The sequence below is a fragment of the Alkalimarinus alittae genome (genome assembly GCF_026016465.1).
Taxonomy (GTDB): Bacteria; Pseudomonadota; Gammaproteobacteria; order Pseudomonadales; family Oleiphilaceae; genus Alkalimarinus; species Alkalimarinus alittae.
In genome coordinates this window covers 3915001-4030343 of sequence record NZ_CP100390.1, presented here as the reverse complement: position 1 = coordinate 4030343, position 115343 = coordinate 3915001, and the positions used below count along the sequence as shown (strand labels likewise).

103 protein-coding genes, 1 tRNA gene and 1 pseudogene (1 of these 105 running past the window's edge) are annotated in these 115343 nt (G+C 43.9%); 49 read left to right on the top strand and 56 right to left on the bottom strand.

Going from position 1 to position 115343, the window contains the following annotated elements; all coding sequences use genetic code 11:
• Positions 1-109: 109 nt before the first annotated feature.
• Positions 110-1618: a YifB family Mg chelatase-like AAA ATPase gene (locus tag NKI27_RS18215; RefSeq protein WP_265047434.1), complete on the top strand. Its 1509-nt coding sequence runs from the start codon at positions 110-112 to the stop codon at positions 1616-1618.
• A gap of 169 nt (positions 1619-1787) precedes the next feature.
• Here NKI27_RS18215 and NKI27_RS18210 read toward each other — a convergent pair whose 3' ends face one another.
• Entirely contained in the window at positions 1788-2264 is a 477-nt protein-coding gene (locus tag NKI27_RS18210; RefSeq protein WP_265047433.1) for a nucleoside deaminase, read from the bottom strand.
• Positions 2265-2597: 333 nt separating this feature from the next.
• Between NKI27_RS18210 and trmB the strand changes: the two genes are divergently transcribed.
• Positions 2598-3296 carry a tRNA (guanosine(46)-N7)-methyltransferase TrmB gene (gene trmB / locus NKI27_RS18205; protein ID WP_265047432.1) on the top strand — a complete coding sequence of 233 codons (699 nt, stop codon included), beginning with the start codon at positions 2598-2600 and terminating at the stop codon, positions 3294-3296.
• Here trmB and NKI27_RS18200 read toward each other — a convergent pair.
• The 10 genes from NKI27_RS18200 to NKI27_RS18155 form a co-directional block, all read right to left on the bottom strand.
• A complete protein-coding gene (locus NKI27_RS18200; protein ID WP_265047431.1) occupies positions 3289-4920 on the bottom strand; it encodes a tetratricopeptide repeat-containing response regulator in 1632 nt (543 codons plus the stop codon). The genes trmB and NKI27_RS18200 overlap by 8 nt on opposite strands.
• A 116-nt stretch (positions 4921-5036) precedes the next feature.
• Positions 5037-6182 carry a radical SAM family heme chaperone HemW gene (gene hemW / locus NKI27_RS18195; RefSeq protein ID WP_265047430.1) on the bottom strand — a complete coding sequence of 382 codons (1146 nt, stop codon included), beginning with the start codon at positions 6180-6182 and terminating at the stop codon, positions 5037-5039.
• 13 nt (positions 6183-6195) lie between these two features.
• Entirely contained in the window at positions 6196-6801 is a 606-nt protein-coding gene (locus NKI27_RS18190; RefSeq protein ID WP_265047429.1) for an XTP/dITP diphosphatase, read from the bottom strand.
• A 28-nt stretch (positions 6802-6829) separates the two neighbouring features.
• A complete protein-coding gene (locus NKI27_RS18185) occupies positions 6830-7351 on the bottom strand; it encodes a DUF4426 domain-containing protein (protein WP_265047428.1) in 522 nt (173 codons plus the stop codon).
• Between the two features lie 29 nt (positions 7352-7380).
• Entirely contained in the window at positions 7381-7974 is a 594-nt protein-coding gene (gene metW / locus NKI27_RS18180; protein ID WP_265047427.1) for a methionine biosynthesis protein MetW, read from the bottom strand.
• Positions 7975-7976: 2 nt separating this feature from the next.
• Positions 7977-9119, bottom strand: coding sequence for a homoserine O-succinyltransferase MetX (metX, locus tag NKI27_RS18175; protein WP_265047426.1), 1143 nt, complete (start codon positions 9117-9119; stop codon positions 7977-7979).
• Positions 9120-9310: 191 nt separating this feature from the next.
• Entirely contained in the window at positions 9311-11275 is a 1965-nt protein-coding gene (locus tag NKI27_RS18170; RefSeq protein WP_265047425.1) for a dynamin family protein, read from the bottom strand.
• A 315-nt stretch (positions 11276-11590) separates the two neighbouring features.
• Positions 11591-12178: a YggT family protein gene (locus NKI27_RS18165; protein WP_265047424.1), complete on the bottom strand. Its 588-nt coding sequence runs from the start codon at positions 12176-12178 to the stop codon at positions 11591-11593.
• Between the two features lie 88 nt (positions 12179-12266).
• Positions 12267-13097, bottom strand: a complete 831-nt coding sequence (proC, locus tag NKI27_RS18160) for a pyrroline-5-carboxylate reductase (RefSeq protein ID WP_265047423.1) — start codon at positions 13095-13097, stop codon at positions 12267-12269.
• A gap of 68 nt (positions 13098-13165) precedes the next feature.
• Positions 13166-13954: a YggS family pyridoxal phosphate-dependent enzyme gene (locus NKI27_RS18155; RefSeq protein WP_320109436.1), complete on the bottom strand. Its 789-nt coding sequence runs from the start codon at positions 13952-13954 to the stop codon at positions 13166-13168.
• Positions 13955-14082: 128 nt separating this feature from the next.
• Between NKI27_RS18155 and NKI27_RS18150 the strand changes: the two genes are divergently transcribed.
• Together NKI27_RS18150 and NKI27_RS18145 are read left to right on the top strand one after the other, a co-directional pair.
• On the top strand, positions 14083-15117 hold the full coding sequence (locus NKI27_RS18150; protein WP_265047422.1) for a type IV pilus twitching motility protein PilT: 1035 nt from the start codon (positions 14083-14085) through the stop codon (positions 15115-15117).
• An 83-nt stretch (positions 15118-15200) separates the two neighbouring features.
• Entirely contained in the window at positions 15201-16322 is a 1122-nt protein-coding gene (locus NKI27_RS18145) for a PilT/PilU family type 4a pilus ATPase (RefSeq protein WP_265047421.1), read from the top strand.
• 129 nt (positions 16323-16451) lie between these two features.
• Here NKI27_RS18145 and polA read toward each other — a convergent pair whose 3' ends face one another.
• A complete protein-coding gene (polA, locus tag NKI27_RS18140; protein WP_265047420.1) occupies positions 16452-19196 on the bottom strand; it encodes a DNA polymerase I in 2745 nt (914 codons plus the stop codon).
• Between the two features lie 60 nt (positions 19197-19256).
• Here polA and NKI27_RS18135 point away from each other — a divergent pair, with 60 nt between their 5' ends.
• Complete coding sequence (locus NKI27_RS18135; protein ID WP_265047419.1) at positions 19257-19556, top strand: DUF2782 domain-containing protein; 300 nt, start codon at positions 19257-19259, stop codon at positions 19554-19556.
• A 73-nt stretch (positions 19557-19629) separates the two neighbouring features.
• Positions 19630-20598 carry a homoserine kinase gene (locus NKI27_RS18130; protein ID WP_265047418.1) on the top strand — a complete coding sequence of 323 codons (969 nt, stop codon included), beginning with the start codon at positions 19630-19632 and terminating at the stop codon, positions 20596-20598.
• Positions 20599-20694: 96 nt separating this feature from the next.
• On the opposite strand, the gene trhP is transcribed toward NKI27_RS18130, so the two are convergent.
• On the bottom strand, positions 20695-22059 hold the full coding sequence (trhP, locus tag NKI27_RS18125) for a prephenate-dependent tRNA uridine(34) hydroxylase TrhP (protein WP_265047417.1): 1365 nt from the start codon (positions 22057-22059) through the stop codon (positions 20695-20697).
• 234 nt (positions 22060-22293) lie between these two features.
• On the opposite strand from trhP, the gene NKI27_RS18120 reads away from it, so the two are divergent.
• Complete coding sequence (locus NKI27_RS18120) at positions 22294-22677, top strand: hypothetical protein (RefSeq protein WP_265047416.1); 384 nt, start codon at positions 22294-22296, stop codon at positions 22675-22677.
• A gap of 132 nt (positions 22678-22809) precedes the next feature.
• On the opposite strand, the gene NKI27_RS18115 is transcribed toward NKI27_RS18120, so the two are convergent.
• Positions 22810-23493, bottom strand: coding sequence for a hypothetical protein (locus NKI27_RS18115; RefSeq protein ID WP_265047415.1), 684 nt, complete (start codon positions 23491-23493; stop codon positions 22810-22812).
• A gap of 281 nt (positions 23494-23774) precedes the next feature.
• On the opposite strand from NKI27_RS18115, the gene NKI27_RS18110 reads away from it, so the two are divergent.
• Positions 23775-24542, top strand: a complete 768-nt coding sequence (locus tag NKI27_RS18110; RefSeq protein ID WP_265047414.1) for a sulfite exporter TauE/SafE family protein — start codon at positions 23775-23777, stop codon at positions 24540-24542.
• 38 nt (positions 24543-24580) lie between these two features.
• On the opposite strand, the gene pyrE is transcribed toward NKI27_RS18110, so the two are convergent.
• On the bottom strand, positions 24581-25225 hold the full coding sequence (pyrE, locus tag NKI27_RS18105) for an orotate phosphoribosyltransferase (protein WP_265047413.1): 645 nt from the start codon (positions 25223-25225) through the stop codon (positions 24581-24583).
• A 142-nt stretch (positions 25226-25367) separates the two neighbouring features.
• Here pyrE and NKI27_RS18100 point away from each other — a divergent pair, with 142 nt between their 5' ends.
• The 3 genes from NKI27_RS18100 to NKI27_RS18090 all read left to right on the top strand — a co-directional run bounded on the left by NKI27_RS18100 (position 25368) and on the right by NKI27_RS18090 (position 30148).
• Positions 25368-26141 carry an exodeoxyribonuclease III gene (locus NKI27_RS18100; protein WP_265047412.1) on the top strand — a complete coding sequence of 258 codons (774 nt, stop codon included), beginning with the start codon at positions 25368-25370 and terminating at the stop codon, positions 26139-26141.
• 136 nt (positions 26142-26277) lie between these two features.
• On the top strand, positions 26278-29223 hold the full coding sequence (locus tag NKI27_RS18095) for an insulinase family protein (RefSeq protein ID WP_265047411.1): 2946 nt from the start codon (positions 26278-26280) through the stop codon (positions 29221-29223).
• A 136-nt stretch (positions 29224-29359) separates the two neighbouring features.
• Positions 29360-30148 carry a helix-turn-helix domain-containing protein gene (locus NKI27_RS18090; RefSeq protein ID WP_265047410.1) on the top strand — a complete coding sequence of 263 codons (789 nt, stop codon included), beginning with the start codon at positions 29360-29362 and terminating at the stop codon, positions 30146-30148.
• A gap of 71 nt (positions 30149-30219) precedes the next feature.
• On the opposite strand, the gene NKI27_RS18085 is transcribed toward NKI27_RS18090, so the two are convergent.
• From NKI27_RS18085 to NKI27_RS18075, 3 genes are all read right to left on the bottom strand, one after another.
• Positions 30220-30360, bottom strand: a complete 141-nt coding sequence (locus NKI27_RS18085; protein WP_265047409.1) for a hypothetical protein — start codon at positions 30358-30360, stop codon at positions 30220-30222.
• An 821-nt stretch (positions 30361-31181) separates the two neighbouring features.
• Entirely contained in the window at positions 31182-31622 is a 441-nt protein-coding gene (locus tag NKI27_RS18080; protein ID WP_265047408.1) for a hypothetical protein, read from the bottom strand.
• A 100-nt stretch (positions 31623-31722) separates the two neighbouring features.
• Complete coding sequence (locus NKI27_RS18075; protein ID WP_265047407.1) at positions 31723-31905, bottom strand: hypothetical protein; 183 nt, start codon at positions 31903-31905, stop codon at positions 31723-31725.
• 575 nt (positions 31906-32480) lie between these two features.
• Between NKI27_RS18075 and NKI27_RS18070 the strand changes: the two genes are divergently transcribed.
• Positions 32481-33932 carry an insulinase family protein gene (locus NKI27_RS18070; RefSeq protein WP_265047406.1) on the top strand — a complete coding sequence of 484 codons (1452 nt, stop codon included), beginning with the start codon at positions 32481-32483 and terminating at the stop codon, positions 33930-33932.
• Between the two features lie 389 nt (positions 33933-34321).
• On the opposite strand, the gene NKI27_RS18065 is transcribed toward NKI27_RS18070, so the two are convergent.
• Both NKI27_RS18065 and NKI27_RS18060 read right to left on the bottom strand, forming a co-directional pair.
• Positions 34322-34600, bottom strand: coding sequence for a hypothetical protein (locus tag NKI27_RS18065; RefSeq protein ID WP_265047405.1), 279 nt, complete (start codon positions 34598-34600; stop codon positions 34322-34324).
• 78 nt (positions 34601-34678) lie between these two features.
• Positions 34679-34921 carry a hypothetical protein gene (locus tag NKI27_RS18060; protein ID WP_265047404.1) on the bottom strand — a complete coding sequence of 81 codons (243 nt, stop codon included), beginning with the start codon at positions 34919-34921 and terminating at the stop codon, positions 34679-34681.
• 209 nt (positions 34922-35130) lie between these two features.
• Here NKI27_RS18060 and NKI27_RS18055 point away from each other — a divergent pair, with 209 nt between their 5' ends.
• Genes NKI27_RS18055 through NKI27_RS18045 form a run of 3 tightly spaced genes read left to right on the top strand, consistent with a single transcriptional unit; the run spans position 35131 to position 39903 of the window.
• Positions 35131-36378: an HlyD family efflux transporter periplasmic adaptor subunit gene (locus tag NKI27_RS18055; protein WP_265047403.1), complete on the top strand. Its 1248-nt coding sequence runs from the start codon at positions 35131-35133 to the stop codon at positions 36376-36378.
• On the top strand, positions 36378-38555 hold the full coding sequence (locus NKI27_RS18050) for a peptidase domain-containing ABC transporter (protein WP_265047402.1): 2178 nt from the start codon (positions 36378-36380) through the stop codon (positions 38553-38555). The genes NKI27_RS18055 and NKI27_RS18050 overlap by 1 nt, the downstream gene beginning before the upstream one ends.
• Before the next feature lie 7 nt (positions 38556-38562).
• The gene (locus NKI27_RS18045) at positions 38563-39903 is read left to right on the top strand and encodes a TolC family outer membrane protein (protein WP_265047401.1); all 1341 of its coding nucleotides are present in this window, start codon (positions 38563-38565) and stop codon (positions 39901-39903) included.
• A 235-nt stretch (positions 39904-40138) separates the two neighbouring features.
• Here NKI27_RS18045 and NKI27_RS18040 read toward each other — a convergent pair whose 3' ends face one another.
• From NKI27_RS18040 to NKI27_RS18030, 3 genes are read right to left on the bottom strand one after another with little or no spacing between them, the layout of a single operon-like run.
• Positions 40139-40738 carry a C39 family peptidase gene (locus NKI27_RS18040; RefSeq protein ID WP_265047400.1) on the bottom strand — a complete coding sequence of 200 codons (600 nt, stop codon included), beginning with the start codon at positions 40736-40738 and terminating at the stop codon, positions 40139-40141.
• 25 nt (positions 40739-40763) lie between these two features.
• Positions 40764-41054: a hypothetical protein gene (locus NKI27_RS18035; RefSeq protein WP_265047399.1), complete on the bottom strand. Its 291-nt coding sequence runs from the start codon at positions 41052-41054 to the stop codon at positions 40764-40766.
• A 4-nt stretch (positions 41055-41058) separates the two neighbouring features.
• The gene (locus tag NKI27_RS18030) at positions 41059-41250 is read right to left on the bottom strand and encodes a DUF4177 domain-containing protein (RefSeq protein ID WP_265047398.1); all 192 of its coding nucleotides are present in this window, start codon (positions 41248-41250) and stop codon (positions 41059-41061) included.
• A gap of 169 nt (positions 41251-41419) precedes the next feature.
• On the opposite strand from NKI27_RS18030, the gene NKI27_RS18025 reads away from it, so the two are divergent.
• The gene (locus NKI27_RS18025; protein WP_265047397.1) at positions 41420-41776 is read left to right on the top strand and encodes a hypothetical protein; all 357 of its coding nucleotides are present in this window, start codon (positions 41420-41422) and stop codon (positions 41774-41776) included.
• 18 nt (positions 41777-41794) lie between these two features.
• On the opposite strand, the gene rph is transcribed toward NKI27_RS18025, so the two are convergent.
• Positions 41795-42511 (bottom strand): ribonuclease PH, encoded by a 717-nt coding sequence (gene rph, locus NKI27_RS18020; protein WP_265047396.1) that lies wholly within the window; start codon positions 42509-42511, stop codon positions 41795-41797.
• 254 nt (positions 42512-42765) lie between these two features.
• Between rph and NKI27_RS18015 the strand changes: the two genes are divergently transcribed.
• Positions 42766-43632 carry a YicC/YloC family endoribonuclease gene (locus NKI27_RS18015; RefSeq protein WP_265047395.1) on the top strand — a complete coding sequence of 289 codons (867 nt, stop codon included), beginning with the start codon at positions 42766-42768 and terminating at the stop codon, positions 43630-43632.
• 71 nt (positions 43633-43703) lie between these two features.
• Here the strand turns inward: NKI27_RS18015 and NKI27_RS18010 are convergent, their stop codons facing one another.
• A complete protein-coding gene (locus tag NKI27_RS18010; protein ID WP_265047394.1) occupies positions 43704-45077 on the bottom strand; it encodes an NAD(P)/FAD-dependent oxidoreductase in 1374 nt (457 codons plus the stop codon).
• A gap of 177 nt (positions 45078-45254) precedes the next feature.
• Between NKI27_RS18010 and gmk the strand changes: the two genes are divergently transcribed.
• From gmk to NKI27_RS17990, 4 genes and pseudogenes are all read left to right on the top strand, one after another.
• Positions 45255-45887, top strand: coding sequence for a guanylate kinase (gene gmk / locus NKI27_RS18005; RefSeq protein ID WP_265047393.1), 633 nt, complete (start codon positions 45255-45257; stop codon positions 45885-45887).
• Between the two features lie 67 nt (positions 45888-45954).
• Positions 45955-46149, top strand: a pseudogene (rpoZ, locus tag NKI27_RS18000) (DNA-directed RNA polymerase subunit omega); the annotation flags it as partial.
• 317 nt (positions 46150-46466) lie between these two features.
• A complete protein-coding gene (locus NKI27_RS17995; protein WP_265047392.1) occupies positions 46467-48614 on the top strand; it encodes a RelA/SpoT family protein in 2148 nt (715 codons plus the stop codon).
• A 37-nt stretch (positions 48615-48651) separates the two neighbouring features.
• Positions 48652-49038 carry a RidA family protein gene (locus tag NKI27_RS17990; protein WP_265047391.1) on the top strand — a complete coding sequence of 129 codons (387 nt, stop codon included), beginning with the start codon at positions 48652-48654 and terminating at the stop codon, positions 49036-49038.
• 30 nt (positions 49039-49068) lie between these two features.
• On the opposite strand, the gene NKI27_RS17985 is transcribed toward NKI27_RS17990, so the two are convergent.
• The gene (locus tag NKI27_RS17985) at positions 49069-49971 is read right to left on the bottom strand and encodes an NAD-dependent epimerase/dehydratase family protein (RefSeq protein ID WP_265047390.1); all 903 of its coding nucleotides are present in this window, start codon (positions 49969-49971) and stop codon (positions 49069-49071) included.
• Positions 49972-50048: 77 nt separating this feature from the next.
• Here NKI27_RS17985 and NKI27_RS17980 point away from each other — a divergent pair, with 77 nt between their 5' ends.
• From NKI27_RS17980 to NKI27_RS17970, 3 genes are all read left to right on the top strand, one after another.
• A complete protein-coding gene (locus tag NKI27_RS17980) occupies positions 50049-50981 on the top strand; it encodes a hydrogen peroxide-inducible genes activator (RefSeq protein WP_265047389.1) in 933 nt (310 codons plus the stop codon).
• Positions 50982-50985: 4 nt separating this feature from the next.
• Positions 50986-53061, top strand: coding sequence for an ATP-dependent DNA helicase RecG (gene recG, locus NKI27_RS17975; protein WP_265047388.1), 2076 nt, complete (start codon positions 50986-50988; stop codon positions 53059-53061).
• 66 nt (positions 53062-53127) lie between these two features.
• Positions 53128-54516, top strand: a complete 1389-nt coding sequence (locus NKI27_RS17970; RefSeq protein WP_265047387.1) for an aminoacyl-tRNA deacylase and HDOD domain-containing protein — start codon at positions 53128-53130, stop codon at positions 54514-54516.
• Positions 54517-54540: 24 nt separating this feature from the next.
• Here NKI27_RS17970 and NKI27_RS17965 read toward each other — a convergent pair whose 3' ends face one another.
• Positions 54541-54996 (bottom strand): DUF2489 domain-containing protein, encoded by a 456-nt coding sequence (locus tag NKI27_RS17965; protein ID WP_265047386.1) that lies wholly within the window; start codon positions 54994-54996, stop codon positions 54541-54543.
• Positions 54997-55202: 206 nt separating this feature from the next.
• On the opposite strand from NKI27_RS17965, the gene NKI27_RS17960 reads away from it, so the two are divergent.
• The 6 genes from NKI27_RS17960 (at position 55203) to NKI27_RS17935 (ending at position 64431) form a co-directional block, all read left to right on the top strand.
• Positions 55203-57245 carry a hypothetical protein gene (locus tag NKI27_RS17960; protein ID WP_265047385.1) on the top strand — a complete coding sequence of 681 codons (2043 nt, stop codon included), beginning with the start codon at positions 55203-55205 and terminating at the stop codon, positions 57243-57245.
• Between the two features lie 220 nt (positions 57246-57465).
• Positions 57466-57963, top strand: coding sequence for a hypothetical protein (locus tag NKI27_RS17955; RefSeq protein WP_265047384.1), 498 nt, complete (start codon positions 57466-57468; stop codon positions 57961-57963).
• Positions 57964-58039: 76 nt separating this feature from the next.
• The gene (locus NKI27_RS17950; protein ID WP_265047383.1) at positions 58040-60967 is read left to right on the top strand and encodes a YncE family protein; all 2928 of its coding nucleotides are present in this window, start codon (positions 58040-58042) and stop codon (positions 60965-60967) included.
• Between the two features lie 68 nt (positions 60968-61035).
• The gene (locus tag NKI27_RS17945; RefSeq protein WP_265047382.1) at positions 61036-62460 is read left to right on the top strand and encodes an FAD-dependent oxidoreductase; all 1425 of its coding nucleotides are present in this window, start codon (positions 61036-61038) and stop codon (positions 62458-62460) included.
• A 10-nt stretch (positions 62461-62470) separates the two neighbouring features.
• Positions 62471-63058: a hypothetical protein gene (locus tag NKI27_RS17940; protein ID WP_265047381.1), complete on the top strand. Its 588-nt coding sequence runs from the start codon at positions 62471-62473 to the stop codon at positions 63056-63058.
• 44 nt (positions 63059-63102) lie between these two features.
• Entirely contained in the window at positions 63103-64431 is a 1329-nt protein-coding gene (locus NKI27_RS17935) for a hypothetical protein (protein WP_265047380.1), read from the top strand.
• A gap of 2 nt (positions 64432-64433) precedes the next feature.
• Here the strand turns inward: NKI27_RS17935 and NKI27_RS17930 are convergent, their stop codons facing one another.
• Together NKI27_RS17930 and NKI27_RS17925 are read right to left on the bottom strand one after the other, a co-directional pair.
• Positions 64434-66059, bottom strand: coding sequence for a methyl-accepting chemotaxis protein (locus NKI27_RS17930; RefSeq protein ID WP_265047379.1), 1626 nt, complete (start codon positions 66057-66059; stop codon positions 64434-64436).
• A gap of 94 nt (positions 66060-66153) precedes the next feature.
• Complete coding sequence (locus NKI27_RS17925) at positions 66154-67863, bottom strand: AsmA-like C-terminal region-containing protein (protein WP_265047378.1); 1710 nt, start codon at positions 67861-67863, stop codon at positions 66154-66156.
• Between the two features lie 267 nt (positions 67864-68130).
• Between NKI27_RS17925 and NKI27_RS17920 the strand changes: the two genes are divergently transcribed.
• Complete coding sequence (locus tag NKI27_RS17920) at positions 68131-69237, top strand: sterol desaturase family protein (protein WP_265047377.1); 1107 nt, start codon at positions 68131-68133, stop codon at positions 69235-69237.
• Between the two features lie 21 nt (positions 69238-69258).
• Here the strand turns inward: NKI27_RS17920 and NKI27_RS17915 are convergent, their stop codons facing one another.
• A complete protein-coding gene (locus tag NKI27_RS17915) occupies positions 69259-70140 on the bottom strand; it encodes a substrate-binding periplasmic protein (RefSeq protein WP_265047376.1) in 882 nt (293 codons plus the stop codon).
• Positions 70141-70505: 365 nt separating this feature from the next.
• On the opposite strand from NKI27_RS17915, the gene NKI27_RS17910 reads away from it, so the two are divergent.
• The 6 genes from NKI27_RS17910 (at position 70506) to NKI27_RS17885 (ending at position 75075) form a co-directional block, all read left to right on the top strand.
• On the top strand, positions 70506-71855 hold the full coding sequence (locus NKI27_RS17910; RefSeq protein ID WP_265047375.1) for a tyrosine-type recombinase/integrase: 1350 nt from the start codon (positions 70506-70508) through the stop codon (positions 71853-71855).
• 710 nt (positions 71856-72565) lie between these two features.
• Positions 72566-72757 (top strand): helix-turn-helix transcriptional regulator, encoded by a 192-nt coding sequence (locus tag NKI27_RS17905; protein WP_265047374.1) that lies wholly within the window; start codon positions 72566-72568, stop codon positions 72755-72757.
• A 15-nt stretch (positions 72758-72772) separates the two neighbouring features.
• Positions 72773-72904 (top strand): hypothetical protein, encoded by a 132-nt coding sequence (locus NKI27_RS17900; protein ID WP_265047373.1) that lies wholly within the window; start codon positions 72773-72775, stop codon positions 72902-72904.
• The gene (locus tag NKI27_RS17895; protein WP_265047372.1) at positions 72901-73176 is read left to right on the top strand and encodes a hypothetical protein; all 276 of its coding nucleotides are present in this window, start codon (positions 72901-72903) and stop codon (positions 73174-73176) included. Before NKI27_RS17900 ends, NKI27_RS17895 begins: the two co-directional genes overlap by 4 nt.
• 216 nt (positions 73177-73392) lie before the next feature.
• A complete protein-coding gene (locus tag NKI27_RS17890) occupies positions 73393-73914 on the top strand; it encodes an inovirus Gp2 family protein (protein WP_265047371.1) in 522 nt (173 codons plus the stop codon).
• Between the two features lie 990 nt (positions 73915-74904).
• Complete coding sequence (locus tag NKI27_RS17885; protein ID WP_265047370.1) at positions 74905-75075, top strand: hypothetical protein; 171 nt, start codon at positions 74905-74907, stop codon at positions 75073-75075.
• A gap of 263 nt (positions 75076-75338) precedes the next feature.
• Here NKI27_RS17885 and NKI27_RS17880 read toward each other — a convergent pair.
• From NKI27_RS17880 to rpsU, 5 genes are all read right to left on the bottom strand, one after another.
• Positions 75339-75415 (bottom strand) — tRNA-Ile (locus tag NKI27_RS17880).
• 75 nt (positions 75416-75490) lie between these two features.
• Positions 75491-77326 (bottom strand): RNA polymerase sigma factor RpoD, encoded by a 1836-nt coding sequence (gene rpoD / locus NKI27_RS17875; RefSeq protein WP_265047369.1) that lies wholly within the window; start codon positions 77324-77326, stop codon positions 75491-75493.
• Positions 77327-77453: 127 nt separating this feature from the next.
• On the bottom strand, positions 77454-79241 hold the full coding sequence (gene dnaG, locus NKI27_RS17870) for a DNA primase (protein ID WP_265047368.1): 1788 nt from the start codon (positions 79239-79241) through the stop codon (positions 77454-77456).
• A 157-nt stretch (positions 79242-79398) separates the two neighbouring features.
• On the bottom strand, positions 79399-79851 hold the full coding sequence (locus NKI27_RS17865; RefSeq protein WP_265047367.1) for a GatB/YqeY domain-containing protein: 453 nt from the start codon (positions 79849-79851) through the stop codon (positions 79399-79401).
• 27 nt (positions 79852-79878) lie between these two features.
• Positions 79879-80094 carry a 30S ribosomal protein S21 gene (rpsU, locus tag NKI27_RS17860; protein ID WP_250656481.1) on the bottom strand — a complete coding sequence of 72 codons (216 nt, stop codon included), beginning with the start codon at positions 80092-80094 and terminating at the stop codon, positions 79879-79881.
• Between the two features lie 299 nt (positions 80095-80393).
• Between rpsU and tsaD the strand changes: the two genes are divergently transcribed.
• Positions 80394-81422, top strand: coding sequence for a tRNA (adenosine(37)-N6)-threonylcarbamoyltransferase complex transferase subunit TsaD (tsaD, locus tag NKI27_RS17855; RefSeq protein ID WP_265047366.1), 1029 nt, complete (start codon positions 80394-80396; stop codon positions 81420-81422).
• On the opposite strand, the gene plsY is transcribed toward tsaD, so the two are convergent.
• Positions 81419-82024, bottom strand: a complete 606-nt coding sequence (plsY, locus tag NKI27_RS17850; RefSeq protein ID WP_265047365.1) for a glycerol-3-phosphate 1-O-acyltransferase PlsY — start codon at positions 82022-82024, stop codon at positions 81419-81421. The genes tsaD and plsY overlap by 4 nt on opposite strands.
• Before the next feature lie 172 nt (positions 82025-82196).
• Between plsY and folB the strand changes: the two genes are divergently transcribed.
• Both folB and folK (NKI27_RS17840) read left to right on the top strand, forming a co-directional pair.
• Positions 82197-82577: a dihydroneopterin aldolase gene (folB, locus tag NKI27_RS17845; protein WP_265047364.1), complete on the top strand. Its 381-nt coding sequence runs from the start codon at positions 82197-82199 to the stop codon at positions 82575-82577.
• Positions 82570-83091 (top strand): 2-amino-4-hydroxy-6-hydroxymethyldihydropteridine diphosphokinase, encoded by a 522-nt coding sequence (folK, locus tag NKI27_RS17840; RefSeq protein ID WP_265047363.1) that lies wholly within the window; start codon positions 82570-82572, stop codon positions 83089-83091. The genes folB and folK (NKI27_RS17840) overlap by 8 nt, the downstream gene beginning before the upstream one ends.
• A gap of 23 nt (positions 83092-83114) precedes the next feature.
• Here folK (NKI27_RS17840) and pgi read toward each other — a convergent pair whose 3' ends face one another.
• The 9 genes from pgi to dksA all read right to left on the bottom strand — a co-directional run bounded on the left by pgi (position 83115) and on the right by dksA (position 95513).
• Positions 83115-84767, bottom strand: a complete 1653-nt coding sequence (pgi, locus tag NKI27_RS17835; protein ID WP_265047362.1) for a glucose-6-phosphate isomerase — start codon at positions 84765-84767, stop codon at positions 83115-83117.
• A 46-nt stretch (positions 84768-84813) separates the two neighbouring features.
• Positions 84814-85656, bottom strand: coding sequence for a pantoate--beta-alanine ligase (panC, locus tag NKI27_RS17830; protein WP_265047361.1), 843 nt, complete (start codon positions 85654-85656; stop codon positions 84814-84816).
• 80 nt (positions 85657-85736) lie between these two features.
• Positions 85737-86528 carry a 3-methyl-2-oxobutanoate hydroxymethyltransferase gene (panB, locus tag NKI27_RS17825; protein ID WP_265047360.1) on the bottom strand — a complete coding sequence of 264 codons (792 nt, stop codon included), beginning with the start codon at positions 86526-86528 and terminating at the stop codon, positions 85737-85739.
• 139 nt (positions 86529-86667) lie between these two features.
• Positions 86668-87165: a 2-amino-4-hydroxy-6-hydroxymethyldihydropteridine diphosphokinase gene (gene folK / locus NKI27_RS17820; RefSeq protein ID WP_265047359.1), complete on the bottom strand. Its 498-nt coding sequence runs from the start codon at positions 87163-87165 to the stop codon at positions 86668-86670.
• Between the two features lie 67 nt (positions 87166-87232).
• Positions 87233-88621 carry a polynucleotide adenylyltransferase PcnB gene (gene pcnB, locus NKI27_RS17815; protein WP_265047358.1) on the bottom strand — a complete coding sequence of 463 codons (1389 nt, stop codon included), beginning with the start codon at positions 88619-88621 and terminating at the stop codon, positions 87233-87235.
• 871 nt (positions 88622-89492) lie between these two features.
• Positions 89493-90890 carry a sigma-54-dependent transcriptional regulator gene (locus NKI27_RS17810; protein WP_265047357.1) on the bottom strand — a complete coding sequence of 466 codons (1398 nt, stop codon included), beginning with the start codon at positions 90888-90890 and terminating at the stop codon, positions 89493-89495.
• A 3-nt stretch (positions 90891-90893) separates the two neighbouring features.
• On the bottom strand, positions 90894-93854 hold the full coding sequence (locus NKI27_RS17805) for a sensor histidine kinase (RefSeq protein ID WP_265047356.1): 2961 nt from the start codon (positions 93852-93854) through the stop codon (positions 90894-90896).
• 224 nt (positions 93855-94078) lie between these two features.
• A complete protein-coding gene (gene gluQRS, locus NKI27_RS17800; RefSeq protein ID WP_265047355.1) occupies positions 94079-94987 on the bottom strand; it encodes a tRNA glutamyl-Q(34) synthetase GluQRS in 909 nt (302 codons plus the stop codon).
• A gap of 88 nt (positions 94988-95075) precedes the next feature.
• Positions 95076-95513 (bottom strand): RNA polymerase-binding protein DksA, encoded by a 438-nt coding sequence (gene dksA / locus NKI27_RS17795; protein ID WP_265047354.1) that lies wholly within the window; start codon positions 95511-95513, stop codon positions 95076-95078.
• 238 nt (positions 95514-95751) lie between these two features.
• Between dksA and sfsA the strand changes: the two genes are divergently transcribed.
• Positions 95752-96501: a DNA/RNA nuclease SfsA gene (gene sfsA, locus NKI27_RS17790; protein ID WP_265047353.1), complete on the top strand. Its 750-nt coding sequence runs from the start codon at positions 95752-95754 to the stop codon at positions 96499-96501.
• A 28-nt stretch (positions 96502-96529) separates the two neighbouring features.
• On the opposite strand, the gene NKI27_RS17785 is transcribed toward sfsA, so the two are convergent.
• From NKI27_RS17785 to NKI27_RS17775, 3 genes are read right to left on the bottom strand one after another with little or no spacing between them, the layout of a single operon-like run.
• Positions 96530-96865: a Rieske (2Fe-2S) protein gene (locus tag NKI27_RS17785; RefSeq protein WP_265047352.1), complete on the bottom strand. Its 336-nt coding sequence runs from the start codon at positions 96863-96865 to the stop codon at positions 96530-96532.
• Positions 96866-96920: 55 nt separating this feature from the next.
• A complete protein-coding gene (locus NKI27_RS17780; protein WP_265047351.1) occupies positions 96921-97715 on the bottom strand; it encodes a Crp/Fnr family transcriptional regulator in 795 nt (264 codons plus the stop codon).
• Between the two features lie 9 nt (positions 97716-97724).
• Complete coding sequence (locus NKI27_RS17775; protein ID WP_265047350.1) at positions 97725-98072, bottom strand: pentapeptide repeat-containing protein; 348 nt, start codon at positions 98070-98072, stop codon at positions 97725-97727.
• A 260-nt stretch (positions 98073-98332) separates the two neighbouring features.
• Between NKI27_RS17775 and NKI27_RS17770 the strand changes: the two genes are divergently transcribed.
• Positions 98333-98707, top strand: coding sequence for a response regulator (locus tag NKI27_RS17770; protein WP_265047349.1), 375 nt, complete (start codon positions 98333-98335; stop codon positions 98705-98707).
• A 12-nt stretch (positions 98708-98719) separates the two neighbouring features.
• Here the strand turns inward: NKI27_RS17770 and NKI27_RS17765 are convergent, their stop codons facing one another.
• Entirely contained in the window at positions 98720-100348 is a 1629-nt protein-coding gene (locus tag NKI27_RS17765) for a bifunctional aminoglycoside phosphotransferase/ATP-binding protein (protein ID WP_265047348.1), read from the bottom strand.
• A gap of 73 nt (positions 100349-100421) precedes the next feature.
• On the opposite strand from NKI27_RS17765, the gene mrcB reads away from it, so the two are divergent.
• Together mrcB and NKI27_RS17755 are read left to right on the top strand one after the other, a co-directional pair.
• On the top strand, positions 100422-102764 hold the full coding sequence (gene mrcB / locus NKI27_RS17760) for a penicillin-binding protein 1B (RefSeq protein WP_265047347.1): 2343 nt from the start codon (positions 100422-100424) through the stop codon (positions 102762-102764).
• Positions 102765-102787: 23 nt separating this feature from the next.
• A complete protein-coding gene (locus NKI27_RS17755; RefSeq protein WP_265047346.1) occupies positions 102788-103291 on the top strand; it encodes a tetratricopeptide repeat protein in 504 nt (167 codons plus the stop codon).
• A gap of 59 nt (positions 103292-103350) precedes the next feature.
• Here NKI27_RS17755 and hemL read toward each other — a convergent pair whose 3' ends face one another.
• The 5 genes from hemL to NKI27_RS17730 are packed head-to-tail and all read right to left on the bottom strand — an operon-like array spanning position 103351 to position 108432.
• Positions 103351-104631, bottom strand: coding sequence for a glutamate-1-semialdehyde 2,1-aminomutase (hemL, locus tag NKI27_RS17750; protein WP_265047345.1), 1281 nt, complete (start codon positions 104629-104631; stop codon positions 103351-103353).
• Positions 104632-104684: 53 nt separating this feature from the next.
• Positions 104685-105341, bottom strand: a complete 657-nt coding sequence (thiE, locus tag NKI27_RS17745) for a thiamine phosphate synthase (RefSeq protein WP_265047344.1) — start codon at positions 105339-105341, stop codon at positions 104685-104687.
• Between the two features lie 14 nt (positions 105342-105355).
• The gene (gene thiD, locus NKI27_RS17740) at positions 105356-106162 is read right to left on the bottom strand and encodes a bifunctional hydroxymethylpyrimidine kinase/phosphomethylpyrimidine kinase (protein ID WP_265047343.1); all 807 of its coding nucleotides are present in this window, start codon (positions 106160-106162) and stop codon (positions 105356-105358) included.
• A 15-nt stretch (positions 106163-106177) separates the two neighbouring features.
• Positions 106178-106600 (bottom strand): protoporphyrinogen oxidase HemJ, encoded by a 423-nt coding sequence (gene hemJ, locus NKI27_RS17735; protein ID WP_265047342.1) that lies wholly within the window; start codon positions 106598-106600, stop codon positions 106178-106180.
• Positions 106601-106653: 53 nt separating this feature from the next.
• Positions 106654-108432: a chloride channel protein gene (locus NKI27_RS17730; RefSeq protein ID WP_265047341.1), complete on the bottom strand. Its 1779-nt coding sequence runs from the start codon at positions 108430-108432 to the stop codon at positions 106654-106656.
• Between the two features lie 231 nt (positions 108433-108663).
• Between NKI27_RS17730 and argC the strand changes: the two genes are divergently transcribed.
• From argC to erpA, 4 genes are all read left to right on the top strand, one after another.
• Complete coding sequence (gene argC, locus NKI27_RS17725; RefSeq protein ID WP_265047340.1) at positions 108664-109722, top strand: N-acetyl-gamma-glutamyl-phosphate reductase; 1059 nt, start codon at positions 108664-108666, stop codon at positions 109720-109722.
• Between the two features lie 36 nt (positions 109723-109758).
• A complete protein-coding gene (locus tag NKI27_RS17720) occupies positions 109759-110505 on the top strand; it encodes a DUF6776 family protein (RefSeq protein ID WP_265047339.1) in 747 nt (248 codons plus the stop codon).
• A complete protein-coding gene (locus NKI27_RS17715; RefSeq protein ID WP_265047338.1) occupies positions 110492-110971 on the top strand; it encodes a bactofilin family protein in 480 nt (159 codons plus the stop codon). Before NKI27_RS17720 ends, NKI27_RS17715 begins: the two co-directional genes overlap by 14 nt.
• A gap of 105 nt (positions 110972-111076) precedes the next feature.
• Positions 111077-111409 carry an iron-sulfur cluster insertion protein ErpA gene (gene erpA / locus NKI27_RS17710; protein WP_265049551.1) on the top strand — a complete coding sequence of 111 codons (333 nt, stop codon included), beginning with the start codon at positions 111077-111079 and terminating at the stop codon, positions 111407-111409.
• Positions 111410-111457: 48 nt separating this feature from the next.
• On the opposite strand, the gene NKI27_RS17705 is transcribed toward erpA, so the two are convergent.
• Positions 111458-112597 (bottom strand): anhydro-N-acetylmuramic acid kinase, encoded by a 1140-nt coding sequence (locus NKI27_RS17705; protein WP_265047337.1) that lies wholly within the window; start codon positions 112595-112597, stop codon positions 111458-111460.
• Between the two features lie 2 nt (positions 112598-112599).
• Positions 112600-113949 (bottom strand): OapA family protein, encoded by a 1350-nt coding sequence (locus NKI27_RS17700; protein ID WP_265047336.1) that lies wholly within the window; start codon positions 113947-113949, stop codon positions 112600-112602.
• A gap of 265 nt (positions 113950-114214) precedes the next feature.
• Here NKI27_RS17700 and tyrS point away from each other — a divergent pair, with 265 nt between their 5' ends.
• Positions 114215-115343, top strand: the 5' portion of a protein-coding gene (tyrS, locus tag NKI27_RS17695; RefSeq protein WP_265047335.1) for a tyrosine--tRNA ligase. 71 nt of this gene lie beyond the right edge of the window; 1129 of the gene's 1200 nt are visible here — the first part of the coding sequence; it begins with the start codon at positions 114215-114217; its stop codon lies off the right edge, out of view.

The window sequence follows — 115343 nt, the reverse complement described above, 5'->3', positions numbered from 1 at the left end:
TGAAAAAATAAGGTGCGTTCACTAACGCACTAAACTGGAACATCCTCCTACGTCGGTCTAACAACAGGGTTGATAACCTCGATAGGATGGAATATTAGCAAGGAATGCTATGTCACTTTCAATTATCTATAGTCGCGCCCGCGTGGGTGTCAGTTCACCCTTGGTGACGGTCGAGACTCATATCTCAAATGGCCTACCGAGCCTCTCTATTGTTGGGTTACCTGAAACCGCCGTTAAAGAAAGTAAAGATCGAGTTAGAAGTGCGCTCATTAACTCTGGCTTTGAATTCCCCAATAGAAGAATCACTATCAATTTAGCCCCTGCAGACTTGCCGAAAGAAGGAGGTCGCTATGATTTAGCGATCGCGCTTGGTATTTTGGCGGCATCTCATCAGCTGCCAGCAGAACCGTTGGTGAGTAGAGAGTTTATCGGTGAATTGGCGTTAACGGGTGATGTTCGTTCGGTAAAGGGGTGTCTGCCTGCTGCAATGGCTTGTGGTAAAGAAGGGCGAACACTTTATGTGCCTTCACAAAATAGCGAAGAAGCGTCGCTGTGCCGTTCTACTCGAATGTTGGCCGCAGATCACTTATTACAAGTCTGCTCAGATATTAAGGGCGATAGTTTGCTGCCCGAACTGGCATTCGACCAAACTCGTCAGAATGATGGGGTGATACCTGATTTACTCGAGGTAAAAGGGCAATTTCTGGCAAGGCGCGCCTTAGAAATTGCTGCGGCTGCTAGCCTTAACCTGTTATTTTATGGCCCACCGGGTACCGGTAAAAGCATGCTGGCGTCTCGCTTACCCGGTATTTTGCCTGGTTTAACCGAAAGTGAAGCCTTAGAAGTTGCGGCCATTCACTCCATTGGTGGCCAGCCGGTTGATTTTGCGAGTTGGGGACGGCGTCCGTTTAGAACACCTCATCATACTGCTTCAGCTGTTGCCTTGGTGGGCGGAGGAAGTTCACCTAAACCGGGCGAAATTTCGCTGGCTCATAATGGCGTTCTCTTTCTCGATGAGTTGCCAGAATATAGCCGTAAGGTACTTGAAGTGCTGCGAGAGCCGCTAGAAAGTGGCCATATTGCTATTTCGAGGGCTGCTTCTCAGATAACGTTTCCGGCTAGGTTTCAGTTGGTTGCTGCAATGAATCCATGTCCTTGCGGCTATCATGGGCATCCGAGTATTGAGTGCACCGATACGCCACAGCAGGTGATCAAGTACCGGCAAAAACTCTCTGGGCCTTTGTTAGATCGTTTTGACATGCACGTAGAAGTACCTGCGCAAGCGGCCGATGTATTAATTGCGAAGTCTTTGAATACCGAAAGTAGTGAAACGGTTAGAAAGCGGGTGTTAATTGCCCGAGATATTCAATTCCACCGTTCAGGCAAGGCAAACCGTGAGCTATCTGGAACCGAGCTAGAAGAGGTATGCAAATTGAATGACCAATCTCGATCGCTGCTTGAGAATGCCATGAATCGCTTAGGGTTATCCGCCAGAGCATTTCATCGGGTGCTAAGGGTGGCGAGAACCATCGCAGACCTTCAGCAGGCCGAGGTGGTTTCGATGCAGCATATCACTGAGGCGTTGGGATATAGAAAACTTGATCGAAAGGCAACATAAAAACGGCTGAAAATAAAAAAAGCCGCTTGAAAATTCAAGTGGCTTTAAAGGGGTCTTAAAGGAAGACGAACCATGATGTTTATCAGTGATTCTATTAGGGATTATAAACCTATTCACTGCTTTAGTTGGTTAAATAATGCACATAAACTGTTAACTCTTGTGAAATGACTTAGTATTCAACTCTGTCAGGTTTTTTAAGCCACTGTTCTAGTAGTGCTCGGCCTTCATCCGGAATAAGTGCAGACATTTTCATTGTTCGTTGCTCAATAGGCTTTGAGAGCTCCCGGTACATATCGCTATCATCAAAACCCACTAGGCTGGCGTCCTCTCTATTTGCAGAAAACCATATTTTGCTAACACCTGCCCAATAAGCGGCACCTAGGCACATCGGGCATGGTTCGCAGCTGGTATATAACTCGTAGCCTTTAAGGTCCCAGGTGTTGAGCGTTTGGCAAGCGCTGCGAATAGCCATTATCTCGGCATGAGCGGTAGGGTCATTGCCAGTAGTAACGCTATTGCAGCCAGACGCTATTTCAACACCATCTTTGGCAATAATGGCACCAAACGGGCCGCCAAGAGCGTGTTTTATATTGTGTTGCGCTAGTTGTATGGCTTGTCTAATGAGCTCAATATGGTGTTGTTCCATGTCGACACCTATTTGTCTTTGGAGGTTTTAATGATTTAAGCATGAAGCAAAAGTAAAGTCGAAAATAACCGTTAACCATACACCAGTACTTGTAGCCTTGATGAAAGGAGGCACGACTGTAGTCAGGATTGGGTTATTTGAGGCTTCGGTGTAGTGGGTTTCCTTGACTCCCCTGCACGGCATCACGGCTACGGTTTTTGATCTTATTCGGTTTTGTTGGCATTTATACCCTAACAACTTGATTAATTTTCGTCCCACTTTTATTATGCGCGGGCGTTAATGACTAACCATGCTGAATGATCATTACCTATATAAGTAGCCGAAGAGAACCTTATGACTGATACAGAAACAAAGCGCCATCACCGCCCAATACGAAGCTTTGTTATTCGTGGTGCCCGTATGACCCTAAGGCAACAAAAAGGGTGGGATCAGTTATGGTCTAAAAGAGGTTGTGCCGTAGAGAATGGAATGCTGCATTATGATGATTTATTTGGCGAGCATTCTGAAACGATACTAGAAATTGGCTTTGGCATGGGTGATTCGTTAGCCGAGATGGCAGCTAAAAATCCAAACGCTGGGTTCATTGGTGTTGAGGTTCATCGGCCGGGTGTTGGGGCAATTTTGTGCTCGATGGATGAAATGTCATTAGATAACATTCGACTCTTTTGTGAAGATGCGAACGATGTACTGGCTCATTGCATTCCTGATGCGTCCCTAGACCGAGTGCAGCTATACTTCCCTGATCCGTGGCACAAGTCTCGCCATCATAAACGTCGATTAGTCCAACCGGACTTTGCTCAGAAGATTCGTCAAAAGTTAAAAGTGGGTGGCACTTTTCACATGGCGACGGACTGGGAAAACTATGCCGAGCATATGATGGAAGTCATGTCAGCGGCAGAAGGGTATGAGAATATTTCTGGTAAGGGACAGTATACACCACGCCCAGATTATCGTCCCACGACTAAGTTTGAGCGTCGTGGTGAGCGTTTGGGGCATGGTGTTTGGGATTTAGTGTTTAAGCGAGTTAACTAGTTTTAGCTACGAGTTTTGCAAGCTTAGCTTTAAGAAACTCGTAACGCTTAAACTGCTTGTGATCGCTTTTGATGTGACTGGCGTTAGCCAAGCATTGTTGACACAGCTTGATGCTGCCGTTGTTATTTTGCTCTGTCGGAATCAACTTTAACAATACTTGAGTCATGTTCAAGTTTAGCGCAGGGTGTTTAGGCGAGTAGGTTAACGCATCACGAAAGACCGCAATCGCTTCCCGATGATTACCCGCTTCAACATGTTGTATTCCCGCTTTATTAAGTTCGGCTGCTTTGGTTCGGTTTTGCCACGAGACAGGTTCATCTCTTAATGCATCAATTTTGTGCATGACCTCTGCATTATTGCTATGTAAGGCGGATAAATGATTCAGTACCATTTCGGCATCATTTTCTTTATCTAGGTTAAATAATGTTTGGGCGTACTCCATTGCCATTTCGGGCGGGAGTTCTGCTGCAATCATTAAGTAGACATCTTGTGCTTCTGTCAGGGCTTGTTCGGCTTGTTCGGTTCGCTCACAGGTTTTATGGATACGTGCTTTGATCATATTAGATTGAAAGTTGACGGCCTCTTCTTCGCCAAAGCGTTCTTGAGCGGTACCAATTGCGCCTAATGCTTCTTCTGAGCGGCTGTCTCGTAAAGGAGGGGTAAGGGCTACAGAGGTTTCGTTAAGGCAGCGAGCGAAGTTTAGGTAGTTATTTGCATTTTGATAGATCGATTGCTCACCGTGTTCTGTCGCATTTCTGAATGCTTCTGTCGCTATTTCATAATCTTGGTTTTCTATGCATAGCTCGCCCAACTTAATGTGTCGCTGGATCGCCCTTGGGGAGCGAGCAACAGCTTCAAACAGAGTCTCTTGCGCTGCTTTTTTGCGTTTTGTCTTTATTTGTATGTCTGCAAGCAGGTCGTAAGCGATAAGACAGAGTGGGTTATGCTCAATAATGCCTTCTAAAATAGGTTCTGCGGTAGTGTATTGCTTTTCTTCTATAGCGACTTTAGCCAACCCTATTTTTGCCCATAACAAAGGGCGGGTTTGAAGCACCTCGTTATATACGTCTTTTGCTTCCTTGAAGCGCTCAGTTTGTAAGAATAGGGAGGCTTTTGTTTTGTGGCACCAGCTAGCATATTTGCTGCGCTTTCGAATTTTCTGTTCGCAAAGGTATATGGCCTCATCAACTTCATCACAGTCCATTGAATATTTGATCTCATAGAGGGCTTCTGAGTCGATTAATAAGCTATCAAGGCGTTGCTTTAGTGAGTCTCGGGTGATGGGTTTACTAATATATGCGTCAGGCTGATACTCTATAGCGCCTAACACCATGTCTTTAGTGGTGTCCGCAGACATCATGACAAAAAGAGAGGCGTGCTTAAGGTATTTTTTATGCCTGAGTTCTTCTAGTACTTGCTGACCATTTTTAGGGCCGAGGTTATAGTCACAAAGCACGACATCGAAAACTCCATTTTTGCACTTTTCTACTGCGTCGACGCCATCTGCAGCAAAGTCAATAAACCAAGCACCATATGACTTTAAATACTCCTCCATAATCATGCGTAATTTGATATTGCTATCAATGATTAAGAATCGGGTTTGAGTATATTCCCTGAAATACATGGGGGAGGCTATTCCTTTACTGCGATATGCAAAATTATGAGAACCGACTTTTACTATAGCTTGTTTTTTTTATAACGAGAATAGTTAGCGAGTGATAGCCCAAATTGAACTGAGGGCTATAAGAATCGGTCTAGCAGCTGATTTAGGAAAAGGTGGCCTTTCTCTGTCGCTTTTAATCGACTTGGCTCAATTAATTTATCCAATCGGGCTTGAGAGAGTGCGGGCTCTAATGATTGAAGCGATAGCCCGGTAGATTCAGTATAGAGTGATTCAGAAACACCTTCGTTAAGGCGCATGACATTCATCAGAAATTCTAGCGGCAAGTCCTCAGCTGCGAGTATCTGATTTGATGCTTTATAGTTGTCGATTCTATTGAGATAAGCCTCGGGTTGACGGGTCTTTTGATAGCGCATAATGGTAGACCCTGATGGATCTAGGGTGGTTACTTTTCCGTGAGCGCCTGCACCAATCCCTAAGTAGTCACCAAAGCGCCAGTAGTTTAAGTTGTGCTTGGCTTGATGGCCTTTGGTTGCATAAGCCGACACTTCATACTGGATTAAGTGGTGGCGCTTAAGCAGTGCCTGGCCTGCTTCTTGAATTTGCCATAGGTCATCGTCTTCTGGCAGTGTGGGAGGCCTACTGTAGAACTCAGTATTAGGTTCGATCGTTAATTGATACCAAGATAAATGAGGCGGCTTAAACGATAACGCAGTCTCAAGGTCTAGCAATGCTTGTTGCTCTGACTGACCGGGTAGGCCGTGCATAAGGTCTAAATTAAAATTGTCGAAACCACTTTGACGGGCAATATTGATCGCTGTCTGCGCTTCGGTGCCCCCGTGTATTCTGCCCAGTGCCTCTAGCTTTTTATCATCAAAGCTTTGAACGCCTAGTGAAAGTCGGTTAATACCTGCTTCGCGGTATCCGGCAAAACTTTTTTGCTCGACTGTGCCTGGATTGGCTTCCATAGTGATTTCAATATCCTCAGCCCAGTCTATTTTAGCGTTAATGTACTCAAGCAATGAACGATAAAATGTAGGTGATAGCAGGCTAGGTGTTCCGCCACCTATAAATATAGAGCGTAGTGGCCGCCCTTGAATGTAAGGGAGCTCACTATCAAAGTCGTTAAGAAGGGCTTTGAGGTAGGCCGCTTCGGGTATCTGTTTACTCGTGTGAGAATTAAAATCACAGTAGGGGCACTTTCGAATACACCAAGGCGTATGGATATACAGGCTAAGTGGTGGCAGTTCAGTTAGCTGAAGCATGGCAATGTATCTTCTATTTAGATAAGCGGTGTGCGTCTGTCAGCTTATTGATTAGCTTACCCAAAGCCTTCCCTCTATGGCTAAGACGGTTTTTCTCTTCGCGATCAAGTTCGGCTGATGCACACTGCTTTGAAGGGACCCAAAATAAAGGATCATAACCAAAACCTTGATCGCCAGCAGGGGCTTCAAGAATGATGCCTTCCCAACTACCTTGGCACACAATAGGTGTAGGGTCTGCAGGGTGTTCGAGATAGACTAAAACGCATTGGAATCTAGCTGTGCGGTTTTCTGGTTTAATGCCTGTTAGTTCTCGTAGTAGTTTCTCGTTATTCGCTGCATCGTTGCAATCTTCACCGGCGTAACGAGCGGAATAAATGCCGGGTAAGCCGAGTAAGGCATCGACTTCTAGGCCTGAGTCATCCGCAATGGCGGGTAACCCAGACATTTTGCTTGCGTATCGGGCTTTAAGTATCGCATTCTCAATAAAGGTGAGCCCTGTTTCTTCAACTGACGTAACGTTAAACTCAGATTGCGGAATTACTTCGATATCTAAGGGGGCTAAAAGTTGATTAAACTCGTTTAGTTTGCCTTTGTTACCGCTTGCCAGAACCACTTTCATTGCTGTTGCTTCCCCGTTACTGAATCAATTATTTCTTTTCGTTATAGAAGGTCTGGCTAAACCGCATTTTTAATGGCTGTTGTTGGCCTTCGGGTGTTGCTGAGATATTAAATGACAGCACCTCACCTTCCATATACTGAACTTCAGAAATAAAGTAGATGGCTTTCCCTTCTTTTATTCTTCGAAACCCTAAGTGTTTTTGCTGTTGAATGTCATTGGCCATGACACCTTCAACATGTGCTGCAACGGGCTCAAATGAGCCTGAATCTGTTTTTTTCAGTACACTGATATTAATCACCCCAACGGCTCGACTACGAACGATGTCATATTGTTTGGCAACTTCTGGGGTCAAAAACGTACTGGCAAAGGCGCTATAGTGAACTTCGTAATTACCGAAGCTTTCTTTTTGTTCGGCATATACCGATTGGCTTGCGAGTAACAATAACGAAATTAGTATTGCAAAAACGTTAAAAGAACGACGTAGCGTAAACATAATCATTAGATTCAGGTCTTGTAGTTTAGATGGGTGAGTCGAGAGTGAAGTAAACATTGCGCCTCCTAGGTTGTAGATTGCGGGTGTTAACGGGTGACGCGGTATATTGCGATTTCCCCTAGCATATTAGGCCACATATGAATAAACCAACGGTCTTGATGCTCTTTATCTACCACTGTTCGGTCAAGAATATGAATGTTCTTTTGAACACATAGCGCCTCAAAGTCTTTAAAGGTACATAAATGAATATTGGGCGTGTTATACCAAGTATAGGGCAATGCTTTGGACATTGGCATTCTGCCTTTGCGTAATAGATAAAACCGTGTTCTCCAGTAGGCAAAGTTAGGGAACGTCACAATACACTCTTTACCTAAGCGAAGCATTTCATCGAGCATGATATCCGGTTGGCGAAGGGCTTGAAGAGCTTGTGTCATAATAACGGTATCGAAACGGTTATCCTCAAAGTTGGATAGCCCTTTAACGTCTACGTTTTGTTCTAGTACGTTAACGCCTTTGTCTATACAGCTAGTGATGTTGGTCCCGCTAATCTCGAGTCCGTAGCCTTTTACTTGTTTGTTTTCTTGAAGGTGCTGCAGCAGTGTACCGTCACCGCAGCCTACATCAAGTACATGTGATTCGGGTTTGACCCATTGTTCGATTATTTTTAAATCAGCACGCATTATTAAATTTCCTTGGCTACACGGTTCATGAAAGCGCTAAATACATCCATATATCGAGGTGTCGGTATCAGGAATGCATCATGCCCATGAGGGGCGTCAATTTCAGTGTAGCTAACGTGTTTATCGGCTTTAATGAGTTCATCAACCAAAATTTCTGAACGCTCAGGCGAAAAACGCCAGTCTGTACTGAATGAGATTACCATAAACTTACAGAGGGCTTTTTTAAGGGCGTTCTCTAGTAGTCCATCGTATTCTTTAGCCGGGTCAAAATAGTCCAATGCGCGGGTCATGAGCAGATACGTATTCGCATCAAAGTTTTCAGAAAAACGTTCACCTTGGTAATTCAGGTAACTTTCGACTTCAAACTCTACATCATAGCCAAACTTAAAGGCTTTATTGCGCATGTCTCGACCAAACTTCTCGCCCATAGCTGCATCGGAAAGGTAGGTAATATGGCCGACCATTCGCGCAAGCATGAGTCCTTTCTGAGGAATCGTGTCATGCTCAAAATAACGTCCATCATGAAAAGCCGGGTCAGACGTGATGGCTTTTCGAGCGACTTCATTAAAGGCGATATTTTGTGCCGTGAGCTTGGGTGTTGAAGCAATAATGACCGCATTTTTGATGCGCTCAGGGTAATCAATAGACCATTGTAATGCTTGCATACCGCCTAGGCTTCCGCCGATAACGGCTGCCCAAGTGGTGATGCCTAATTTGTCAGCTAGGCGAGCTTGGCTAATTATCCAATCTTTAACGGTAACAACCGGAAAATCAGGGCCATACTGGGTATTTGTGAGCGGGTTGATACTGGTCGGCCCAGTGCTGCCATGACAGCCGCCTAAGTTGTTAAGGCTAACGACAAAGAAGCGAGAAGTATCAATTGGCTTACCGGGGCCAATACAACTATCCCACCAGCCAGGCTTTTTTTCCGACGCTGAGTGGTAACCTGCTGCATGGTGGTGCCCACTCAACGCATGGCAAATAAGGATTGCGTTGCTGGCAGTGCTATTAAGCTCACCGTACGTCTCATAAACAAGATCATACTCGGGCAGCACCTTGCCACACTGAAGTGTTAGCGGCTGGTCAAAATGTAACGTCTGGGGAGTCACCAGACCGACTGAATCTATCGGGAGTGTTTCGGGCATTGGCTCTTACTGAATGTGTTAATAACAGTGGAAGGGCAGTGTAAAGCTAAGCCGTTGTAAGAGGCAAGGGGAAAGTGCCCAGTGATGGGTAGAATCTCTTCTGGACGTCGGTTTTTAACCCGACAAATGCCGAGGCTACCAACGTCCGTATCGAGCTAGTGACGCCAACACAGCGTGTCATTAATGCTTAGCTATCCCGCGTAACCTGCTAGTTTGACTACTTTTTGTTGCAACTGTAAGGGTGCAGGTTTTCGAATGTGTCGCTGAATACTCTCAGCAATCATTAATTGTTTTTGATTTTCATTAATCATTGTCTTGAGTTGTTCACGCTGAGAGCGAGCATCTTTATTGTTGCGTGATAGCGCTTTTATTCGTCGAATTTGATGCTCAAGAAGCTGTTTCTGTTCTAACGTATATTGCATGATCGGAAGCAATGCTTCATCTGGCCATGTGATGGTTTCGTTCAATATTCGGTTGTGAATCAGCCTTGCCTCGCCTACTAAGGTATCGAAGAAGCGTTTTATCAGTAGCGTCTGTTCCGTCATGATATTACGAGGGTCTCGACGGAAACTGGTGGCTTTTTTCTTTAACTCTCGTAATGCCCGAACATGTTTGGCAGTTGCAAAAGGCTTAGGATGCAAGTGCTGTGCGCGAGTATCTGTGGTGTACCGCTTGTAAATAGACAGTACCATTTTCTCTGCCAACCTAGCTTCGCTGGATAAGTTGTTAAGATCATGGTCAATGAAATCGAAAAGCTTGCCCATTTCACGGTTCATACCGATGGTGGTCCAACTATCTTTCATGTTGTCGCGGGTTTTTTGAACTCTTTCTTCTAGTCGCTCTTCAGATACTAGGTTTTGAAGGATTTCGCCCTGAGATTTCATTAGTCGCCGGCTTGAGCGTAGGGTTATCAGCTTTTTGTAATAAAAATCGTAATCTTTTTGAGTTTTTTCAGTCAGGTTTTGCATCAGCTCTTTGCTAACGCCTTTATCTTTATACTCTTCTAACTGGTCTGATAATGCCTGCACGCGAGCCGATAATATCGCTTGGCTATTCTGTAGCATACCCAAGATGTCATTAAGCAGCGTTTTGGTAATAAGTTGCTCTTTTTCAGCAAGAATACGTTCGCTGATGAGTTTTTCTAATTGAGGAAGCGCGCTTTTTTCGTAAAGCTCAGGGTTGCCTTTCACTTTGCCAATTAATGCTTGTTTAGCTGATAACGGGAGTACATCGTTAACGGGCATGCCAAGGTGGTCGGCGGTGTATTGTTGAACTTTCTTGATCGACTGCTGTACGTATTCTTCACCTTGGAGGTCATCCCAAAGAACATCAATTTTGTTTAATACTGCAAATCGACCTGCGCTGTGGTCAGCATTGTCGGTGGTAATGTAGTCTTTCCAAATGGTCAGGTCGCTTGCAGTAACGCCCGTGTCTGCACTTAAAAGAAAAATTACGGCATGCGCGTTTGGGATCATGCTAATGGTGAGTTCTGGCTCAGAGCCCAGTGCGTTTAGACCAGGTGTGTCGAGTATTCGTAGTCCGCGTTCTAGTAGCGGGTTTTTCATGCTGATTTTTGCGTGACGCCAAGCAGGGATAATAACCTTATCACTATTGAGCGGGTCGTGATCAAGCATACTTTCGTGAAACCCAAGACGCTTAGCTTCTTCAACGCTGACGCTGTGTGTTTTTGCCACTTCATCAAGGTTAAGCTTCATCGCGGCCGGAGATGACATATCCAGCTTGATGGTCGTCCATTTTTCAGGCTGCTTGGCTAACTGTGCAAGGGTTGATTCTTCTTTACGGGTTTCGATGGGCAATAACGATAAATAGTTAGTGCCGCTTTCTCGGTCATAAAATACTTCGGTAGGGCACATGGTGGTACGCCCCGCCTGAGACGGCAACATACGCTGCCCAAACTCTGAGAAAAAGAGTGCATTAATCAGTTCGGTTTTTCCGCGGGAGTACTCGCCTACAAAGGCTAGCGTGAGTTCATCCTCTTTAAGCAATTTAATGCCTCTATTAAGACGATTTTCAATGTCGCCCGAATAGAGTTCGTTGCTCTGAAGCCAGTCTTGGTATCTAGCTAGCTCACGAATTAAATTATTTTTCCAACCATAATAGGCTTCTACCTGGTGTGAAAGGCTGCCTGTACTCATGCTTGAATCCCCGAAAATTGAATTAACCTGTTCATTAATTGAACTGAGTGTTGCTATCTCATGATTATAGAAAGAGTTTTTGAAATAGTCTTGGGGCAAATATGAGAAATGAGCGTTGTATTCGTTTGAAGGAACCGACATGGGGAGGCGGATCGATGGTTAATATTATAGTATTCAGTTACTTAGCACTATTGTGCGTTTATAATTGAAAGATGTTGTTTTATGTAAAAAGTTGTTATTTAAGATGTTTTTTGAATATAAGGATAATTTTCAGTGCGTATCTTAAAAAGATACACACCGAATGGTTGGCGCGTATTAGATGAACATCGCTAATGTCATTGGAAGGTAAGAGGCTGCCATAAACGATAATAGGATTTTCTTAAGTACCATGATGGCGAAAAATAAAAAAATCGGTGAGATATCAATGCCGCCCATATCGGGAAGCATCTTGCGAATAGGGTTAGTAACCGGTGCTAGTAGCTGATGTATTAAGGCAATAGCAGGGTTTTGGCTTTGTGGTGCAATCCAGCTCACGATGACCGTAATGATCAGGCTGAAGAAATAGATCTGAAGGATCAGATTGGCGATGAGAAGGACTGACCACAGGACGAGTTTGATCGGGTCAATGGCGTCCCCTGCGATTAGAATAGCTAATAACGCGCCAAGCATTTGTACTGCTAAGGCGAGTATGAGGCTAGAGGTGTCGACGCTTCTAATGCCTGGCACCACTCGTCTAATGGGCATTAGCAACGGGTTAGTGGCTTTTAAAATAAACTGAGAGATAGGGTTGTAGAAGTCGGCGCGAACTAATTGAAATAGAAAGCGTAACAGTATTAGCAATAGATATAGGCCAAAAATCAGGTTGATGAACATTAGGCCAATCTCAGAAAAAAGAGAATCCATTATTTAACTCCGGTGTAGGCTGTTTTATTAGCGAAGCGAATCATCTTAAGACAGTAATCATATGCTTCGCACTAAACGACACAATACATTATTGCTTTCCTAAAAGTTCCGCAAGCTCTTTTGAGCGATTAGCTGCGGCACTCACGGCAGTAGCAAAAATAGCGCGTATGCCGCCATCTTCAAAGCTCTGAATCGCTCGCTCTGTCGTGCCGCCAGGCGACATTACATTGCGTTTTAACTGTGCAGGTTCAAGCTCGCTTTGCTTTGCCATTTCCGCGGCACCTAATACGGTTTGAATGCCAAGCTTTCGAGCGGTTTCTCGAGGGATGCCGGTTTTTACTGCGGCGTCTTCTAACGCTTCCATCATCAAGAAAAAATACGCAGGCCCGCTACCAGACAGTGCTGTAATTCCGTGCATTTGGTCTTCTAGGGTGATCCATTGGGTAACGCCGATGGACTGAAATATCTCGTCTGCTTGCTGTCGTTGTTCTGCACTCACTTGGGCGTTTGCGAATAGGCCTGAAGCGCCTTGAGAAACGAGCGCTGGGGTGTTCGGCATGCATCGAATAATGGGCAATGTCTTGCCTAGCCATTGTTCTATATGGGGTGTTTCGACTCCCGCGGCAATTGAAATAATCAGCGGGTTTTTATCGTTTAAAGGTGAGGCTAGATCTGTACAAACGGCTTGTAAAATCTGAGGCTTAACAGCTAATACTAAGATGTCCGCTTCAGCTGCTACTGAGTGGTTGTTTTGCGTGGTATTGATCTGATATTTTGTCGATAACGCATCTAAGTGTTCTTGGCTGGGGGCGCTGGCGGAGATAAGCGAAGCAGGGTAGCCGCTTGCTACGAGGCCGCCAATGATGCTGCTGGCCATGTTTCCTGCGCCGATAAAAACGATATGGGGTTTCTTGTCCACTTAAATCTCCAGTTGTGCTGTCATTGTTTTTTTAAATGAGTCTTGTCTGTGCGAAATACAAGGTTATGTCAGTTATTTTCTGTATTTTTTTCAGTAGGGATAGCTCTAGCGCCAAAAAGCGCCGTGCCAACCCTTACCAGTGTAGAGCCTTCTTCTATGGCTATTTCTATATCACCCGACATGCCCATCGATAGTGTATCGACACTGGGGTGTCGTTGTTTTAAACGCTCAAATGCCGCTGACATCTGCTTGAAACTATTTCGTAGGTCGCTCTCGCTTTGAGATGATGCCGGTATCGTCATTAACCCCTTTAACTCAAGGTTAGGCAGTTTCGAAATAGCCTCACTTAGCGCATCTATTTCACTGAGAGGAATGCCTGACTTGGCGTTTTCGTCATTGATGTTAACTTGAATGCAGACATTAAGTGGCTCTTTATGGCTAGGGCGCTGTGTACTAAGCCGCTGGGCTACTTTTAGTCGGTCTACACTGTGTACCCAGTCAAAATGTTCAGCAATAGCACGGGTTTTATTGGATTGAATCGGCCCTATGAAATGCCAAACAAGCGGAAATTCTTGTAATGCTTCTATCTTAACCAGGGCTTCTTGAAGATAGTTCTCGCCAAACTGAGTTAAGCCTGATTGAATCGCCATTTTGAGCTCTTCTGGGCCTCGTGTTTTGCTTACAGCCAGCAACTGAACACTTTTTTCATCCCTAGAGGCTAATTTTGTTGCTTTTTGTATGCGCTGGCTTACGTTTTTTACGTTGTCTGCTATGCTGATCATTATGTTATTCAATGAGATAGGGTGAGAATCGTTGAGCTGATAGCCGCTTACAGGCTTATTCAGCAGAGTTAACATTGTAAATTCGCTTAATTTATTAGAACCTAAGGGCATTTGAGCAAATAACTCTTCTATACTCAATACAATACTATCGATTACGACCTTCAAACTTATAATTAAGTATTATAAATCCATCGGGGATATTCATGGATATTACGGAACTATTAGCGTTTTCTGCCAAACAAGGCGCCTCTGATTTACACCTCTCGGCTGGGCTTCCTCCAATGATTCGTGTTGATGGGGATGTACGCCGCATCAACTTACCAGCGATGGAACATAAAGAAGTGCATGCACTGATTTATGACATCATGAACGACAAACAGCGAAAGGACTTTGAAGAATTCCTAGAAACAGATTTCTCGTTTGAGGTTCCTGGTGTTGCTCGATTCCGTGTTAACGCATTCAACCAAAATCGTGGTGCTGGCGCGGTATTTCGTACCATCCCGTCCAAGGTCTTAACCATGGAAGATTTGGGTATGGGGCAGGTATTTAAAGATGTTGCTGCGGTACCTCGTGGGCTTGTGTTAGTCACAGGGCCAACCGGTTCGGGTAAATCAACGACCCTTGCAGCGATGGTCGATTTTATTAATGATAATCGCTATGACCACATTCTGACCATTGAAGACCCGATAGAATTTGTTCACGAGAGTAAGAAGTGTTTGGTTAACCAGCGAGAAGTGCACCGTGACACGCTAGGGTTTAACGAAGCCCTTCGTTCAGCGCTTCGTGAAGATCCCGATATCATTCTGGTGGGCGAGCTTCGAGACCTTGAAACCATTCGTCTTGCATTGACGGCAGCAGAAACGGGTCACTTAGTATTTGGTACCTTGCACACCACCTCTGCAGCAAAAACAATTGACCGTGTGGTTGATGTATTCCCCGCCAATGAAAAGGCGATGGTTCGGTCGATGTTATCCGAGTCATTGCAGGCCGTAATATCACAAACGTTAATGAAGAAAGTGGGCGGAGGCCGAGTCGCCGCGCATGAAATCATGATTGGTACCCCGGCGATCAGAAACTTGATTCGAGAAGACAAAGTCGCTCAGATGTATTCTGCAATACAAACAGGTGCACAGTTGGGTATGCAGACACTCGATCAGTGCTTAACCAACCTGCTTCAGAAAGGTATTATTTCCCGCGAAGCAGCACGTGAAAAAGCTAAAATGCCTGAGAACTTTTAATCTGATGCAGACACTAATTCTTAATTTAACCGCTAGTGTTTTTAGCGTAAACATTAGCCGATTGATGACACGCGGGGCATGAGATGGACTTCGATAAACTGTTAAAAGTGATGGTCGAAAAAGGCGGTTCTGACCTGTTTATTACAGCGGGTGTTCCGCCCAGTATTAAGATTCACGGTAAAATTGTCCCTGTTACTAAATCTGCGTTAACGCCTGAACAGACTCGTGAAATCGTCATGAACACCATGAGTGAAAAACAGCAAGCCGAATTTGTTGATTCTCATGAGTGTAACTTTGCTATCAGTGCACGCGGAATAGGTCGATTCCGCGTCAGTGCATTTTATCAGCGAAACCTCTGTGGCATGGTATTGCGCCGAATTGAAACCAATATTCCAAAGGTTGATGATCTGGCATTACCTGAAATCATAAAAACCTTATCGATGACCAAGCGTGGCCTTATTATCTTTGTAGGGGCAACAGGAACGGGTAAGTCAACGTCACTGGCGTCAATGATTGGGCATCGAAACAGAAACAGCCAGGGTCATATTATTTCGATAGAAGACCCGATTGAATACATTCATCAGCATCAGGGCTGTATCGTCACCCAGCGTGAAGTGGGGATTGATACCGAAACCTTTGATATCGCACTTAAAAACACGCTACGCCAAGCGCCTGATGTGATCATGATTGGTGAGATTCGGTCTAAAGATACCATGGACTATGCGGTAACTTTCGCAGAAACCGGTCACTTATGTTTGGCAACGTTACACGCCAACAATGCTAACCAAGCGCTTGATAGAATTATCAACTTCTTCCCGCCTGAGCAGCATAACCAGATCTGGATGGATCTATCATTAAACCTTAAGGCTATTGTGGCGCAGCAGTTAATTCCTACGCCAGACGGTAAAGGGAGGAGAGCGGTTATTGAGGTGTTAATTAATACACCGCTGTGTGCCGATATGATTCGTAAGGCTGAAGTGCACAAGCTAAAAGAGCTCATGACCAAGTCGAGAGATATTGGTATGCAGACCTTTGATCAGGCGTTGTATGATCTATATTCGGCGGGTGAGATTACCTATGAAGATGCCTTGGCGTACGCTGATTCTGCAAACGACTTGAGATTAATGATCAAGCTGGGGGCAGATTCATCGGGTGATAATTTATCCGCATCGTTAGATGGGTTGTCGATAGATGATGAATTCTAACAAGCAAGGGAGTCACTGACTCCCTTGTAGCCTTGATGCAGCGAAGCGTAATCAGGGTTTATGGCAAGTTTTCACCTATGGTTCCTTGATTTCGGTACGCTCCATCACGGCTACGATTTTGGTGAAGGCTTAATGGGCTTCATCCCAGTTATTGCCTACCCCTGTTTCTACTAATAAAGGAACATCTAAACGCGCTGCTGACTCCATCTTCTCCAATAGCCCTGCAGTGACTTCGTCCACCAAGTCTTCCCGTACTTCTAATACCAATTCATCATGTACTTGCATAATCATGCGGGCATCTAAGGTGCTTTCTGTTAGCCATTTGGAGACATTGATCATCGCTTTTTTGATGATGTCTGCGGCACTACCTTGCATAGGCGCATTAATCGCGGTGCGTTCAGCGGCTTGTTGGCGCATTTTATTGTTGGCGTTAATCTCAGGTAAGTAGAGACGTCGACCAAATAACGTTTCAACGTATTCGTCGTCATGGGCTTGCTTTCGAATGCGGTCCATATAATCCAATACACCGGGATAACGTTCAAAATAACGGTCGATATAACTCTGTGCTGTTTTTCGGTCTACTTTTATCTGGCGAGCAAGACCAAAGGCCGACATGCCGTAAATAAGCCCGAAGTTGATTGCTTTTGCGCTTCGGCGCTGATCTGTCGTCACCTCGTCAGTGGCGACGCCGAACACCTCGGCGGCGGTTGCTTTGTGAACGTCTAGCCCTTCTGAAAAGGCATTTAGCAAACCTACATCCTGAGACAGATGAGCCATTATTCTGAGTTCAATCTGAGAGTAGTCAGCTGCGACTAATTTATATCCTTTTGGCGCGACAAACGCCTGTCGAACGCGTCGGCCTTCTTGCGTTCTGATGGGTATATTCTGGAGATTTGGATCGGATGAAGAAAGCCGTCCAGTGGCGGTCACCGCTTGATGGTAAGAGGTGTGAATCCGCCCTGTTGACGGGTTTATTTGCAATGGCAGCTTATCGGTATAAGTTGACTTCAGCTTGCTGAGGCCTCGGTACTCAAGAATAACCTTGGGTAACGGGTAATCAAGGGCAAGCTCTTGAAGAACAGGCTCTGCAGTCGATGGCTGGCCTTTTGGCGTTTTCTTAATAACCGGTAACTCAAGTTTTTCAAAAAAGATGGTTTGAAGTTGCTTGGGTGAGCTTAAGTTGAACGCTTCGCCGGCGAGGTCAAAGGCTTCTCGCTCTAATTGAAGTAGGCGGCCTTCCAATTCTTTGCTTTGTACGCCGAGCAAGTGTGCATCGACCAGTGCGCCGTCGCGCTCAATATCTGCAATGATAGGTACCAGTGGAAGTTCGATATCTCGATATACCGGTTCTAGAGAAGGCATCTCGTTTAGTGCTTGCGATAACTTCTGATGCAATCTTAGGGTGATATCTGCATCTTCTGCGGCGTAAGGCGCGGCTTTTTCGATCTCAATAGCATTGAAGGTCAACTGCTTAGCGCCTTTACCAGCGATATCTTCAAAATGAATAGTGGCGTGGTTAAGGTATTTCTTCGCCAAGCTGTCCATGTCGTGACGGGTCAATACCGAGTTGACCACGTAGGATTCAAGCATGGTATCTTCTGCAATACCTCTAAGGCGAATGCCGTGATTTGCCAGCACATTCATATCGTATTTTAAGTTCTGGCCGACTTTCTTCTTGCTCTCATCTTCTAGCAAAGGCTTTAATGCGTCGAGCACTGCGTTTCTGTCGAGTTGCTCTGGTGCTCCCATATAGTCGTGGCCGAAAGGTACATAAGCCGCTTCACCTGGCGTTACGCAGAACGAAACACCGACTATTTGCGCGTCCATATAGTTTAAACTGGTTGTTTCGGTATCAAATGCAAATAGGTCGGCTTTTGATAGTTGGTCTAACCAGTTATCAAACGATGCTTGTGTGAGCACTGTTTCATAATTAACACTGATTGCGGGCTCAGGCGATGTTGATGGGTCTTCAGTCGCTGTAGAGTCATTGGGCGTGTCGGCTGTGCTGTCGCCTTTGTCAAGCTGATTAATCCAGCTTTTAAATTCGTATTCTTTAAATAGTGCTAACAATCTTTCATTGTTAATAGCGTCATGTTCTATCTGATCAAGCCCTTGATCCAATTCAACGTCAGTCTGGATAGTGGCTAACTTGTAGGACAAAGGAAGAAGTTCGAGGCTATTTCGAAGATTTTCACCGATCTTGCCTTTTACGTCTGCCGCATTTTCCATTACCGCATCGAGTGTCCCGTGCTGATCGAGCCATTTAACTGCGGTCTTTGGTCCACATTTCGGCACGCCCGGGATGTTATCTACGGTATCGCCGACCAGTGCGAGGTAATCGATGATTTGCTCGGGCGTTACGCCAAACTTTTCTTTAACACCGGCTTGATCCATATAAACATTGGTCATGGTGTTCATTAACGTTACATGAGGGGAGACCAGCTGGGCCATATCTTTATCGCCGGTCGAAATGATCGTGTCGATGCCCTTTTGGGAGGCTTCTGTGGCTAAGGTTCCGATAACATCATCGGCCTCAACATCTGGCACAATAATCAGCGGCAGTCCCATCGCTTTAATAATTTCATGAATAGGCTCAATCTGACTTCTTAAGTCTTCAGGCATCGGAGGTCTGTTCGCTTTGTATTGATCGTAAAGATCGTGGCGAAAGTTTTTACCCTTGGCGTCAAAGATAATAATAATCTTTGACTCTGGGTAATCTGTCTGGAGCCGCTTTATCATATTAATAACGCCTTTAATGGCGCCAGTAGGCTGTCCTTTAGAGGTAATTAAAGGCGGTAACGCGTGAAATGCGCGAAACAAATAAGAAGAGCCGTCGACTAAGAGAACAGGTTTGTTGATTTGCGCTTTACTCATGAGTGTGATCAAGTGTTTAATAATGAATTAAGGAATTATCCGCTGTAGTGTAGGTTACCAATGAAGAAACGCTTAATCACCCTGTTTTTTGTTTTTCAACTAATGCTTGGCGCAATGTTGTCTGTGAGTGCTTTTGCCGCACAGCCTGAAGCGTCAGATCCTAATGAGCCTAAAATCACCATTCGAAGTGGTGAAAATAAAACCTTTTATGAATACCGCGTTAACGGTGTTTTGAAAGAAATCAAAGTCGTACCCACTGTCGGCCCTACTTATTATCTCGTTGCAGATGATGGTGGCGGCTGGATTAGAGAAGATAAATCTCAACTACTTGTGCCGAGTTGGGTTATTTTCCGCTGGTAAGCGTCTCGGACTAGTCATTTTTAATGATTAGTCTGTTTTACTGACAGTAACGTAAACTCGAGCAGGTGCTGTAATGGCCGTTTACACGTCCGTTAATCAAGAAGAGTTAAAAGACTTTCTCGCGCAATACTCGCAGGGCGCGCTTGTAACTTACTCTGAGATTGGTGACGGCATTGAAAATAGTAATTACTTTGTCACGCTAACAGGTCAGAAAGGGCAGCTTGAACACCACCAAAAATGGGTGTTAACACTTTTTGAGAACCTTACAGAGTCACAATTGCCCTTTTTTTTGCACATTATGAACTGGTTAGCCGATAAAGGCTTTCCTGTGCCTGCCCCTTGCCCGCGTAATGATGGTGCTATTAATGGGATTATAAAAGGCAAACCTGCGATACTCGTGCCCTGTTTTAGCGGGCGCTCTGTTGACCGACCCTCAGCTGCACATTGTGAGCGTGTCGGACGATTTGTGGCAGAAATGCATCAAGCCTTTGAAGATTGTCCTCAGACACGCCTGCCACCTAGAAATATTGAATGGATGAGAGCGAAAGAGGCGAAACTGTCTAAGGTGCTACCTGCCTCAGAAGCAGAACGTGTAGCCCAGGCTATTAATCATTACCAGAAAATGAAGCCTGAGATGGAGCAATGTCCATCAGGTATCGTACATGCTGATTTATTCAGAGATAATGTACTGTTTGATGGGGATGAAATCAGTGGCGTTATCGACTTCTTTCATGCTTGCAATGACTCGCTTTTATTTGATTTAGCTGTAATTGCTAATGACTGGACGGCTGACATAAACGGTCGCCATGATCAATCGAAACTTAATGCTTTGCTCGAAGGCTATAATTTAGTAAGGGTTTTTAATGATAGTGAGCGCTTACTTTTTCCTGAGTTTATGCATCTGGCCGCATTAAGGTTTTGGCTCTCAAGGTTAGAGAGCCGGTATTTGCCGGGTTACCAACAGATGTCTACCCAAGGGGATAAAACCAAAGACCCGGACGAACTAAAACGGATTATTTTATCGTTAGGCTTTATCAGCTAGCTTAAACATTTTTTGCGCCAAAGTAGTCCTCCTATAAGGAGGAGTATAACCATTTCTCTGGTTTTGTAGGAGCTGCTCTAAGCTGCGAATCGGTGCTTATAAGTTCCGCATCAGCAATGCATAAGTAAGGTCTTTTGGAGCACCTTCTGGCAACGGTATTTTCATTTCGTGCCCTGAACCTGGTGCAACATCTACCGATTGGTTTTTGCGGTTGATCATCGACTCTAGCGTAAAGGTGATGTTGCCACTGGGGGCCATTAACTCAACCGAGTCGCCAACTGAAAATCGGTTTTTAACATCTACGGTCATCAATCTATTCTCAAGGTCGACATCAAGTACTTCGCCTGCAAAAAGCTGTTTGCTAGAAACCGAATTACCCTGCTCATAGTTTTGATACTCATCGTGTACATGGCGGCGATAAAAGCCTTCTGTATAACCCCTTTGAGCGAGCTTTTCTAAATCATCCATCAACGCCATATTAAACGCTTTGCCCGCGACTGCATCATCGATGGCTTGGCGATAGACTTGTGTGGTGCGGGCAACATAGTAATAAGATTTAGTACGCCCTTCGATTTTTAATGAGTGAATACCCATTTCAGTAAAGCGCTGTACATGCTGAACCGCACGAAGGTCTTTTGAGTTCATGATGTAGGTGCCGTGCTCATCTTCATACGCGGGCATTAACTGGTCGGGTCGGCCTGGCTCTTGAAGCAGATATACTTGGTCGGTTGTGTCTCCCTCGCCAAGGGTCGGGGCTGATTGTCCAGGCGACCATTCTTCAGCTTCTGGTACGGGTTCTACTAATGGAATAACATTGCCTGCTTCATCTTCTTTTGCTTCATGGGCTTGGTATTTCCAGCGGCAAGCATTGGTGCAGGCACCCTGATTTGGATCGCGTTTGTTGATATAGCCAGAAAGGAGGCATCGTCCAGAATAGGCCATGCATAAAGCCCCATGAACAAAGACCTCTAATTCCATGTTAGGGCACTTTTCTCTAATCTCAGCGATCTCATCCAGAGACAGTTCGCGCGAGAGGATAACGCGCTCAATTCCTTGTCGCTGCCAAAAGTTAACAGAAGCATAATTGACGGCATTGGCTTGAACAGAAAGGTGAATGGTTTGGTCAGGCCATTTATCCCTAACCATCATAATAAGGCCTGGGTCAGACATAATGATTGCGTCAGGCTTCATGGCGATAACGGGTTCAATATCTTTTATATAGCTATCTATTTTGCTGTTGTGTGGCGCGATATTACTAACCACGTAAAACTTCTTACCTAGTTTGTGGGCTAACTGTATGCCTTGTTCTAGCTTTTCTAAATTAAAGTCATTTTCCCTTACACGTAAACTGTATCGAGGCTGGCCTGCATAAACCGCATCTGCTCCGTATGCAAACGCATATTGCATGTTTTTAAGCGTGCCGGCAGGCGCTAATAATTCGGGTTTTCGTGTGAAAGACATGTTTGGTATACCTGTAATAAAAAACCACTAAACAGTGTGACGCGCCACAACCTAAGCGGTAATCAAAATGAGTGTTTGAAGAGGGTGAGATAGTACAAAAAATAAATAATTTTTAATTGATTTATGTTTGTTCTTTAGTATGAACACTCTAATTTTTAGCAGTAATGTAGGGAATGAATCGAAAAGGGATTTATCGACCTTAGGATGAGCGCTTTAATTTAACGGAGAGTGATTATGGGCAAGTTAAAAACATTTCAACAGCAAATTCAAGAAACTGTAGAGAAAGGCATCGCAGCAGTTGAAGAGCAGCATAAAGCATTGGCTGAAAAGTCTTTTGGTTATGTTGAGAAAGTTGAAAAAGAAGCTAAAAGCTACAGCATCAAAACAGTTCAAGACCTACATAATGAAGCGGTAGGTACTATGTATGAGTCAATTCGTACATTCAACAAGCGTTTGAACGAATATGCGACAGATATTTTAAGCAAAGTTGAGAAAGTAGAAGACGCTGTTGAAGACGCGGTAGAGACTATTGAAGACGTTGTGACTGAGAAAAAAGCACCAGCTAAGAAGCCAACAGCTAAAAAAACGGCGACTAAGAAAACAGCGACTACTGCATAATTAATGTAGGCTGTTGGTCAAAAAAAAGAGAAGCCATTGCTTCTCTTTTTTGTGCCTAGCGAAAAACCACTGTTATTCACTTTGTTCTTGGGGACGAGAATATACTTTAGTTACGGTGCCTTAGGCTTGGCGCTAATTATCTAGCGCTTCGGTAGTTGCAGGCTCAGGTAACGCTAAAGGGTAATTATCTGCTTTTTTCTTAGTGAGAAACTCTAGGCGCTTAATGATTTTATCAAACACTAAATTAAGCACAGGAATTTCATTCCGCTTCACTTCGATATCATTTTGTATCTCAATGATTTTCTCTTTCTGCTGAGCAATTTTATTGAGAATGCTGTCGGGTATTTTTTTACCTGTACGCTCCATGTTGGCCGCTTTAGCTTCCTCTTGTTCTAACTGCCCTTTTACTACGGATATGTTGCCGTTTTTAAGTGAAATAAAATCTTTAATATCTTGCAGCTTTCGATTCAGTACTCGCACCGCATCATTTGGATGACTGTAAAGCTTTAACAAGGCCGCATCGTCTTCTTTTTGCTTTTGAGCTTCTTCTGCAAGACGAGTTTTTTCTGCTTCTTTAGCATCTCTTTCTGCTATTTCTTCTGGCGTTAGAGCAGGAGGCACGACTTTTATGACACGCCCATTGCTACCGAGTACTTCGTACCCATTTCGAACAAGGTGAGCGGGGATGTTAAGGCTGAGTGCAGTTACCCCGTTCTCATCTTTATAGCGATAAAGGTTGCCGGCATACGCACTGACTGTGTGAGTCAGGCCTATGACTAAAATAAGAAGTGAAATTGACGGTTTAAAATAACGCATTTCTGAAAATGATCTCAAACGTATAAATATTCATGTAACACTATCCTTGTTTTGAATATGGGATGTCAAAGATTAGTGGCTGCATAATAGAAGTATAGCGGTTTATCTCTAGCTGCAACACCTGTTAAGGCAAGCTGTTTAGTGAAAAGGTCGTTGATGTGAAGTGCTTCAATATAGCCCATAACCTGCGTTAAGCGTTAGAATAGCACAATGTATAGAAGAGTCGCGTAAAACCTCGACCGAGCCTCGTTCTTTTTACCCCTAATTGATTGAAGAAAAATATGGAAACCGTCCTAGAGCAGTGTATGTTGCTTGTTATTTCACTGGTTGCTAACGGGTTAAGTGCTTTGGCGGGTGGTGGCGCCGGCTTGTTACAGCTCCCCGCATTGTTATTTTTAGGTCTAGCGTTTGGCACGGCACTGGCGACACATAAAATTGCCAGTGTGGCGCTAGGAGTGGGGGCCACATTTAGGCACATTCGAGAAAAGGGCATTAATCCTGCCTTTGCAGGTTTTATACTGTTAACGGGGTTGCCGGGTGTTGTGTTAGGCGCGTTAGTTATTTTGGCGGTTCCCGATGCGATTGCTCGCTTGGTATTAGGGCTGTTTACGGCTGGTTTGGGAATATACTCATGGCGTTCCCCTCAACTAGGTCTCACCTCAAGCGTTAAACATAGAGACCTTGCGGGTTGGCTTGTTGGAGGTTTTGGTCTGTTCTTTATTGGTTTTCTGAACGGTTCAATTACGTCGGGTACAGGCTTGTTTGTTACGCTTTGGCTGGTGGTGTGGTTTGGTTTTGATTATCAGCGAGCAGTTACTTATACGTTGATTTTGGTGGGGCTTTTCTGGAACGGTTTTGGGGCCATAACACTTGTGATGCAGACGGATGTAAAGTGGGAATGGATCCCCGCCTTAATTGTGGGTGCACTGTTAGGTGGTTATTTTGGTGCCCACTTATCTATAGCTAAAGGGAGTAAGCTGGTTAAGCGATGTTTTGAGTGCGTAACGGTTGTGGTTGGCGGGTCACTGATTGTCGATGGCCTAGTGTAACCAGTGGTAAGTGAAAAACTTACCACTAGTGTGTAGCGTTAAGCTACCCCGTACTTTTCTCTGTAGGCCGCAACGCTTTCTGCATATTGGGCCATAGTTGGATCTTGCTTTAGGTATTCAAGTACTTGATTTAAATCGACAATGCTCGCAACAGGGATGCCGTAGTCGCGTTCAACTTCTTGAATCGCTGAAAGTTCACCGTTACCCTTTTCTTGGCGATTGAGTGCAATTAAAACACCTGCCGGCTCAGCGCCCGCTTGACGAATGATGTCGATCACCTCTCTAATGGCTGTTCCGGCTGTAATAACGTCATCAATGATCATTATTTTGCCTTTAAGTTCAGCGCCCACAATAGAGCCACCTTCGCCATGGGCTTTTGCTTCTTTTCGGTTAAACGCGTATGGCGAATCGATGTTGTGCTGATCAGCCAGTGCTATTGCGGTTGCTGATGCCAGAGGGATGCCTTTATAAGCAGGGCCAAATAAAACATCGTAAGCAATACCGCTCTCTTTAAGCGCCGCGGCGTAAAACTTACCGAGTTGGGCCAACGCTTGCCCTGAGTTAAATAGACCAGCATTAAAGAAATAAGGACTCGTTCGACCAGATTTAAGGGTAAACTCCCCAAATTTCAAAACATTTTGTTTGATGGCAAACTCAATAAATTCGCGTTGATACTCTTGCATAGTGGCTCTCTTAGGCGTTCTGAGACGTTTGATTGTTAAATTTTGTAGTAATGTGGGCTTTGTAGCCTCAAATAGTTCAATCAGTTCTTTTTACAAAAATGTGAATTAGGTATCATACACGCAAACGTATTAAGGGGCATCTATGCGAGTAGTATCGATTAGTGTTAACGGCCTAAAACAGGCCGCTGAAAATGGTTTTTTCGAATGGATGAAAGAGCTGGATGCCGATGTTGTGTGTGTTCAGGATCTTTTGGCACGTACTTACGAGTTCGATGATGAACTTTTTCACCCAGAAGGGTATGAAGCCTATTTTATTGATGGCGAAAACCCAGAAGACGGTGGTGTAGGCATCTATTCAAAGCATTTTCCGAAAGCGATCATGTATGGTTTTGCGTATGAGCCGGCAGATCGGCAGGGTCGTTTTATACAGGCAGACTTTGATAACGTTAGTGTCGCTGCCATGTTGGCGCCTTGTGCATTAGGTAATGATGAGAAGCAAGCGGAAAAAGACGGTTTCATGAATGCCTTTATGGAGCATTTGCAAAAAACACTGCGCAAGCGTCGGCAGTTTATTTTCTGTGCCAATATGCAAACCGCTCACTTAGTGACTGATGCCAGTAGCAAATACCATAAAATGGAAGTATCTGGCTTCTTGCCTCATGAGCGTGCATGGTTTGACGAAGTATTTGATTCACTTGAGTATATTGATGCGTTCCGTGAAGTGAATAAAGAGAAGAAACAGTACACGTGGTGGCCAGAGTGGGCGAAAGGCTGGAGAAAGCAAGCCGGTTGGCGTACTGACTATCAGATCGTGACCCCCGGTTTGCGTAACGCCATTCTAGATGGTTACATTGAGTCGGGTACACGTTTTTCTGATCATGCGCCGGTTATCATGGATTATGATATCGAGATTTAAACGACCCATCTAGTTCATTATCCTTAGATGGGTGATGAACGCTTATGATTGCTTAGTCAACTGTTAGTATTGACAGTTATTCCCCTGTTTATATTTTAGTACTCTGATGCTTTATAAGGTTTTTATCGGAGTACTTATGCTTTGTAATACAAAATGGATTTTACCTTTCGTTATTCTAGTCAGTGCTTGTAGCGAAACAGAAAACCTCCAAGCAGTCCCAACACCTCAAGCAGCCAAAACAAACAGCCCTGTCCATACACCACCACAAGATAGGCGAAGCTATAAAAGCGTTGAGCTAAAAAATAATCTCAAAGTTCTTCTTGTTTCAGACCCTGAAACCGAACGCTCGGCCGCAGCTCTGGCTGTAGGGGTAGGGAGTGAGCAAGACCCTGATGACAGCTTGGGCTTGGCTCATTTTGTTGAACACATGTTATTCCTAGGTTCTGAAAAATACCCGTCACCTCATGGCTTCAAGCAGTTTATGACGCAAAATGGAGGTATGTATAATGCCTACACGACGGCAGATCAAACAAATTTCTTTTTTGAAGTGAGTGCAGCCAGTTTAGAGCCGGCATTAGATCGTTTTTCTCAATTCTTTATATCACCTACGTTTGATGAACATTATATTGATAGCGAACTCAAAGTCGTCGATGCCGAGTATCAAATGCTAAAAGGTAATGACGGTTGGGTTAGTATGTCGCTAATGAAACCTGCTGTTCATCCTGAGCACTCATTTTCTCGGTTTGAAGCGGGTAGTAGCCAAACTTTAGCGGGAGATAATATTAACCCAATTAAAAATAGTGTGGTCGATTTTTATAAAACCTATTATGCCGCTAATGCAATGACGCTGGTTGTGTTGGGGAAAGAACCGATAGAAAACCTGCAAAAACAAGTAGAGAAGAATTTTTCAGCCATCCGAACTAAAGCCGCGACACCTAAAAGGGCCACCCTTGAAGTAGGTGACGTCGTTATTGAGCCCTCTTTGTTCTTAAAATCAAAACAGCCGCAGCTTTTAACGATGGAGTTGAATAACCCTCAGCCACAAATGACCTTATCATTTTCTGTGCCCGCTTTTGCGACGCATTATCAGGAAAAACCAGAAGAATTTATTGCTAATATATTGAACGACAACGATAAAGGCGGCCTTAAAGCTCGATTGAAAGAGAAAGGCTGGGTCAATAATATGATAGCAGGTAGTCGCTTAAGCACTCGAAGCTACGCAACCTTTGATATTCAGTTTGCACTAAGCGAAGAAGGGATGAATCACTATACTGACATAGTGGGTGCGGTATTTCAGTATTTAAGGTTAATAAAACAAGAGGGTATTTCTGAAGAACGTTATAGCCAGCAGCATCAGCGTGTGGCTGAACTATTTCGTTTTCAGGAGAAAATTCCCGCCATTGCTTATGTGGGAGAATTAGCCAATAACTTGCAAAGTTATCCTGCAATAGATGTGTTCTCAGGGCCCCGTTTGATGGTGCGTTACGATGCATCAGTTATCAATGAATATTTCAATTACCTGACCCCTGAAAACGTATTGATTTCATTAAGTGGTACAGGCAAGCCGCTTGAGCAACGGGATGAATGGTCTGGACATCAATATAGCCTTTCGACGATGAGTGTTGAAACTATCGCTCCATGGCAAACGCAATCATTCGTTAGCGACTTATCTTTACCAACCGTAAATATCACGTCAATCGCTGAACACTCGGCTCCCCCCACGCTTGAGTCGGTTGAAATGGATATGTCTAATGCTCCAACGGGCGGTGCTGAGCCGAACGTAATCAACCAAGAGCAAGGCTTTGCAATGTGGTACAAGCAAGATGACACATTTAAGGTGCCTAAAACGGACACCTATTTCATGCTGGAGTCATCTGCGCTAAAGGTCAGCCCCAAGGTGACTGCAATGAAAGGGCTTTATATCATGATGATCAATGAAGTACTTCTATCCTCATCAAGCCAGTTTCGAGATGCCGGCGTGCAACACACTATTCATCCTACTAAAAGAGGTATTAATCTTTCGCTTTCGGGCATGACTGAACCACAACCTGCATTACTCGATATCATGTTAAAGGCTGTGACGAGTCACTCGTTCACTGAGCAGAATTTTACGATCGCTAAACAAAATTTATCATCAATGTACCAGCAATATAATTCGAGCCAGCCCATTGATAAGGTGATGAACGCGATTACTGTCACGTTAGACCCTTTAGTTTGGGAGGTGAGTGAACTTAAAGCAGAGCTTAAATCACTTAGTATTGAAGATGTTCGTGCCTACCAAACCGCTTTTTTATCTCAGTTGGAGGTCACGGGTTTATCTCATGGCAGCCTTAATCAAAGCCAAGCTTTACAGTTAGGCAATCAGGTAAAAAAAGTACTGAAAATAACTGAAAATGGTGCTGCAATGCCTCAGCCACAAGTGATAAACCTACCACAAGATGAGCGCTGGTTAAGAACACTTGAAGGTGATAATAGCGGTAATGTTGCCGTGGTACTTTATAGTCAGGTTCAACAGGGTACGGTTAAAGAGGCTGCTTCTGTTCGATTATTAGGTTATTTGCTGCAATCAGAGTTATTTAATACCCTGCGTACAGAACATTCTATGGGCTATATTGTAGGGGCCGCCCCAATGCCCGTTTATAATGTCGATGGTTTAGCGATTTATGCCCAGTCCCCCAATCTATCAGCAACAGACGTACAAAAAGAGCTAGAAATAGAATTAAACGGAATGAATGCTAAGATTGAGGCCTTGAGTGATGAGGTGTTTGATAATGTTAAAAAAGCATTAGTCTCATTCTTAACCCAAGAGCCCAACCTAAAAGCACGCTCTGACTTTTACTGGACGAAAATAGCCTTAAAATCCCCGCCTTTTTTACAGAAAGAGTCGTTAATTAAAACGTTAGAAAATCTAAGTAAAGCAGACTTCGTTGCTTTCTGTCATCAGCTCTTATCTGGGGAAACCAGTAATGGCTTAGTAATACACTCTCAACCAGCAACAAAAAGTATGACCACGGGTAATAAATTTAAAATAATCAGTGACTTGGCTGTATTTAAAGGGAATGCTAAGTATGTCACAGAGTAGAGGGTGCGCTCTATGGCTTTAGTCTAATTTGTACTTGTTTGTAAGGGACTTATATTTTAGCCTGTTAGAGGTGTTCATATACACTAACAGGTTAATTTATTGCTGTATAAATAAGGGACTTGCTCAGGGGAATAGAGTGTTTGATGATAAGGATATAGGGTTTATTTCTACATTTATTACAGATAGCCTTGAGGGCGAGGGCGAGGGCGAGGGCGAGGGCGAGGGCGAGGGCGAGGGCGAGGGCGTAGCCAGTTTACTTAATTCGCTTAACAAACGAATACCAATTAGTGATGCAAGTTACTGGATACTCAAAAAAAATAATATCATATCAGACTATTATTGCTTGAAGTACCGCTATCAAACATCCGCAACGGGCGTGTTTTTTCTTGAGCACGCAACAGAAGAATATTGGAATGTTGAAAAACCTGATACTCATTGCTTAACTTGCTTGAACAACCTGCAGAAGGTTATAAATAGAGAGGTTCCATGCTATGAAATACATGAGCATATAGGTATTTTACAAGCTATTAAGGTTGATCTGCCAGACTCTTTAACAGAGTCAAGAGTGGTCTATAGTTTTCAGTTCTCAATCACCGAACAAAAATTAAAACCTTCTGATAAGCAGGTTTTAAAATGCTTGTTACCGGTGTTTTTTCATGCCGTTCGACAGCTTGGTCGGAGCACAGGTAATCAGTGTCTATTATCTAAGCGAGAAATTGCCGTATTAGAGTGGATTAAACAAGGTAAAAGTACCTGGGATATTAGTCAGGTGCTAAGCATCACAGAGCGAACCGTTAACTTTCATGTTAAGAATATTTTCAAGAAGCTAGGGGTGGTGAGTAGAGCTCAGGCGGTGGCGGTAGCGATTGATTTAGGGGTTATTAAATCGTTTGTGCTGAGGGATAAGGTGGAGTTTGTTGAGTAGTAGCGAGACTGCATGTTTAGGATGGAGTGAAAAGAGGGTTGCATATAGAAAGCATGCAACCCATAGCTGCTTTACCAATTAAGTGGTGATACATAACTATTAAAACCATAATCGTAACTAGGTCCCCAGATATTGCTTAGTTGGGTATTGCTTAAGGGTAAGAGAACACCGCCTGATACTTGCTCTATATCAGTCTTGTTTAACGTTTTCATTTTTATTCCTTAAAGATTTGTTTGTTGTTTTGCCGATAGGATTAATTCCCTTCAGCAGAACAGTTATCTAAAAAATAATGTGAGGATGTAATGGTTCTTAATGATAGTTAACTCTTTGTTTCAAAAGTATATTGTTATAGGTTTTTAAATTTTTTGATAATCATCGAGTTAATTTCCTGTAAAAATTGGCGATTCTTGACTACTGCATATTCTGCATTATCATGCGGCAAATGCAGTTATGGGCTATGTGCCATACAGAATTTTAATTAAGTAGGGTTATTTGGCTATTAATGCAGCGTATATTGGATAGGTAATGGAATAAAATTATGAGAGTACTCTTGGTTGTTTTAGCATTTCTACTTACTTCATGCATGTCACTGAAAGCCATAAATGAAGATCAGTATACTAACTTTGAATATGATAAATTCAATTTACCCTACTCTGAAATAGAAAAAGGAAATACTGAATCTCACACTCTGTGTAAAATTGATTCAAGTTGTGCTTCTGCATCTGTATCAATTATTTTGAATAATAAATATGGCGTTAAGTTGTCTGAAGTTGAGGTTTGAGCGCTTACAACTCAGGAACAAAAGGCTCTAGTTCTTTTGCGCTTTTTATCAGTATCATTGCGGGTGTTTTGAATATTATTTTTATAAATTTATCAATTCCTTTGCAACAGTTAATGGGGTCCTTGTTATAAAAATACGCTATCGGTAGCGACTATTTTTGAAACGTTTAAAGGGTGTTTTATATATCAGGTGACGAAATATGTTTCACTAATATTTAAGGTTATATAAAGGCAAACGATGCTTTAAACAAACTTACGATAATGCTTGTTTTTCCTTCCGCAACCTATTAATAATCTTGAGGGTCGAAAAAGTAAAATAAAATATTAGAAAGCCTAATAGAGTAGAAATAACATCGTATATATCAAAATAAGTATCGATTATAAAAAGCTGAGCAAATTCATAGATGAGGAAGCCTGCGGTCATCGCGAGTGCGTTTTTCAGCGCGTCTTTAAAACCCCGCAAAGCTAAGAACGCTAACGGGACAAAGTAAGCCGCAATGAAGCTAGGAAAAGCGCCAAATATAATCTGTGTAATGCTTCCGCAGTCACATTCAGATCGGAAGTTATTTACAGAACCATCTAATACAATAGCCGTACACAGAATGAGAGCGAAAGCGATTTTTTTGTGTACGGCATTAACTTTAAATATCTCCCTCAAAAAATAAAAGAAATCACGCAATGATAATTTATTCAAATCTATCTTCTTTAGTTTGATATCTTATAATAGATAAACGATTGACCTAGATATTGACTACGCCAATCGTTTATAGCTGGGAAGTTATATACTTTCGGCTTTATCTGAGCAAGTAATTGACAGATGACTGCATTGAAATCCAACTCTTGTTGATATAATTATTTATACCATTCAATCCACCAACTGCATCGTACATATATGGTGAAACGAATGTCCCTACTAAGAATGGGGCAACCCAGCCGCCACTTACATCTTCAATCTCATTCAAGCTTAGTTCTTTCATTTTCATTATCCTTAATTAATTTTTTGAGTAAATTCCATTCTTGAGCGCGCATTCTCAGATGGCCAAAATATCCTACTTGAATTTTTCAAGCTTAATAACTGTCAAAAGTAACAGGTTTTGTGATGGTTTATTTGTAGATAATGACAACTACACCAATAAAGGGGCAGCTACGCTTTAAGCGTCACAATAATACTTTACCAAGTCCAAGATGAGCTAGAGTAAGATGTGTATGGAGACGAATAGTCGTTATATGAAAATGAATAGCTAGGAGCCCAGTTGAACTGTCCATAGCTAACCCAAATATTGCTCAGTTGAGTATCATTTAAAGCGTATAATGCGCCGCCAGAAATTTCATTTACTTGTACATTTGTTAATTCTTGCATGTTAAATATCCTTAATTATCAATAAGATTTTCGATAATAGTTACTTTTTAAATATGTGCTTTTATCTATGCACAAAATAAAGGTTATAGAAATATATTTATTCTTGTAACTGTCAATAATGACAGCTAGGTATATGCGCCTGGTTTTTGTACACTCATGTAAGAATGCTAAATTTCCTAACCGGAGCTGACAATGAGCGATAATACTAAATGGATGTTTGTTTTTAATAAATGCTGGAAGGGAGTGCTTAGCTTTGTATTAATAATGGGAGTGGTGCCTCTTGCATGGTGTAATAATGCGGACTTCAGTAAGCCATCGTTACATGAAGCAAATAAAAACCGTGCCCCTGCCGTGATAGAGCAGGTAAAGGGATTTACTTTGTGGTACAAGCAAGATGATGTCTATTTGGTTCCAAAAACCAATGTCTATTTTATGCTGGAACCTGCTACGGTAAAAATGAATGCTGAAATGTCAGCTATGAATATCCTTTATTCAATAGTGATTAATGAGGCATTATTGCCACTTTCAAGCCAATTTCGTGATGCTGGCGTGTTATATAATGTTCACCCAATTCACCGGGGGCTTAGTGTTTCTCTGTCTGGTATGACTAAACCTCAGCCTGAACTCTTAGAAAAAATGTTAACTACAATAGTGAGTAATCAATTTACTGAGCAGCAATTCGTGCTTGCTAAAGGGCAAATGGAAAGGTCTTATCAGGCATTCCAGGCTAGCCAGCCGATAAATAAGGTTATGGGGGAAATAATAGCTACCTTGGACCCTTCAACATGGAGTATGCATTCATTACACGATGCATTGGCACAAATTAGCCTTAAGGACCTTCGTGACTATCAATATCGTTTTTTGTCTCAGTTACAGGTGACTGGTTTGGCTCACGGTGATTTGGATAAGAAAATGGCCATTCGGATGGCTGGGCAGATAAAAAGCATGTTAAGCATAGCCAAAAATGGCGCAGTAATACCCCCATATAAGGTAATTAAGTTACCACAATCGGTTAACTGGCTCAGACTATTAAATGAAGATCAACCTGATACCGCTGTAGTGATTTACAGTCAGGTTACACACAATACTCTTAAAGAAATTGTGCCGCTTCGTTTATTGGGTTACATGTTGCAGTCAGAGTTGTTTAATATATTACGTACAGAAAAGTCAATGGGTTATATCGTCGGCGCGTCACCTCTACAAGCTTATAATATTGACGGCCTTGCTATTTATGCGCAATCACCTAACCAGACTGCGCTAGAAATACAAAAAGAGTTAGAATCAGTTTTAAAAGGTATGGACGCACGTATTGCTAATTTAAGTGAAGACGATTTTAGTCAGTTTAAATATGCTTTACGTTCATTTCTAACTAAGGAGGTTAATCTTAAGGCTAGGTCTGATTTCTATTGGATGCAAATAGCATTAAATTTTCCTCCTTATTTGCAGAAAGAGCGGGTAATTGAATTTATTAATCAATTAAGTAAGGCTGATTTCTTAGCATTCTTGCATGGGTTTTTATTTGCTGAGTCGAGCAGTAGGCTAGTTGTATATTCTCAGCATAAAAATATGGGAAGGGTAACAGATGATAAAACTCAGGTGATAAATAACTTGGTTGAATTTAAAGGCGGTGCTGATTATTTTTAGGCGTAAGCTGTTTCATTCTATTGACCTCGATATTTAAATCGAAATATTTTGATTTAAATATATCGCATCAAAATAATGGTTATTGGCTATTAATTATTGAGCCAGATTTGACCATCGTTAAAAGTGTCGCCTATAAAAGTCCCTCCAAAATAAGCAAGAGTTGAGAGTTATCAAGTTCTTGCAGCGAGTCTGTAACGGGTTGTAGTTGTTTTGAGTTCATATCAAATGGATGTTTCATTATTTATGTCCTTTGCAGGTGATTTATGAGAGAGTCACAACACCGCTTAACCGCGCGGCTGTAAATATCCTGCAAGACTACTTGGACGTTAGTAACTGTCAGAAATAACAGGTAATGAATGTGTTTTTAGTGGGTTGATAAAACGAGGTGTTTAAACAGTCATGATAGAAATAACTCCCGGAATGACCATTAGAGCTAAGCCTGCATAGAAATACGGGTTTCTTTGTAATTTAGGAACAAAAGGATCTAACTCTTTGGCACTTTTTATCAGTACCATTTCGGGTGTTTTGAATGTTATATAAGATATAAATACCCCCCCCAAAAGGAAGCAGGCAAAAATAGGCTTATCTTCTGAAAAGTTATAGATAGATAAGAAAAATGATATTACACCACCTGTAGCGACTATTTTTGAAACGGTTGAAGGGGTCATCGGTATACCTTGAATGGAGTGAATACTAGTATGGATTGAAGGCGGGAGTGAAAACTATTCCCGCCTTAATTTAGCTAACTAGTTATAGTACCAGTTAGAGAATGCATTATAGCCTACAGTGCCTATACCGTACCCTAAGCCTGCTGAAAAACCTAACGCTCCTCCTATTAAACCTCCTCTTGTTGCGCCAATTGTTGACCCAGTAAAGGCTGCTCCTCCAACGGTCCCGAGCATTCCACCCCATGTAAAGCCTGTAGCTGCATTGTCATACCATGCTCCACCACTTACATCTTCAATCTCATTCAAGCGTAGTTCTTTCATTGTCATTATCCTTAATTAATTTTTTGAGTAAATTCCATTCTTGAGCGCGCTTTCTCAGATGGCCAAAATATCCTACTTGAATTTTTCAAGCTTAATAACTGTCAGAAGTAACAGGCTTTGTACCTGTCACTTCTGACAGTTACCTTCCCCTCTTTTCTCAATCATAATCACCCCCAAAGAATGTTGTCCACAGAATCAATAGGGAAGTTATGTCTGATTCGTTGTTCAGGGAAGAAGTGATTGAAAACCAACGGGAACGTTTATGGGGTGATTTAATTATTTCCCAGCCGCTCTCTTATTATGTGCTGAGTGCCGTTGCGATTTTGTTTGCAATTTTATTGATAAGCCTTCTATTTATGGGAAGTTATGCCCGTAAAGAGTCTGTAAAAGGGTATTTGGCCCCTGATCTTGGTTTGGTAAAAGTCTACGCTCCGAGAGAAGGGGTTTATGCTCAGGTTCATGTTAAACAAGGTGAGAAGGTAGAAGAAGGGCAAATACTGTTTACCGTGGTTGATGAAACGGTATTAAGCAGTGGCGATGATATTGATTCTGTTATTCTGCAACAATTGAATAAGGAAGAAGTGGTAATTGATGCACGTATTGAGCGGGAAGCGCTACGGTTAAGCTCTGAAACAAAGCGATTAAAGGCGCGTATTCAAGGAGCTCACGGAGAAATTAAGCAACTTATCGAACAACAAAGTATTCAAAAAGAGCGACTTCTGTTATCAGAAAAACAGTATAAAGCGATGAAGTTACTGGCAGATGATGCCCTTGTTGCTGAAACCCGCTACCAAGAACAATATGAGCAGCATTTAACAGACCGCCAGCAGGCCGCCGATATATCCCGTCAGTTACTCAGTCGTCAGAATGATTTAATGGCAACTGAATTTGAACTGGAACAACTGCCCGATAGCAGTGCAGAGCGTATTGCTGAACTAGAAACTCGAAAAATTGATTTGGTTCGACGGCGTGTTGAAATTGACGGGCGGCGGAGCTTTATTGTTCGTGCGCCGGTTAGTGGTCGGGTTTCCAGTTTGCAAATAACCGCAGGGCAGGCAGTGGTTCCTAATAAGCCAATATTGGATCTTTTGCCTGAAGGGGCATTGTTGCAGGCGGAGTTGTTTGTACCTAGCCGTGCTATCGGCTTCATTTCTACTGAGCAATCAGTGAAGTTGCAGTATCAGGCCTTTCCTTATCAACGCTTTGGTATTTATGATGGTACGGTGATGAAAGTTACTGAGTCTATTCTTTCTCCTTCCGATGCACCCTCACCTTTAAGGTTACAAGAACCTGTTTATAAAATTTCTGTGATGTTGGATGAACAGACGGTTTCTGCCTATGGAAAGGCCTTACCACTACAGGCGGGTATGTTGCTGGATGCGGATATTATTGTTGATAGCCGAACGCTGGTTGAATGGATTCTTGACCCGCTGTATAGCCTGCAAGGGGTGTTGTAATGAGCGCTTCTTTAAGTTTATTGAAATTTTCTGGTCGAAAAACGCTACCGATAACTTTGCAAACAGAAATGGCTGAGTGTGGTCTGGCATGTTTGTCTATGGTGGCGGCTTATCATGGTTATGAAGCAGACTTAACCAGCCTTCGTCATAAATACCCTATTTCTTTAAAAGGCGTTACCCTCAAGAGTTTGATGGATATCTCTGACAAAATGGGTATGGCTGCTCGTGCGCTTCGCCTGGACATTGGTGATATGGATAAATTACAGCGCCCTGCGGTATTGCACTGGGATATGAACCACTTTGTGGTATTGAAGTCTGTTGGTAATCAAAAAATAACCATCCATGACCCTGCTCAGGGTGAAAGGGTTTTGAGTTTTGATGAAGTGTCAAAACACTTTACGGGTGTGGCATTGGAGTTAACACCCACGCGATCTTTTGAGCCTAAAGTAGAGCAGCAGCGCTTGCATTTGAGTGACTTCTGGCGAAACGCTTCGGGCCTTAAGCGTGGATTAATTCAACTCTTGTTGCTTTCGGTTGTACTTCAAGCGTTTGCGCTTATTTCCCCGTTTTATATGCAGCTAGTGGTTGATGAGGTGATTGTTAGCCATGATGCAGACTTACTCAAGGTGCTGGCATGGGGGTTCTTATTACTGGCGCTGATTAAACTGAGTACTGATGCACTGCGTTCTTATGTGATTTTGCACATCAGTAATATGCTGAGTTTTCAAATGGGGGTTAACCTGTTTCGTCACTTGGTTCGTTTGCCCATGGACTTTTTTGAGAAACGTCATATCGGTGATGTGGTGTCTCGCTTTGGTTCGTTGAACCAAGTACAGGAGCTGTTAACCACAGGGGTGGTGACGGCGATTGTTGATGGGGCGATGGCAATTACTACCTTGGTAATGATGATTATTTATGCCCCTGTTTTGGCTGTTGTTGTAACGGTGGTGGTGGCTATTTATGGGATCATTCGTTATGCACTCTATAGACCTTTACGCCAGCTAACGGAAGAGGGCATTGTTGCGAAAGCGAAAGAAGACTCGAACTTTATGGAAAGTATTCGGGGTATCCAGAGTATCAAGATTTTCGGGCGCGAGGCAGACCGTCAAACACTTTGGCAAAACCGTTATGCCGAGGTCGTTAATACCGGTATTCGCTTGGGTAAAGTGAACATTGCGTATAGCACCATCAATAACCTGTTATTTGGCTTGGAAAATGTATTGGTAATTTATCTGGGTGCGCAGTTAGTGCTGGATAATGCGTTTTCTGTGGGTATGTTATATGCCTTTATTTCTTACAAGGGGCAATTCACTGATAAAACGGTAGCGCTAATTGAAAAACTAATTGAATTCAAAATGCTGGGGTTACACCTTAACCGTATTGCAGATATTGCGTTAACTGAAAAAGAAAAAGCCTTAGAGCTTGAGAGTGTTAGGAGCGAACCTATCGAAGGTAACTTAGCGCTAAAGGGCATTAGCTATCGTTACTCTGAGTCTGAGCCTTGTATTTTTGAAAATGTCAGCATGAGTGTGGCACAGGGTGAGTCCGTTGCGATTATCGGGCCTTCTGGCTGTGGGAAAACGACCTTGATGAAGGTGATGATGGGCTTGTTTGAAGCCTCTGCCGGTACTTTGTTGGTTGATGGCAAAGAACTTGATAGCTCAGGTGTGCGAAATTTTCGCTCTCAGGTTGCCGCGGTTATGCAGGATGATCAGCTTCTGTCGGGCACGGTGGCAGATAATATCTGCTTTTTTGATTCTACCCCTGATCTTGAACGAATTGAATATTGTGGTCAGTTAGCGTCTATTCATCATGATATTGAAGCGATGCCCATGCGTTATAACAGCCTGGTGGGCGATATGGGGACGACCTTATCTGGCGGACAAAAGCAGCGTTTATTACTGGCGCGAGCACTCTATCGTAAACCCAAAATTTTGTTTCTGGATGAAGCGACCAGTCACTTGGATACACAGCTTGAATATTTTGTTAATGAAGCCGTTAAAAAATTGGATATTACACGGATTATTATTGCTCACCGACCAGAAACCATTCAATCAGCCGATAGGGTATTAGTTTTTGAGCAAGGACAGTTAATGGATGTTACTCAGCAGATTGCCTCGGCTAATCGTTCTGTGGATGTGCCTGCAACACAAGGACCGGAAACCAAGGAAGGGTAGTTGTATAATGATAAGGATTTTATTAGTGCTGCTACTCTGTGCGGCCTCACTAAACATTAGTGCCCATACGTTACTTGAAATTTATGATATGGCACGCCAGCATGACCCCGAATTTAAGTCTCAGACGCTTGCTATTCTGGCAGCGAAAGATGTGTTGCCTCAGTCGAGAGCTGCGTTACTACCCACACTATCTGTTAGTGGTAATACGCGTAAAGTTTATACTTCAAACGAAGATGTTTTTTTAGGCAATGTATTGAGTTCGGGGGGGCTTCCCGTGCCAGTAACGGGAGGTGTCTCTAATGACTATAATGCCTATAGTTATTCTGCAGAGCTTGATCAGCCGATATTTGACCCTCAAAAATGGTACCGCTATAAACAAGGACAGGCGCTTTTTAATCGACAAGAGTGGGAACAGGTGATCGTTGAGCAGGATTTAATGGTTCGAGTAACAAAAAGCTATTTTAATGTTTTGCGTGAGATGAATGAGTTAACCAGTTTGAAAGCAGAGAAACGGGCTGTTAAAAAACAATCTGAACAACTACAGCGTCATTTTGAAGCGGGCTTGGTTAATATGACGGATGTTTATGAGGTTAAAGCGGCTCTCGATCGTATTAGAGTGAGAATTATTCAGGCTAATAACCGCTTGCAAGCTCAGCTTGAAGTGCTAATTGGCTTAACAGGACGAGCTGATATAGAGGTTCAAAGGGTGTATGACCAACTTAGCGTTGAAGAAATAAAACCTTCCAATGAGCAGTCATGGAAAACGTTAGCGTTACAAAATAATGCAGAATTAAAAGTGGCTGACATTGATATTGCTGCAGCAAAAGAAAATAAAAATGCAGCAAGGTCTGAGTATCTGCCAACGGTCAGTGTTTCTGCGTCTTATTTTGCTGATGATACCGCTGCCGGCGGGCGTGGTAAGGCATTGTCTGAAACTTCGGCTATTTCTTTAAATCTTAATATGAAATTATTTCAGGGTGGGGCCGTTAGCTCCCGAAGTCGCGAGGCGTCATTACGAGTGGATGAAGCAAGAACAAAATATCTGGATAAGATTCGGGAAGTTGAGCAAAACACGACAACATTGTTCCGAACTATTTATGCCGATGTGGAGACCGTGAGTATGTTAAAGTTGACCGTGAACTCTCAGGAAGAAGCCTTAAAGGCTGTAAAAGCTGGGTATCGAATGGGCATTAGAAATGCGGTGGATGTATTGCAGGCTCAAAAAGCGATGTTTCTGGCAAAGCGTACTTTAATTGATGCAACGTATAGTTATGTTAGTAATGTGATTGCCTTAAAGCGTCTGGCAGGTGTTGTAGATAGAGATAGTCTTGTCTTGGTTGATGGTTGATGGTTGATGGTTCCAAAAAAAGTAAAAGCACTGATGTTAGATTTATGGGATTCTTTATCTGAAGTGGCTTTTGTGAAATCACTGCTCCAGTCAAAAAACTTGATGCTTCTAATGATTGTGGGAGTCTCGCTATTTGCTGGGTTGTTCCTGTTTTTGTATAGAATGGCGCAATGAACAGCAAGTTGTGATACAGCTTGCTGTTATATTAATATTTTTTGCTTAGTGCAGAACTTTATTATTCTGACTCTTTATCAATTGTAAATATTACCTCCTCATCAAGAATGTCAAAAAAATCATTGTGCTTTATTTTATAGCGACCATAGGCAGGGTCATCAATTAATGCGTAAACGGTGTTTCCCCCGCTTAAAACGGCAAAACGCCTAATGCCTGTATAGTTGAGGGGGATAATAATCGGAAACTTGGTAATCTGATCAGAGCCTTTAAATATCTGAATGAAGTCTTTTCTATCTAGCATAAAGCCGTTTCCCTGATAACCTAGGTTGTCTACATATAACTTCATATCAAGTAGAGAAAAACCATACCTCTCTGCGATTATATCTTTTTCACCGTTATTAAAGAGTCCAGACATGACTTCTAATTCTGATATTTTTATTCCAAATTTTCGTTTTAATACAGTTGATATGCTTGAAGATGCGCAACTAAAATCTGCTTGGCAATAGGTTAGGTCGGGTATTTTTCCTACTTTGAATTCTGGAAGGTTAGATTGCGTGATCGTTTGAGAATCAAAGTCTGGGTATTGATTGATGTCTATCACATGCTGTGTCGTGCAAGATGAAATAACCAAGGTTGAAATTAATAAAAATAAACGCATCATACTTCCTCGACTTTCCTATAAATGGTCAAACTGAAAAAACAATAATTAAGGCAATGGCTAACCAAAAAGCTATCTGAATCCCTATAAGCTGTCGGTTAAAGTTGGCTACATTATCTTTCGTGATGAGCAGGTTGTTGGCTAGGTAATAATAAACTCTGGCAAAAACAACATCGCTGCCTATCGACAAAATAAAAAACAGACTCCAGTGATAAGTCGATGCACCAATAGCTAAAATAGTAGAGGCTATCACTGTGGGTATGGCGACGCGATGTACTGATTTTCTGGAAACATTAAGGCTTTTATTAGTGCTTACCACTTATTTATTTCACTCGCTTAAAAATGGCAAGGGCACCAATATCCTGTCCAAATGTCGCTTGTTTAGTTTCAAAACTAACCAGCTCCCAGCCTTGTTCCCCGTAGGTGTTTAATTTTTCGTTCAATAAGGCGACATCAAAGGCACCGGTAACAAACTTTCTTTTATCAAAGCGAACGGTTTTATATTCCCAATTCATGTATATCTCTACTATGGGCTATTTTTATATGAGTAATTGTGGGGCAAGGAATGAGCTTACAGGAATAAATAAGTGTTTATAACTGTCAGAATTGACAGGTGCTCGTATCTATATTTTTATTTATACTGCTTGTTACGCTGTAAAAAATAATGGCTATGGGTTTACAGTTATGGATATTAAAGTGGCTGTAGGTTTTTTTCTTGTATCTGCCTTTATGCTTGTCACAGTTTCGTTTGTTTTAATAAAGCTACTTCGAAAATTCATGAAGCCCAAAAACATAAATGGAAACTTTACTAACGCATTGACTGCAAGCGAGATATTATCTGCATCCTTGCTAGTCTTTATGCAAATGTTAATGTTCACTTCTGTGCATACCCTCCCTGGTAGCTGGGTCGCTCAAATATCGGAGGGTTTTGGTGGAAAGGTTGCTGTTGGCGTCTTAATGATGATTCTGTTTCCGCCAATGGTACATGTGCTAGATCGATATGTGTGGTTCAGTAAAAAAGGGAAGACGCCTCCCCTTTAATTACTTCTGCCGTCAACGTTACGAGTTCAAAGCCGCTTGTTGAAGTTCAAACAGCTCATCAATGCCTTTTCTAGCCAGCTTCAGCATGGCGTCAAACTCATCCTGATTAAATGACTCGCCTTCTGCAGTGCCTTGAATCTCAATAAACCCGCCTTTATCCGTCATCACAACATTCATGTCAGTCTCAGCCGCGGAGTCTTCTGGGTAATCAAGATCCAATACAGGGCTTCCTTCATAAATACCCACAGAAATAGCGCCAATCATCTGCTTCAAGGGTGATTGTTTTAGCTTACCTTTTTCTACTAGGTTGTTAAGGGCATCGGCTAATGCAACACAAGCACCAGTGATAGATGCGGTTCGAGTGCCGCCGTCAGCCTGAATAACATCGCAATCGATTGAAATTTGTCTTTCACCTAAAGCTTCTAGGTCAACGGCGGCTCTTAAAGAGCGACCAATAAGACGCTGTATCTCAACGGTTCTGCCTGTTTGTTTACCGCGGGCGGCTTCTCTAGACATGCGAGAGCCGGTTGAACGTGGCAGCATACCGTATTCAGCTGTTACCCAGCCTTTTCCTTGCCCTCTAAGAAAGCGAGGTACCGACTCATCGATACTGGCGGTACAAATCACTTTAGTATCACCAAATTCAATTAATACTGAGCCTTCAGCGTGTTTGGTGTAATGACGGGTGATTTTGATGTCTCTGGCTTGTTCTGGCGCGCGTCCGCTAGGTCTCATTCGTGGTTTCCTAAAATAGAAGATGGATATCGATAGCCATTGATTTAGCAGGCTTCGATAGGGGTAATATTAAATCTGACGCACATTTTAACATTTAACGCCGTTAAATGATGAAAAAATTAAACCAGATGTAGTAATGCTCGCTATGGCACAAAAACAATAGAGGTGGGTTTCTGTTGGTGAACTGGGTAGAATCAGTTTTAAATGGTCGATAACGACGAGTAACTGAATGTAAGTGGTTTTAGGAGCAATTAATGATTCAAAGTATGACAGCATTTGCCCGTGAGGCGTCGCAGGGTGATTGGGGTACATTAACCTGGGAGATCAGGTCGGTTAATCATCGCTATCTTGAACCGCACTTTAAACTACCCGAAAACTTAAGAGAGATAGAGCCAAACCTAAGGGAAGGTCTGCGCAAGCATCTTAATCGAGGTAAGGTTGAATGCGCATTGCGTTGGCAGCCAGCCGAAAAAACGGGTCAAGGCCTCGATTTGAACTTAGAGTTAGTCAAAGATATTAATCAAGCGGCTAATCAAATAAACCGAATACTGGATAACCCTGCACACCTTAACGCGCTTGATCTGCTGCAATGGCCGGGTGTTATGCAAACTGCACAAGTTGATGCAGCTCCACTGAAGCAGGCCGCGTTAGCGTCTTTTGATATCGCGTTAAAAAACCTAGTGGATACCCGCACCCGAGAAGGTGAGCAGCTAAAGCCCTTGTTCGATCAGCGGCTAGATGCCACCAGTGCGATTGTCACAGATGTTAGAGATAGACTTCCTGCAATTCTTGCAGCTCAGCGTGAGAATATTCAAGCCCGTTTCGAAGACGCCAAGTTAGAACTTGATGCAGCTAGAGTAGAGCAAGAAATGGTGATGCTAGCGCAAAAAACAGACGTTGCAGAAGAGCTAGATCGTCTTGATGCTCATGTAAAAGAAGTACGCTCGGTGCTCAATAAAAAAGGGGCGATAGGGCGTCGTCTTGATTTCTTGATGCAAGAACTGAATCGCGAAGCAAATACGCTGTCTTCTAAGTCTATCGTGACTGACACCACTAAAGCAGCGGTTGAGCTTAAAGTGTTGATTGAGCAGATGAGAGAGCAGGTACAGAATATCGAATAAGCCTTTATCCGAACCAAAACGACTAAAAAGCCCTGTTAGCTGACTGTAAGTGTAGGGCTTTTTCTCGTGCGCTACGTTTCTCCTTTCCCTCTCTCCTCATACCAATCAACTCCTTTAAACGCCCCTACAACGGCTTTCACCCCCAAATACGGCAATAAGTTTCCAGGCGGAACAGGCACCGCATTGCGATTAACAATCCAAAATTTACTGAGATCACTGCCAATACCTGAAACCAAGTCGGCAATCAAACGGCCATTCAGTTGCGTTAAAGATACGCCATGGCCAATGCAGCCCGTTGAGTAAATGATGTCGTTATCTCCGATAAATCCAATTTCTGGTGTCATATCAAAATTCACAGAAATCGCGCCGCCCCATTGATAATCGATCTTTTTGCGTTTCAGGGTAGGGAACAGCCAACGGAAATGAGCCTCAAGGGCTTGCCAGATATTAGGGTCATGCCATCTATTCATGTCTTTGTCGTATTCATAACCTATATCGCCTCCGCCTATGGTGATTCTGCCGCACGTTGTAACTCGCAAATAGTGGACGAACTGTCGATTATCTTCGATAGACATTCTGTCTTGCCAACCGAGGGTTTTCCATTCTTCGTCGGTCAGGGGTTCTGAGACTATTTGGTAGGTCCATGCGGGTCGTTGGCGGTTTTGTATTTTTTTTGGGCCTGTCAAGGTATGAGACCAAGCATTGGTGGCGAGTATTAATTTTTTTGTTTTTATTAAGGCTTGGTTGGTTTTAATGAATGTGCCGTTAATACTTTTGCGGATATCAATAACAAGTGTGTTTTCAAAAACATCAGCGCCTGCGTCTTCCGCGAGTTGTTTGAGTGCTCGAACATGTTTGCAAGGGTCAAGTATGCCGGTTTCAGGTTCATAGATGGCGGACTTTACCTGAGGTGCATTGAGTTTTTCGCTTACTTTGCTTTGATCGTAGAACTCATAGCTATTGGGTTTGGCGATATCTGATAGTAATGCGTAGGTTTTTTTCAATCGTTTAGCTTGGTTGTCAGTATAGGCAACCCGCCACATTCCAGTGTGTTCGTAGTCAGAGTTTAGGTTCTCGCTTTCAATCAGATTGTGAACATACGCGACAGCCTGCTGCATATAGCGTTGAGCTTCTTTTGCCTTCTTTTTGCCCCAACGCATCACCGTTGTCTCTGGCTCCATACCAAATAAGGTCATATTAAACCCACCATTACGGCCTGATGCGCCAAAACCGACTTCGTTGGCATCGAGCACCATCACTCTTTTACCAGGTGAGTCTCTCATGACCTCTCGTGCCGCCGTTAGCCCAGTAAAACCTGCGCCAACGATAACGACATCCGCCTGATAATGGCCTTTTGGTAACGGGTTATTAGCGGTGTAGGGGCCGTATTTGTATTGCCAAAATGAATGGTTTTTGGCCATTGCCTCTGCTATTGAGTCGGTCATACTGGGTTTTCTCATATCAATATAGTGGTGACGCGTACTATACCTTTATTTTAACGCCCCATGACTGCAAATATTGAGGCTATGCCGCATTCTTACTACAATAGCGTAATGGGTCGTACTGTTAATTGAACGCGGCATAAAGACTACAGCTAATGAAAAGAATTAATGGGATTAAGTATGACTGAGATTAATACCCAAGGGCGCGGGACATTATATATAGTATCTGCACCATCAGGGGCAGGTAAAACCAGTTTGGTGAAGGCGTTAACGGATGCTGATTCAAAGGTTTTGGTGTCGGTATCCCACACGACGCGCGACATGCGTCCAGGTGAAGAAGACGGGGTTAATTATAACTTCGTGACCAAGGATCTATTTTTGGAAATGGTCAAAAATAGTGATTTTCTGGAGCATGCCGAGGTCTTTGGTAATTATTACGGCACCTCGCAGTCATGGGTTGAGCGTACGCTTCAAGCAGGTCGAGATGTTATTTTAGAAATTGATTGGCAGGGCGCTCAGCAAGTGAGACGTTTAATGCCCGAAGCGTTAAGTATTTTTATCGTACCGCCTAGTAAACAAGCATTGCAGGAGCGACTTGACGGAAGAGGGCAAGACTCAGCTGAAATTATTGGCGGTAGAATGAAAGAAGCGGCTAGTGAGACAAGTCATTATGCCGAGTTCGATTACTTAATCGTTAACGATCAGTTTGATGTGGCATTAGATGACTTGAAAAGCATACTTCGCGCTAGAAGGGTGCGTATTGAGGCGAAAAAAGAAGAAATTACCTCAATTTTGCAGGATCTATTGTCATAACTGGGAATAGTTAGGTAAACTGCCCCGTTAAGTTTTAGTAATTACGTATTTTAACTGGGGTCCCCTGATGGCAAGAGTAACTGTAGAAGATTGTCTAGAGAATGTAGAGAATCGCTTTGAATTGATTATGGTTTCTACAAAAAGAGCTCGTCAGCTCGCAACGGGTGGTAAAGACCCTATGGTCGAGTGGGAAAACGATAAGCCAACAGTCGTTGCTTTAAGAGAAATTGCTGCAGGTTTTATTGATAAGTCGATTCTTGAAGATAACCCTGTCGACTAATTTCAATTGAAAATTAGGTAGTGCGGCGATAGCCTTCACTACCTTATCCGCCTAAAAAACCTGAATGTTTCCCATTCGGGTTTTTTTGTCTGGATGTATTGATCTCAAGTCGATATAGTTCTTAAATAGAGATTATTTTATAGGTAAACCCTCAATTAAATACTTCGAAGGTTGTTCTTATCGGGTATCGCCTCGTAAAGCTCTGAAAATTAAGAGTTTATACTGCAGGAACCTGTATCTTAGACGGTTTTCGGGTGTTGTTATTCGCTTATTATTGAGCCCAAAGGGCGGGAGACTGCGTGCCAGATATTGATGCTTTTACTGAAGGATTGAAAGAATATCTGGATGATCAGGCAGTCAATCTGGTTAGGCAGGCTTATATCTGTGCCGAAAAAGCCCATGAAGGCCAGTACCGACGCAGCGGCGAACCCTATATTATTCACCCCTTAGCGGTTGCTAAAATTCTGGCAGGTCTTCGCATGGACCCGCAAACACTCATGGCCGCGTTGCTTCATGATGTTATTGAAGACACTGATGTCGCTAAAGAAGAGTTAGCCGCTCAGTTTGGCGATGTGGTTGCCGAATTAGTCGATGGCGTGAGTAAGCTTACTCAAATTGAGTTTAAGTCCAAGGCAGAAGCACAAGCAGAAAACTTCAGAAAAATGACATTGGCAATGGCCAAAGACATACGTGTTATTTTGGTGAAGTTGGCTGATCGCCTTCATAATATGCGAACACTTGGACCATTAAACCCCGAGAAGCGCCGTCGAATTGCCACTGAAACCCTCGATATCTACGCCCCTATTGCTAATCGGCTCGGTATTAACAGTATTCGTATAGAGCTAGAAGACCTTGGCTTTGCTGCGCTGTACCCGATGCGGGCAAAATATATCCGTAAGGCGGTTCAGAACCTTAGGGGTAACCACCAAGAGATTATTGGTGAGATTAAACGACGGTTAGAAGACAAGCTTTCAGATAGAGACCTAGCAGGCGTTATTATTGGACGCGAAAAGCACCTTAATAGCATCTACCAAAAAATGAAGTATAAGCATAAATCCTTTCATGAAATCATGGATGTTTATGCCTTCCGTATCGTGACGGATAATGAGGATAGTTGTTATCGAATTCTCGGTGCGGTCCATAGTTTATATAAGCCGATGCCGGGTCGATTTAAAGACTATATCGCTATGCCAAAAGCGAACGGTTACCAGTCGCTACATACCACATTATTTGGCTTGCACGTAAATATCGAGATCCAAATCAGAACCAGTGAAATGGAAGCGTTAGCCAATAACGGAATTGCGGCTCATTGGCTATATAAATCAAGTTCACCAGATGTGGCGGCGGCAAACCAAGTGAGAGTCGAACGCTGGATGAAAGGTCTAATGGAGATGAGGGAGCGGGCTGACGATTCAATGGAATTCATTGAAGACGTTAAAATTGACCTGTTCCCTGATGAGATTTATGTCTTCACACCAAAAGGTAAAATTTTAGAGTTACCGGCCGGTGCAACCCCTGTTGACTTTGCGTATAGCATTCATACCGATGTAGGTAACGCCTGTGTCGCCTGCCGCATTAACAAAATATTATCGCCATTAAGTGTGCCGCTTCAAAGCGGGCAAACGATAGAAATTATCACCGCGCCTGGAGCTAAGCCCAGTATGTCTTGGCTTAATTTTGTGGTTACCGGTAAGGCGAAAAGTGGTATTCGTCACTTCTTAAAAGAACAGAAACAGAGCGAGTCAGCAGAGCTAGGTCGATTGCTGCTAAGAAAGTCGCTCAATAGTTTTGGTAAAGCGCTAGCAGATATACCTCAAGATCAGATTAACCGTGTAGTTAAACATAATAAAGTCAGTAGCTTTGACGATATATTAGAAGAAATCGGGCTAGGGAGCCGGATGTCGTATATTGTTGCTCGACAACTGGTTCTACTAGAAGGAGACCAGACTGAGCTTGAGGTTTCACAAGCGGAAGATGAAGATAAAACTAGCCTCACTATTAAAGGGGCAGAAGGCTTATTGGTAAGTTTTGCTCAATGCTGTAAACCTATCCCAGGAGACCCTATTGTAGGTGTTATGGGGCGAGGCAATGGTATGATGATTCATGCTGAGAACTGTAGCAAACTGAGCCTCAAAGACAGTGAGCAGCAGGATAGCAAGGAGCAAGGCGGTAGAATGGCTCTGGACTGGGCGAAAGATATTACTGATGAGTTCTCTGTCGAGCTTAAAGTAGCGCTTGAGCGTCACCGAGGTATCATTGCTGAAATAGCCTCTGCCGTGACCATAGCTGATGCCAATATAGAAAAAATTAATGTTGAAGAACAAAATTCACATTTGAGTGTCATCAGTTTAGTTGTTCATGTTCAGGGAAGACGACACCTAGCACGCCTGATGCGACGTATTAGAAATATGAAAGCGGTAATCAGTATTTCCCGAGTTAAAAATTAATAATTAGAGATAACGAAAAACGATTTTAGGACGCACTATGAGCAATAAATCCATTATCCATACCGATGACGCACCAAAAGCGATTGGAACCTACTCACAGGCAGTAAAAGTAGGACAGACAGTTTATTTGTCAGGACAGATTCCACTTGACCCTGAAACCATGGCGTTAGTTGAAGGTGATATCGCGGTTCAGATTCGCCGTGTATTCGACAACCTTCAAGCAGTGTGTAGAGCGGCAGGTGGTGAGTTAAAAGATATCGTTAAACTGAATATCTTTTTAACGGATCTTGGTAACTTTGCGACCGTTAATGAGGTCATGGCGACTTACTTTCAAGAGCCTTACCCCGCAAGAGCTGCAGTAGAAGTCGCTGGATTGCCTAAAGGCTCTGAAGTCGAAATGGACGCCGTAATGGTGATTAGCTAATTTCGTTTGTTAAATAGGCTGCCTTAACAGTCACTCCCGCGCAGGCGGGAGTCCAATCATCTCACTGTAACCCTCTCTAAATGTCGGATACTTAAATTTATATCCACTCGCTATCAAACGTTTATTACTACAACGCTTGCTACCGGCTCTTCGTTGACTTTTGCCAGCGGTACTGGGTGGTTGCGTGTTGGTCTGCTGTTCTTTAGGTGTTTCAGACGAATGAGTGTTACTAAATTCTTCGCTCATCCAACTGATTAAATCGTTCATGCGTACAGGCTCAGAGTCACTGGCTAGATAGCAATCAGCAATATGTTCACCTTTCATATCGTTCTCAATCAAGTGTTTAAGAACGAGCACGCAATCATCTTCATGAATTCTATTGGTATAGGCGGTTGCGTTAGACTTGATGGTGCCGCTTTTAACTTGCTCAAGTAAGCGTGTTCTGTTTCCACCGTAAATGCCTGAAAAGCGCACATTCGTCGCTGGGATTGGGCAATCAAGCGCGATTTTCTCAGCTTCTAATAACCGCATGCCTGAAAATCGAGAAGGCTCAACGGGTGTTTCTTCATCGACCCATTGGTCATTATCTTGTTGATAGACACTGCTGCTAGATACGAAGAAAAGGCGCTTAGGTGTCAGAGATGATCGCTCTAGCTCATTTATCAGGTTACGTAAGCCTTCGATGTATATTTGTCGGTAGGTCTCATCATTAAATTGGCTAGCGGTTAAGCAGTAAACGACATAGTCTACAGGCGAAGGGAGCTGATCTCGTAAGCTGGTTGGGTTTGTTATATCCGCTGAAATGCCGGTGATCGTAGGGGGTAATTGAGCGGCGTTTCTCTTTAAACCATAGACCTTATTTTGCGGGGCTAAGGCTAATGCGAGTTTAAGTCCGATCTTACCGCATCCAGCAATCACAATATTATGGGGCATTCGCTTATTCTCCATTGCACTTGTTAGGTTCTGGAATTATCCTTGAAGCCACCAATAGCCTCATAATGTACAGGATTATGACACTCACAGAACTCAAATATATTGTCACATTAGCGTCAGAAAAGCACTTCGGTAAAGCGGCAGAAAAGTGTTTCGTCAGCCAACCGACACTCAGTGTGGCCGTTAAAAAGCTTGAAGAAGAGCTCGGCGTTACGCTATTTGAGCGAAGCAAAGGTCATATTACTGTGACTGAGCTGGGTCAAAAGCTTGTTTTGCAGTCTCAGAAAGTGCTTGATCAGGCTCGGATGATTAAAGATATTGCTCAAGAGGGTAAAAATCAGCTAACGGCACCGCTTCGTGTTGGAGCCATTTATACAATTGGCCCCTATTTATTCCCGCACTTGATGCCTGAGTTGCGCCGCTCGGCACCGTCTATGCCGTTGTATATAGAAGAAAACTATACCAAGGTGCTGAGTGAAAAGCTCAGAGACTCTAGTTTAGATGTTATTGTTGTCGCCCTACCGTTTGACGAGCCTGAGGTGGTGACGATGCCTTTGTACGATGAACCTTTTGTGGTTTTGTTGCCGAAAGGACATCCGTTAACCGAGTTTGATGAGTTGAATAGTAAGCAGCTATTGAGTGATAACCTACTGTTATTGGGGCCAGGAAATTGCTTTCGAGATCAGGTGCTTGAAAGTTGCCCTGAATTGATGAATGCGGTGAATGCCTCAGCTCAATCGAATGAGGGGGGGGCAAAATTAATTACTGAAGGCAGCTCAATTGAAACGATTCGTCACATGGTCGCGTCAGGCTTAGGAATTACGGTACTGCCTCTATCGGCAGCGGCTGTCGACCACTATGGCAGCGATATGCTAGAAACTCGGCCGTTTGTTGACCCTGTGCCTTTCCGCACCGTGGGGCTTGCTTGGCGAGTGACGTTTCCTCGACCAAAAGCGATTGATATTGTGGCGATGGCCGCAGGGCAGTGCCGTGCTGTCAATCAAGGATGAGTAGATGGCCACACTCGATGACGTTTCAGTAACCGCGTTAAAAGGCGTGGGTGCGAGTTTGGCTGCAACGCTAGCTAAACTTGGTATCGTGTCGATACAAGACTTGTTGTTTCATCTGCCTCATCGTTATCAAGACCGTACCCGCATTTTGCCGATAGTCAGTCTTCGGGTGGGTGATCAAGGTGTTATTGAAGGTGAGGTGACCGACAACAAGGTAGTCATGGGACGTAGGCGTAGCTTGCAAGTGACACTACGAGATGGTAGCGGTTTGATTGTACTGCGCTTTTTTCACTTTAATGCGGCACAAAAGCAACAAATGTCAGAAGGCGTTCGATTACGTTGTTTTGGCGAAGTAAGGCGCGGGCGTGCAGGCCTTGAAATCTATCACCCCGAGTATAAATTAGTTTCAGATGACGCATTAACCCCAGTTGATGATATGTTAACGCCGGTTTATCCGCTCACTGAAGGGATTCAACAAAACCGTATTCGCAGTTTATGCCAACAAGCACTTGGGTGGCTTGATCGTTATGAGATAAGAGACTGGATTCCTGAATCTATTCGCAGCAACTACCAGTTTCTTAACATCAATGAGGCTATTCGTTTTTTGCATCACCCGCCTGTAGACGCTAATCAGCATCAACTGATAGAAGGCGCTCATGCTTGTCAGCAGCGGCTTATTTTTGAAGAGTTACTGGCGCATCATTTTAGTCTACTGAGATTGAGGCGCGAGATGCAGTCTCATCAAGCGATACCTCTACCTACTGTTCAGGCGCTAGAAGCGGCACTGTTAGACCCCTTACCTTTTACGTTAACGGGTGCGCAACAACATGTAGCAAATGAAATAAAAACAGATATACAGAAAACGATTCCAATGCTGCGATTGGTACAAGGCGATGTGGGGTCAGGTAAAACAGTTGTCGCGGCGATCGCGGCAGCGCATGCGGTTGGAAATCACAGTCAAGTTGCAATAATGGCGCCGACAGAAATACTCGCCGAACAGCACTGGATAAACTTTAAACAGTGGTTTGAATCTCTCGGTATATCAATGGCTTGGTTGTCGGGTAAAACAAAAGGCAAGGCGCGTGCGGAGGCGTTGGGGCGAATTGCATCAGGCGAGGCGAGTATTGTGATTGGCACTCATGCCTTGTTTCAGTCTGAGGTGATGTTTCACAAGTTAGCCTTAGTAGTGATTGATGAGCAACACCGTTTTGGCGTGCACCAACGTTTGGCGTTAAAGGATAAGGGCGCACGTGGTGGTTTTGTGCCTCATCAGCTTATTATGACGGCGACCCCGATCCCAAGAACGCTGGCCATGAGTGCTTATGCTGACCTAGATACCTCGGTGATTGATGAGCTTCCGCCGGGCAGGCAGCCGATTGAAACTGTTGTTATTTCTGATGCTCGTCGCGAACAAGTCATTAGCCGAGTTCGAGAAGCCTGCCTTGAAGGACGGCAAGCATATTGGGTGTGCACCTTGGTTGAAGAGTCGGAGGCTCTACAGTGCCAAGCGGCTGAAGTGACCGCTGCAACGCTGACCGAGCAGCTGTCTGACTTAAAAATAGGGCTAGTGCATGGTCGGATGAAAGCCAATGAAAAATCAGCGGTAATGGAGGCCTTTAAAGAGGGGCATCTAGACCTTTTGGTTGCAACCACAGTAATAGAAGTGGGTGTAGACGTGCCCAATGCTTCATTGATTATTATTGAGAACCCAGAGCGCTTAGGTTTGGCTCAGCTGCATCAGCTAAGAGGCCGAGTCGGGCGGGGTGATACCGCGAGTTATTGTGTTTTGATGTACCACCCTCCATTGTCTCAAAACGGTAAAGAGCGCCTAACGGTGATGCGTGAAAGTAATAATGGTTTTGTCATTGCTGAAAAAGATCTTGAGCTTCGAGGGCCCGGTGAAGTGCTAGGTACAAGACAGACCGGCTTAATGCAATTTAGGTTGGTTGAGTTAGAGCGAGACAAGGCCTGGCTGCCAGAGGTTAAGGCGCTTGCGCCAACGCTGATGGGGAATGATCAACTGGTTGATGCATTGATCGAGCGTTGGCTAGGCAATAGTGTGCAATATGGCGCGGTTTAGCTATAGTTGGTTGATAGGATATAAAAAGAACCATTACTTACGGCAAGTGCGAGAGCAAAAGACACCATGATACCTAGTGCAGTTAGCAATATAATTGAAAATAACAACTCAGACCCTGCTTCTGCGGCAGATACCGCACAGTTAACATTAGTGGAGCCGCAGCAGGCGCCGCAAGATAAAGTCGTTAACATGGTGTTAATGCATGATGTGCTTGGGCGAATGCAGGTTATTTTCCCCGCGAACTGTCTACTTGATGTAGATAGGTTAAATGCTCGTTTAGGTCGCGATTTGGTAGCGTTAGCGCCCAATGACTTAGATACTCTCAGGGTAAAATATAGCTTGAGTACTATTCCAGCTTTGCCAGGTATTACAGGCTTACCTGCGGTTGTTGATGAGTCTGTACTGTCTATGGATGTGGTCTTTTTGGAGTCAGGCGTAGAAGGAAAAATGATCAAGTTAGACCAGGATGTGTTTTCCGGTCTATTAGCCGAAGCTAAACGAGAGTCTTTTTCTGTTCCTATTGCAAGCATTAACCTCAATCGTAGCAATACATCTCAAGATCTCGAGCAAATCAATGATGCCATTAAGAAGTTTACTTATCTCAGAATTCAGCAGCGCTTGGAAGACACATTAGAAGTGCCACCACTGCCTCAGACTGCACAAAAAATCATTCACCTTAGAGTCGACCCTGAAGCGGGTATTAATGATTTGGCTGATATCGTAGAGTCAGACCCTAGTTTGTCTGCTCAAGTAGTCAGTTGGGCTTCTTCTTCATTTTATTCTGCCCCTGGAAAAATAAAATCCGTTCATGATGCGATTATGCGGGTATTAGGCTTTGATTTGGTAATGAATTTATCGATGGGCTTGGCGCTAGGACGAACGCTCATGTTACCTAAAGAGCAGCCAGAAGGTTACGAGCCATATTGGCAACAGTCTATGTGGATGGCAACTGCAACAGGAGCGCTCATTAACATAATCCCAAGGGAGCACCGCCCAGGGTTTGGGCTGGCGTATCTTTCGGGGTTGTTGCATAACTTTGGTTACTTGGTATTAGCACACGTATTTCCCCCGCACTTCTCATTAATATGCCGCTATATCGAGGCCAACCCGCATGTTGACGCTTCATACGTTGAGCACTTTTTGTTAGGTATTACCCGAGAGCAGGTGGGTAGTAAACTAATGGCGGTGTGGAATATGCCAGAAGAAGTCATTGTGGCGTTGAGGCATCAGAAGAACAGTGCATTTGAGGGGGTAAATTCAGAGTTTGCCAATATTCTGTTTATCGCGCGTAATTTATTAAGCGAAAGTGGTCTATGGGTCGGCCCCGCACAACCGATACCTGATGAGCTGTATGAGCGTTTGCAGTTAGACCCAGAAGAAGCTAAAGAAGTCATCAAAGACTTGATTGAGGCCAAAGATGAAATTTTGAAAATGGCTGGCATGTTAGAAAGTTAACCGCTTTGATATAACGGTTTTATATCAAAAATCGTAATCTCGAATCGCTTTAGATGCTTCGATAATGGCGTCTTTATGGACTCTCTCTAGCTCAAAACGCTCAATATCTAGCTTGCGAATGAGCGCCTTATCGGCGCTTTTTCTTGCTCCATGTGTCGGCATATGTTCAGTGGCATCATACATGACGGAAAAAATGCTAAAAGGTGCCTGATCGTGAAGCTCGGGGGCAACATGGTCTAGCAGAACTTTAATACGAATACAGCCTTCAGATGTTTCTACCTGCTCCTCTATCATACACAAGGCAATAATTTTGATGCTCTCAATGGCGTCCTCTCTTTTCTGTTGCTTTATTTTTTCTTGAGACTGCTTTTCCGCTTCTGCTGCTTTGATAAAACGCCATTTTTTTATAATCAGTAAAGATAGCGCGACAATAGCGATTAACCCTACCGCAATGTATCCCCAAATGATGTCGTTGTTCATTCTTCTAGAGCCCCTTTGATAAAAAAGATAGATATATTATTGATCTGCCGAGCATGTATAGCCTTTATGTTGAATATTAACAGGGAATGTGTGCGAATAGTTGAAGATATTTTATTGCTAATAAGAACTATTCCCATCTGAAACTATCTGTTATGATGTCTTAATTGTTATTGATAATCATTATTGTTTGATTTGTGAGGAATCTGATGTTTCAACGCTCAAAAGTCTTTTCAGCTGTCGTGGCGGCTGCAGCAACCCTGTCATCTCTGCCCAGTGTTACCAGCGCTTCTCCGAAAGTAGACGTGACCGATTATCGATTTAACACTGCTGCAAGCATGCTAGCCTATACAGAATTTGAATTGTCTGGTGAGCCATTGGCGGAAAGCTTGGGGCTAGATCTAGATGTGCTTGATCCATCATTGTTGAACCAACCTACAACGTTCGATTATGCCGCAGGTATTGAAAGCTACGAATATTCAGAAGAAGCGATGTACGCACTGAATTATCAGTCTAAGATGGGGCCACACTTGGTTAATGGACCTCAAAACCTAGCGCGTGGCGGTAAAATGGAACACCTGGGCGAGCGGTTTGTAGCGTTGGCAAAATCAGTCGCTTACCCAGCAGAAGAAATTCCCCTTAACTTATACCCTATTACATTACCTTATCGTAGCGGTCTGCCGGAATTTTCCGAAGCGATTGATATGACGACTGTGAATAAAGATGAGATTGAGTTGCTGGATGCAAAGGGCAATAGTTTAAAGACGACAGCGTTAATACCAGCCTACTACCGTGATTACAAAACGCTGAGCTGGGTCAAAAGTGAAAGAGAACTTATTATCGAGCCGGCAGCTGTGGGCGGTATTCTACTAAAAGAAGTCATGTGGTCTCAGGATTTTTTGGGTGGCATGCATGTCATCGAAGGTGATGAAGAAGTAGAAGCGGAGTCAGCGGCGATGGATCAAGATGGCAAGCATGCGTTAGGGGTGTCTGCGGTTGATGGGTTAAATGGCGTGATACTCACAGAGCTTTCAATTGATAAAATGTTAATGCTGCAAGATCAGCTAGGTTTTGATGGCAAACAGTTAGGCGCTACAGTAACGCCTAACTATGACCCCACTAAGGGGGCTGTTTGGTTCCCTCATGCGATTAAGGTCGAAGAGACTGAGAAAAATGGCGTTAATGCGATTGGAAAACTCACCGTAACGGCTGCTGAATCAACGCTTCGTGATACTTGGATGTTGTTGTGGCCGACAAGTGAGTACTTTGCGTTTACCGACCAGCGAAGCGAAAATACTGCTCAGAACCCTGCTTTTCGTGCCGTATTTGACGGTCAACCCTTTGCGGCAGCACCTGCAGTTAATGTAGATGTGAAAACGAATAACAATGTTGCGGCTACCGATGGCTTCTCATTGGCGAGCAATCTGTCGTCTATGTTATTCAAAAACATAGATACACTACATTTTAACAATAAGGCAGGTACGTTTGTTGATACTTTTGATGGTAAGCAAGGAGCACACGTAACGACTTATGACGCCGCATACTCGATTGTTGCGTTGTCTATTTTTCAACGGGCTCAAGATGCGTTACCCGTTGGTTATGCATCAGCTGAAGCAAGCGATTTAGACCTTAAAACAGAGCAGGGTAAACGCGCATTAGAAATGATCCGTCGTCAGGCTGAGTTTATTGTTTCTAAACTTAAAGCACCAAATGGTCTAGTGGCTGATGGCATCGTGATTTCAGGTAAGCAAGATAAGTCTCAATCACTTGATGCTCAGTTTGCCGCTATTCGAGGGTTGTCTGCAGCCTTTATTGCAACTGGCGAATCACGTTTTAGAGATGAAGCAAGAGCACTATATATTGCAGTAGAAAAAGAATACTTTGATGCCGAGCTTGCTACTTGGAGTTTGAAAGGTGGCGTGACAGAACAAACCCCTTGGACTGCTGCAGCTATATCTGGTGGATTGCGTGAGGCTATTTTACACCTTAAAAATAATGAAGGTGAAAAAGAAAAATCCCTTACGCTAGCGACACTAGTCGATCGCTACACTGTTTGGTTCCGCACGGTAATCAACGGCTTTGATACTCAACAAGGTTTGCAGTTAGCTGAATGGTTGGGTGACTCTGGTGAGAATGTTGTTGAAGGTAAAGGCGGTGACACCGATGCGGATAATGTTCCCCAAGTAACGGCAGCAGGTGGAAAGCACGGTCGAGCAATGGTATTTGGTGGGGCGGTTCGCGTTTCTAAATAAGTCAGTCGTTAATGCGAAAACGGTGAGTATGAGAATACTCACCGTTTTGTCGTTTCTGAATATTAGAAATAACATGTAAAAATAACGTATATCTAGAGTGCGGTTGATGGTTATCAAGATAGAGCAATAGAATCTTGGGATAATGTAAATGAGACTTGAACTCATTTAGAACTTTTTATCCAGTTAGCCTTTTTAGGCTTTTGTAATGGTATTTTAAGAAATGAAAGAAGCAGTTGCAGAGCATTCGGGCGTTAGTCTTAGTGAGGCGCTTTCGCAGTGGTGGCAAGGGTTGTCATACCGTAATAAGGCTGCGGAATGGTCACTTTATTTTATGTTTGTGACAGGTTTTTTTCTATGGAACCAAGTGGCGGTGCCCTGGCAGGTTGAACGACTTCTATTAGCTGCGCATGTGATATCCAGCTTATTGCTTTTTCCGCTGACGGTTGCGCCCTTCTGGTTCGCACATCGCAGGCTTTTAACACGTTCGAAAAAGAAACTTTTAAAAGTGACTGGGCAACTAATAGACTATATTTTATTGGGGTGTGTGGCCTCGGGTATCTATCTGGTGTTACTAGGTAATCGAGGGGATGATGTTGATTGGCTTGTTTATATGGTGCACTTAACAACAGCGTTGGTATTGATGCCGCTATTGATTAGGCATGCGGCTAAGTGGTCGGTCTTAAAGCCGCTATGGTCACACTGGGTAACAAGTAATTAAGTAAGTAAGTACACACTACCAATCGATTAATCTGGAGCTAATTATTAATAAGTTTACGCGTAATCTTCTACGCCCTATGACTGCATTACCTCTCTTTCCAGTACTGTTTTTCTTCTGCAGTTTGTTTAATGTTGCGCTGGCTGAAGGTTCGGCGACTTTGCCTGTGGCAAGTAGCTCAATTGTTTATAGTGAAAGCGGAGGTCAATTATTTACAGCCAACTTTGATGCCGGAAGTGTTACGCGGGCAACGCTTTCCAACACTCAAAATAAGCTAGAAAACACAATTGGCCGCGATATACGACGATTAGCATTAGGGCTTAATGAAAGACAAATTTTAGCGACCGATACGTTGGGTGAACAGCTGTTTTGGTTGGATGCCAATACGCTAGAAATAGACTACCAGTTGAACGTACAAGGTCGGCCATTCGGTGTGGTTTATGATATATCTCGCAAGCTATATTGGGTCACGCTATTTGAAGCAAGCCTTTTACTGGGAGTTGATACAGAAGGTCAGATAATTGTAAAAATTGAGACACCCGAAACGCCTAGAGGGTTAGCATTAACCGCAGATGGACGCTTGTTAATGACTCACGCCATGACAGGCCAACTATCAGTATGGTCGCTAGCAAGTGATAAACCCCTCCTAAGTAAGCTAATAACACTTGAAGAAACATCGAATAGTGATGAATTTGTTTCTCAGGGACAGCCTCGCCTGCTTGATGATATCGCGATATCGCCTGATGGACATGAAGCGTGGCTGCCCCATGTATTGTGGAATTTTGATCACCCGTTTCAGTTTCAATCGACTATTTTCCCCGCAATTTCTATAGTGTCTTTAACGCCGGGTGAAGAAGCTGAAAAAATTGGCTATCGGAAAGAGTTATTTCAGCAGATTAATATTATCGACAACGGTAACCGTACCCGAATTGTCTCTAACCCTCATGATGCCGAATTTTCGCCAGACGGGAAAAAAGTTTACGTGACATTGGCGGGCAGTGAAGATCTGATGGTGTTTGACCGCTCTCGTGCGAATACTGGAAATAAAAAACGAAGCAAACGACGCAAGGGCAAGTTACCCCAAGGCGGCGCGAAGGTTAATCAGATTCTGAGGCCTATTCCTGGCGATAACCCACGAGGCTTATTGCTTAACGGAGGCAGCCTGTTTGTGCAAAATGCCATGAGCCATGATGTAGTGCGGTTAGACCGAGGAGGCGACTCGCCTTTTTCCCGGGTTAGTGTTGCAGAAGCACCGCTGTATAAAACGGTTAGCAAAGATCCGTTAAGTGCCGAACTTCGCCAAGGCGTTAGGTTGTTTAATCAAGCCAACACCGGTGAGGACAAAGCATACCCAATGGCCGGTGACTTTTGGATGAGTTGTAATAGTTGCCATCTTGATGGCTTTAATTTTACCAATCAATACTTAGTTGAAGGTCGAAACGAAAACAAAAAAGAGAATGCGGTACTCGGCCACGGCAACTTGAACAAAATGGTCGCTGGGGACTTTTTGCGTGACTATGTGCGGATGATTCAGGATACCCAAGGTGGTATGGGGCATGATGACCGTGATGGCGCTAAGCCCATTGATGCGGCAACGCCTGATAGCGAAGTTTACGAGATGATGGGTGCACTTCATCGCTATATAACCGCTTCTCATAACTTACCTTATTTGGCCAACTGGTTACGACTGGAAGATGGAACACGTCGTACAGTACACAAGGATGAGTGGATTAACTCTGCAGCCTGCGAAAGCTGCCATTCTGATATGTTTGAGCAGTGGGTAGACTCAAACCACCGACTGATGTCTGAATCCAATCCCTATTACAGAATCATGGAAGACCTTGCTGCGGCTACAGAGGGTGAAGCATTTAGAGCTTGGTGTTCTGGCTGCCATAACCCTGAGCGAGTGCTTGTAGGTTTGCCATTTAGAGGGCATGGCAATGACATGTTTGAGAAACAGGGCTCATCGTTAAAAGAAGCGCTAGCTGAAGGAAAACATGGCCCTAAAGAGGGCACCGGCTGTTTGTTCTGCCACCGAATTAGCCGTTTGGAAGATGTGGGTGGCAATGCCGCTATGACGGTTAACCTTAAAGACCGCGAACAATACGTGTTTGAAAATAGCAGCAACCCGGTACTGCGGTGGCTCGGTGAAAGTCAGATTAATGCAAAGCCAGAAGTACATAAACAATCTTACTCGCAACCATTTTACAAAGATGAGCAATACTGTAAGTCCTGCCATAATGAGTTTTCACCTGGTTTGGGTGCGATGGTAGTCGATACTTGGGGAGAGTGGGAGAAATCATCATTTAATGATCCTGAAAACCCAGAAAAACACCGAGGCTGTATTGCCTGCCATATGCATGGGGATATCTCTAAAATAGGGGAAGACGTCCCAGGTATTTCAACAGATGGCGGACGAGTAAAGAAAAATGTAGTGACGCATCAGTTTACCGGTGCCAATCATTTTTTAGTGGGGTTAAGAAACCCAGAACTAGAAAAGATGAGTATTGAGCTGCTAAAAACTTCCGCCAGCCTTGAGCAATCCATATCTGACAATCAACTGACGGTAAGAGTCAATAACATCGGTGCTGGCCACGCGCTGCCAACCGGAGTTGCCGATTTTAGAGAGTTTTGGCTACAAGTGACGGCGGTGGATGCAACGGGCCAAACAGTTTTCAAAAGCGGATACCTAGACGAAGCGGGCAATATAGGGACTGACGCTCGCGTGTTTATGAAGGTCTTTGGTGATAAAGAAGGTAAACCCCTAGGGTTAATTTTCTGGCGCTATGAAAAATTATTGAAAGATACGCGAATTCCAGCTGACGGTTATCGAGATGAAATCTTTGAATTGCCAAGTGATGCGGTATACCCACTACAGGTTGAGTCAAAATTAATGTACCGAATCTATCCCCAGTGGGTCACCAATGCGGTGAAAGCTAAAGTGCCAGAATTGACAGACCCACCAGTGTTGGAATTAAATCGAATAGAAGGTCGGTTTACGCAGTAACCCATTTGCGTTTAGCAAACCGGCTTACGGTATGAATGTTGAGCTTATTACTTAAAAGCGGAGTGTTAGTGGAATTAAGCAAAAAAGGACATCGTGTTGCAGTGCTAGGGGCCGGCCCCGCTGGCCTTATGGCCGCATGGGAACTCCAGCAAGCAGGCTTTTCTGTTACGGTTTTAGAAGCCGATGAGCGTGTTGGCGGCCTTGCCGCTACGCATGTTTTTGAAGGGCAAGCTGGAACCTATCGCTTTGATTTTGGTGGGCATCGGTTTATTACTCACAACCCTGAGCTACTTGCCTTTATCGAATCGCTAATGGAGGATGACTTACTGCACTCAATCCGCAGCAGTGTTATTCGTTATCGTGGTCGAACTTATGACTATCCACTAGCGCTTGGTAACATTCTTAAAAATGCGCCCTGGAGTTTGCTCTCAGGTGCGGCAAAAGACCTTCTTTTTGTTTTGCCGTTTACCCAAGCGGTCGATGATCGTGAAAGCGCTAGTTTTGCAGACTGGATCGAATCTCGCTTTGGCTCAACACTCTACCGCCATTTCTTTGAAGGTTATACGGGTAAACTATGGGGCATTGACCCAAAAGACTTATCTGCTGACTGGGCCGCACAGCGTATTAGCCTGATTGATTTAAAAGAAGTCGCTCGACGGTTACTGCCTGGTAATGGCAGCACTCCACGCACCTACGCGAGAAGTTATCGCTACCCCAAGTATGGGTTTGGGGCGATATTTGATCGTTTAAAAGAGCGTCTTGAAGCAAATGGCGCCACGGTGTTGCTTAACGCTCCTGTGACGGGCGTCAGAAAAGAAAAAGGGCAGATTAAATCGGTATCCTTTAAGCAGCAAGGGCAGGTAATGGAGCTGGATACTGACTATGTAATATCAACATTGCCGATGCCACTGATGATGAGTTTCTTGGGCGAACAAAGCGCACTAAAGTTTCGCGCCTTGAGATTTCTTAATATGCCAATGGATATGGAAAATATTTCCACTCACACTTGGCAGTATCTATCGGACCCCGATATATTAGCCACTCGCTTGCAAGAACCAAGGCGTCGTTCGCCTTTTATGGCGCCTGAGGGGAAAACTTCAATGATGCTTGAGATCCCATGCTGGAAGGGAGATGAACTATGGTCAATGGATGATCGGCGTTTATTCGAACGAGCTAAACAGGATATGAGCCGTTTAGGTGTCAACATGAATAAAGCCACCGGAGAGTGTTTTTCGAGTTACGCTGAATATGCCTACCCATTGATGAATAAGGGTTATCAGAGTGAGCGTAATAAAAATGCCGAACAGCTAAATCAGTATTCCAACTTGGTGATGTGTGGCAGGCAAGGCACGTTCCGCTACATTTTTACCGACACCGCCATGGAGATGGGACAGTTAGCTGCAAAATCGATCATTGATCAGCAGGATTATCGTAAGAAAATCTTTGAGTTTCGCAACGAAAAAACCGTGATTGAAACTCAAAGTGTGGCATAAGGAAACGATTATGAGAAATAATCAACAAGTTAATATCGTCATTCGATCAATCGGGCTGTGGCTATTGATATTGGCCTCTATGCAGGTAAGTGCCTATTCATACTCAGAAGCGGGAAAAGAGCCGTTGATAGAGGGACGAGAAGCGTTAATTGGAGCGATGTTGGCCGATGACAAACAGGCGGCGTTGTTGGTACTTGAGCAAATAACGCCAGAGCTCGTTGAGCTTGAAAAAGTGATGCCAACTCAACTAACGGGTCGATTGAAAGACGCGGTAAACAATAAAGACCGCTCATCTGTTATCCATATCATGAACACCGTTTTTGCATTGGAAATTAAACGTCGCCTCAATTCTGCAGAAGAGAATATCAATGATTATCAAAAATCTAAAATACTCGTTGCCAAAAGTAATCGCTTTCTTAATACCATCATTGTAGAGCTAGACGATGATGACGCGGAGATGGCGGCACAATCAATAAAACGTTGTCTTAAGTCGTTAGGAAATCCGGGTGTTTTTGGTGCTGGTGCGGTAGCTGCTAACCCCGAGAAGTTTAAAAAAGCTAAGCAGGTGCTGTTTGAATCCATTAGTCTATTTGAATAATGCTTGGGATTCCTGCTATAGGTTGGCGTGCTCAGGCGCCTCGCTTGATATTCATTTATACTTTACTGCTTACGTTAGTCTCCGTAACCTTATACCACTGGTGTCAGTTTCCAGCTCTACCAGCTAATGACGATGCGCTTTTTCTGAGTCGCGGTATCAGTCATTTTAGCGTCGTTGAGTTTTCTCCTCACTTTCCCGGCTATGCAGGCCTCGTACTTTTAGTTAAATCGTTGAGTTGGCTCTTTTCAAGTGACTATCAGGCATTGCATATTGTGGTCTTAATGCTGACTTCGATGATTCCTGTAGTTGTTTTTCTGATCTTAAATACGCTTCAGGTTGGGCGCTATATTCCACTTGCAGTGGCAGCAATACTCTATTTTCAGCCGTTGTTGATATCGGTAGCATTAAGTGGCTTATCAGATGGGCCTGGTTTGTTAAGCTGGTTGCTCGTACTGTTATTTTTGTTAAGGGCCCAGCCCGTGCTATCTGGGTTTTTATCGGGTGTGATGCTGACTATTAGACCCTCGTACCTTCTGCTTGTATTACCGTTGATAGGCTTCCTGCTACGACAGCACCGGCATCAGACTAAGCTAATCATAATGGCTATTAGCGTGCCGTTATTGTTGAGCGCTATTTATATGTACTCTAAAGATGGTCTTGCACTGTTTGAGGAGGCGTATCGGTTTATTCGTGGGCACTTTTTAGTCTGGGGCAATACCAGCCTTAATGAGACTACTCGAGTGTCGTGGTGGTATGTTGTCTCTGATTATATTGGGGGTGAGTGGCAGTTAGTGTGTTTAACGGTAATATTGCTGCTAGGATGTTGTGTAGTATGGGTTAAGCATAGGGCCGCACAGGGGCTCATTGTTAGTTTTGTGTTTATTCTACTGTGGACATTATTGTTTCAAAACCCCGATAATCTACGTCACTTTCTCCCAGTCATGGTGTTGGCGGTGATGATTATTTCACTAATGCTGTCATCGATTGAAACGCTATACGTTAGATTAACGGCAGCGTTAGCATCAATGGTCGTTGCCTTTTCACTGTTGCAGGCTCATCAGTTGCCATTCACCCCTCCGGCTATTCAGCAGGCGTTGAGCTGGCTAGAGACCCAGTCATCAGAAGGGCGTTATGAAGGGGTTATTATCACGAATGAAGGGGTAGAGCTTGCAAAAGAGTATCAAACTAAAAGACGTGTTGCAGATGCATGGTATCAGCAACAGGCTGCTTGGTTATGGTCAGGCGGTGCATGGCGGATGAGTTATAACCCTGTTCAGCGCTATGGTGAGGCTGTTGCGGTATTCCCCCGACGGCTCGCAGGGGAACATGCCACGTATGTTTATCGCTTAATAACACCTGATGCTAAGCAATAGTTTTAAGATTTAAATTGTTGACTCAGTTTAGAGGTGGTTAATGATAAGTTGGATAGTTGATCTGAAGTAGAGCGAGTATGCTCTGCTATTTCTGCTGTCTCTTCGGTAAGTCCTGCAACCTCAGTGACATTCTGAGTGATTTCTTCAGAGGTACTGGTTTGTTCTTCTGCTGCAGTCGCCACTTGTTCGATTAGAGACGTGATATCAGAAATACTGCCTGATATTTGCTCCAGTTTTACGGTAGCATCGTTAAAGAACGATGCGCTTTCACTGGTTACGGTTCGGCTGCTTTCCATTACCGTCACCATATTTCTAGCACTTTCTTGAACGCTATCAATAATGCCTTCTATTTCCGCGGTAGACTCTTGAGTGCGCTGCGCTAGTGTTCTGACTTCATCTGCTACAACCGAGAAACCGCGGCCATGTTCTCCTGCTCTAGCCGCTTCAATCGCAGCATTGAGTGCGAGCAGGTTGGTCTGTTCAGCGATAGCTCTAATAACGCCGAGAACGGTACCTACGTTATTTGTTTTTTCAGCCAGTGTATTCACTGTTTCTACATTGTCTTCGACTTGCTCAGCTAATCGATTGATTGAACTCTGTGCCTGATGCATGGTTTTAAGGCCATCACTGGACGCTGAGTCAGCGTCGACGGTTAAACCGGCTGCAGTGCTTGCGTGGCTAGCCACTTCTTGTGCTGTGGCGGTCATTTCTTGCATTGCAGCAGCTATTTGATCTGTGCGCGAATGGCCTTGCTGTGCATTTTCAGTCATTGTCTCGCAAGCGGTACTGAGTGAACCTGAGGCTTGATCTAAACTAACCGTTGTTTCTTTGAGTTGTTTAGAGATGCCCGAAAGAAAGGATTGTAGTCTTCTCGATGCATCGGCGAGTGTGCCTAATTCATCACGTCGATGAATCGAAATGTCGTTATTGAGGTAGCCTTGGCTAAGGTCATCAATTGCTTTAGCTAATTCTCTGCTAGGTTTTACTAGTGCAATGTTGACGGTAGAAAGCGCTACTGCTGCGAAAATCACAATACTGCCAAAAAGTAACCCAGCCGCGATAATTGTTGCAGATTGCACTTCCTCTTCAATTTTGATTGAGTGAGCCTTCGCATCATCTTGAATAGACCTTACCGCATCAGCGAGTAACTTACTGGGTTCTCTATCAATACCTTTTACGGCTTCATCCCCACTCATTATATCAAAGTTGGCTGCCTTGAAGTCTGCAAGGCCTTTGCGATAATCCTGTCCCATTTTTTTGTGTGAGGCTAGAAAACGGGTGATCAAGTCGATCTCTTGTGGCTTAGTAAGGTGCTTTTTTAGCGCTTGACTCATTGATTGGACTTTAGCTTCCTGCTCTTCAAAGCGACCCCAGTATTTATTAAGGTTGCTGGGGTCAGAACCTCTAATCAGTATGTTTTTCCACTCTTGAACTTGCCCTTTGAATTCAGCCAGTATGATAGATACTTCTATCGCGTTACGGTCGTCGACATTAATGACTGATTGATAAGCTGAAAAACCCGAAGACGCTTTACTGAAATAAAAAAATGCAGCAAATGTGATTACTACGCAGCCCCCACCAATGATGGTGAGTAGTTTGTTAAATATACTTTTGTTTAACCAGTCCATCGTGCCCTCTGAGCAATACTTTGTTAATTGTTCATAAAAGTATAGGCTAATCGTGAGCGGCTGCATGATTAATGCAATAGTTGGTTAAACCTGGTTATTCCTCTAACCATTTTTCTAATCGGTTAAGGACTTTTTTTACTTTTTTGCTTTCTTTTAGTTCTTTAAATTGCTGTTTAGCTTTGTCTTTTCGCTCGGGGTCTTCAGCAAGAAGCAGTGCACTTAACCCCATTTGCTTAAAATTAATATTACAGTTTCCAGCACCGCTAAGTTGTTTTTTGCAGGTGAGTGGCCAGTCTACACCGGTCAGGGCTCGAGGGAGTTTGCAGAGTGACCACTCTTGCTTATCAAGCTTAATATTCATATTGAGGCTAACGCTGTTGTCTTGTGTCACCTTGCCTTGTCCACTAATAGTCGCGCCATCAAGCTGACTGATAAAGTAGGGTATTTTTAAATGATTATTTTCTTTTTCAATGCTTACCGTTAAACGTTGAAAAGGGGTAGTGGTAGAGTCTGTAATGACAACGCCTTTAACCTGAGTGCAGAGCTCTTTTTCGAGGTTAAATAGCGCCGTTTTGCCGTTGGTAATAACGACTTCGCCGCTAATCTTATGATTTTCGAGTGAGTTGTCTTTAAGCTCGCCGCTACCTGTAAGATTTATGCTGCCGGTACCAAAAAGTTGGGGTTTGAGATCGAATGCACTCAGCAGTGTTTCTATCTGTATTTGTTGGCTTTGCAGAGAAAAATTCCAGCTACTTGAAGCCAGTACAAAGCCTCCGTTTAAGTTTAATGTGCCACCCATCGCCTGAGCCGTTGCATGATTGATAATAATTTCCCCATCGGAAATTTGCCAACTAAGATTTAAATCTTTCAGGGTTTGCTGATGAACGTCTAACGTATTGGCTTGCAGGGCGTTCTGGCCTGGAAGCATCATCAGCATTGCAAGGTCGTAGCAATAGACGCTGTTTGAACGGTAAGGCTTTTCAAAGCAAATATCTGGAATCGCAATACGCTTGCCCTGAAATGTGTTGTGGATTGATGATGACTCTCGCAGCCAAGTGGACTGACCCGATAGCGTCATATTGGGCGTCTTTATTTGGGCAAACTCGACAGACACCTGTTGTTTGGATGTTGTTAATTGACCGCTAGACGACACGATCAGATCACCGGCTGATAGTCTCAAGTCAAACGTATGAGCGTTGGGATTCTCACCTTGAGCTAAATCGACATTAAGGCTGGTGTTTTCAAATGGCTCTTTTTCGCCTTGTCTCGCTTCGCTCATATTGATTAGTGTTCCCTCAATATGAAAGCGACCTGCATCGAGATGTTCTATATGGCCTCTTACGTTTAAGCCCTCGCCCCTTAATAGGGAGTTATGACGGGTAATTAATTCGAATGAATTAGGAAGAGTGCCCGCTGGGTTAAAACGGATCGTCGCCTGCTCGAAGAGCGGCTCTGCTTTTACGTTAAATAGTGAGTAAGCTTTCTCAACCCTAAGCTCGGTTGGAGTCACTTTAAACCTCGCTAGGTCAAGCATGCTAAATGAAACACTCACTTCATCTAGTCTAAAGTCTGAGTTGCGCGCGATAATACTGTCTGCGTAAAGGCTAGGGAAGGGTGATAAATACCACTCAAGAGCGCCACTGATCTCGATAGGTTGACCTGTTATATTGGTTAACTGGGCGGTAATTTGTTGGCGGTAATTTTCAGCAGGGAATATTAACTTTATTACTGATAGCAGCACTATGACCACTAGAAAAACAATCAATACTAAGTTGGAAATTCGAGAAGAAAGGCGTTTGTCCATATCACTACTGGGTTCCGTATTGCTTGTTTTGTGAATGCTAGAGAGGTCGCTGATGTTTGCTATCGTTGATGATCAATATTAAACGAGCCGAAGCGATAGGGCTAGCAGTGGGGTTTAAATTTAACGCTATAATAAAAGTCAGTGGCATGATTTAGCAACTATGTGGCTTATTTCGACAAGTTGTTTTTATCAAACTGTGTAGATTATAAATGATAAGAAATTAACCCTATTTTGAGGTTATCACGTTAACAATATTGAGATAAGCCAATGGTTGATCATTACGTCGCGTTCTCCATTCCCTTTTTCCTGCTTTTTATTGCGTTAGAGGCGTTTTTTTTCTGGCGGAAAAATAAAGAAAAGTTACGCATAAATGACAGTTTGACTAACTTGTCGTGCGGTATTGTGACACTCATTTTTGAAGTGTTCACCAAAGGTGGATTGTTTTTATTCTTTGATTATTTGAGCCGAGCTTGGGGTATCTTTGAATGGGATATGAGTGCTGCTTTAACGTGGATTATCTTTTTCTTCGTGTATGATTTTTTTTACTACTGGGGCCACCGTTTATCTCATACGGTGAACTTTATGTGGAGCGGTCATCTGCCGCATCATCAAAGTGAAGAATATAACTTCACCGTTGCGCTCAGGCAGGGAGCACTTCAAGATACGTTAAACTTCCCAGTGTTTTTACCTATGGCGCTTATGGGTTGTCCGGTTGAGGTGTTTGCAGCGGTGCTGTTATTGAATAAGTTTTTCCAGTTCTGGATACATACCCGAGCTATTGGCCGTGTTTCTTTGATAGAAGGTATTTTTAATACGCCGTCTGCTCACCGAGTACATCATGCCGTTAACGCTATCTATGTGGATAGGAATTACGGCGGCGTTATCATGCTATGGGATAAACTGTTCGGAACATGGGCAGATGAGCGAGAATCTGAGCCCTGTGTTTTTGGTGTGCGTAAACCTTATCGTAGTTGGAACCCTTTGCATGCTCATATAGATTGGTGGGCTCGACTTTGGAAAGATGCTGTCAGTACGCAGCGTTGGGGTGACAAACTAAAGCTTTGGTTTATGCCTACAGGGTGGCGCCCAGCGGATGTTACTCAAAATGACCCTTGGCAGCCTTATGATATTGACCGTTACCAAAAGTATGACCCTAAAGTAAGTATTAGGCGTAAAGTTCTATCAGTAGTACTGTTTATGGTATCGCTACCGCTGATCAGTCACTTACTGTTTGAACAGTTCAACCTGCCATTGCTAGACAAGGCAGGAATGGCTGCAGTTATATTGGCTTGTCTTTATTTTTCTGGCTCTTTGCTAAACGGTAATAAGTATGCTCGGCAAACGGATAAAAAAATAAGTTCGATAGAATACTAAGGACAGTAGGTTGGGTTCGCTTTACTTTTTAAGGTAAGTGTCAGCTATCTGTTGGTAGCGCCCGCTTTTATGAAACTCGCCAAACAGATTCCAAATGCTTTCAGTCATACCTTTGTGAGATCGGTAAAAAGGCTTTGATATCAATAGATACATATAGTCATGGCTTAATGGGGTAGGGCGCTTTTTTATTTTTTCTGCTGGGATTTTATTTTTCTTAATGCTTTCTGATATCAATGGCTTAAGCTGATTTTCATAGCCTGCAATCAAGACCGGTCGGTTACTCATCAGCATAGTGACTAGTCTTGATGGTTGGTGTTCTTCATGAACATTTATCCCCAACTTCTCTAGCAAACCTACTGAAGAGTAACCTAAATTAGTAGCGGCTATTCCATTATCAGGAAGCGTTAGTGACCTGCCATTCCACAAAATGGATGGGCTGTTAGTATATAACCAATAAACACTGGTAAACATCACTCGATTTTGGTCTATAAGCCCTGTAGGCGTTGTAGGATAGTGCCCAAACAAAGTACGTTTATCGATGAATGATGCCCCTATTACGCCGTCAGTAGTCCCTTTTTTAAGCATCGTAAGGCAGCGCTTCCATGGAAAGCGTAATATTTCTATATTGATATTTAATTGCTGTGAAACTTCCTTCATCAAGTCGTACGTTATGCCTCGATGCTCACCAGACTTAGGTGTTTGTGCTGAGGAGAACAGAAAATAAGGGGGGCTTGCGATATCGACCCCGCACACAGAAACGTTGGTCTTATCTGGTGTGTTTAGAGCGTGCGCGGTTTCGCTAACCGTATAGGATAACTCTGATGCATTAGTTTGCAGAGTAAAAAATATTGAAGAGCTAGTGATGACTGCTAGCACCAGATTAAATGCCTGCTTTCTGTTCACTTGTTAAGTCTCAACTGGTTATTGTCTTGTAAGTCTAGCTTATAAAAACGGACTTAAATAGCTATTGGTGTGTAGAGGCGTTTTTGAATATGTTGCTGAGGGGGAATGGTGCCTCCTCCCTGACTTGAACAGGGGACCTACCGATTATGAGTCCATTTTTATATTGTTTCAGTTTATATCATATTGTCCTATTTTTTAATTAAACTATTGAATTTAAAGTATAAATAATATTTCATTGTGTCGCCTTGTTTCAGTGTATATCATAGTATCTCGCACTGAAGGGTCACCACTAGGGTCACCAAATCCTAGCAGCAGTCACCGCTCACAGCTAGAAAGGGTCACCAAATAAGTAGGGAATATACGCAATGTTTACCGATAAAGAACTTAAAGCTTTTCTGAAGCCCGATAATTCAAACAAGGGAAAGCAGGTGACAGAGCCTTTGGGTGGTCGAGGTAGCGGTTCTCTTGTGTTTAAGGTTCGCAGTGGACCAAAAGGCGAGTTCTACTTTAAGTATAACGATGGCGCTAGCCGTAAGCTTGTGAAAGTCGGCAATTACAAATCATCAAAAACTATGGCGGGCTTATCGTTAGTTGAGGCTAGAGGCAAGGCTCAGGAGTTGAGCAAGGTCTATCGTGAAGTAAAGGACGTTAAGGGTGTACTGGATGATCAGGCGCAAGCGCAAGAAGAGGCAAAAAGGCAAAGGGAGATTAAAAAGGCTCTAGGAACATTTGAGCAGTTGGTACAATCGTATGTTGGTCAGATGCGAGCAGCAGGCAAGCCAAGCGCAAGAGAGGTGGAAAGGAGCATTGATCGTTCAGTATTTAAACCCTATCCAAAGTTGAAGATGAAAAAGGCCAAAGACGTAACCACACAGGAAATTAAAGGCGTATTGGCTCGCATGATTGAGAATGGAATAACTACCCAAACCAATAGAGTAAGGTCTTATCTATTAGCTGCCTTCAATCATGGCATGAAGCAAGAGAACAACCCCCGCATATATTTAGATGAAGCCACCCGCTTTAGCATTTCGTTTAACCCTGTAGCACCAATCCCGAGACAAACCGATTTCGAAAAAGCAGGCGATACTGTTATTTCAGAAAGTGAGATAAAAGACTTATGGCACAACCTTCAAAAAACGGTTGGCGTGGGTCTAGTGATGTCACTTTTTATTCGCTTTGCCTTGGCAGTGGGCGGCCAGAGAATACAGCAGATACTTAGTACACCTTGGGAGCGGTTCGACTTAGAAGCAAGAACAATGGAGATACTGGACAGTAAGGGTAAAGGGTCGCAAGTGCGCCCTCATGTGGTGCCATTGAATGATTTAGCTATGGCTGTATTGATTGAGCTTAAACCAATAACGGGGGCTTCTGTTTACCCGTTCGCGGGTGGTTCTTGTGGGAGTAGCAAAAACAGTGCTATTCGTGCTGACTCTATCCCTTTGGCGCTTAGTCGGTATCGTGATGATCATAAAGGGGTAGGTTTTAAGGCGGGTGATATAAGGCGAACCTGTAAAACGATTATGGCGCGTCACGGTATCAGGAAGGAGTTAAGGGACCGCATTCATAATCATTCGTTAAATGATATTGCAACCAAGCACTATGACCGTCACGACTACTTAGAAGAGAAAAGGGCGGTTATGGCTCAGTGGAACGATATTTTAAAGTTGATTATCGAGCCTAAAGATAACGTCACACTTCTTAAAAAGCAGGCGTAAGAATTAGGGGCGCTTATATTCTTCTGCCAAAATTAGCTAAATAACTGAATTAGCATGACAGATACTGTTAATTAGGTCTGTTTTGTTAGGTTTTTTTAGATTATTTTGGAATATAAAATATGCTTTTAATGTCTTGGTTTGTTTAAGGTGGGGCGGATTATACTGGCGGAGCATTATTTCTACTAGGGTAAGCAAGCAAAAACCGTTAAAAAGTATGGTATTGAGCCAAATTGTGCCGAGTTCGTACTTTCAAAACACTTTATATATGGAGGAGGAGGCGCTAAGAGCACTATATGGTGTGTGTGAAAATATTTTTTTCATTCTTTAAATATTGATACGTTGTGATATATTCGTGATGTTGCTGCTCAACAGGTTCCGCTCCAAGTCACCGATTGCTATGACTATTTGAGCGAAACCAAAAGCCAGACAAAAAAAAGCCCCGATTAGAATGTTGGCGCATTCAGATCAAGGCGTTTTTTGTACTGGTAGTTGAACACCAATACGCAACGTCCGATGATATGGACGAGGATTTATTTTTTGCTACCCGCATAAAAATAATAAACCTTAACTGACAGTTAAGATGAATACAGCTTAATCTTGCTAGCAAAATAATGCAAGATTTAGTCTTAAAAGACTACTTCCACTTTTGGATGAGGCTGCCCTCCCTTAGTCGGACATTTTATAAATCCAAATATATTGGAGACATAAACATGTCTAATGATTTACAAGATTTTATCCTTCGATTCCCTGAAGTTAAAAAGCGCACTTCGTTAAGTCGTTCAACGATCTGGCGGTTGGAACAGTCGGGTTCTTTCCCGCAAAGAATTCAACTATCCCCCAATGCGGTTGGATGGAAAGAGTCAGATATCCGTCAATGGCTTGAATCGCGTACAGCGGCTTAATTAAGGGGAGCTACCATGAAAATATTTAATGCCTCCTTTTTAGGGGGGGGTGCTTCTTTGCGCCTAAAAAACGAGCATATCAAACAGGACGTTAAGCCTAACGAGGCTATTGTATTTGTTTCTGGCAACGAAGGGGGCGCGAAATGAAAAGAACTCCTAAGTACATAATATGCCTTAAACACTTTATCGAGAAACAAGCTGAGGGGCTTAATGAGTTAGATGCTTTACGGCTATATAATGAAACATGTCTCCACAGTACAGTTAGTTATCTTACTAATAAGCGCAATATGAAGTTTAGGCGAAAGCTTCAACCTCATAATCATAAAGGAGGGGGTAAAACACACTTTATGCGCTACTGGCTTGCTGATGTTGATCAAGCCATAAAGTTTGCCAGTGGGTACGACAATGGGGGTGAATAATGTCTCTAAGATTGTACCCCTATTTTTATTTAGTCTTTGCGCTTGTACCCCTTTGGGGGCTTGGGCTTCACATTGTTTTCCATCTATTTAATAGGTCGGTATTTCATATTATCTATATAGAGTTATTAGCTAGAACTAAGGATGCTAGCCAAAGCTCTATAACAGATATTGAAGAAGGTCATTAAAGCAAGTGAGATTGAATTAGATTCATCAATAATGAGTATTCAAGGAAACTTAAAGCAGGGATGCTTTTTAGAGATACTCGAACGCATCAAGCAACAATTAGATGCCATGATGTCGCACCATAGCAAAGTATTAGTGGTGCGTTTGGATCTTCACATTGAAGGCTACCGACCAGAAAACGAGATCATGTCTAAGTTTATTAGAAAAGTGAGAAAAAAATTATACGCTCACTATGACTTTAAACGCTTAGGTTTTATATGGGTTCGTGAGAAAGAAAAGGCGAAGCAACAGCACTATCACCTCGCTTTTTTTATGGATGGTAACAAGGTGCGCTATCCTGATAAGTTTATTTCAATCTGTCAGAAGGTGGCCGAGGCTTGGGAGTTATTCTTATTTACGCCCAAGCATTGCTATTACCTAATCAACAGAGGCGACTCTAAGGCGTATATGAAGGCTTTTTACAGACTATCCTACCTAGCCAAAGAAAGGGGCAAGGGGTACAAGGCAAAGGCCGCTAATGACTACTCAACAAGCCGTATCAAACTAAAGGCTTAAACTCTCACTAAGGGCGCTAGACTATCAAAGCTATGCGCCCAAACTTGAGCGACCTTATCAATGTTCGATGTTCCTCAAATTTGAGGGCACGTATCAATAGATCAATCCAAAACCAAATACTCCTTTTAGATCTCCCCAACTATGGGGTGATTAATAGGACAGTAGTTTTGGTCAGCTACTCAAATCAAGTATCACTCAAACATGAGGTGTGTAATAGGACAGCTCAATACTGAGAACTCATACTTTCACCACTCAGCCAAGCACAAGGGAGGGGGGATCTAAATACCTACAGCCTACAAAGCCCAGTACCGTCGCCCCCATTTCTTGTACGCACTGGCGAAACTCAAAACTTTTCTTGATCGTTAAGTATCGACAAGGCACGCCACTTTCACGCTACTTTCACGCGTGGTGACGCGTCAATCTCAACTACACAAAACTATATAATGCGCGGGTCCTTCCTAGCACTTTGACTTGAGGGTGCGCAGAGGCGCGGGAATTCGCTATATAAGGCCGTTGTCAGGGCGTGGTTGTTGTTTAATCCTCAATGACTAGATAGGGCTGTATGGATGTCCAAAATGGACACCCGTTATAAATCGAGCGTCAACAGGTGGTCAGGGGGCGGGTATTAGGTTCTCCCTAGCAAGTAAGCGCTACGGGTACGCAGAGGCGCGGCAATCAGCTAGCTATACATTGCCTATGGTTTGCTTGCTCGGTTCAATGACAGCAACATGCTTGCTGATGCGCTGATATTTCAGTACAACTATACATTGCCTACGACTGAGCTTTATAGCCAATATCCTACAAGGCTGTAAGACATATCCTACAGACACCAACTAACCAATTAATTAACATAGCTGCCACAACTCGCAGAAATGGAAAGCTGATGGATTAGTGCTTCTGCTAATGGATGCCTAGTTGTTGCGACACCTGCCTAGTGGTGTGACTGCCAATGAGAGTATTGGACTATTCAAATTATGAGTACGCCCCACCATGAAAGAAACTAGCCAAGACTTTGAGCCATACAATCCTGAAGACGATGATTTCATCTGCTTTATGCGTACCGATGGTGGAACCATTGCCTCAAAGAATGGCGTAACAGTTAAGGTCGATAAAATCGGTACTACTCCAGATAAAAACGCAACTGATCGTGATGATTCCTGATTTAGTATAAACGTAATTAAAAGGTGGGCTGATACCATCTTATAAGCGGTGCTGTACGGGCATCTTTAACGATATGCGCTTTTGTAGCGGTCTGAAGGAAGCAGTTACGTTAGTTTGTCAGATGGTTTTATGTGAGTATTGGCAAGAATTCTATAGAAGACTTGGTTCGGTGTAGCCGTTGGCTTAGGGTCACCACTAGGGTCACCAAATTAGATATTATAATTTTGAATGATACTTGGTAGGCTGTAACTTATTGATTTAAATGGTGCCTCCTCCCTGACTTGAACAGGGGACCTACCGATTATGAGTCGGGTGCTCTAACCAACTGAGCTAAGGAGGCACTTTAAACAGTTTCTAAGATATTACTGTAGAAAAGAAGGCGTCATTATACTGATGACGCCTTGTATTTCAACAGTTATTCGTCGAGGAAGCTACGAAGGTGATCGGAGCGGCTTGGGTGACGAAGTTTACGTAGAGCTTTAGCTTCGATTTGACGAATACGCTCTCTAGTGACGTCGAATTGCTTACCGACTTCTTCTAGCGTGTGGTCTGTATTCATTTCGATGCCAAATCGCATACGTAGTACTTTTGCTTCGCGGGCGGTTAAACCCGAAAGAACAGAGGTTGTTGCTTCTTTCAGACCAGCACCGGTCGCTGAGTTTATTGGTGATTCGGCTAGCGTATCTTCAATAAAGTCACCTAAGTGTGAATCTTCATCATCACCGATGGGCGTTTCCATTGAGATAGGCTCTTTCGCAATTTTTAATACTTTGCGCACCTTATCTTCAGAGAGCTCCATACGCTCGCCTAATTCTTCTGGAGTAGGCTCGCGACCCATTTCCTGAAGCATTTGACGAGATATTCGGTTCAGTTTGTTGATGGTTTCAATCATATGAACCGGAATACGGATGGTTCTGGCTTGGTCAGCAATAGAGCGAGTGATCGCCTGTCTGATCCACCACGTCGCGTAGGTTGAGAACTTGTAACCACGGCGATATTCAAACTTATCAACGGCTTTCATCAGGCCGATGTTGCCTTCTTGAATCAAATCGAGGAACTGAAGCCCACGGTTGGTATATTTCTTTGCGATAGAAATAACCAGACGCAAGTTAGCTTCAACCATCTCTTTTTTCGCTCGACGCGCTTTGGCTTCAGCAATAGAGATTCTGCGGTTGATGTCTTTAATTACAGGAACATCGATACCCGCATCATTGGATAGAAGCTTAATTCTGCGTTGTAATCGGCTAATGTCATCAACTCGTGCGCTGATAGCGTCTGAATAGGCTAAGCCAGCGTCGGCTATACTTTGTGCCCACTCTAAATTGCTTTCGTTGCCCGGAAACTTCTTAATAAAGTCTTTTCTGGGCATTTTGCATTCGCGCGCACAGATATCCATGATTTTTCGCTCATGGCGTCTGATGCCGTCATTAACGTCACGCACTTTTCTAACCAATGCGTCAAATCGCTTAGGGGCTAGTTTTAGTGGCGCGAAAATAGCGCCTAGTTTATCAAGTTCTTTAATCGCTTCTTTGCTTAGGCGACCATGTTTGTTAATGGCGTCTTCTGCGATTTGAAACTGCTGGCGAAGATCAGTGAAGCGTGCCTTTGTCTCTTCTGGATCTGGACCGCTTTCTACTTCTTCTTCGTCTTCATCATCGTCATCTTCTTCGTCATCGTCTTTGCTTTCTACTTTAGCTTCTTCAACCGCTTTGGGTGTAACCGCTTTCTTTACTTCAGCGTCAGGGTCGAGGAATCCTGTGACGATATCACTTAGACGGCCTTCTTCTTCGACAATTGTGTCGTAGGTGCCAATAGTGTTTAATACTGATCCAGGGAAAAGGGCAAGAGCCGACATGACGTCTCGTAAGCCTTCTTCGATACGTTTGGCTATTACTATTTCGCCTTCGCGCGTCAGAAGTTCAACGGTACCCATTTCACGCATATACATGCGCACAGGGTCGGTTGTTCGCCCTGCTTCAGATTCTACCGCTGCCAGTGCTGCGGCTGCTTCTGCGGCTGCCACCTCATCGGTAGAGTCGCCATCAGCCATCAGCAGAGAATCGGCATCAGGTGCGCTTTCGCATACCTTAATGCCCATATCATTAATCATTCGAATGATATCTTCGACTTGATCTGGATCTGCGATGTCTTGTGGAAGATGGTCGTTTACTTCTGCGTAAGTCAGGTACCCCTGTTCTTTACCACGAGCAATTAGTTCTTTCAAACGGGACTGTTGAGAATCGCCTGACATATACACCCTTTCAGTTTGGTGATTGATCAAAAATCAAACTGACATTATAGCTTGAATCGCAAAGCCATGCCACTGAAGGCATTAATGGTGGCGATATTTTAAAATTCAAGTGAATGTCAGCAGTTAATTACTGTATTGTTGTCTCTCCCCATGTGGAGAGCGCTCTGAGTTCTTCTTTTTCTTCATTGCTAAGCGGCTGGGTGTGTGACTTCTCTAGGAGTGCGTCACGTCTTTTGTTTTGTGCCACCTTGTGAAGCGTGTCATGCGCTTCTTGTAGTGCGTCTTCTGCTAAAGGAATAAACTCAATTTCGTCAAAAAGAGTATAGAAGTAATTTTGATTATCGCTATCGGTGGCGATAGAAATTAATAAATCTTTATGTGTTGTTAATGCGTAGTTAATCATAAAGCGTGAGAAGTTCAGGGCAATGGGGAACTGATCTTCTAGTTTGTTGCTCTCGATGTGCTCGCAAAATGTTTTCGCTTTGTCTGGGTAAAAATAAAGCGCAAGGCAGACAGAGACATCGGGTTTTCGTTTCACTGAAACCTGAGTGACTATTTTTTTATAAAATCCAGTATTATCTGATGATTGGCTGCGATCATTTTTCGAATACTTAGGGTTGTAGGGGTACTTTGAGTTGTTAGAATACTTTGAGTTCTTATAGCTGCGACGTGTTAAAGCGTATAGTTGATCTTTGATTGCGGCTTTAATGGTTGCTGAGGCAATTAGGTTTATTTCAGGCTCTGCTCGATTTTTTAATAGGCCTTTATGTTCCGGTATTTCAAGGTCTAGTCCTTCACTGTGTACGTCAAAAAAGAAACTCGAGAGAGGTCTTGCTTGAGTGATTCTTGCCTCAAAGCTCGACTTGCCTTCTTTTCTGATCATGGTGTCAGGGTCTTCGCCTTCAGGAAGTAGTAGAAATTGAATTTGTACGCCGTCTTGAATGAGCGGTAGGCAATTATGCATAGCTTTATGCGCAGCGTTTAGGCCTGCTGTATCGCCGTCAAAGCAAAAGACGAGGTGATTGGAGTGCCTAAGTAGCGCGTTTAGGTTGTCTTGGTTGGTGGCTGTGCCTAGCATAGCAACGGCATAGGTAACACCGTACTGAGCGAGCGAGACAACATCCATATACCCTTCGCATACCAATAGCTTATCTATCGTGCGATTGGCTTTATAAACTTCATAAATACCGTAAATTTCATGGCTTTTATGAAAGACCGATGATTCAGGCGAATTAATGTATTTGGCTTTGTCGTTTCCCAGTGTTCGCCCGCCGAAGGCGATGGTTTTGCCTCGAGTGTTTCGGATGGGAAACATGATTCTGTTGCGAAATAAATCAAACGGGGTTCTGCCATCTTCGCTAAAAACTATTTTTGTATCGATTAGTGCTTTAAGGCGTTCTTTTGAGCTAAGCGGAGCCAGGTTACTTTTTTCAGTAGGTGCAAAACCTAGCTTATAGGCTTTAATGATCTCACTGCTTAACCCGCGCTTACTGAGGTATTGCTGTGCGTGTTCTTTAAGTGGGTGTTTTTGCAGTTGTTGTTGATAGAAATCGGATGCGAACTCTAATGCGTCTATTAGCAGTTGGCTGGCGTCATATTGCTTTTGAATCGCCTCGTCCCTAGGAACGTCCATGCCTGCTGTTCTGGCGAGTTCTTCAACGGCTTCATTAAACGACAGGTTTTCGTATTCTCTTAAAAATACAATAGCATTGCCTGAGGCGCCACAACCAAAGCAATGGTAAAACTGTTTGTCGGGGATAACGTTAAATGAGGGGGTTTTTTCTTCATGAAATGGGCAGCATGCTTTATAGCTGCCACCACTTTTCTTTAATCGCACGCGAGAAGATATCAGCTCGACAATGTTTATTCTGCCTAGTAGGTCGTCGATAAAGGGCTGTGGTATCATTCCTGCCATTAGGTTTGGCGTTCTCCAGCAACTAAAGAAGTAAATGATCTAACGAGCAACGAAGAATATACTACTCAGATTGATCAATGATCAAATTTCTATCGTGATGAGAGTAGAGGGGGTTATTTTTAGAGTAGCTGTATAGCTGTTGTGCAGGTAAGAAGGCCTATAAGAAGGCTTTTTTAACTTTTCCGCTTATATTACCCATATCAGCTCTGCCTTGAACTTTGGGTTTGAGTATGGCCATGACCTTACCCATTTCTTGTACTGTGGTTGCGCCGCTTTCGCTGACAGCTTGTTGCACTAGTATGTCTAGCTCTTCATTGCTTAATGGTTCGGGAAGAAATTCCTGAATAATAACAATTTCGTCTAACTCAACTTGTGCAAGTTCGGTCCGACCAGCATCACTATACTGTCTGGCTGAATCCCGTCGTTGTTTAACCATTTTATCTAAAATAGTTAATAAGCGTTCGTCATCGATTTCAGTACGTTCATCGACTTCAATGCGCTTAATTTCTGCCATGATTAACCTAATGGTGCCAAGACGAGGTTTGTCTTTTGCACGCATTGCATCTTTCATGGCGTCTTTAACGTTGGATTTTAGCTCTGTGCTGGCCATAGACCTGTCCTATTAATCAATAGTCGATTAATAAAGACGTTCGAAACGTTTGGTTTCGCGCTGAACTTTTTTGGCGTGACGCTTAACAGCGGCAGCAGCCTTACGCTTGCGTACAGAAGTTGGCTTTTCATAGAATTCGCGACGACGAACTTCTGAAAGGATACCTGCTTTTTCGCAAGAACGCTTAAAACGACGTAGAGCAATATCAAATGGCTCGTTTTCTTTAACTTTTACAGAAGGCATTCAAGGTACCTGTAATCTTTGGGTTAATCTGGTTCTGATCTGCACTTATAATGAGTGCTTGATCCATCTGTTCTTACTGTTTGTTCCTATAAATAGACTGATTATTAATCAAGTAAAAACTATAGGGGGCCGAATTCTAAACCTTATCTGTCTTACTTGTAAAGAGTTGCGTTGAATTTAAAGCACCTGATCTGATTTTCTGGTAACCTGCGCATGATTAAAAGGCTGTAAATTGAGAGTAGAAACAGGCCGATTGTTCAAAATAGCTGTGTTGCGACGTTAATGGTGGAGTAGGGCGAGTGATAGTACTGGGTATTGAAACCTCATGTGATGAAACGGGAATTGCGCTGTTCGACAGTGAGCAAGGGTTGTTATCTCATGCACTTTACAGCCAGGTTGAGCTTCATGCTGATTATGGTGGTGTGGTGCCGGAGCTGGCGTCAAGAGACCATATTCGTAAAATCCTGCCGTTGATTGATGAGGTCCTGATTGCCGCTAAATTAGATAAATCTGACATTAATGCAATTGCTTACACTGCAGGGCCGGGCTTGGTCGGTGCGCTGATGGTAGGGGCGGCCGTAGGTCAATCGCTGGCGTTGGTGTTGGGTATTCCCGCAGTTGGTGTACACCACATGGAAGGGCATTTACTTGCCCCAATGCTCGAAGCATCGCCGCCTGCATTCCCTTTTGTCGCTTTGTTAGTTTCAGGTGGACATACCCAGTTAGTTAAAGTTGAGGGTATTGGTCGCTATGAGCTATTAGGGGATTCAGTGGACGATGCTGCGGGAGAGGCGTTTGATAAGGCCGCTAAGATGCTAGGGCTAGATTACCCCGGTGGTCCTCGAATTGCGAAGTTGGCAGAGTCTGGTGATGTAAGTCGTTTTCGCTTTCCGCGTCCGATGACGGATCGGCCAGGTCTTGATTTTAGTTTCAGCGGCTTAAAGACATTTACGTTGAATACGACCCAGCAGCATAAGGTTAATGGCGTTGTTGACGAGCAAACTAAAGCGGATATTGCCGCTGCTTTTCAGTCGGCGGTGGTCGATACATTAACGATTAAGTGCCGGAGAGCGTTGCGCCAGACCGAAATGAAAAGATTGGTTATAGCGGGTGGGGTGAGTGCCAATACATCGCTGAGAGAGGCGTTAGAGACGATGGTCTCTAAAGAAAAAGCTGAGGTTTTTTACGCTAGGCCAGAATTTTGCACCGATAATGGCGCTATGATTGCGTTTGCAGGTTGTCAGCGTTTAATGGCTGGGCAGCACGATGACCGATCTTTAAAAGCGACACCTCGGTGGCCTTTAGAGAGTTTGCCTGCTATTGATTAGAGGTCTGGCTTATCAAGCCGTTTCTCATTTTGTGTTAATAACCCTGAAATATTATCTTTATGCCGAAAGATAATCATGACACTGAGAATGCTATAAACCAGTGTATAAGAGGGGTCTAACAGGTAAGCTGTCAGAGGTGCTAGTACTGCAGCAGTAAGTGATGCAACAGATGAAATTCTGACTTTTCGAGCTACGGCTATCCAGCAGGCGGTAATGAATAGTGTGGTGAGGGGTGAAAGCACTAGGCCAGCTCCTAGCGTGGTGGCAACGCCTTTCCCCCCTTTAAAATGATAGTAAATGGGGTACATATGGCCCGTTATTGCTGCAAGGGCAATAATGCCTTGAGTGAGTTCTGGTAACCCCGCAGCGACGGCAAAACAGACTGGTATAGCGCCTTTTACGCTATCGATAATCAGTGTGATAACCGCTGGCGTCGTTCCGCCAATGCGATATACATTGGTTGCTCCAGGGTTTTTTGAACCTGATGTTCTGGGGTCAGTGAGAGAAAAAAAACGGCAGGTAGAAATAGCGCCAGATATGGAACCGAGGCCATAAGCGAATAGGGTAAGTACGCAAGTAATAATGAAGCTGTCGGTATCCATAGGTTTTAAATAGGGACTGATTAAAGAGAACTTAGTAACATACACGCCAATACAGATATAGGCAATTTCTGTATTGGCTAATGGTTATGAGTTAAATTCATGCGCTGGTTAGGCGCTTCGCAAGATTCATTAATATCCTCGGCTTGAGGCTGTGTTCAGTAGGAATGTAATAGTGAGTGATAGAGTATTTATAACGGGGTTGGCTATTGATGCGACCATCGGCGTTTATGACTGGGAACGAACCATAAAGCAGCGATTAGTGCTAGATTTAGAGATGTGTTTTGATATTTCCACTGCCGCGTCGACGGATGACCTTGTTCACGCTCTGGACTACAGCGCGGTTTCGCAGCGAATAATATCATTCGTTGAAGCGAGCGCTTATCAGTTACTGGAAGCATTGGCAGAACAAGTTGCGCGAATTGTAATGGATGAGTTTTCTGTTTCGGGGTTAATGCTCAGAATGAACAAGCCGGGTGCAGTGCCTGAAGCGGCAGGTGTTGGTCTGGTTATTACGCGTGGCGATTACCCAAAAGGAGAGCGCTCACTTGGCTGAAGTCTATGTAAGCATCGGGAGCAATATAGAGCCCGAACTGCACGTAACTGCGGCGCTAGATGCTCTGCAGGATCATTTTGGCGAGTTACAGGTATCTTCAGTCTTTGAAAGTGAGTCTGTTGGTTTTGATGGTGACTGTTTTCTGAATTTAGTGGTGGGCTTTAATACGGCGTTGGCAGTCGGTGAGCTATCTCTGCTACTTAAGCGAGTTGAGTCTGAAAACGGGCGCGTTAAGAATGCGCCTAAATTTTGCTCTCGTACGCTGGATATTGATATTCTGACTTACGATGAGCAAGTGGGAAATATTGATGGCGTGTCTTTACCGAGATCTGAAATTTTAGAGAATGCATTTGTGCTTTGGCCGCTAGCTGAAGTGGCAGGTAATAAAGTACATCCGCAGATACTTAAGACGTATGCGCAATTATGGCAGGCGTTTGACAGGTCTCAGAAGCTGAAACCTGTCGATTTCATCTGGCAAGGTGAAACGGTATCACCTATGAAGTCAGCTATTTAGAGGTTGCTAGCCTCGGTGCAAGCTTAAATTGACGTGCCGTAGGTGCTATAAAGGTCGATAAGGCCTTCTGTTGATGCATCGAGTTGTTTATTTGATGGCTCATCTAGCAATTTATGAAGTATCTCATTGCCGAGCTGCTTACCTAGCTCTACGCCCCACTGGTCAAATGAATTGATATTCCATATCGCACCCTGAACATAAACCTTATGTTCATACATTGCTATAAGTGCTCCTACGGTTCGCGGCGTTGCCTTATCAAACAGAATGGTGTTAGAAGGCTTGTTGCCTGCTATCACCTTATGAGGCGCTAACGTGTTAGCGTCTTCGTGACTAAGTCCCTTATCTAAAAGCTCTTGTTTGGCTTCTTGCTCGGTCTTTCCCTGCATAAGCGCTTGAGTTTGGCTTAGGCAGTTTGCAAATAAAATTGCATGGTGGGTTGCGACAGGGTTGTGGCTTTGTAAAGGAATGATGAAATCTGCAGGTGATAATCGAGTGCCTTGGTGCAATAACTGATGATAAGCATGTTGACCATTGGCTCCCGCCCCCCCCCAAATAATAGGGCCGGTCGTGTAGTCTGTTTCATCGCCATCTAAGTCAACTGATTTGCCGTTACTTTCCATGTCCAGCTGTTGGATATGAGCGGGTAACCCTCTTAAATAATGGTCGTAAGGGAGGATCGCGTGGGAGTCTGCACCTAAAAAGTTGCCATACCAAATGCCAAGCAAGCCTTGAATCACGGGTAGGTTCTCTTCTAAGGGGGCTGTTCTAAAATGGTTGTCCATCGCATGAGCACCTGATAGCAGTGCTTTAAAGCCGTCCATACCAATGGTAAGTGCGATGGGGAGCCCGATAGCAGACCATAATGAATATCGACCACCAACCCAGTCCCACATGGGGAATATATTCTCTTCTTGTATGCCAAACTCAATCGCTGATTGGGTATTAGCCGTTACGGCTACAAAGTGTTTGGCGATGGTTTCTAAGTTGCCCCCGTTTCTTAAGAACCAGCTTCTTGCTACCTTGGTGTTCTCAAGGGTTTCTTGGGTGCCAAACGATTTTGACTGAATGATAAACAGTGTTGTTTCTGGGTTAACGTGCTTGAGCACTTCAGTAATATGGCTGCCGTCAATATTGGCGACATAGTGGCAGTTTAACGTGTTATTCCAGTAAGGTTTTAATGAGGCTGACACGAGTTTAGGGCCAAGAAATGAGCCGCCAATACCAATACTAATAATGTCAGTGAAGGGTTTGTTGGAAAAGCCACGCCACTGGGCGCTATGAATCCGCCAAACGAACTGATCCATTTGCTGCAGGGCATCGCGTACATCTGGCATGATATCTTTGCCATCGACTTCAATAGGGTCGTTTGCTAGGTTTCTGAGAGCAATATGCAGTGCAGGTCTTTTTTCTGTGGTGTTAATGGCCTTTCCCTGAAACATGGCTTCTATTTTTTCAGGGAGGTTTGCTTCGCGCGCTAAGTTCACTAACAGTGATTTTGTTTCTGCTGAAATGCGGTTTTTAGAATAATCGAGTTTTATGCCTGCCGCTTCGGTAAAAAAACGTTTGAAGCGTTCTGGGTCGTTCGCAAACATATCTCGCATATGTAATGGAATAATATGCTTAGCGTGAGCTTCTAGGGCTGACCAGCTGGGTAAGTCTGTGAGTGTTGGCTTCAATGTCTCTTTCCTTGCTGTAAAAAAGCGTTTAATGCTAACGCACCCATTATATCGTTATATTATCTATAAGCCGCGTATCGCCTAAATAGGCCGCAGCAAGAATAGTAATGGATTCAGTCGTTTGAGCTGCTGGCTTAAGTGTTTCACTATCGACAATATTAAAGTAGTCAGGCTTAAATTGATTGTCTAATAACAGTGACTCGGCCTCACGACTGAGTGCTGTAAAATCGCGTGCGCCGGCTTGAATTTTTTGCCCAGTGAGATTGATAATGTCACTTAGCCTTGGCGCTATGGCTCGCTCTTCTTCGCTGAGGTAACCATTGCGAGAGCTTTTTGCTAAGCCGTCAGGATCTCTGGCAGTAGGGAGGCCGATGATCTGGATCGGCATAAATAAGTCTTTTACCATCTTTCGGATAACCGCCAGTTGTTGGAAGTCTTTTTGGCCAAATATGGCTACATCGGGTTGCACCATATTAAACAGCATCATCACAACGGTCGATACGCCGGTAAAGTGCCCTGGACGACTAGCTCCGCAGTGAAACTCGGTGATATCAGGCACTATGACCTTGCTTTGGTTGTCCATACCTTGTGGGTAAATCTCTTTTGCTGAAGGCGCAAAAACGAGGTGGTTACCCGCTTGAGATAGCTTTTGTTGATCTTGTTCTAATGTTCTTGGGTAAGAATCTAGATCTTCGTTGGCACCAAACTGCATCGGGTTTACAAATATACTGGTGATAACAAAATCGCCATGCGTTAGCCCTTCTGTCACGAGAGAGATATGACCCTCATGTAGGTTGCCCATTGTGGGCACAAAAACGATGCGTTGACCTTTCTTTCGCTGCTGCGCCACAATGCTGCGTAGCTCTTTAATGGTATGTACAGTCTTCATATGCTTTTGGTGTCAAATGATGGTTGATGGCCTGTTTAGCTGCTTTATAGCTTGGCGTGCGTGCAAAACAGTGCCGCAGGCTAGTTAAATGAGTGTTCATCTGCTGGGAAGTCACCGCTTTTTACTGCGTCGACATACGCTTTTATGGCGCCGTCGATCGAGCCGCTTTCTTCCATGAAGTTTTTGACAAACTTAGGACGTCGCCCTGGTGTGATACCTAGAAGGTCATGAATAACCAGTACCTGGCCGTCTGTACCAGAGCCCGCGCCAATGCCTATTACCGGGGCTGAAATATTTTTAGTTAAGCGAGTAGCAAGGCTGCTCGGTACGCACTCAAGAAGAATAATATCAGCACCCGCTCGCTCTTGGGCAATGGCGTGCGCAATAATTTCGTCTGCCTGTGAGGACTCACGGCCTTGAACCTTATAGCCGCCCAGTTTATTAACCGACTGCGGTGTTAGGCCCAAGTGAGCGCAAACAGGGATTCCGCGCTCGCTCAGCATTCTAATCGTTTCACACAGCCAGTCGCCTCCTTCTATTTTCACCATGTGAGCACCCGCTTGCATTAATAGCGCTGCGTTTTCTAGTGCCTGCTCGGGTGTTGCATAAGACATGAAAGGCATATCGGCCATAATTAAGGCGCCTTGATTGCCGCGCTTAACCGCCTCTGTATGATAGATCATGTGATCCATGGTCACCGGTAGGGTGCTGTCGTGACCTTGTAAAACCATTCCTAACGAGTCACCCACAAGGATAACTTCAACACCTGCAGAACCTACAATATGAGAAAATGTTGCATCGTAGCTGGTTAGGCAGGTGAACTTTTCGCCTGCTTCTTTGCAGGTTTTCAACGATTGAATTGTGGTGGGCATTTTAAATCCTACATGTCTTTATCGCCGTTAGGCGTCAATAAAGGGGTCCGCTGCTCGGGCTGCTTTAGGCTAAGGGTATCGGGTTCGAAGGCCGGATACAATATTCTAAAAGCGGAAATTTGCCTGCATTTTGCTGTTATCACGGCCCCGAGCATAAATGAAGTTGATTGTCAGGGCATGATTGCAAAAGAGAGAGGAGAGATGTGCCATTCGGGAGTGCTAGAGTTGGCTCGAGCTCAAGCATTGGTTTTAGTACAAAATCTCTATTGCTTATTTCTTTGTGAGGTACTGTTAGCTCAGGCGTGTTGATGGTCTGGTTGCCGAACATCAGTATGTCTAGATCGATGGTGCGTTCACCCCAGTGTCGCTTTTTGATGCGGCCTTGGTTGCGCTCGATGGTCTGTAGCTGCTGAAGAAGTGCTTCAGGTGACAGCGTTGTTTTTAACTGTGCAACAGCATTAACAAAATCTGGCTGATCTTGAGGCCCTACGGGCTTGCTGCTATAGAATGACGAATGGCTGATTAGTTCAGTTGCAGGGAGTTTTGCTAGTGTGCTTAATGCTACTTTTAATTGTTTAGTCGGCTCGTCTAGATTGCTGCCAAGACCAATATATACGTTGCTGATGGATTCTTTCACTATTGAGTAAGCCTTGCCGTGCTGTCGAGACTCGACCCCGAGAAATGGGGTCTAGTGATTCAGTTATTTAGTGCGTTGAAGAGTTAGGGGCACTGCCGGAATAGCGCTTTTTTCTGCGTCTGGGGCGCGGACCATTCTCTTTTGCGCTGCTGGACATCTTGCGCTGTATATTTTCGTCTGATGCTTGATAGTCTGTCCACCACTGACCTAAACCGCCAAGATTCTCGCCGCTTTGCTCTCTTAGCAGAAGAAAGTCATAAGCCGCTCTAAATCGTGGCTGGGCAATTAGTTGGGCTGCTTTATTGCCGCTTCTTTTTGGAAGCCTAATTTGCATCTCCCATATTTCCTTCATATTAAGGCTGAAGCGTTTAGGGATAGAGGTCGATTTGCACTGCATTGTAATCACTTTCTGTGATGCTTGTTGTAATGCCGGGAAAGGAGGCGTACCACTTTCTTTGTTTTTGCTCCACTGATCTTCTAATGCTGGCCATAGTAGTGAGGCATAAAGAAAGGCTGGTGTGACGGGCTTTTTCTGCTTGATTCGTAAATCGGTATTGATCAGTGCCTGTTCAACCAACTTTAAATAACGTTCTGGGCCCTGCTTAAGGCTTTTCTCTGAGCCAGGAAATAGCTGGCCGAATAAGTTGTAGTGCCTAAGCATTTGAAATGTAGTGAGAGCTTTGCCTGAGAGCATAAGCTTGAGAACTTCATCAAAAAGGCGAGCCGCTGGAATGTTGTTCAATAATGATGCTAGTTCGAAAATAGGCTCTTCGGTTTCAGGTGCGATGGTGAAGTCTAGCTTAACGGCAAATCGAACAGCACGAAGCATTCGTACAGGGTCTTCTCTGTACCGAGTGGCTGGATCGCCGATTAATCGAAGTTGTCTCTTTTCAATATCTTCAAGGCCGTTTGCGTAGTCATATATAGTGAAGTCTTTGACGCAATAATATAAGGCATTGATAGTGAAATCACGTCTTAGAGCGTCTTCTTCCATGGTGCCGTAGACGTTATCTCTGAGTAGCATTCCATCTTCTGAGCTGGTGCTCTGGTTGGCACTCAGTTTAGGGGCTTCGTGATGACCTCTAAATGTCGCGACTTCAATGACTTCGCGACCAAACAAAACATGGACTAATTTAAATCGGCGACCGATTAGGCGTGAGTTTTTAAATAGACGGTGCACTTCTTCTGGGTGAGCATCTGTTGCGATGTCAAAATCTTTAGGGCTAAGGCCCAATAAAAGATCTCGTACACCCCCACCTACTAGGTATGCTTGATAGTCAGCATTATTCAGCCGATAAAGGACTTTTAGCGCTGGAGAGCTAATATCTTTTCGGGAAACAGGGTGGTTATCTCTTGGGATTATGTTTAATTCTGACTGTGGAGCCTCCTCGATACTGAGTTGGTTTGCGCCATTTTTAACGCGATCCCACAGACGCTTTGCCTTTTTTAAAACCACTTGAGAAGTTCCTGAATCTTGTTCGGTTAATGGGCGACTAAAAGACTTAAGTGACTTGTTAGTGCCGTTCTATAAATAAGGAGCGCAGATTTTACCTGTTTGAATGCAATAAGGCGAATAGTGTAGGCGTTTTAGGGAAGGCTTTGAAATGAGCTAGCAGGGAAAGCTTGCGCTTTCCCCTGCTGAGAAGAGTAGACAAATAATTATTTTTATTGTTCTGTCCTTGTCCCATAGATTTTTTGCTATTCATTAAATAATGAGTAGCTGTACAAACGAAAAATTTCAAAAGCGTAGAGTGGTAGTCGTAAAGAAAGGGCTTAATTATAAGGTTTTCGCTGCTGTTGCAGTTCTTGTTAACCGAATAAAACCACTCAATTCACTCTAAATAGCCACTAAAAAACTAAGCATTTAAAACTATCTGTTTGCTACTTAGCGTCCATTATTATTTTTATTTGGGTTGCTAAGTTTCCGCTTTGTTATTTTTATTTGTGCAGTTTTATTTATGTTTTTATTTTTATTTTACAGGTTAAGTAATAGCATAGTGGGTGCCATGTTTTGATAACGTCTTTAAAAACAATGATTTAATGTATTTTTTGATATGGGTTTAAAATCAATCTAGGTCGGTTGTTACTGGAACGGCAACAAAAAACAAGGCGATTGTTTCGCAAGGTAACACTCGGTAACAGTGTGGGGGAGTCGCCGAGAGGGAAGCAAAGAAAAAACGAGGAAACTACGCCACACTAAACTAAAGCGACTACTTGGCACAGATTCCCAACGGTTGGCCTGTCTATATTATATAGACGCTAAAATTTAAAAGCGCAAGAAACGGTTGATAGAAATAGGGCGTCACTTGCTAGGGTAGGTGGTAGTATTAGCAGCCTTTCTTTCTTGGGATGCCTAGCCTTTGTCGACGCTCCCATAAGCTTTTTCTGCTGATGCCGAGTTTTTGTGCAAGCTCGGTTTCGCTCATTTTTTCCTGATGTTCAAGAACAAAATGTTGAAAATAGTCTTCAAGTGATAGGTCTTTCGGCTTGTCGCGAACCGGTTTGGGCTTGGCTGCGCTTGGGCTAAAAAGCCCTTTTGGAATGCTAAACTCATCAATATCTGTTTCGATATCGAGTAGATCTGCGGTGATCATGCCGTCTTCACAAAGAATAATGGCGCGCTCAATGGCGTTTTCCATTTCTCGAACGTTACCTGGCCAGTCATGTTCTTGGATTGCTTTCATCGCGTCGGGCGAAAGCGCCATGCCGGTTCTGCCGAGTTTGTCAGATAAATTCTGAAGTAGGAGTTTTGCGAGATCGAGAATATCGCCCTGTCTATCTCTCAATGGAGGCAGTTTTAGCTGCATTACATTGAGGCGATAATACAGATCTTCACGGAACTCACCGGTTTTTGATAGTGCTCTTAAGTTTCGATGGGTCGCTGCGATAAGGCGAATGTTAACTTTGAGTGCTTGAGTGGAGCCGACTCTTCGAATCTCGCCTTCTTGTAGTACTCGTAGTAGCCGTGCTTGAGCTTCTATGGGTAGCTCACCTATTTCATCGAGAAATAATGTGCCGCCATCAGCGGCTTCTACTAAACCATTGCGAGCACTAACGGCGCCTGTAAATGCCCCTTTTTCATGGCCAAAGAGTTCTGACTCAATGAGTGTCTCGGGAATTGCAGCGCAGTTAACACAAATTAGGGGTTTGCTATCTCGCTTGCTAAACGTATGCAATGCTCTTGCGGCTAACTCTTTACCTGTGCCTGACTCGCCCTGTATCAATACGGTTGCGTCGGTAGGGGCCACTTTTGCAATGAGGTTAAAAACCTTTTTCATTGGCAGGCAGCGGCCGTAAATAATGTCACTGATTTGGGATATGTCTGCTAGCTCAGGTTCTTCTTCGGCTTCGCCGTCAGAGGCTATTGGGTTATGCGATTGTTTTTCAAGTATTTGCTCGACGGCAATTAGCATTTCATCATGATCAAAGGGTTTCGCGATGTAATCGATAGCGCCCATCTTCATTGAGTCTACAGCTGAACGTAAACTGGCGTAACTGGTCATGATTAAAACAGGTTTGCCGACCGCTAAATCTATGAGGTCTGTACCTGGGCGACCGGGTAGTCGTAAGTCTGAGATTATCAGATCAAATTCATCAAACTGATAATTATCGATAGCATCTTGTACAGACTCAGCTTGCTCTACACCGTAACCGTTATGAACCAGTAACTTGTGAAGTGCGGTACGAATAATCTCTTCATCTTCTACTACGAGAATGTGTTTCATACGTTATAAAGCCGATTTATCAGTGTCGTCGTTAGTGGGTTGATGGGCGGGCAGGCTTAGCCTCACTGTGGTGCCTTTTCCTGTCTGCCTATCTGCGGGGCTAATCACTTGGATCTGCCCATAATGTTCTTCTATGATGCTGTAGACTAGCGATAACCCAAGCCCAGTACCTTTGTTTGGATCTTTAGTGGTATAGAAAGGCTCAAATATATGATCTAACTGATCTTTAGGTATGCCGCCTCCTTGATCCGAAACATCAATGATAACGGAGTAACCGTCTACTTTGCCAGTGATCTTGATCACGCTTCCGGCGGGTGACGCATCTCGTGCATTTGAAAGCAGGTTGATAAATACTTGCACAAGGCGCTGCTCATCACCAATAACGGTTAGGCTTTCATCGCACTCATTGTGGTACCCAATATCGTTAGTCAGGCCACTGAGAGATAACAAGTTGATCGCTTCTTGAATACAGCGATTGATATTAGCAGGTTCATGTACGCTTGACTGAGAATGATTCCCCGAACGTGAAAAATTCATGAGGGATTGCAGAATATTTGATATGCGCTTGGTCTGATCGATGATTTGCTGGGCCGTGGTCAGCATTTCTTTATCATCGGTCTCTAACTTCATATTTTGTGCAAGGCACGCGATACCCGTGACTGGGTTGCCAATTTCATGGGCTACTCCGGCTGCAAAGCGGCCCACTGAAGCAAGCCTGCTACTGTGTATTAGTTTTTCTTCTAATAATTGGTTTTCGGTCTGATCCTCTAACAGTATGACTAGCCCGCCTTCACTGTTTTGAGGGCCTGCTATTAATGATTTATGAAGATTAAACCAATGGGGTTGCCCCTCTAAATCAATCCGTTTTTTATGCAGGTGCGCCTGATCTACTTGAGCAAAATCGTTGAGAAGTCCAGCCCAAGGGTGCGGGATCGCACTAAGATTAGAGCCAATCACCTGATCTGAAGAGACGTCCGTGAGCATACTCATGGCTTGATTCCACATTAAAATCTCTAAGTCGTGCCCAAGTGAACACGCGGCAATGGGCAGATTTTGAAGTGTTTGTCGATGGTATCGTCTTAAGCTGTCTAGCTCTGCTGCAAGCCCCGTCAATCTAGATTGATAGTCTTCTAGTGAGCGCTCTACATAATGAATATCTTGACCGGCTCCGCTGGGGGTTGTCTGCTTATAGCTTAGGTTTTGTTTAACGATATCTTGTGCAATTGACGGCCCCATTAAGCCCGATAAGTTCACTTCGATCTGATCTCGTAAGCGGCGAAGGGCATAAGGGCGGTATTCGATGGCGGGTAGCTTGAGCTCACTTAATGCGCGCTCGACCTCTCTATTGGCAACGTGTGCGCCAAGAGGCTTGCTTAGACATTCTTTAAACTCACCTGAAGAGCTAGCGACTAATTCTCTGCGTTGTGGACGTGAAAGCGTGTCTACTGAGCATGCTTGGGCTGCGGCTTCTTCTGCGCGTGATGTTTCGGTTAGCATCGAAACAAGAACAAAAACAGTCACGTTTGCGGTGAGGGCGAAGAACGTATAAATATGCCAGTGATCGCGCTCAAGGCTGTAGTCTGTCAGCACGCCCAGCAAGTCCGTTGCATCATAGCCAAAAAGCAAGGGACTCAGCATAGTGAAACCCCAGATGATGATGCCGGTTATCATGCCGCTAATGACACCGTTTCTATTGCCAATAGGCCAATAGAGAACGGCTAATACACCTGGCAAGAGCTGTAGCATTGCTGAAAACGCGAGTATGCCTAACAACGAAAGCGATACGGAATGGCTTGTTATGAGATAAAAAATATAAGAAAGAAAAATGATTAATGCGATTAACCCGCGTTTTACCCATTTTAGCCAACTATAAATATTGTCGGTTCCTCTTGGCGGGTATACCGGCAATACAAAGTGGTTTAGCACCATACCTGCAAGCGCAAGCGTGGTGACGATAATCATGCCGCTGGCGGCAGAAAGACCACCGATAAACGCGACAATACTGAGTGCAGGAGTGTCGGCTGAGAGAGATACGCCTAATGTGTAATACTCCGGGACTGTTGAAGCGTTAAGATTGATACCCGCCCATAGAATGGGCGGGATTGGTAAGCTGATTAGCAATAAATAGAGCGGTAAACCCCAAGAGGCTTTGAATAAGTTTTGCGGGTTTTGATTTTCGGTGAACGACATATGAAACATGTGAGGCATGACTAATGCAGACGCAAAAAATATTAACAGCAGCGCTCTCCATGGCCCATCATCTATGGTTTGCTCAAACGCTGTGACACGCGGGCCCTGAGTTTGCAGCCACTCATTGAGTGCGCTAAACCCGCCAAACACCTCGCTGACGGAATAATACCCAATAGCCAGTAGAGCCACTAACTTAACGATAGACTCAAACGCAATGGAGACAACCAAGCCGTCATTATTTTCGCCAGGGATGTTGCCTCGTGCGCCAAATAAAAAGGCAAATGCGATCATAACCAGACAGAAAGCAAAGCCAAGTAAATTGGGGGGAGCGCCAGGTGCAAGGATCTGAATGGAGTTGGCGACGGCCTGTATTTGTAAACTGAGTAACGCCAAAGTGCCCATGAGGGTGAATAATGTGACTAATGTGCCTGCAAACTGGCTGCGGTATCTAAAGGCGAATAAGTCGGCTAACGATGAAAGTTGGTAGGCGCGGGTAATGCGAAGTATCGGCAGCATTAATACTGGCGCTAATAAAAAGGCACCACAAACCCCCAGGTAATAAGCTAAAAACCCATAGCCAAACTCATAGGCGAGGCCAACCGAACCATAAAATGCCCAGGCACTAGCGTACACGCCGAGGGACAACACGTAAGTGACGGGGTGACGAACGATGCGTTTGGGGACAAACCCTTTATCGGTGGCCCAAGCAATGCCAAATAATAGTAATAGGTAGGTGATCCCGATAAGAAAGAGTTGGATCAGGTTAAAACTCATTTGGGCCTCGCCTAGATTCTAGCCAAATTGCGACGCCTATTAATACAAGCCAAATGATATAGGGGCGATACCACGCGCCACCAGGTTCTGCCCACCAGCCAATGACGACGGGTGAGAAGATATAGATGGCCAGCACGAGCAGAAAAACAAGTCGGTAAATATACATTTTTTATTAGAAATCCCGAATAGGGGCTGCGTGATATCAATTATCTTATAGAGGCACATCATAACTCAGACGTGGTATGCCATCCACCTTGTATTGATAGGCTTTTAGGGACTCGGTTAAGCGACCAGTTTTGAATGGCCCAAGCAATGATCTCCTCGGCGGACGCTCCGCTTAGTAAAGGCGGCAAAGGATGGTTAAGTGCGGCCAGCGCATGTTGTAAGTTTTGACTGATCCGAGGGGTGTTTATTGAGGGGGCTAAATTTTGTTTGCTGAGTTTTTGTCCTCGGTTATTTACAATAATCGGGATATGACCAAATAACGGTGGAGAAGTGGCTAGGGCGTCATAAAGAGCAAGTTGAGCTGGAGTCGAATCCAGTAAATCACTGCCGCGAACAATATGAGTGATACGTTGGTCTATGTCGTCGCAGACAACGGCGAGTTGGTATGAGTAAAAGCCTTCTTTGCGTTTAATGACAAAGTCATCGGTTTGCTTATTGGCTAAAAAAGACTGCTGCCCGAGTAATAAGTCATTCCAAGTATACGTTCTTTCTTTCGTGTGAAACCGAATGGCCATAGGCTTTAATGCATCGGGATGTTGAGGATTGCACTCAGAGCTGTGAGAGCCATTATTTTTATTCAGTGTTTTGCGACTGCAAGGACAATAATATGTATGCCCACTTTGCTTTAATTGTTCTATTAACGATTCGTAGGCACTGCTTTGCTGAGACTGGTAGCGTACGGTTTCATCCCAAAATAGGTGGTGTGATTCTAGTGTACGCAGTATGTCGCTGCTGGCCCCCGGTGCCTCTCGAAGCGGATCTATATCTTCAATTCTGACAAGCCATATACCGTTGTTTTTTCGAGCGTCGAGAAAGCTGGCTAGCGCCGCTACAAGAGAACCAAAATGTAAAGGCCCGGTAGGAGATGGGGCAAATCTGCCGCGATAGTTTGAACTAGGGTGAGTCATATGAGGAAATCTTTACGAGCGGGTTTGATACCGCGCTCGTATATTGTCGTGAGCTTAGTGCTGTTAATAAGCGCTAGCTTGGTGACGATTAGAGGCCTGAGTGGCGCTCTTTGATCTCAGCAAGTGTTTTGCAGTCGATACAGAGTGATGCTGTCGGTCGCGCCTCAAGTCTACGAATGCCAATTTCTACACCGCAAGAGTCGCAAAAGCCGTAATCGTCTTTTTCAATACGGTCAACCGTGCTGCCGATTTTCTTAATGAGTTTGCGCTCACGATCACGAGTACGTAACTCTAAGCTGAACTCTTCTTCTTGAGTCGCGCGGTCACTTGGGTCTGCGTAGTTAGCTGCGTCTTCTTGCATGTGATGCATCGTGCGATCAACTTCTTCCATTAATTCCTGCTTCCAAGCAAGTAAAATTTCGCGGAAGTGATCTCTCTGTGCTTCATTCATGTACTCTTCACCGTCTTTAATCGGGTAAGGAGTAAAACCTGAAAATCCGTCTTTATTCATCGCTGTATCTGGCATATTTTCAGCCTCATCTTATTATTACTTCAGACCGAACCTTTTTGGTGCAGAACGGCTCGGAGAAATCATACACGCCGTACTATATAACCTTATGCTTGATAAGGAAACAGTACAATTTAGCCAGCGGAAAATATCAGAATAATGATGCGTTGGCCAACGTTTTATTTTCTTTATGTCTAAAAGTAGCAAATTCATCATGTTTAATCTAATTTGTTACATTTTTTATAAGAGGCCTCCCTTGAAGTTTGATCAAAAGCTGCAGTCAGGTTTGTTAATCCAGCGATATAAGCGGTTTTTAGCAGACATTGAAGTTGAAAAAGACGGAAAACAGCCGAAGGTACTTACGATTCATTGTCCAAACACGGGGGCAATGACAGGGTGTAATGTGCCTGGTAGCCGGGTGTGGTTTAGCACCTCAGATAATGCCAAGCGGAAATACCCTAATACTTGGGAGCTTCTAGAAACACTTGAGGGTGATTGGGCTTGTATTAATACGGTCTTAGCAAACAAATTAGTTGAAGAAGCGATAAACGCAGATGTGATAGAGGCGTTAAAAGGCTATAGCGACTTATCTCGTGAGGTGCGCTATGGTGACGAAAAAAGCCGCATTGACCTACTTTTATCTAACCCTGAAAAGGATCGCCGAGACTGTTATATCGAAGTAAAGAGCGTGACGCTGTTAACTGAAAATCATATTGGGATGTTCCCTGATGCTGTAAGTGCACGAGGGCAAAAACATTTGAGAGAGTTAATGGCCATGGTTGAGGCGGGCCATCGAGCCGTATTGTTTTTTTGTGTTAATCATACGGGAATTAAAAGTGTTCGCCCTGCTGATCATATTGACCCTGAATATGGGCAGTTGTTGCGGCAGGCTGCAGCAAGAGGCGTTGAGATTCTGGCTTACGGGGCAGATATTTCAGATACTGATATTGTGTTAACAAGGCAGCTTCCAGTCCAGCTGAACGCTGCCCCTACGTTGTCTGAATAGCTTTAGTTGTAGAGCAAGCGCTAAGAGGCTACGCTGTTAGCTCATCGGGAATGCGAATAAGTATTTGGTTATTTTCAATGGTAGTCTCAATCGGCGTTAATTTATCACCCACGCAAGGACCACTGACGCAGTTGCCTGAGTCAATTTCGAATAGCGCGCCATGGGTTGAGCATTGAATAAAATAGTTTTCACTGCAAAGAAATTGATCCGGCATATACTCAAGAGGGATGCTCAAATGGGGGCATTGGTTTTGATAAACATGCACTTGGCCATCTTTTCGTACGGCAAATAGCGATATTCCGTTGAGTTCAAAACCTTTACTTTGGTCTTCTTGGATTGCGTCCAGATCGCATAGCACCTGCATATTGAGTTTCCTGACGTAATGGAGATTGATCGAAATTAAAACAGCAAGCAGTATATCATAAAGTGGATTCGACTCGAGCGCAGACGAGGTTGTTAAGTTCAGTAATTTGGTAGGCCATGGTTTGAATCATCTGAAGGCATGTCTCGGGTTGAGATTTTATTAAATCGATGAACTGTTCTTTGGGAACCGTCATCACAGTGCAATTGCCGTTGGCAATAATCGTGGCGTTTCGGGCTTCACCTGTTACAGCGGCGAGTGCTCCAAATATTTCACCCTCATTGATCACGCCTAGAGGTACAGAGTTGACGCTTGCAACAGCCTTACCTTTGAGTAGTGTAAAAACGTGGTCTGCAGAATCACCTTCTCTAATAATGATATCGCCTTCGGAGAATCGCTGAAAACCCGCGGCAGGCCTGATGCCTTGCTTAACACCCGCACCATAAATAGTGCTAAATATGGCACTCTGAATTAATAAAAGATTATGCCATTGTTGCTGTGCAGCTTTGTCGCTCGCTAGCTGGTCGTTTAATGCCTCTGGATTAATGCAGACAACAGTGGAAGTCTCTTCGGTAATGTAAGATAAGGTTTGCTGATCATAGATGTCAAAATGGGAGATAAAATCGCCCTTTTGCAGTATGAAGGCCGTTCTTTCTCCCCAATTTACATGAATCAACCCTCTTTCTACTAAGGCTAGCTGTCCAGACGACAGAGAGTGTGAAATATCTGCACCAGGTAAAAGGGTCAGCTTTTTTCCTGGCCATGTAACCCTGCTATTTAGAGATTCTGAAAGTTCATGATACTGTTCAAGCAGGGCATCAATTGCAGTAGGGTGGTCAGCGGGGAAAAACATAAAAAAGCCTTAAACGTCACAGCGTAAACGCGTGCCATGATTTAGCGACATAATAAGCTCATCTGACGAGATGTTTTTAGGAAAATAACACCCTGAAATTTTGGTTCCGGCTATACTTGCCCCTTCAATTTGTGCATTTCGAAAGTCTATTCCACGCAAGTCAGCACCTCTAAAATAAGCGCTTCTAAGGTCAAGCCCATCTGCGTTCATCCCCCTTAAATCAAGCCCCCTAAAGTCACAGAATTCAAAACTGGGTAATGGTGACGTGTTAGCTTTTGCACTGTTGAACGCAGAAATGTTTTCGCTACGCAGTGTCTGATAAAGGGGGTCGTCAATAATTCTTACTTGATCTGTCATAATCACACGCTCTATCGGATTATTATCATTCGTCTCGGTTTATTTAAGCTATATTGGTTATTGTAGTTCTTATATAGGCATTTATATCTTCTATATTCTTTTCCTTGTTATTGAGCCTCTAGCGTTAAGGTTCTTTGAGTGCTTTTTAGGTTGTTATATAGAGTATAGAATAATTTTTTTTACTTGCTGTATCAGATTGTTATCGAACGTAGTGGGTCAGACAATCTGAAGCCGGATTAGCCACACTGAAGGAGTGCTTTATGGATAAAACAAAAACGATTATGTTGGTAGATGATAGTAAAGTCTCACGCTTAATGCTGAAAGCGATTGTTGAGAATCAGTTCCCTAGTTGGAAGGTACTAGAGGCTGAAAATGCAGCAGAAGCCTTAAAAATATCGCTTTACGAGAACGAAAATATCGACTTAATTACCCTAGATATGAATATGCCGGGTACTGATGGGATTACGATTGCGCCGCAATTAAAAAATAATTGCACCAATGCGGTTATTGCTCTGTTAACAGGTAATGTAACAGACGATGTAATCGAAAAAGCAGAGAAGCAAGGATTATTGTTTATTGCCAAACCTATTACAGAAGATAAAATTATCGAATTGGTTGGCTCGTATGCTTTTTAAGTGCCTCAAAGTTTAACTGCCTAAGTAACTTTTGATCGTGTTGATGGCTAAGTTCAGAGCGTCGGTTTGGTCAGTATGAACGTTAACGGTGTACTTGAGTTCATCCTTTGATAGCGGGTCTGCTGATAACAATTGCTTTTCCAGCGTATCAATCTTGGCTTCTGAGGCATCTTTTTTCTGACTGTTTGAAGGTCGCTGAGCTCTTTTTGTGATTCTGTCTTTTAATACCTTATGATCAGCGCAGCAAGTGACAATCATGTGGGGGACTGCTTGGGATTCAGCGACACTTACTAATAAATGGCGTTGCCATTGCTTTAAATGTGCCGCGTCGATGATGACGGCGTGTCCACTGCCTAATAATGTAGAGGCTAGTGACGCTATATGCAGATAGGTTTTTTGGGTGGCCTCATGGGTGTAGATTCCACCATCTATAGGTGATTGCGTATTTTCGGTTGCACTATAATTGAATAATCTCTTTCGCTCTACATCTGTTCTAACGCGTATAGCCCCTAATTGCTCAACTAAATGGTTGCTGACGTACGATTTACCAGATCCAGAATACCCGTGCATGAGTAAAATATAACATCTAGGAGCTGTATCGTAACTGCTCGCGAGCGCTATATATTGGCGGTAGTGACGCATTAATGAATGGTTAACTTGAGTCGATTTTTCATCGTTATCTGCTTGAAGTGATAAAATAGCGACCTTAGCTCTCACCATTGCCCGGTAGGCTTTGTAAAACGTGAGTAATGCCGCGCCCTGGTAGTCACCGGTAAGCTCTAAATAGTGGTTAGTCAGCTGATTCGCATAGGCCCATTGGCCTCTTTTCTCCAGATCCATCACCAGAAATGCCAGATCGTTAATGGTATCAATCCAGCTAAGCGAAGCATTAAACTCAATGCAGTCAAAAATAACCACGTGATGATTAAATAACGTGATGTTGCCTAGATGTAGGTCACCGTGACACTCTCGAATAAACCCAAGTGCTCTGCGTTGACTAATCAACGGCTTTAAGTTTTGAAAGGTGGTTGCCGTCCACTCCTGTAAAGGCAATAATTCAGTGATGAGTGGTGGCTCCGTTAGCGTGGCTTTAATTTGTTCAAAGTTCTCAACAGCAGGCGCGAAAACGCTTGCGGCTGTGCCAAAATCGCTATTAGGGATGTGAGTGTTAACATTTTGATGGAATGCGGCTAAGCGTTTGGCCAGTATTGCGATGTGCTCAGGTGTTAGTTTTTGTGCTTCTTCCAACACATCTAACAACCCATTTTGATCAAACTGAACCATCCTGACGGCGTACTCAATAGGCTGGCTAGTATTTAAGTCCTGTGCTGTGTTGTCGGATTTTTTGGAATGATCGACAGCCACTATTGGTTGAGTGATTGAGCCAAAAATAGGAATGACATCAATATAAAGGTCGGGTGCTAGGCGGCGATTGAGGCGCAGCTCTTCATTGCAGAAATACTGACGCTTTTCTAATGAAGAGAAATCGAGAAAACCAAAATTGACCGGTTTTTTGATTTTATAGGCGTATGAGCCTGTTAGAATAACCCAGGATATATGTGTTTCGAGTATGCGAAAGCCTTCCGTAGGGTGATCGTATAGCGTAGGATCCTGCAGTGCTTTTATCAGCTCAACACTCACTGTTCACTCCTTGTTGTCGGCAATGCGGCTTACTTAAGTCGTTGCTTAATGGAAATAGGTAATTATCTACATTATGAGTAAGCGAACACCGTCTAAATCTAAAGGGTCTAGTTCACCTAACTCTAAGCATAAGAGTAACCATTTATTGCAGAAACTGCGACCTAGTAAAGGCCTAATTTTTAAGCTGATAGTAGTGTTGTTGGTGGCGCTATTGAGTTGGGTTATTTATCTGGATGCAGTGGTTAGGGCCAAATTTGAAGGCAAGCGCTGGGAAATACCGGCTCGCGTGTATGCTAGACCTCTTGAGATCTATGACGGACTTGCACTCAATGCTGAAAACCTGCAGCTAGAGTTGAAGACGCTAGGGTATAAAAAGACGGTTAAGGCTGACATCCCGGGGACATTTGCGCATCATGGTTCTGGTATTGTCATCTATTCTCGCGGTTTTTTGTTTGCTGACGGTAAAGAAAGTGCCAGACGTGTAGCGTTTTCTATCGACAGTGGTGTTGTTAATCGTTTTTTTGTTGCTAAAGGCGAGCAGAACGAAATACTAAGGCTAGAGCCGCTACAAATAGGGGGGATATACCCTGCCAAGAAAGAAGATCGACAGTTAGTGACACTTGACCAGGTGCCTGAGGGGTTGATTGAGTCGTTGTTGTGGGTTGAAGATCGGGATTTTGAAAGACATATTGGTGTTGCCCCTCTTTCTATTGTTCGTGCCATGCTAGCCAATATGAAGGCCGGCAGAGTGGTTCAGGGAGGCAGCACGCTGACTCAGCAGTTGGTTAAGAATTTTTATCTGAGCCGTGATAAAACTATTATTCGCAAAGCTACTGAAGCGATGATGGCGCTGTTGTTAGAGTTCCATTATGAAAAACGGGATATTCTAGAGGCGTATATTAATGAGGTGTATTTAGGTCAGGCAGGGGCAAGAGCGATTCATGGATTTGGTATGGCAAGTCAGTTCTATTTCGGTAAGCCGTTGTCTGACCTTAGAATTGAACAAAGTGCACTTCTAGTGGCCTTAGTAAAAGGCCCTGCTTATTATGACCCGCGAAGACATCGGGCGCGAGCGTTAGAGAGAAGAAACTTGGTGTTGAGTGTCTTGGCCGAAGAAGGTGGAATATCGCAGAGTGAGGCTATTAAAGCACGAGGAAGGCCGTTAGGTGTTATTGATAAGCCCTCTTATAGCACTAACCGTTACCCTGCGTTTATTGATTTGGTCAAGCGGCAGTTAGCCAGTGACTATCAACCCGAAGATCTACAAAGCGAAGGGTTGCGGATATTCACTACCTTGGATCCTCAGATTCAAGAAAGGGCAGAAACTAGTCTTAAATCGACCTTAGCGTCGATTTCTAAAAAAAGGGCTGACTCGCCTTTAGAGGGCGCGGTAGTTGTGACCGGAAGTGAAAGTGGAGAGGTTGTGGCATTGGTGGGCGGAGCAGAACCTAAATTCTCAGGCTTTAACCGGGCATTGGATGCTATTCGGCCTATAGGCTCTATTATCAAGCCGGCTGTTTATTTGACGGCATTGCAACAGCCAGACAGATATACACTGGTAACGCCGCTAAAAGATGAGCCTTTTGCATTAGAGTTTGAAAACGGTGAACGCTGGACACCAAACAATTTCGATAACAAGAGTCACGGCACAGTCCCGTTATACCAAGCATTAAGTAAATCCTATAATTTATCCACTGCGCGCCTGGGGCTTGATCTGGGGGTTGATGAGGTTTCCGCTACGCTTCGGCTTTTGGGTGTCACCCGACCAATGAATATTTATCCATCATTGTTTTTGGGGGCGACCACACTTGCCCCTATCGACGTAACTCAAATGTACCAAACCATTGCAGCGTCAGGGTTTAATGTTCCGGTTAGAGCGATTAGAAGTGTAACTACCTCGAGTGGTGAAGAGCTTTCGCGCTATGCTTATGAAGTTGATCAAGTGATTGATTCGAATTCGATGCACCTGCTGCAATATGGTTTGATTGGCGTTGCCAAAGAAGGCACTGCGAGGGGTGTCTATCGGTATCTTAATGCTGACCTTACGGTAGCCGGTAAAACCGGCACAACCAATGATTCAAGAGACAGTTGGTTTGCTGGCTTTTCGGGCGACTACCTTGGGGTGGTGTGGTTAGGGCACGATGATAATCGCTCAACGGGGCTAACGGGTAGTTCAGGTGCTCTAAAAGTATGGGGTCAATTAATGAAGCAATTTCCTCAGAGGCCTTTTGACCCGATTAAACCTTCAGGTATCAACTATCGCTGGATTGATGAAAGCACAGGCAACTTAACCCAAGATGGTTGCACAGGGGCAAGGTTCGTTCCCTTTATTGTGGGAAGTGAACCTGTAGAGAGTCAATCATGTACGGGTGGTTTTTCGAGAGCAAGACACTGGTTTAATTCATTATTTAACTAACGGGTGATGAGAAGGAGAATAGTTTGAGCAGAGGATTGAGCAAGTCTTTGAATGGCGAGGTAAAGCTGAGCATTCAATCAAGAGCAGTAGCCCTGTGTATCTTATTGCTAGGTATCTCGCTATCGGGTTGCAGCGTTCAACCGACTGGGGTTATTCCTGCGACGATAGAGGGTGATGGGGCGACTACGCAAATGCAGCAGCCAAAACCACCTCAGGGCAATTTAAATAAGGCATATGAACCATCGGCTCGCACCAATACTAGCTATTTATCGCCTGCCGCAAAGGAGTTAGTTGCAAAGGCCAAGCGATATTCGGGGTCTGGTGATAGTGCGTCGGCACTTCGTTCTTTGGAGCGAGCTCAGCGTATCTCTCCTCGCGCGCCTCAGGTTTATTTAGCGATGGCAGAGGTAAGGTTGCAGCAGGGTGATATTCGTCAGGCTAGACAATTGGCGAATAAAGCCTTGTCGTTAGTCGGGGATGACGATGACTTGAAACAAACAGCAGAGCAATTTTTGAATGGTTTGTGAGTTGTGTTGCCAGCAGAAATAACCACTTAACGGCGGTATTTCTGCTGGCCCGAGTCTTACTACAGTGTCGCAAATACTTTTTCAGCGGCGTCTAATGTCGCTTGAATTTCTTTATGGCCATGAGCAGCCGATACAAACCCTGCTTCATAGGCAGAAGGGGCTAAGTAAACGCCTTGTTCTAGCATGCCATGATAAAACTTCTGGAAGCGCTCAACATTGCATTTTGTGACTTGTTGAAACGTGGTGACGTTGTCTTCTTCGGTGAAGAACAACCCAAACATTCCACCAACTCGACTCACTGAAAACGGGATATTGGCGGCTTTCGCTCGCTCAAGTAAACCGTCTGTAAGTTGTTTTGTATGCTCTGCTAGGCCTTCAAAAAAGCTGGGTTTGGATATTTCTTCTAGCATGGTGAGACCAGCTCTCATGGCTAGAGGATTGCCCGATAATGTGCCCGCCTGATATACCGGCCCTGTTGGCGCAATATATTCCATGATTTCGCGCTTACCGCCAAAAGCACCAACCGGCATACCGCCACCGATTACTTTGCCAAGAGTGGTGAGGTCAGGCGTAATATTATAAACCGACTGAGCGCCTGCAAGCGCCGTTCTGAATCCGGTCATCACTTCATCAAAAATAAGCACCGTGCCGTATTGATCGCAGACTTCACGGAGTCCTTCAAGGAAGCCTGGAACAGGTGGAATACAGTTCATGTTACCTGCAACAGGTTCAACAATAATGGCGGCGACTTGGTCTCCAACCTCAGCAAACGCTTGTTTAACGCTTTCAATGTCATTATAGGTCAAGGTAATCGTATGCTCAGCGACTGATGCAGGAACGCCAGGCGAGTTGGGTACGCCGAGTGTTAATGCTCCTGACCCTGCTTTAACTAATAACGAGTCTGAGTGACCATGATAACAACCTTCAAACTTTACAATTTTGTCTCGGTTAGTATAGCCGCGAGCAAGGCGAATAGCGCTCATGGTCGCTTCAGTACCTGAACTCACCATTCTCACCATGTCGATAGATGGGATGATGTCGCATACCTTTTGCGCCATGGTTGTTTCAATGGCGGTGGGCGCACCAAAACCTAAGCCAGCCTTTAGCTGCTCTTCGACGCTTTGAATAACGCGCGGGTGGGCGTGACCCAATATCATTGGCCCCCAAGAGCCGACATAGTCGATATAGCGCTTATCATCTTCATCTGTAATGTACGCGCCTTCACCTTTCTTGAAGAAAATCGGCGTACCGCCTACACCTTTAAATGCACGAACTGGCGAGTTAACTCCCCCAGGGATAATTTTTTGTGCCGCTTGAAACAGATCGCCTGACTGTGTCATGTCTAATTCCTATCAGTATTGATTGCTGTAAGGCTCCGATTAACGGGAGCATTTTAATGGTTGAAAAGCGTTTGAAAGGCCTTTGCCTTTTTAGCTATGTTATTTGATGCAAAGTTGTCTGACGCAAATAAAGCGTGAATAACCGCTATCATATCAGCTCCGTGGTCTAAAACAGATTGCCCGTTGTCAAGATTAATGCCCCCTATGGCCACTTTTGGTAGCGGTATCTTGTTCTCTACCTGTTTAAAAATGGAGAGATCGGCTGGTGGCGCTTGCTGTTTACTATGTGAGTTGAAGAAACGTCCAAATGCTACATAGCTTGCGCCGTCCGCCAATGCCTGCTCGGCCAAAAGAACTGAGTTATGGCAGGTTGCACCTATGATGGCGTGGGGCCCTAGTTGTGATCGCGCTTCATTTATGGCGTTGTCTTCCTGGCCTAAATGCACGCCCTCGGCATTCACCCGTTTACAAATATCAATTCGATCATTGATAATCAGCGGCCTATTATACGCTTTGCAGCAACTGGCTAATGATTCGGCACGTCTGACTAGCTCAACCTCCGTCGCTGTTTTGTCTCGATACTGAATAAGCGCAGCTCCGCCTATTAATGCTTGCTCAACCGCTTCAATTAGCTGGTTCTCAGGCAGTAGGTCTGGGTCAGTGATGGCATAAAGTCCGCGTAGATGAGGATTTATTTCTGGTTGGTTCATAATCCAGTTGGCACTCATGGTTTGAATATTCGTAATGGTATACGCTGGCCTGATTTTAAAATATACGCACTTTCCAGTGTATGAGAGATAAAATGCTGGGCTTTTTCTATTGCGTGTGTAATGGAGAATCCTTGAGCCATGTACCCCGCAATTGCGGAAGAAAACGTGCAGCCCGTTCCGCGAAACTCCCCATCAACTAATGTAATTAACCAGCGCTGTGCTCGGCCTGGCTGATGGGCGCCGATTGTTAGTGTGTTTTCCAGGGTGTTGTCGGCCATGTTTCTATTATGTCCTCCGGTAACGAGTACTGAGGGACCTAATTCAGCGAGTTTAATTGCCGCATGCGGCGGAGAGGGCTCGCCTGTTAGTGTTTTTAGTTCTGGTTCGTTGGGCGTTATGAGTGTGCAGTAAGGGATAACTTCATCAAGCAGTGTTTGCTGCAGCGATTCATCTCCTAGGAGTCCGCCATGGCTAGCCTTTAATACTGGGTCGAGTATCACGGCGATTGATGGGTTATTGGCTGTTATGCGCAGTAGGCTTTGGGCTACAACTTTGGCATTTTCAGCACTGCCCAGAGCGCCGAGTTTAACGGCAGAGAAATCAAAGTCAGCCTCTAGCGTAAGTAATTGCTGCTCAAGAATTTCAGGCGCTACAGGGTGTGCCTGATGCAGTTTACGAGAGTCTTGAACTGTATTGATTGATATCACCGGTGTACAATGGCATTGCAGTGCCGATAGGGTTTGAATATCGGCCTGAATGCCTGCTCCCCCGCTAGGGTCTAAGCCGGCGATAACCAATACTGCAGGTAATGTTTGAGGCATTTTGCTACTCGTCGTTTAGAAAGGTTTCACAACAACAAGTATGACCACTGCGATTAAAATAAGCACTGGGAATTCATTAAACCATCGATAGAATACGTGGCTTCGGGTGTTTTTGTCATCTCTAAACTGTTTAAGTATATGACCCGAATAGACGTGGTAGATAACGAGTAACGAAACCAGTAGTAGCTTTGCGTGAAACCAACCGCCTGCAAAATAGCCTTGAACGTTATAGCTGAGCATCCAAAAACCAAAAATGAGTGTTGCAATCATTGAAGGCGTTGAAATTCCACGATAGAGCTTTCGCTCCATAATTTTAAAGCGCTCATTACTAATCTCATCTTCGCTAGACGCATGATAGACAAATAGGCGCGGCAGATAAAAGAGCGCTGCGAACCAGCATATAACCGAAATAATATGAAACGCTTTAACCCATAGCAAAATGCTATCTCCTTAACTGATGAAAGTTTAATCTTTTGATTGGTGAGTGATTATCATCGCCTTTTATATTGATAATAACTATCAATATCTGCACGAGTGATTATGCCCAAAACTGTTTTGATCATAGGCGCCGATGTTTTTTCTACTAAAAGAGCTTCAGCCGATGATTCGCTAAACCGATCCATTGCTTCCTGCAGCGTTGCTTGATAATAAAGTGGCGCTATATCCCTTCGCTGCGCAGGTATCTCTAGTAAATCAATCATCACCTTTTCAGCGCTAGGATCAACTTCAGCCTCTTTAAATCTCTGATTGTTTTCTTCTATGTGTCTTGCCAAGTCTGCTGTTGGTAGTGCAGATATGGGCTTTTTATTTTTATCGATGATGATCCATTTGGGTTCGTGCACTAAAATTTCTTTCGCTTTTTCTAGATCTATTAACCGGTTTGAACGGTGTATGTTGCGCTCCATTATTGAACCGACACTGACTCTTCGCAATGCCTGGATGACAGGCTCATTGTGATAATCGAGGCCCTGCTGTTTAAGAATGGTCAAAAATACTGAGCGCTGCTTGAACACCTCGCTAGCGACCATACTAGATACGATGATGATTAGCATACCGGGAAGAATAATGTTGGGGTTGTGTGTCAATTCTAATAACGCCATAAGAGCTGCTAACGGTGCCTGTAACACAGCCCCCATCATAGCCCCCATACCTAGCATGGCATAAAACCCAGTAGACGAAGCGCTTTCAGGTGCAATGAATGCCCCTAGCACACCCATAGCGCCGCCTGCGGTAGCGCCGATAAACAATGTAGGGCCGATAATACCGCTTGGCATGCCGAGACCTACAGATGTTGCCGTCACGAATAACTTAACCAATGCTACAGCACACAGTAGGCCCAGAGATAGCTCACCGAGTATTGTCTGGTTTACGGTGTCATAACCAATCCCCATTATTTCGGGAAACACCATCGCCGCTAGAGCAGTTAAGACACCTCCTGCTAATATACGTAAAAAAATAGGGCGAGACTGAAAACGCATGAAATACTGTAAGTTACGGACAAATATTGCAGAGAGTGTTCCTAGTACAACGCCCATTGCTACCACAAAGGGCACATCCATTAATGACGACATTTCTAGTTGAGGTACAACAAACGCATAACTACTGCCATACACCGATTGAGATATTATCGCCGCCGAGACTGATGCCAGAATAACAGGTGTAAAGCCGGCGATGGTGTACTCCATCATAACGACTTCCATAGCAAAGATAACCCCTGCAACCGGCGTATCAAACGAAGCTGAAATCGCTGCTGCAGTCCCACAACCTACCAATGTGCGAATACTATTGTTAGGTAGTTTCATCTTTTGTCCTAAGAGACTGGCGAAAGCCGCACCAAGGTGAACCGCTGGGCCTTCACGGCCCGCTGAGTGGCCTGTACCCATGGTGACAATACCGGCAAAAAATTGAATGAGAGCGCTCTTGAAGGTAATGTAGCCTTGGTGATACCCCAGACGTTCCATAACATAGGCGATGCCTATTTTTCGTTGGCTAATTTGAAGTTTGTACCAAAAGAGGCCAATAATGATCGCGCCCGAGAGCGGAAGTGCGCCACGAGTTAGCCAGTGGAGTCCTTCAAAGTTCTCTGGATTTTGGTCGGGTAAAAAATATGAAAGAGGCCACTCAATAGCAAACCTGAATATAACAATAACAACCGCAGCAAGGGTGCCTGATATCAATCCGAGAAACGCGAGTTGTGGTAATGCATCAGCGCTAGCGAGTTGATGGCGAAACATCCGGATATTCGCATCTTTTAGTTTATTCCAGAGCATAATAGCCTTAGGTGGAGGGTGACGGGTCAGTTAACAGTGACCTATTCTGACACAAGATGGTATTAATCTTAAATATTTACGATTTTTCCGACTAAAGCTTATGGTAACAAGGGTCGTGGGTATCGTAACATGGTAAAATCTCAGTAAATTTTGAATGGTGACGTAAACTATAATATGCCGCACTAGAACGGTTACTTATTTAGTGGTGCGCAGATTTTTCGCTTAGGAGGCGTGAGTATCGTGATAAAGGTCGGAATAGTTGGGGGTACCGGGTACACAGGCGTCGAGTTATTGCGTTTGTTGGTGATGCACCCTGAAGTTGATTTACAAGTCATTACGTCTCGATCAGAGGCTGGCACGCTTGTATCTGATACATACCCAAATTTAAGAGGTCGACTAGATTTGCCTTTTACCGAACCAGACGTCAACAAACTAGCCGAATGTGACTTAGTCTTTTTTGCTACCCCCAACGGTGTGGCGATGAAACAAGTGCCTGAGTTACTGTCTAAAGGCGTGCGTATTATTGACCTTGCTGCAGACTTTCGTATTAAAGACGTCGCCGTATGGGAAAAATGGTACGGCCAAACGCATGCTTGTCGTGAATTAATAGAGCGCGCGGTCTATGGTTTACCTGAAATTAATCGAGAAGCGATTAAAGGTTGTCAGTTACTGGCGAACCCTGGCTGTTACCCAACGGCTGTTCAGTTAGGTTTCTTACCTCTGCTTGAGAACAACCTTATTCAGACAGATTACCTTATCGCAGATGCTAAGTCGGGTATTAGTGGTGCTGGACGTGGCGCAAGTGTAGGGTCTTTATTTAGCGAAACATCAGGCAGCTTTAAAGCCTATGGTGCATCAGGCCATAGGCATTTACCTGAAATCAAGCAAGGCCTCAATGCGATGCAGTCTAGTAATGTAGGGTTAACGTTTGTGCCGCATTTGCTACCGATGGTGCGAGGCATTGAAGCAACACTTTACGCAAGGTTAACACCGGCATCGCAGAGTGATTTGTCGTTAGAAGATATTCAGGCGTTGTATGAGCAGCGATATAAAGATGAAACTTTTGTCGATGTCATGCCGCTGCGTTCGCATCCAGAAACGAGAAGTGTTAAAGGCTCTAATATGTGCCGTATTGCGCTTCACCAGCAAGAAGATAGCGATACGATTATTGTTCTATCCGTTATTGATAACCTTGTAAAAGGAGCTGCAGGGCAGGCCATACATAACATGAACATAATGTTTGGGTTAGCTGAATCCACTGGTATTGAACATGTAGCACTAATGCCTTAAGGGTTGTTTGGTTGGCAAAAAATTAATAGGGTTGTTATGTCATTAAGGTCTAAGGAAAAGTTGGTTGTTGTACCTCATCGCCCGGGTAAAAGGGCAAGGCAAACAGTGTTTTTTATCGTATCGTCTGTTGCTATTGCGGTGGTGGGTTTTGTTGCAGGTGAGTCTCGACTGACGGTTCAGTATAATGAAGTTGCTGAAGAAAGAGATTCCTTGCTACAAGAACTACAGCAGCTCAGTGAGAGCGATCGGCGCTATCGGCAAGAAATTGCTAACCTTGAGCGAGGAAGGGCAATCGATACTCAGGCAAATCAATCTGTTAAGTTGACGATAAAAGGGTTGGAGCAAGAGGTTAGTCAGCTGAAGGCAGATGTTTCTTTTTATAAGAATATTTTAGCACCAGCGGATAATACTAAGGGTTTACAGGTGCAGAAACTCGAAATTCACGGCACATCAGACAGTAATCGCCACGCTTATAAAGTGGTATTAACACAGGTGGCGAACAATAAACGTTATATAGAAGGTGTTGTGGCGGTTAACTTTATCGGTTCGAAGGGGGGGCAAAAAGAGATTTTGCCGCTCCGAGATATATCTGATGTTAAAGAGCTAGGTATTAAGTTTAAGTTCAGATATTTTCAGGATATTGCGGGTGAGTTAATCCTGCCGGATAACTTCACGCCAGAGAAAGTTCAAATAGTCGCGCAAGCACGCGGCAAGAAAAATACACGAGTTGAACAGACGTTTGACTGGAAGAGCCAGGAGGTTATTGACAATGTGGGGCAATAAGAAATCAAAAGGGCGTAAACCTGTAACTGGGCACTTCGATACTCTGATATCAAACAAAACCCAAATAGAAGGTGATTTACACTTTTCTGGAGGGTTGCATATTGATGGAACCGTGAAAGGGACTATTCGAGCGGATGAAAGTAGTGAGGCTATTATTCGTATTAGTGATGTGGGCGAGGTTCATGGTGATGTGATTGCACCGCACATTATTGTAAACGGGACCGTTCATGGCGATGTTTATTCTTCAAAGCACATTGAACTTGCCGCGAACGCCTCTATTAATGGTAATGTGTATTATCACTTAATTGAGATGGTGATGGGTGCTGAGGTAAATGGAAATCTAGTGCACAATAAAGAGCCGGTTTCTATGACAGACTTATCACAGCATACGAAAGACCATCATGAGAGTAATACGAGTGATGATGAAGAAGATTTTGTAAAGGAAGACAGTCTATCCGCAAGTTAATAAAATATTACTGACTAATAATTGACTAAAACAGTTGGTTAATTGGATAATTGGTAGTCTAGGTTGTTTTCCGTTGGAGGAATTATGAGTGCTGTTGAATCGCACATGCCTGATCCGTTGGTCTTTACTGACGCAGCAGCGTCTAAAGTAAAAAATCTAATAGAGGAAGAGGATAATCCTGAATTAAAACTTCGGGTTTATGTGACGGGCGGTGGTTGCTCAGGGTTTCAGTATGGTTTCACGTTTGATGAAGCGATGGCTGATGATGATACTGCTATTGAAAAAGACGGTGTTATGCTGCTTGTTGATCCTATGAGTTATCAGTATCTTGTAGGTGCAGTGGTTGATTATAGTGAAGGGCTGCAAGGCTCTCAATTTGTTGTTAATAACCCTAATGCGTCCAGCACTTGTGGTTGTGGCTCCTCATTTAGTATCTAAGCGGTATGCCCTCATAACGTTGAGGGTTTACTTTGCACTTATTATCTCTTAATTACCAGAGTAAATGGCCCCGAGAACTCTCTCTTTCTTTGCGCCTGTTACCGATACTAAATTACCGCTAAGATTGTGTAGGGTTCGGTAGGCTAGCCATGCAAATGCCACGGACTCAACGTGCTCAGGTGGAATACCAAGCTCACAGGTTGTGGTGACATGCTTATTAGGTAATAGGGCCTGAAGACGCCTTAGTATGAAGCTGTTGCTGGCGCCGCCTCCGCAAACATAAATTTCATTTATTTGTTCTTCTGTCTTGATTGTTGAGTCGTCAATGATTATCGCATCTGCGATTGTTTTGCAGGTGAACTCTGTGAGAGTGGCTTGTACATCTACTGGCGATAAGTCAGGGAGGCTATTTAATTGGCATTCTAACCACTCAGGATTAAAGAGCTCCCTACCAGTACTTTTCGGTGGTAGGCGTTTCAAGTAAGGCTCTGAAAGCAATTGGTTTAGGAGTGCGTTATTAACTTTTCCTGAGGCGGCCCATTCTCCGTCATAATCAAACTTTTTAGTTTTATGTTTGTAAACCCAGTAATCTAACAGCACGTTTCCAGGTCCGGTATCGAAACCACGCGTAGGTTGTTGAGACCTAGAAACGAGCGTTATATTAGCCATTCCGCCAATGTTGATGATTGCGCGATTAGATGAGGTGCTTTTGAACGCGTCTTCATGAAAGGCGGGTACAAGAGGGGCGCCTTGGCCGCCGGCTGCAATATCTCTTCGGCGAAAATCAGCGACCGTAGTGATCCCCGTCTTTTCTGCAATAGTGTTTGGGTCGGCTATTTGTAAGGTAAAAGGGTGTTGGCCGTGAGGTGAGTGTCGTATGGTTTGGCCATGGCTGCCGATCGCCGATATGTTGTTTGCTTGAATATTGGCTTTGGTGCAGAGCGCCAAAACGCAGTCTGCAAAAATACAGCCTAACTCTCGATCTAACTCGAAAGCGCGTTGAATTTCGTTTTCCCCGCTAGAGCATAAGGCTAGGATGGTGTCTTTTAGCTGTTGGGGGATGGGACAGGAATGTGAGGCTATGATTTTTATGTTGTCGGTGATTTGGACTAACACCGCATCGACTGCATCGATGCTGGTGCCTGACATAAGTCCAATATATAGCGATTCGCTTGTTTGTTTGGTCACGGTTAGTTAGAGGCCAAACGGTAGCTCTGTGAGAGAGTGTCAAGCTGAGACAAGTAAAGATTAGTTTGCTTTTTGAATTCAGCCATTTCATTTTTACTAATCGGGTTGGCTTGAGGTAGCTTAACCTTGACTGAGTTCTTCTGCACGCCGTTAACCTTAAATTCATAATGAAGGTGAGGACCTGATGCTAAGCCTGTGCTACCAACGTATCCGATAATTTGGCCCTGTTTAACCCTGGAGCCAGTACGCACCCCGCGAGCGTATTTGCTCATGTGCGCATATAGTGTAGATATTTTTTGCCCGTGCTGGATAACAACTGCTTTACCGTATCCACCCTTTCGACCAGCATGAATGACTTTGCCGTCACCTGTTGCTTTGATGGGGGTTCCGCGGCCGGCAGCGTAATCTGTGCCTTTGTGAGCTCTTATTGTATGTAATACGGGATGTTTACGTCGAAGATTGAAGTGTGAAGAAATACGCGCAAAATCAATAGGTGTTCTTAAGAAGGCCTTTCTCATGCTGTGGCCCTCAGGGGTGAAGTAGTTCTCATCACCCTTTTTGTCTTTATATAAAACGGCTTTTAATTCGCGGCCTTGATTGTTGAACGTTGCCGCGATGATTTTACCTTCACCAATTTTATTACCATCAATGTAAAGTTCTTCGTACACAAGATTAAACTTATCGCCGTCACGTATATCGAGAATAAAATCGATATCCCAGCCGAAAATGTTGGCAAGTTCCATGATCATTGATTGCTTTAGCCCCGCCTTTTGGCCTGCAAGGAATAGTGAGCTATCAATTTCACCTTCTGCATAAGCGAGTTGCACTTCTGGCTCGATAGAAACTTCCTCGCTGGTAAACTTGCCGTCTTCTCCGCGAGACACAACGAGTGAATCTAGTTGGTTTCTTTGTAGTCGTATTTGTGTGAGCTCATCATTGCTATTCCTAAGGAACGCCAATGTTTCACCAGGGTAGATGTTTGCAAGTTGTTTATTTCGTTTATGTCCTGCGATGACCTGGTACATAAACCCGTCATTAAAGCCTGCTTTTTTGAAAAGTGTCGATAGAGTATCGCCTTTCTTTACTTCGAAGCTGTCCCATTGTGCTAACGTGTCTTCGTCACTTTCTGGTAATTGTGGAGAGGATGAAGCCTGCATGCTGTCTTCAGGAAAATTTTGGCCAGCTGTTGAAGGTTCTTTAGCTTCATTAAGGCTTGCTTCCTTAATTTGTAAAGGAATGGAAATGCGATTAGCTTCAACATCACTGCTAGGGCTCAGTAACAGCATAACGGATACGGCAAGGCCTAAGCCCCCCGCAGCTAATAAGTGAGTTTTTGGAAATTCTCGTGTCACGTTAATACCTTTTATTTCTAGCGCTTATTCGACAGGTCTTGGCAATTCACTTTAAGTATAGGTGATATATTGCTAATAGATCAAAGAAGAATAACAACGATTTCATGAATCAGCACTAAAATCTGTTATAATTGCCAGCTATTTCTTTTTTATAGGTATTATCCTATAAAGTGCTTAGTTTACTCTTGTTAAGCGTAAATTGTGGCTAATATTAGTTAAAATGTATGGCAATAATGTTGCTGCATGTATCGTATGGTGAAGGTTGATGTCCTCAGTAGAGCAAGCGTTATCAGTAATTCGTCGCGGTGTGGATGAGTTACTTGTCGAAGAAGAATTAATTAAGAAGCTAGAATCAGGTAAAAAACTGCGCATAAAGGCAGGCTTTGATCCGACTGCACCAGATTTACACTTAGGTCATACTGTATTGATCAATAAACTAAAGCAGTTTCAGGACTTGGGTCATGATGTGCTGTTTTTGATTGGCGACTTTACGGGGATGATTGGCGATCCTACGGGTAAAAGTGTTACCCGGCCTCCGTTAACGAAGGAGCAGGTTGCCAAAAATGCAGAGACTTATAAAGAACAAGTATTTAAAATATTGGACCCCCAGAAGACGACAGTGATGTTCAATTCTGAGTGGATGGAAAAAATGTCAGCATCTGACATGATTCGGTTGGCTGGCCAATATACAGTGGCAAGAATGCTAGAGCGCGATGACTTTAGTAAGCGTTTCAAGGGTGAGCAGTCAATCGCAATACATGAGTTCTTGTACCCGCTAGTGCAGGGTTATGATTCGGTCGCAATGAAGGCTGATGTTGAGCTTGGTGGGACAGATCAAAAATTCAATCTGCTTATGGGGCGCACGCTGCAAAAGAGTGCAGGTCAAGAGCCGCAAACAATCATAACGGTCCCAATCCTTGAAGGGTTGGATGGCGTCCAAAAGATGTCCAAGTCATTAGGTAACTATATAGGTGTTGCAGATGCCCCTGGTGAAATGTACACCAAAATACTGTCTATGCCTGATGCATTGATTTGGCGATACTTTGAATTGTTAAGCTTTAGGCCAATGTCAGAAATTGAAAGCTATCGAAGCGAAGTTGCGGAGGGGCGCAACCCTCAAGAAGTTAAGCAAATTTTGGCAAGGGAGATTATTGAGCGATTTCATGATAAGGATGCTGCAGATAATGCTCATAAATCTGCAGGTAATAAAATGGATTTGGGGGAGATTCCTGATGATGTGCCTGAAGTATGCCTGGAGCTTGAAGGCCAGTCTGAGATTTGGGTAAATGAAATACTTAGGCGTGCAGGGTTGGTGGTGAGTGGTAAAGCGGCAAAGGATGCGTTGGCGCGAGGTGTAGTGTTTGCTGACGGTGTTAAAGTTGAGCCAGGCTTTA

Bases quoted from the DNA above. Each gene is read 5' to 3' on its own strand.
- NKI27_RS18065 (WP_265047405.1), bottom strand. From the start codon at position 34,600: ATGACCCCTTCAACCGTTTCAAAAATAGTCGCTACAGGTGGTGTAATA.
- NKI27_RS17865 (WP_265047367.1), bottom strand. From the start codon at position 79,851: ATGGCCAGCACAGAGCTAAAATCCAACGTTAAAGACGCCATGAAAGAT.
- NKI27_RS17885 (WP_265047370.1), top strand. From the start codon at position 74,905: ATGAAAGAAACTAGCCAAGACTTTGAGCCATACAATCCTGAAGACGAT.
- NKI27_RS18055 (WP_265047403.1), top strand. From the start codon at position 35,131: ATGTCTGATTCGTTGTTCAGGGAAGAAGTGATTGAAAACCAACGGGAA.
- dksA (WP_265047354.1), bottom strand. From the start codon at position 95,513: ATGCCAGATACAGCGATGAATAAAGACGGATTTTCAGGTTTTACTCCT.
- NKI27_RS18130 (WP_265047418.1), top strand. From the start codon at position 19,630: ATGGCCGTTTACACGTCCGTTAATCAAGAAGAGTTAAAAGACTTTCTC.
- NKI27_RS17900 (WP_265047373.1), top strand. From the start codon at position 72,773: ATGAAAATATTTAATGCCTCCTTTTTAGGGGGGGGTGCTTCTTTGCGC.
- hemW (WP_265047430.1), bottom strand. From the start codon at position 6,182: ATGCTTCAGCTAACTGAACTGCCACCACTTAGCCTGTATATCCATACG.
- metW (WP_265047427.1), bottom strand. From the start codon at position 7,974: ATGCGTGCTGATTTAAAAATAATCGAACAATGGGTCAAACCCGAATCA.
- rpoD (WP_265047369.1), bottom strand. From the start codon at position 77,326: ATGTCAGGCGATTCTCAACAGTCCCGTTTGAAAGAACTAATTGCTCGT.
- NKI27_RS17990 (WP_265047391.1), top strand. From the start codon at position 48,652: ATGAGCAATAAATCCATTATCCATACCGATGACGCACCAAAAGCGATT.
- NKI27_RS17720 (WP_265047339.1), top strand. From the start codon at position 109,759: ATGTCATTAAGGTCTAAGGAAAAGTTGGTTGTTGTACCTCATCGCCCG.
- NKI27_RS18150 (WP_265047422.1), top strand. From the start codon at position 14,083: ATGGATATTACGGAACTATTAGCGTTTTCTGCCAAACAAGGCGCCTCT.
- NKI27_RS18110 (WP_265047414.1), top strand. From the start codon at position 23,775: ATGGAAACCGTCCTAGAGCAGTGTATGTTGCTTGTTATTTCACTGGTT.
- NKI27_RS17985 (WP_265047390.1), bottom strand. From the start codon at position 49,971: ATGCCCCATAATATTGTGATTGCTGGATGCGGTAAGATCGGACTTAAA.
- NKI27_RS18135 (WP_265047419.1), top strand. From the start codon at position 19,257: ATGAAGAAACGCTTAATCACCCTGTTTTTTGTTTTTCAACTAATGCTT.
- mrcB (WP_265047347.1), top strand. From the start codon at position 100,422: ATGAGTAAGCGAACACCGTCTAAATCTAAAGGGTCTAGTTCACCTAAC.
- NKI27_RS17780 (WP_265047351.1), bottom strand. From the start codon at position 97,715: ATGTTTTTCCCCGCTGACCACCCTACTGCAATTGATGCCCTGCTTGAA.
- NKI27_RS17930 (WP_265047379.1), bottom strand. From the start codon at position 66,059: ATGGACTGGTTAAACAAAAGTATATTTAACAAACTACTCACCATCATT.
- NKI27_RS18040 (WP_265047400.1), bottom strand. From the start codon at position 40,738: ATGATGCGTTTATTTTTATTAATTTCAACCTTGGTTATTTCATCTTGC.
- recG (WP_265047388.1), top strand. From the start codon at position 50,986: ATGGCCACACTCGATGACGTTTCAGTAACCGCGTTAAAAGGCGTGGGT.
- NKI27_RS18015 (WP_265047395.1), top strand. From the start codon at position 42,766: ATGATTCAAAGTATGACAGCATTTGCCCGTGAGGCGTCGCAGGGTGAT.
- NKI27_RS17970 (WP_265047387.1), top strand. From the start codon at position 53,128: ATGATACCTAGTGCAGTTAGCAATATAATTGAAAATAACAACTCAGAC.
- NKI27_RS17905 (WP_265047374.1), top strand. From the start codon at position 72,566: ATGTCTAATGATTTACAAGATTTTATCCTTCGATTCCCTGAAGTTAAA.
- trhP (WP_265047417.1), bottom strand. From the start codon at position 22,059: ATGTCTTTCACACGAAAACCCGAATTATTAGCGCCTGCCGGCACGCTT.
- NKI27_RS18010 (WP_265047394.1), bottom strand. From the start codon at position 45,077: ATGACCGACTCAATAGCAGAGGCAATGGCCAAAAACCATTCATTTTGG.
- NKI27_RS17910 (WP_265047375.1), top strand. From the start codon at position 70,506: ATGTTTACCGATAAAGAACTTAAAGCTTTTCTGAAGCCCGATAATTCA.
- NKI27_RS18075 (WP_265047407.1), bottom strand. From the start codon at position 31,905: ATGAAAGAACTAAGCTTGAATGAGATTGAAGATGTAAGTGGCGGCTGG.
- panB (WP_265047360.1), bottom strand. From the start codon at position 86,528: ATGCCCACCACAATTCAATCGTTGAAAACCTGCAAAGAAGCAGGCGAA.
- dnaG (WP_265047368.1), bottom strand. From the start codon at position 79,241: ATGGCAGGAATGATACCACAGCCCTTTATCGACGACCTACTAGGCAGA.
- rpsU (WP_250656481.1), bottom strand. From the start codon at position 80,094: ATGCCTTCTGTAAAAGTTAAAGAAAACGAGCCATTTGATATTGCTCTA.
- NKI27_RS17785 (WP_265047352.1), bottom strand. From the start codon at position 96,865: ATGCAGGTGCTATGCGATCTGGACGCAATCCAAGAAGACCAAAGTAAA.
- NKI27_RS17730 (WP_265047341.1), bottom strand. From the start codon at position 108,432: ATGCTCTGGAATAAACTAAAAGATGCGAATATCCGGATGTTTCGCCAT.
- gmk (WP_265047393.1), top strand. From the start codon at position 45,255: ATGACTGAGATTAATACCCAAGGGCGCGGGACATTATATATAGTATCT.
- NKI27_RS18060 (WP_265047404.1), bottom strand. From the start codon at position 34,921: ATGAAAGAACTACGCTTGAATGAGATTGAAGATGTAAGTGGTGGAGCA.
- NKI27_RS18070 (WP_265047406.1), top strand. From the start codon at position 32,481: ATGAGCGATAATACTAAATGGATGTTTGTTTTTAATAAATGCTGGAAG.
- NKI27_RS17960 (WP_265047385.1), top strand. From the start codon at position 55,203: ATGTTTCAACGCTCAAAAGTCTTTTCAGCTGTCGTGGCGGCTGCAGCA.
- panC (WP_265047361.1), bottom strand. From the start codon at position 85,656: ATGAAGACTGTACATACCATTAAAGAGCTACGCAGCATTGTGGCGCAG.
- thiD (WP_265047343.1), bottom strand. From the start codon at position 106,162: ATGCCTCAAACATTACCTGCAGTATTGGTTATCGCCGGCTTAGACCCT.
- pyrE (WP_265047413.1), bottom strand. From the start codon at position 25,225: ATGCAAGAGTATCAACGCGAATTTATTGAGTTTGCCATCAAACAAAAT.
- NKI27_RS17980 (WP_265047389.1), top strand. From the start codon at position 50,049: ATGACACTCACAGAACTCAAATATATTGTCACATTAGCGTCAGAAAAG.
- NKI27_RS18030 (WP_265047398.1), bottom strand. From the start codon at position 41,250: ATGAATTGGGAATATAAAACCGTTCGCTTTGATAAAAGAAAGTTTGTT.
- hemL (WP_265047345.1), bottom strand. From the start codon at position 104,631: ATGACACAGTCAGGCGATCTGTTTCAAGCGGCACAAAAAATTATCCCT.
- NKI27_RS18045 (WP_265047401.1), top strand. From the start codon at position 38,563: ATGATAAGGATTTTATTAGTGCTGCTACTCTGTGCGGCCTCACTAAAC.
- NKI27_RS17965 (WP_265047386.1), bottom strand. From the start codon at position 54,996: ATGAACAACGACATCATTTGGGGATACATTGCGGTAGGGTTAATCGCT.
- NKI27_RS18025 (WP_265047397.1), top strand. From the start codon at position 41,420: ATGGATATTAAAGTGGCTGTAGGTTTTTTTCTTGTATCTGCCTTTATG.
- gluQRS (WP_265047355.1), bottom strand. From the start codon at position 94,987: ATGACTCACCCTAGTTCAAACTATCGCGGCAGATTTGCCCCATCTCCT.
- NKI27_RS17950 (WP_265047383.1), top strand. From the start codon at position 58,040: ATGACTGCATTACCTCTCTTTCCAGTACTGTTTTTCTTCTGCAGTTTG.
- rph (WP_265047396.1), bottom strand. From the start codon at position 42,511: ATGAGACCTAGCGGACGCGCGCCAGAACAAGCCAGAGACATCAAAATC.
- NKI27_RS18155 (WP_320109436.1), bottom strand. From the start codon at position 13,954: ATGTTAACTCTGCTGAATAAGCCTGTAAGCGGCTATCAGCTCAACGAT.
- polA (WP_265047420.1), bottom strand. From the start codon at position 19,196: ATGAGTAAAGCGCAAATCAACAAACCTGTTCTCTTAGTCGACGGCTCT.
- NKI27_RS18145 (WP_265047421.1), top strand. From the start codon at position 15,201: ATGGACTTCGATAAACTGTTAAAAGTGATGGTCGAAAAAGGCGGTTCT.
- NKI27_RS18050 (WP_265047402.1), top strand. From the start codon at position 36,378: ATGAGCGCTTCTTTAAGTTTATTGAAATTTTCTGGTCGAAAAACGCTA.
- plsY (WP_265047365.1), bottom strand. From the start codon at position 82,024: ATGGATACCGACAGCTTCATTATTACTTGCGTACTTACCCTATTCGCT.
- NKI27_RS18170 (WP_265047425.1), bottom strand. From the start codon at position 11,275: ATGAGTACAGGCAGCCTTTCACACCAGGTAGAAGCCTATTATGGTTGG.
- thiE (WP_265047344.1), bottom strand. From the start codon at position 105,341: ATGAACCAACCAGAAATAAATCCTCATCTACGCGGACTTTATGCCATC.
- NKI27_RS17940 (WP_265047381.1), top strand. From the start codon at position 62,471: ATGAGAAATAATCAACAAGTTAATATCGTCATTCGATCAATCGGGCTG.
- NKI27_RS17810 (WP_265047357.1), bottom strand. From the start codon at position 90,890: ATGAAACACATTCTCGTAGTAGAAGATGAAGAGATTATTCGTACCGCA.
- metX (WP_265047426.1), bottom strand. From the start codon at position 9,119: ATGCCCGAAACACTCCCGATAGATTCAGTCGGTCTGGTGACTCCCCAG.
- NKI27_RS17925 (WP_265047378.1), bottom strand. From the start codon at position 67,863: ATGGACAAACGCCTTTCTTCTCGAATTTCCAACTTAGTATTGATTGTT.
- NKI27_RS18115 (WP_265047415.1), bottom strand. From the start codon at position 23,493: ATGCGTTATTTTAAACCGTCAATTTCACTTCTTATTTTAGTCATAGGC.
- NKI27_RS17775 (WP_265047350.1), bottom strand. From the start codon at position 98,072: ATGACAGATCAAGTAAGAATTATTGACGACCCCCTTTATCAGACACTG.
- NKI27_RS18120 (WP_265047416.1), top strand. From the start codon at position 22,294: ATGGGCAAGTTAAAAACATTTCAACAGCAAATTCAAGAAACTGTAGAG.
- NKI27_RS17895 (WP_265047372.1), top strand. From the start codon at position 72,901: ATGAAAAGAACTCCTAAGTACATAATATGCCTTAAACACTTTATCGAG.
- NKI27_RS18215 (WP_265047434.1), top strand. From the start codon at position 110: ATGTCACTTTCAATTATCTATAGTCGCGCCCGCGTGGGTGTCAGTTCA.
- NKI27_RS18085 (WP_265047409.1), bottom strand. From the start codon at position 30,360: ATGAAAACGTTAAACAAGACTGATATAGAGCAAGTATCAGGCGGTGTT.
- NKI27_RS17955 (WP_265047384.1), top strand. From the start codon at position 57,466: ATGAAAGAAGCAGTTGCAGAGCATTCGGGCGTTAGTCTTAGTGAGGCG.
- NKI27_RS17890 (WP_265047371.1), top strand. From the start codon at position 73,393: ATGAGTATTCAAGGAAACTTAAAGCAGGGATGCTTTTTAGAGATACTC.
- NKI27_RS17715 (WP_265047338.1), top strand. From the start codon at position 110,492: ATGTGGGGCAATAAGAAATCAAAAGGGCGTAAACCTGTAACTGGGCAC.
- NKI27_RS18100 (WP_265047412.1), top strand. From the start codon at position 25,368: ATGCGAGTAGTATCGATTAGTGTTAACGGCCTAAAACAGGCCGCTGAA.
- NKI27_RS18095 (WP_265047411.1), top strand. From the start codon at position 26,278: ATGCTTTGTAATACAAAATGGATTTTACCTTTCGTTATTCTAGTCAGT.
- erpA (WP_265049551.1), top strand. From the start codon at position 111,077: ATGCCTGATCCGTTGGTCTTTACTGACGCAGCAGCGTCTAAAGTAAAA.
- NKI27_RS18200 (WP_265047431.1), bottom strand. From the start codon at position 4,920: ATGTATTTCAGGGAATATACTCAAACCCGATTCTTAATCATTGATAGC.
- trmB (WP_265047432.1), top strand. From the start codon at position 2,598: ATGACTGATACAGAAACAAAGCGCCATCACCGCCCAATACGAAGCTTT.
- NKI27_RS17770 (WP_265047349.1), top strand. From the start codon at position 98,333: ATGGATAAAACAAAAACGATTATGTTGGTAGATGATAGTAAAGTCTCA.
- NKI27_RS17805 (WP_265047356.1), bottom strand. From the start codon at position 93,854: ATGAGTTTTAACCTGATCCAACTCTTTCTTATCGGGATCACCTACCTA.
- NKI27_RS18210 (WP_265047433.1), bottom strand. From the start codon at position 2,264: ATGGAACAACACCATATTGAGCTCATTAGACAAGCCATACAACTAGCG.
- NKI27_RS18185 (WP_265047428.1), bottom strand. From the start codon at position 7,351: ATGTTTACTTCACTCTCGACTCACCCATCTAAACTACAAGACCTGAAT.
- NKI27_RS17920 (WP_265047377.1), top strand. From the start codon at position 68,131: ATGGTTGATCATTACGTCGCGTTCTCCATTCCCTTTTTCCTGCTTTTT.
- NKI27_RS18165 (WP_265047424.1), bottom strand. From the start codon at position 12,178: ATGGATTCTCTTTTTTCTGAGATTGGCCTAATGTTCATCAACCTGATT.
- NKI27_RS18190 (WP_265047429.1), bottom strand. From the start codon at position 6,801: ATGAAAGTGGTTCTGGCAAGCGGTAACAAAGGCAAACTAAACGAGTTT.